Annotated in this window: 99 protein-coding genes and 2 pseudogenes (2 of these 101 cut by a window edge); 51 read left to right on the top strand and 50 right to left on the bottom strand. The window is 59.6% G+C overall.

The window, feature by feature from the left end:
* The 3 genes from ACQY1K_RS20940 to ACQY1K_RS20930 form a co-directional block, all read right to left on the bottom strand.
* A protein-coding gene (locus ACQY1K_RS20940) for a Bug family tripartite tricarboxylate transporter substrate binding protein (protein ID WP_062576592.1) crosses the window boundary here: on the bottom strand, positions 1-730 show its 5' portion. Its footprint begins 260 nt before the window's first position; the window shows 730 of its 990 coding nt (coding positions 1-730); it begins with the start codon at positions 728-730; its stop codon lies beyond the left edge, outside the window.
* Between the two features lie 623 nt (positions 731-1,353).
* The gene (locus tag ACQY1K_RS20935) at positions 1,354-2,331 is read right to left on the bottom strand and encodes an amidohydrolase family protein (protein ID WP_113110112.1); all 978 of its coding nucleotides are present in this window, start codon (positions 2,329-2,331) and stop codon (positions 1,354-1,356) included.
* On the bottom strand, positions 2,332-3,651 hold the full coding sequence (locus ACQY1K_RS20930; RefSeq protein WP_092664332.1) for an MFS transporter: 1,320 nt from the start codon (positions 3,649-3,651) through the stop codon (positions 2,332-2,334).
* Between the two features lie 135 nt (positions 3,652-3,786).
* Between ACQY1K_RS20930 and ACQY1K_RS20925 the strand changes: the two genes are divergently transcribed.
* Complete coding sequence (locus ACQY1K_RS20925; RefSeq protein WP_062458703.1) at positions 3,787-4,833, top strand: LysR family transcriptional regulator; 1,047 nt, start codon at positions 3,787-3,789, stop codon at positions 4,831-4,833.
* 41 nt (positions 4,834-4,874) lie between these two features.
* Here ACQY1K_RS20925 and otnI read toward each other — a convergent pair whose 3' ends face one another.
* Positions 4,875-5,642: a 2-oxo-tetronate isomerase gene (gene otnI, locus ACQY1K_RS20920; RefSeq protein ID WP_062576584.1), complete on the bottom strand. Its 768-nt coding sequence runs from the start codon at positions 5,640-5,642 to the stop codon at positions 4,875-4,877.
* Between the two features lie 4 nt (positions 5,643-5,646).
* Positions 5,647-6,561, bottom strand: a complete 915-nt coding sequence (gene ltnD, locus ACQY1K_RS20915; RefSeq protein WP_430259190.1) for an L-threonate dehydrogenase — start codon at positions 6,559-6,561, stop codon at positions 5,647-5,649.
* A 159-nt stretch (positions 6,562-6,720) separates the two neighbouring features.
* On the opposite strand from ltnD, the gene ACQY1K_RS20910 reads away from it, so the two are divergent.
* From ACQY1K_RS20910 to otnC, 3 genes are read left to right on the top strand one after another with little or no spacing between them, the layout of a single operon-like run.
* Positions 6,721-7,728 (top strand): LacI family DNA-binding transcriptional regulator, encoded by a 1,008-nt coding sequence (locus ACQY1K_RS20910; protein WP_430259188.1) that lies wholly within the window; start codon positions 6,721-6,723, stop codon positions 7,726-7,728.
* 33 nt (positions 7,729-7,761) lie between these two features.
* Positions 7,762-9,024: a 3-oxo-tetronate kinase gene (gene otnK / locus ACQY1K_RS20905; protein ID WP_430259186.1), complete on the top strand. Its 1,263-nt coding sequence runs from the start codon at positions 7,762-7,764 to the stop codon at positions 9,022-9,024.
* Positions 9,021-9,668, top strand: coding sequence for a 3-oxo-tetronate 4-phosphate decarboxylase (gene otnC / locus ACQY1K_RS20900; protein ID WP_062458713.1), 648 nt, complete (start codon positions 9,021-9,023; stop codon positions 9,666-9,668). Before otnK ends, otnC begins: the two co-directional genes overlap by 4 nt.
* A gap of 32 nt (positions 9,669-9,700) precedes the next feature.
* Here otnC and ACQY1K_RS20895 read toward each other — a convergent pair whose 3' ends face one another.
* The 3 genes from ACQY1K_RS20895 to ACQY1K_RS20885 form a co-directional block, all read right to left on the bottom strand.
* A complete protein-coding gene (locus tag ACQY1K_RS20895; RefSeq protein ID WP_430244696.1) occupies positions 9,701-9,910 on the bottom strand; it encodes a hypothetical protein in 210 nt (69 codons plus the stop codon).
* 145 nt (positions 9,911-10,055) lie between these two features.
* On the bottom strand, positions 10,056-10,937 hold the full coding sequence (locus ACQY1K_RS20890) for an MBL fold metallo-hydrolase (RefSeq protein WP_430259184.1): 882 nt from the start codon (positions 10,935-10,937) through the stop codon (positions 10,056-10,058).
* A 46-nt stretch (positions 10,938-10,983) separates the two neighbouring features.
* Positions 10,984-11,184: a hypothetical protein gene (locus ACQY1K_RS20885; RefSeq protein WP_062576573.1), complete on the bottom strand. Its 201-nt coding sequence runs from the start codon at positions 11,182-11,184 to the stop codon at positions 10,984-10,986.
* Positions 11,185-11,460: 276 nt separating this feature from the next.
* On the opposite strand from ACQY1K_RS20885, the gene ACQY1K_RS20880 reads away from it, so the two are divergent.
* Both ACQY1K_RS20880 and ACQY1K_RS20875 read left to right on the top strand, forming a co-directional pair.
* On the top strand, positions 11,461-11,796 hold the full coding sequence (locus tag ACQY1K_RS20880; RefSeq protein WP_062458725.1) for a hypothetical protein: 336 nt from the start codon (positions 11,461-11,463) through the stop codon (positions 11,794-11,796).
* Positions 11,797-11,995: 199 nt separating this feature from the next.
* Positions 11,996-12,400, top strand: coding sequence for a host attachment family protein (locus tag ACQY1K_RS20875; protein ID WP_062576571.1), 405 nt, complete (start codon positions 11,996-11,998; stop codon positions 12,398-12,400).
* Positions 12,401-12,534: 134 nt separating this feature from the next.
* Here ACQY1K_RS20875 and ACQY1K_RS20870 read toward each other — a convergent pair whose 3' ends face one another.
* The 6 genes from ACQY1K_RS20870 to ACQY1K_RS20845 form a co-directional block, all read right to left on the bottom strand.
* Positions 12,535-12,942 carry a response regulator gene (locus tag ACQY1K_RS20870; RefSeq protein ID WP_430259182.1) on the bottom strand — a complete coding sequence of 136 codons (408 nt, stop codon included), beginning with the start codon at positions 12,940-12,942 and terminating at the stop codon, positions 12,535-12,537.
* Between the two features lie 11 nt (positions 12,943-12,953).
* Positions 12,954-14,060, bottom strand: coding sequence for a PAS domain-containing protein (locus tag ACQY1K_RS20865; protein ID WP_062458733.1), 1,107 nt, complete (start codon positions 14,058-14,060; stop codon positions 12,954-12,956).
* Between the two features lie 182 nt (positions 14,061-14,242).
* On the bottom strand, positions 14,243-14,779 hold the full coding sequence (locus tag ACQY1K_RS20860; protein WP_430259180.1) for a hypothetical protein: 537 nt from the start codon (positions 14,777-14,779) through the stop codon (positions 14,243-14,245).
* A 78-nt stretch (positions 14,780-14,857) separates the two neighbouring features.
* Positions 14,858-15,619, bottom strand: a complete 762-nt coding sequence (locus ACQY1K_RS20855; RefSeq protein WP_430259178.1) for an amino acid ABC transporter ATP-binding protein — start codon at positions 15,617-15,619, stop codon at positions 14,858-14,860.
* Positions 15,616-16,296: an amino acid ABC transporter permease gene (locus tag ACQY1K_RS20850; RefSeq protein ID WP_062458746.1), complete on the bottom strand. Its 681-nt coding sequence runs from the start codon at positions 16,294-16,296 to the stop codon at positions 15,616-15,618. The genes ACQY1K_RS20855 and ACQY1K_RS20850 overlap by 4 nt, the downstream gene beginning before the upstream one ends.
* Positions 16,297-16,390: 94 nt before the next feature.
* Positions 16,391-17,164, bottom strand: coding sequence for an amino acid ABC transporter substrate-binding protein (locus ACQY1K_RS20845; protein WP_113110284.1), 774 nt, complete (start codon positions 17,162-17,164; stop codon positions 16,391-16,393).
* Positions 17,165-17,436: 272 nt separating this feature from the next.
* Here ACQY1K_RS20845 and ACQY1K_RS20840 point away from each other — a divergent pair, with 272 nt between their 5' ends.
* Together ACQY1K_RS20840 and ACQY1K_RS20835 are read left to right on the top strand one after the other, a co-directional pair.
* Positions 17,437-17,643 (top strand): hypothetical protein, encoded by a 207-nt coding sequence (locus ACQY1K_RS20840; RefSeq protein ID WP_062576564.1) that lies wholly within the window; start codon positions 17,437-17,439, stop codon positions 17,641-17,643.
* A gap of 417 nt (positions 17,644-18,060) precedes the next feature.
* Positions 18,061-18,732: a DUF6030 family protein gene (locus ACQY1K_RS20835; RefSeq protein ID WP_430259176.1), complete on the top strand. Its 672-nt coding sequence runs from the start codon at positions 18,061-18,063 to the stop codon at positions 18,730-18,732.
* Between the two features lie 14 nt (positions 18,733-18,746).
* On the opposite strand, the gene ACQY1K_RS20830 is transcribed toward ACQY1K_RS20835, so the two are convergent.
* Complete coding sequence (locus ACQY1K_RS20830) at positions 18,747-18,887, bottom strand: hypothetical protein (RefSeq protein WP_430259174.1); 141 nt, start codon at positions 18,885-18,887, stop codon at positions 18,747-18,749.
* A gap of 1,096 nt (positions 18,888-19,983) precedes the next feature.
* Between ACQY1K_RS20830 and ACQY1K_RS20825 the strand changes: the two genes are divergently transcribed.
* Positions 19,984-20,664 (top strand): sugar transferase, encoded by a 681-nt coding sequence (locus ACQY1K_RS20825; protein WP_281401120.1) that lies wholly within the window; start codon positions 19,984-19,986, stop codon positions 20,662-20,664.
* 85 nt (positions 20,665-20,749) lie between these two features.
* Here the strand turns inward: ACQY1K_RS20825 and ACQY1K_RS20820 are convergent, their stop codons facing one another.
* The 4 genes and pseudogenes from ACQY1K_RS20820 to ACQY1K_RS20805 all read right to left on the bottom strand — a co-directional run bounded on the left by ACQY1K_RS20820 (position 20,750) and on the right by ACQY1K_RS20805 (position 28,650).
* The gene (locus ACQY1K_RS20820) at positions 20,750-22,987 is read right to left on the bottom strand and encodes a glycosyltransferase (RefSeq protein ID WP_430259172.1); all 2,238 of its coding nucleotides are present in this window, start codon (positions 22,985-22,987) and stop codon (positions 20,750-20,752) included.
* Positions 22,984-26,217, bottom strand: coding sequence for a glycosyltransferase (locus tag ACQY1K_RS20815; protein ID WP_430259170.1), 3,234 nt, complete (start codon positions 26,215-26,217; stop codon positions 22,984-22,986). The genes ACQY1K_RS20820 and ACQY1K_RS20815 overlap by 4 nt, the downstream gene beginning before the upstream one ends.
* 43 nt (positions 26,218-26,260) lie before the next feature.
* A pseudogene (locus tag ACQY1K_RS20810) lies at positions 26,261-27,436 on the bottom strand (glycosyltransferase family 1 protein); the annotation flags it as partial.
* A gap of 71 nt (positions 27,437-27,507) precedes the next feature.
* The gene (locus ACQY1K_RS20805; protein ID WP_430259168.1) at positions 27,508-28,650 is read right to left on the bottom strand and encodes a glycosyltransferase family 4 protein; all 1,143 of its coding nucleotides are present in this window, start codon (positions 28,648-28,650) and stop codon (positions 27,508-27,510) included.
* A 215-nt stretch (positions 28,651-28,865) separates the two neighbouring features.
* Between ACQY1K_RS20805 and ACQY1K_RS20800 the strand changes: the two genes are divergently transcribed.
* Entirely contained in the window at positions 28,866-30,539 is a 1,674-nt protein-coding gene (locus ACQY1K_RS20800) for an FAD/NAD(P)-binding protein (RefSeq protein WP_430259166.1), read from the top strand.
* Positions 30,540-30,543: 4 nt separating this feature from the next.
* Here ACQY1K_RS20800 and ACQY1K_RS20795 read toward each other — a convergent pair whose 3' ends face one another.
* Positions 30,544-31,275 (bottom strand): MOSC domain-containing protein, encoded by a 732-nt coding sequence (locus ACQY1K_RS20795; RefSeq protein ID WP_430259164.1) that lies wholly within the window; start codon positions 31,273-31,275, stop codon positions 30,544-30,546.
* Between the two features lie 99 nt (positions 31,276-31,374).
* On the opposite strand from ACQY1K_RS20795, the gene ACQY1K_RS20790 reads away from it, so the two are divergent.
* The 7 genes from ACQY1K_RS20790 (at position 31,375) to ACQY1K_RS20760 (ending at position 40,424) form a co-directional block, all read left to right on the top strand.
* On the top strand, positions 31,375-31,776 hold the full coding sequence (locus ACQY1K_RS20790; protein WP_430259162.1) for an NUDIX hydrolase: 402 nt from the start codon (positions 31,375-31,377) through the stop codon (positions 31,774-31,776).
* Positions 31,777-31,950: 174 nt separating this feature from the next.
* A complete protein-coding gene (gene malQ / locus ACQY1K_RS20785; RefSeq protein ID WP_430259160.1) occupies positions 31,951-33,774 on the top strand; it encodes a 4-alpha-glucanotransferase in 1,824 nt (607 codons plus the stop codon).
* A gap of 162 nt (positions 33,775-33,936) precedes the next feature.
* Positions 33,937-34,851, top strand: coding sequence for a hypothetical protein (locus ACQY1K_RS20780; RefSeq protein WP_430259158.1), 915 nt, complete (start codon positions 33,937-33,939; stop codon positions 34,849-34,851).
* A 240-nt stretch (positions 34,852-35,091) separates the two neighbouring features.
* Entirely contained in the window at positions 35,092-36,102 is a 1,011-nt protein-coding gene (locus ACQY1K_RS20775; RefSeq protein WP_062460387.1) for an HWE histidine kinase domain-containing protein, read from the top strand.
* Between the two features lie 142 nt (positions 36,103-36,244).
* A complete protein-coding gene (gene recX / locus ACQY1K_RS20770; protein ID WP_430246027.1) occupies positions 36,245-36,754 on the top strand; it encodes a recombination regulator RecX in 510 nt (169 codons plus the stop codon).
* A gap of 437 nt (positions 36,755-37,191) precedes the next feature.
* Positions 37,192-38,139 (top strand): class I mannose-6-phosphate isomerase, encoded by a 948-nt coding sequence (locus ACQY1K_RS20765; RefSeq protein ID WP_430259156.1) that lies wholly within the window; start codon positions 37,192-37,194, stop codon positions 38,137-38,139.
* Positions 38,136-40,424 (top strand): glycosyltransferase family 4 protein, encoded by a 2,289-nt coding sequence (locus ACQY1K_RS20760; protein ID WP_430259154.1) that lies wholly within the window; start codon positions 38,136-38,138, stop codon positions 40,422-40,424. Before ACQY1K_RS20765 ends, ACQY1K_RS20760 begins: the two co-directional genes overlap by 4 nt.
* Before the next feature lie 36 nt (positions 40,425-40,460).
* Here ACQY1K_RS20760 and ACQY1K_RS20755 read toward each other — a convergent pair.
* A pseudogene (locus tag ACQY1K_RS20755) lies at positions 40,461-40,646 on the bottom strand (hypothetical protein); the annotation flags it as partial.
* On the opposite strand from ACQY1K_RS20755, the gene ACQY1K_RS20750 reads away from it, so the two are divergent.
* The gene (locus tag ACQY1K_RS20750) at positions 40,560-41,762 is read left to right on the top strand and encodes a glycoside hydrolase family 130 protein (RefSeq protein WP_430260615.1); all 1,203 of its coding nucleotides are present in this window, start codon (positions 40,560-40,562) and stop codon (positions 41,760-41,762) included. The pseudogene ACQY1K_RS20755 and the gene ACQY1K_RS20750 sit on opposite strands and share 87 nt — an antisense overlap.
* Positions 41,763-41,811: 49 nt before the next feature.
* Here ACQY1K_RS20750 and ACQY1K_RS20745 read toward each other — a convergent pair whose 3' ends face one another.
* Positions 41,812-42,738: a manganese catalase family protein gene (locus tag ACQY1K_RS20745; protein ID WP_113110092.1), complete on the bottom strand. Its 927-nt coding sequence runs from the start codon at positions 42,736-42,738 to the stop codon at positions 41,812-41,814.
* 216 nt (positions 42,739-42,954) lie between these two features.
* Between ACQY1K_RS20745 and ACQY1K_RS20740 the strand changes: the two genes are divergently transcribed.
* Positions 42,955-43,866 carry a hypothetical protein gene (locus tag ACQY1K_RS20740; protein ID WP_062576535.1) on the top strand — a complete coding sequence of 304 codons (912 nt, stop codon included), beginning with the start codon at positions 42,955-42,957 and terminating at the stop codon, positions 43,864-43,866.
* 144 nt (positions 43,867-44,010) lie between these two features.
* Here the strand turns inward: ACQY1K_RS20740 and ACQY1K_RS20735 are convergent, their stop codons facing one another.
* The 3 genes from ACQY1K_RS20735 to ACQY1K_RS20725 form a co-directional block, all read right to left on the bottom strand.
* Positions 44,011-44,802 carry a metallophosphoesterase family protein gene (locus tag ACQY1K_RS20735; protein WP_430259152.1) on the bottom strand — a complete coding sequence of 264 codons (792 nt, stop codon included), beginning with the start codon at positions 44,800-44,802 and terminating at the stop codon, positions 44,011-44,013.
* Positions 44,803-44,903: 101 nt separating this feature from the next.
* On the bottom strand, positions 44,904-46,208 hold the full coding sequence (locus ACQY1K_RS20730; RefSeq protein WP_062458806.1) for a UDP-glucose dehydrogenase family protein: 1,305 nt from the start codon (positions 46,206-46,208) through the stop codon (positions 44,904-44,906).
* 232 nt (positions 46,209-46,440) lie between these two features.
* Positions 46,441-47,460 (bottom strand): Ldh family oxidoreductase, encoded by a 1,020-nt coding sequence (locus ACQY1K_RS20725; protein ID WP_430259150.1) that lies wholly within the window; start codon positions 47,458-47,460, stop codon positions 46,441-46,443.
* Between the two features lie 215 nt (positions 47,461-47,675).
* Here ACQY1K_RS20725 and ACQY1K_RS20720 point away from each other — a divergent pair, with 215 nt between their 5' ends.
* The 5 genes from ACQY1K_RS20720 to eutC all read left to right on the top strand — a co-directional run bounded on the left by ACQY1K_RS20720 (position 47,676) and on the right by eutC (position 53,365).
* The gene (locus tag ACQY1K_RS20720; protein ID WP_062458812.1) at positions 47,676-49,970 is read left to right on the top strand and encodes an FdhF/YdeP family oxidoreductase; all 2,295 of its coding nucleotides are present in this window, start codon (positions 47,676-47,678) and stop codon (positions 49,968-49,970) included.
* On the top strand, positions 49,967-50,257 hold the full coding sequence (locus ACQY1K_RS20715) for a hypothetical protein (protein WP_342344800.1): 291 nt from the start codon (positions 49,967-49,969) through the stop codon (positions 50,255-50,257). The genes ACQY1K_RS20720 and ACQY1K_RS20715 overlap by 4 nt, the downstream gene beginning before the upstream one ends.
* Before the next feature lie 605 nt (positions 50,258-50,862).
* Positions 50,863-51,117 carry a hypothetical protein gene (locus ACQY1K_RS20710; RefSeq protein WP_244631534.1) on the top strand — a complete coding sequence of 85 codons (255 nt, stop codon included), beginning with the start codon at positions 50,863-50,865 and terminating at the stop codon, positions 51,115-51,117.
* Positions 51,118-51,191: 74 nt separating this feature from the next.
* Positions 51,192-52,589, top strand: coding sequence for an ethanolamine ammonia-lyase subunit EutB (locus ACQY1K_RS20705; RefSeq protein WP_430259148.1), 1,398 nt, complete (start codon positions 51,192-51,194; stop codon positions 52,587-52,589).
* A complete protein-coding gene (eutC, locus tag ACQY1K_RS20700; protein ID WP_430259146.1) occupies positions 52,586-53,365 on the top strand; it encodes an ethanolamine ammonia-lyase subunit EutC in 780 nt (259 codons plus the stop codon). The genes ACQY1K_RS20705 and eutC overlap by 4 nt, the downstream gene beginning before the upstream one ends.
* 63 nt (positions 53,366-53,428) lie before the next feature.
* Here eutC and ACQY1K_RS20695 read toward each other — a convergent pair whose 3' ends face one another.
* The gene (locus ACQY1K_RS20695) at positions 53,429-54,757 is read right to left on the bottom strand and encodes a dicarboxylate/amino acid:cation symporter (protein ID WP_062458822.1); all 1,329 of its coding nucleotides are present in this window, start codon (positions 54,755-54,757) and stop codon (positions 53,429-53,431) included.
* Between the two features lie 214 nt (positions 54,758-54,971).
* Here ACQY1K_RS20695 and ACQY1K_RS20690 point away from each other — a divergent pair, with 214 nt between their 5' ends.
* Both ACQY1K_RS20690 and ACQY1K_RS20685 read left to right on the top strand, forming a co-directional pair.
* Positions 54,972-56,861, top strand: a complete 1,890-nt coding sequence (locus ACQY1K_RS20690; protein WP_430259144.1) for a sensor histidine kinase — start codon at positions 54,972-54,974, stop codon at positions 56,859-56,861.
* On the top strand, positions 56,848-58,215 hold the full coding sequence (locus ACQY1K_RS20685; RefSeq protein ID WP_430259142.1) for a sigma-54-dependent transcriptional regulator: 1,368 nt from the start codon (positions 56,848-56,850) through the stop codon (positions 58,213-58,215). Before ACQY1K_RS20690 ends, ACQY1K_RS20685 begins: the two co-directional genes overlap by 14 nt.
* A 36-nt stretch (positions 58,216-58,251) precedes the next feature.
* Here the strand turns inward: ACQY1K_RS20685 and ACQY1K_RS20680 are convergent, their stop codons facing one another.
* Both ACQY1K_RS20680 and alr read right to left on the bottom strand, forming a co-directional pair.
* Positions 58,252-59,508 (bottom strand): D-amino acid dehydrogenase, encoded by a 1,257-nt coding sequence (locus ACQY1K_RS20680; protein ID WP_430259140.1) that lies wholly within the window; start codon positions 59,506-59,508, stop codon positions 58,252-58,254.
* 9 nt (positions 59,509-59,517) lie between these two features.
* Positions 59,518-60,672: an alanine racemase gene (alr, locus tag ACQY1K_RS20675; protein WP_430259138.1), complete on the bottom strand. Its 1,155-nt coding sequence runs from the start codon at positions 60,670-60,672 to the stop codon at positions 59,518-59,520.
* Between the two features lie 124 nt (positions 60,673-60,796).
* Between alr and ACQY1K_RS20670 the strand changes: the two genes are divergently transcribed.
* The 8 genes from ACQY1K_RS20670 to ACQY1K_RS20635 all read left to right on the top strand — a co-directional run bounded on the left by ACQY1K_RS20670 (position 60,797) and on the right by ACQY1K_RS20635 (position 73,835).
* Entirely contained in the window at positions 60,797-61,261 is a 465-nt protein-coding gene (locus ACQY1K_RS20670) for an Lrp/AsnC family transcriptional regulator (RefSeq protein WP_062576513.1), read from the top strand.
* Between the two features lie 176 nt (positions 61,262-61,437).
* Positions 61,438-62,742 carry an NADH:flavin oxidoreductase gene (locus tag ACQY1K_RS20665; protein WP_430259136.1) on the top strand — a complete coding sequence of 435 codons (1,305 nt, stop codon included), beginning with the start codon at positions 61,438-61,440 and terminating at the stop codon, positions 62,740-62,742.
* 130 nt (positions 62,743-62,872) lie between these two features.
* A complete protein-coding gene (locus ACQY1K_RS20660) occupies positions 62,873-64,396 on the top strand; it encodes a cytochrome c (RefSeq protein ID WP_430259134.1) in 1,524 nt (507 codons plus the stop codon).
* Positions 64,393-64,824: a hypothetical protein gene (locus ACQY1K_RS20655; protein WP_062576508.1), complete on the top strand. Its 432-nt coding sequence runs from the start codon at positions 64,393-64,395 to the stop codon at positions 64,822-64,824. Before ACQY1K_RS20660 ends, ACQY1K_RS20655 begins: the two co-directional genes overlap by 4 nt.
* Positions 64,821-66,302 (top strand): cytochrome c, encoded by a 1,482-nt coding sequence (locus tag ACQY1K_RS20650; protein WP_430259132.1) that lies wholly within the window; start codon positions 64,821-64,823, stop codon positions 66,300-66,302. The genes ACQY1K_RS20655 and ACQY1K_RS20650 overlap by 4 nt, the downstream gene beginning before the upstream one ends.
* An 18-nt stretch (positions 66,303-66,320) precedes the next feature.
* Complete coding sequence (locus ACQY1K_RS20645; RefSeq protein ID WP_430259130.1) at positions 66,321-69,128, top strand: c-type cytochrome; 2,808 nt, start codon at positions 66,321-66,323, stop codon at positions 69,126-69,128.
* Between the two features lies 1 nt (position 69,129).
* Entirely contained in the window at positions 69,130-70,962 is a 1,833-nt protein-coding gene (locus ACQY1K_RS20640) for a GMC family oxidoreductase (RefSeq protein WP_430259128.1), read from the top strand.
* Entirely contained in the window at positions 70,962-73,835 is a 2,874-nt protein-coding gene (locus tag ACQY1K_RS20635) for a hypothetical protein (RefSeq protein ID WP_430259126.1), read from the top strand. The genes ACQY1K_RS20640 and ACQY1K_RS20635 overlap by 1 nt, the downstream gene beginning before the upstream one ends.
* A 15-nt stretch (positions 73,836-73,850) precedes the next feature.
* Here ACQY1K_RS20635 and ACQY1K_RS20630 read toward each other — a convergent pair whose 3' ends face one another.
* Complete coding sequence (locus tag ACQY1K_RS20630) at positions 73,851-74,318, bottom strand: Lrp/AsnC family transcriptional regulator (protein WP_062458856.1); 468 nt, start codon at positions 74,316-74,318, stop codon at positions 73,851-73,853.
* A gap of 200 nt (positions 74,319-74,518) precedes the next feature.
* On the opposite strand from ACQY1K_RS20630, the gene putA reads away from it, so the two are divergent.
* Together putA and ACQY1K_RS20620 are read left to right on the top strand one after the other, a co-directional pair.
* Complete coding sequence (gene putA / locus ACQY1K_RS20625; RefSeq protein WP_430260613.1) at positions 74,519-78,175, top strand: trifunctional transcriptional regulator/proline dehydrogenase/L-glutamate gamma-semialdehyde dehydrogenase; 3,657 nt, start codon at positions 74,519-74,521, stop codon at positions 78,173-78,175.
* A gap of 7 nt (positions 78,176-78,182) precedes the next feature.
* A complete protein-coding gene (locus ACQY1K_RS20620) occupies positions 78,183-79,256 on the top strand; it encodes a lactonase family protein (RefSeq protein WP_430259124.1) in 1,074 nt (357 codons plus the stop codon).
* 3 nt (positions 79,257-79,259) lie between these two features.
* Here the strand turns inward: ACQY1K_RS20620 and copD are convergent, their stop codons facing one another.
* The 8 genes from copD to ACQY1K_RS20580 all read right to left on the bottom strand — a co-directional run bounded on the left by copD (position 79,260) and on the right by ACQY1K_RS20580 (position 86,648).
* Positions 79,260-80,144 carry a copper homeostasis membrane protein CopD gene (copD, locus tag ACQY1K_RS20615; RefSeq protein ID WP_430259122.1) on the bottom strand — a complete coding sequence of 295 codons (885 nt, stop codon included), beginning with the start codon at positions 80,142-80,144 and terminating at the stop codon, positions 79,260-79,262.
* Complete coding sequence (copC, locus tag ACQY1K_RS20610) at positions 80,141-80,503, bottom strand: copper homeostasis periplasmic binding protein CopC (protein ID WP_430259120.1); 363 nt, start codon at positions 80,501-80,503, stop codon at positions 80,141-80,143. The genes copD and copC overlap by 4 nt, the downstream gene beginning before the upstream one ends.
* Before the next feature lie 10 nt (positions 80,504-80,513).
* Positions 80,514-81,878, bottom strand: a complete 1,365-nt coding sequence (locus ACQY1K_RS20605; protein WP_430259118.1) for a PepSY-associated TM helix domain-containing protein — start codon at positions 81,876-81,878, stop codon at positions 80,514-80,516.
* Between the two features lie 91 nt (positions 81,879-81,969).
* Complete coding sequence (locus tag ACQY1K_RS20600) at positions 81,970-82,377, bottom strand: DUF2946 family protein (RefSeq protein ID WP_430259116.1); 408 nt, start codon at positions 82,375-82,377, stop codon at positions 81,970-81,972.
* Positions 82,378-82,471: 94 nt separating this feature from the next.
* The gene (locus ACQY1K_RS20595; protein WP_430259114.1) at positions 82,472-84,373 is read right to left on the bottom strand and encodes a potassium transporter Kup; all 1,902 of its coding nucleotides are present in this window, start codon (positions 84,371-84,373) and stop codon (positions 82,472-82,474) included.
* A gap of 235 nt (positions 84,374-84,608) precedes the next feature.
* Positions 84,609-85,325, bottom strand: coding sequence for a Bax inhibitor-1/YccA family protein (locus tag ACQY1K_RS20590; RefSeq protein WP_430259112.1), 717 nt, complete (start codon positions 85,323-85,325; stop codon positions 84,609-84,611).
* 17 nt (positions 85,326-85,342) lie between these two features.
* Positions 85,343-86,113 carry an anti-sigma factor family protein gene (locus ACQY1K_RS20585; protein ID WP_062576492.1) on the bottom strand — a complete coding sequence of 257 codons (771 nt, stop codon included), beginning with the start codon at positions 86,111-86,113 and terminating at the stop codon, positions 85,343-85,345.
* Positions 86,106-86,648, bottom strand: coding sequence for a sigma-70 family RNA polymerase sigma factor (locus ACQY1K_RS20580; RefSeq protein WP_062458883.1), 543 nt, complete (start codon positions 86,646-86,648; stop codon positions 86,106-86,108). The genes ACQY1K_RS20585 and ACQY1K_RS20580 overlap by 8 nt, the downstream gene beginning before the upstream one ends.
* A gap of 449 nt (positions 86,649-87,097) precedes the next feature.
* Here ACQY1K_RS20580 and ACQY1K_RS20575 point away from each other — a divergent pair, with 449 nt between their 5' ends.
* The 8 genes from ACQY1K_RS20575 to ACQY1K_RS20540 all read left to right on the top strand — a co-directional run bounded on the left by ACQY1K_RS20575 (position 87,098) and on the right by ACQY1K_RS20540 (position 95,531).
* The gene (locus tag ACQY1K_RS20575; RefSeq protein ID WP_062458885.1) at positions 87,098-87,895 is read left to right on the top strand and encodes a DeoR/GlpR family DNA-binding transcription regulator; all 798 of its coding nucleotides are present in this window, start codon (positions 87,098-87,100) and stop codon (positions 87,893-87,895) included.
* Between the two features lie 100 nt (positions 87,896-87,995).
* Positions 87,996-89,522 carry a glycerol-3-phosphate dehydrogenase gene (gene glpD, locus ACQY1K_RS20570; RefSeq protein WP_430259109.1) on the top strand — a complete coding sequence of 509 codons (1,527 nt, stop codon included), beginning with the start codon at positions 87,996-87,998 and terminating at the stop codon, positions 89,520-89,522.
* 40 nt (positions 89,523-89,562) lie between these two features.
* Positions 89,563-90,636, top strand: coding sequence for an ABC transporter ATP-binding protein (locus ACQY1K_RS20565; RefSeq protein ID WP_430259107.1), 1,074 nt, complete (start codon positions 89,563-89,565; stop codon positions 90,634-90,636).
* A gap of 11 nt (positions 90,637-90,647) precedes the next feature.
* Positions 90,648-91,718, top strand: coding sequence for an ABC transporter ATP-binding protein (locus ACQY1K_RS20560; protein ID WP_430249368.1), 1,071 nt, complete (start codon positions 90,648-90,650; stop codon positions 91,716-91,718).
* A 5-nt stretch (positions 91,719-91,723) separates the two neighbouring features.
* Complete coding sequence (locus ACQY1K_RS20555) at positions 91,724-92,590, top strand: carbohydrate ABC transporter permease (protein ID WP_062576486.1); 867 nt, start codon at positions 91,724-91,726, stop codon at positions 92,588-92,590.
* Positions 92,591-92,604: 14 nt separating this feature from the next.
* On the top strand, positions 92,605-93,432 hold the full coding sequence (locus tag ACQY1K_RS20550; RefSeq protein WP_062576484.1) for a carbohydrate ABC transporter permease: 828 nt from the start codon (positions 92,605-92,607) through the stop codon (positions 93,430-93,432).
* Positions 93,433-93,445: 13 nt separating this feature from the next.
* On the top strand, positions 93,446-93,727 hold the full coding sequence (locus tag ACQY1K_RS20545; protein WP_062458904.1) for a DUF2160 domain-containing protein: 282 nt from the start codon (positions 93,446-93,448) through the stop codon (positions 93,725-93,727).
* A 73-nt stretch (positions 93,728-93,800) separates the two neighbouring features.
* Complete coding sequence (locus ACQY1K_RS20540) at positions 93,801-95,531, top strand: extracellular solute-binding protein (protein ID WP_113165103.1); 1,731 nt, start codon at positions 93,801-93,803, stop codon at positions 95,529-95,531.
* A gap of 134 nt (positions 95,532-95,665) precedes the next feature.
* Here ACQY1K_RS20540 and ACQY1K_RS20535 read toward each other — a convergent pair whose 3' ends face one another.
* On the bottom strand, positions 95,666-96,055 hold the full coding sequence (locus ACQY1K_RS20535; RefSeq protein WP_430259105.1) for a DoxX family protein: 390 nt from the start codon (positions 96,053-96,055) through the stop codon (positions 95,666-95,668).
* 358 nt (positions 96,056-96,413) lie between these two features.
* On the bottom strand, positions 96,414-96,587 hold the full coding sequence (locus ACQY1K_RS20530) for a hypothetical protein (RefSeq protein WP_165699857.1): 174 nt from the start codon (positions 96,585-96,587) through the stop codon (positions 96,414-96,416).
* A gap of 203 nt (positions 96,588-96,790) precedes the next feature.
* Between ACQY1K_RS20530 and gnd the strand changes: the two genes are divergently transcribed.
* Entirely contained in the window at positions 96,791-97,777 is a 987-nt protein-coding gene (gene gnd, locus ACQY1K_RS20525; RefSeq protein ID WP_430259103.1) for a phosphogluconate dehydrogenase (NAD(+)-dependent, decarboxylating), read from the top strand.
* Between the two features lie 80 nt (positions 97,778-97,857).
* On the opposite strand, the gene ACQY1K_RS20520 is transcribed toward gnd, so the two are convergent.
* The 11 genes from ACQY1K_RS20520 to ACQY1K_RS20470 all read right to left on the bottom strand — a co-directional run bounded on the left by ACQY1K_RS20520 (position 97,858) and on the right by ACQY1K_RS20470 (position 109,614).
* Entirely contained in the window at positions 97,858-99,369 is a 1,512-nt protein-coding gene (locus ACQY1K_RS20520) for a S10 family peptidase (RefSeq protein ID WP_430259101.1), read from the bottom strand.
* Positions 99,370-99,419: 50 nt separating this feature from the next.
* Positions 99,420-100,535: an anhydro-N-acetylmuramic acid kinase gene (locus ACQY1K_RS20515; RefSeq protein ID WP_184655235.1), complete on the bottom strand. Its 1,116-nt coding sequence runs from the start codon at positions 100,533-100,535 to the stop codon at positions 99,420-99,422.
* 62 nt (positions 100,536-100,597) lie between these two features.
* Positions 100,598-101,875, bottom strand: coding sequence for an L-fuconate dehydratase (locus ACQY1K_RS20510; RefSeq protein ID WP_430259099.1), 1,278 nt, complete (start codon positions 101,873-101,875; stop codon positions 100,598-100,600).
* 74 nt (positions 101,876-101,949) lie between these two features.
* A complete protein-coding gene (locus ACQY1K_RS20505; RefSeq protein ID WP_184655233.1) occupies positions 101,950-102,681 on the bottom strand; it encodes an SDR family oxidoreductase in 732 nt (243 codons plus the stop codon).
* Between the two features lie 25 nt (positions 102,682-102,706).
* Positions 102,707-103,036, bottom strand: coding sequence for an L-rhamnose mutarotase (locus ACQY1K_RS20500; RefSeq protein ID WP_092664237.1), 330 nt, complete (start codon positions 103,034-103,036; stop codon positions 102,707-102,709).
* Positions 103,037-103,047: 11 nt separating this feature from the next.
* Entirely contained in the window at positions 103,048-104,058 is a 1,011-nt protein-coding gene (locus tag ACQY1K_RS20495) for a zinc-binding alcohol dehydrogenase family protein (protein WP_430259097.1), read from the bottom strand.
* A 1-nt stretch (position 104,059) separates the two neighbouring features.
* Entirely contained in the window at positions 104,060-104,881 is an 822-nt protein-coding gene (locus tag ACQY1K_RS20490) for an amidohydrolase family protein (protein ID WP_430259095.1), read from the bottom strand.
* Positions 104,882-104,884: 3 nt separating this feature from the next.
* Positions 104,885-105,898, bottom strand: coding sequence for an aldo/keto reductase (locus tag ACQY1K_RS20485; RefSeq protein ID WP_430259093.1), 1,014 nt, complete (start codon positions 105,896-105,898; stop codon positions 104,885-104,887).
* Positions 105,899-105,972: 74 nt separating this feature from the next.
* A complete protein-coding gene (locus ACQY1K_RS20480; RefSeq protein ID WP_062576463.1) occupies positions 105,973-106,914 on the bottom strand; it encodes an ABC transporter substrate-binding protein in 942 nt (313 codons plus the stop codon).
* Between the two features lie 86 nt (positions 106,915-107,000).
* Positions 107,001-108,029, bottom strand: coding sequence for an ABC transporter permease (locus ACQY1K_RS20475; RefSeq protein ID WP_062458936.1), 1,029 nt, complete (start codon positions 108,027-108,029; stop codon positions 107,001-107,003).
* Positions 108,022-109,614, bottom strand: coding sequence for a sugar ABC transporter ATP-binding protein (locus tag ACQY1K_RS20470; protein WP_430259091.1), 1,593 nt, complete (start codon positions 109,612-109,614; stop codon positions 108,022-108,024). The genes ACQY1K_RS20475 and ACQY1K_RS20470 overlap by 8 nt, the downstream gene beginning before the upstream one ends.
* 220 nt (positions 109,615-109,834) lie before the next feature.
* Here ACQY1K_RS20470 and ACQY1K_RS20465 point away from each other — a divergent pair, with 220 nt between their 5' ends.
* The 6 genes from ACQY1K_RS20465 to rutC all read left to right on the top strand — a co-directional run.
* The gene (locus ACQY1K_RS20465) at positions 109,835-110,521 is read left to right on the top strand and encodes a FadR/GntR family transcriptional regulator (protein WP_062458943.1); all 687 of its coding nucleotides are present in this window, start codon (positions 109,835-109,837) and stop codon (positions 110,519-110,521) included.
* Positions 110,522-110,576: 55 nt separating this feature from the next.
* Positions 110,577-112,109 (top strand): UxaA family hydrolase, encoded by a 1,533-nt coding sequence (locus tag ACQY1K_RS20460; protein WP_430259089.1) that lies wholly within the window; start codon positions 110,577-110,579, stop codon positions 112,107-112,109.
* A 76-nt stretch (positions 112,110-112,185) separates the two neighbouring features.
* Positions 112,186-113,004, top strand: a complete 819-nt coding sequence (locus ACQY1K_RS20455) for a bifunctional allantoicase/(S)-ureidoglycine aminohydrolase (RefSeq protein WP_430259087.1) — start codon at positions 112,186-112,188, stop codon at positions 113,002-113,004.
* Between the two features lie 211 nt (positions 113,005-113,215).
* A complete protein-coding gene (gene rutA / locus ACQY1K_RS20450; protein WP_062458952.1) occupies positions 113,216-114,307 on the top strand; it encodes a pyrimidine utilization protein A in 1,092 nt (363 codons plus the stop codon).
* Positions 114,304-115,038 (top strand): pyrimidine utilization protein B, encoded by a 735-nt coding sequence (gene rutB / locus ACQY1K_RS20445; RefSeq protein ID WP_430259085.1) that lies wholly within the window; start codon positions 114,304-114,306, stop codon positions 115,036-115,038. Before rutA ends, rutB begins: the two co-directional genes overlap by 4 nt.
* 26 nt (positions 115,039-115,064) lie before the next feature.
* On the top strand, positions 115,065-115,343 hold the 5' portion of the coding sequence (rutC, locus tag ACQY1K_RS20440; RefSeq protein WP_062458958.1) for a pyrimidine utilization protein C. 108 nt of this gene lie beyond the right edge of the window; the window shows 279 of its 387 coding nt (coding positions 1-279); it begins with the start codon at positions 115,065-115,067; its stop codon lies off the right edge, out of view.

The following is a 115,343-nucleotide window of genomic DNA, read 5'->3' as shown; positions in this document are numbered from 1 at the left end:
AGGTCGGGATGTCGCCCCAGCCCTTGCCGTCATGGACCGGGTCGCTCTTGGCCATCGGCTTGTCGGAGAAGACGCAAAGCGGCTTGATCGCACCCGCCTGCCACTGACCGACATTCTCGTTCGGATTGTTGACGTTGGCAGCGACATGGCCGCCGGCCAGCTGAACGCCGACTTCGCCACCGCCATTAAAGGGCAGATACTTGAAATTGGTGCCCGTCGTCTGCTCGATCAGAGCGACCAGGGTTTCATCCGTGTCCTTCGACTGGCTGCCGGCGAAGGAAAGCTTGTTCGGCGCAGCTTTCGCGGCTTCGATGAGATCCGTCGGCGTCGCGTATTCGGAATCGCCCTTCACCCAGATCAAAAATTCGTCGAATGCGAGCGCTGCGACGGGACGCAGGTCCTCCATCGAATAGGCAAGCTTTGCGACATGCGGCAGGAGATAAGCGTTGTTGGTTCCGAAGTAGAGCTTGTTCGGATCGCCTTCATTCTTGCGGGCGTAGAGGAACGCTTCCGCACCGCTGCCGCCGCCCTTGTTGAGGACCACCATCGATTTTTCCATCAGCTTGTGCTTGGCGATGATCGACTGGATGGTGCGGGCAAAGTTGTCGGTGCCGCCGCCCGGGCCGGATGCGACGACGAACTCGACGGGGCGTGTCGGTTCGAAGGCAAGCGCCTGTCCCGCCAGCACGACCGCGGCCGCAAATGTCAGTCCTACGGATAGCTTCTTCATCTTATTCCTCCTTTAGATGAAATGGCTGCAGGTTTGCCTACAGCCGATCGGTCCTCGTGTTCACGAAGCGGCAGCGAACTGCGTCCTCGGCGCACCTCGTGAGATCGACCCGGCAATGAGCGGCCAGGCAGACGCCGGCTGCGATCTCGTGATGTCGGGCAGTTCTTTGAATTCGAATGAGAAAGAAGCGAGCGCGCTGAAGCCACTCTGATCGTGGCGGTTGGGCCTCGCCGAGACGCCTGTTGCGGGCGCAAGTCCGACTGATTTTGGGCTTCGTCCTGACGCCATAATCTCCTCCATCCGAGAAAAATCATAGGCCATCTATTAGCACACATCAAGTCTTCAGAATTTTGTATACAAAATTTTGCGGACAGGGGAGCGCAGGCGGCGATACGATCGATCAGCGCGATCTAATCGATTTGCTCTTGCTTTACGCGATAGCCCGACTGTTCAAACTCGCGTTTGCGAACGCGAGTTTGAACGGATCGCGAGATTTTTTTTAGAGAACTTAGGCTGATCGGCACCGGGAACCGTCATGCGGATAGCACAACAGCAACCTTAGATTCAGGTCCCGATCGGCGATTCGCGATCGCAGCCAGGTCTATTCAGCCTTCGACTGCGTGCTACCCAAAGAGAGCCGTCCGGGCGACCTCAGGCGCGGTGCCGGTCATGCCGGCTTCGTTCGCCATCGGCAGCCGGTAGTATTTGCGTGCAGTCCCCGCAAAGAGTTTTGCCTGATCTCTCAGGGAATAGCGTGCCGCCACGTCCTTGAAGCCCGAATAGATCGTGTCAAATGAACCGCATAGACTATCGACCGGGAAATTGCTGGCAAACATCGTCCGCTCGGCTGAGAACATAGCAATGGTTTCGGTAATGATGGCGCTGTTGTCCTCGATTGACCAAGGCCGCCCTTTCTGGCCGATCCCAGAAATCTTGACGCAGACATTGGGCATATCCGCAAACTTGCCCATCGCCGCGTGCCATCCCTTCATCCCTTCGCTGGATCGATCCGATGGCAGACCCGTGTGGTTGAGGATGATGGTCGTGGAAGGAAAATCCCGTGCCAGCAGCATGGCCTCGTCGAGATGCCACCAGTTCGTCTGGAGATCGAAGCTCAGTCCATGCGTCTCGAGAAGGGCGTAGCCTTTGCGCCAGGTCTCGTCGGTCATGAGAGTTCGGTGATCGGCAGCAACAGCGGCGCTTTCGGCGCCGCCCGGCTTGTGACGCACGCTGCGCACCAGCTCGAACGCTGCCTGATCGGCAAGGACATCAGCCACATCGGGCCTATCGAGCCATGCCTGGGCGACGATGGCATTGGGAAGCCCGAATTCATCCGCGACCTTGGTTGCGTATCGGCTTTCCCCAATGGGATCGGCCGGATCCCACTCGGTCTCGACATAGACCGTCTGCACGACGTTGTGACCTTCCGCGTCCTTCAGGTAGTCGGGCGGAAGATAGCGCCGCTTGATCGAGCTGTAGTCGCCATACCGAAAGGGGATTTTTGCCTCCGGCTTTAGCCAGGGATGGTCGTTGGCTACGGGGTCCCAGAAATGCTGATGCGCATCGACGATAGGGCCGTCCCAAAGAGGAAAGTCGTCCAATTAGCTGCCCTTCCGTTCACGAGTACCTTCGTTGAAGTCGATGGTGAGAGTGGCGATGACATAGACGACGGCGCAGCCCGCAAAGAAGCCGAGCACGGTGCCATAGGAGCCACCGGTCCATTGAAGGATGAAGCCTGTCAGGATCGGGACGATGATGCCGCTGACACTGCCAGCAAAGTTCATTGTGCCGCCGATGACGCCGACCCGGCTCTTCGGCGCGAGGATGGAGGGGAGGCTCCAGTAAAGGCTTCCGAAGTAGAGCAGGAATAGTGTGGCGGAGAGAAGCGCGACCGCGGCAACCGGGCTGCTCACATGCGGCAGAGCAATGAATGTCGCGGCGACGCCGAGGCCAGTGATGCCCAGAAGAAGCTTGTAGACGACGGATCGTTTAAACCCTGCGGCCACCATCTTGTCGGCGACAAAGCCGCTCGCGAGCGAACCCAGCATGCCGGCGAGGAAGATGACGAAAGTCGCTCCGCCCATTTCCTTGAGGTTGAAGTTGCGCGCCTGCGCAAGATAGCTCGGGCCCCAGGTCAGCAAACCGAAATTGATCATCGCCCATCCTGCGCGACCTGCCACGAGGCTGACGATCGACCGGCGAAGGATTTCGGTCGGTTCGCTTTCCGTAGCCTCGGACTTCGGTTGCCCCACTTCGTTGATGATATCCATTTCCGCAGCGTTGATGCCCGGATGCGTGGACGGATTGTCACGGAGGTAACGCCATGCGAGCCAGCCCAAAAGAATGGTCACGAGCCCGGCGACGATGAAGGCAAGCCGCCAGCTTCCGAGCGTAAGGATGAGCCAGCTGATCAGGACGCCGCCGATGGCAGCCCCGAGCGGGGCACCGCTATCCATGAAAACGGCACCGCGTGCCCGTTCCCGTTTCGAAAGCCAGATCGAATTGAGTTTTGCTCCGGCCGGGAAGAGAGGCGCTTCCGCTGCGCCGAGACCGATGCGCGTCAACAGAAGCGAGATGCCGCCGGTCGTGAAGCCCGCAATGGTCTGGAAGATACCCCAACCGAGTGTGGACACCGTGATGACCGAGCGTGCGCCAAAGCGGTCGATCAGCATGCCTCCGGGGATCTGCATCAATGCATAGCTCCAGAAGAAGGAGCTCAGGATAAGACCCTGCATGGCGGGGCCGAGCGAGAATTCGGCGGCAATGCTGGGCATGGCGATCGACAGAGCCGTACGGTCGACCATGTTGATGACAACGAGCAGGAAAACGACGACGAAGATGTACCATCGTACATTCGTTGCCGCTTTACCCTTTAGCTCCACGCGGCCAGCGGCAACGGGTTGCTGTTCAATTTCGGACATAGATACAAATCCTCCCTGACTTGTCGGCGCAGGCCTCATCAGGCTTGCATCCACCCGGTTGTCACCGACCTACTTGATCGGCGTTCCTCTCCACCGTGCATCCCGGGAATATAGTTGACTGGCTATGCCGAAATAATGAAATATACAGATCATGTGATCGGCTTTTCCGATCACGGCATCCGCCGGCTGAAATGGATTGCGCCAATGACATCAGAGCGTTTCGACCGCGGGCTGTCGCTCCTGCGCCATCTGAAAAGCACGCAACTCCTGCTTCTCGTCGAGCTTGGAAAGGTCGCGAGCCTGCGAAAAGCCGCGTCGGCTCTCAACATGACGCAGCCGACGGCGACGAAACTGATTCAGGATCTGGAAGCGGCCGTCGGCCATCCGCTGTTCGAGCGCAGTTCCAGGGGCATGCGCGCAACGCCCTATGGCGAGGTGATGATCAGACATGCGCGGCTCATGCAGATGGAAATCGTCCGGACGAGGGAGGATCTCGATTCGCTGTCGTCGGGCGCATCCGGCACGTTGCGGATCGGGGCTGTCATCAGCGCCGTTCCGTTTCTGCTGGCAAAGGCTGTCGCTGCGCTCAAGCGCGAGCATCCCGGCCTGCAGGTCTCGATCGATGCTGGGACAAGCGATGCGCTCGTTGGCTCCCTGTTGAACGGTCACCTCGATGTGCTGCTGGCACGACCGATCGTGCTCGGCGATCGCAACGACTTCGATTACGTCGATCTCATCGACGAACCGCTGAAAGTCGTCGGCCGGCGGGACCATCCGCTCGCGAGCAGGTCGTCCGTCACGGTGCGCGAGCTCGGCGAATGGCCCTGGACGCTTCTGCCGGCCGGAAGCCCGATGCGAAAGGTTCTGGCGCCCGTCTTTGCCGAAATGCGACTGTCCGGTCCCCAAAACATCGTCGAAACTTCGTCAATGATGACGATGGTGGCGCTGATGCACGAGAGCGACATGCTGGCCGTGATGCCCGGCGACGTATCGGACTTCTACATCCGCCATAACCTGCTGGTCGAGATCCCGGTCACGCTGCCTGCGGTGATGGGATCATACGGGATCGTCACGCGTCGAGATCGCCCGATGACGCCCGGCGTCGAGGCGTTCTTGACGCAACTCCAGACGGCGCTGCAAGAACAGCGACGGATCAGGGCGGAACTGACGAGCGACGGATGATGCAAGCCGGATGCATACTTCGGTAAAGGGGTGAGCCGGGTTCAGATCGAACTCATCCAGCCCAGTCCGTCCTCGGTTACTCCCGCAGGCCGGTATTCGCAGCCGACATAACCCTGATAGCCGAGGGCGTCGATCTCTTCGAAGATCATGCGGTCGTTGAGTTCGCCTGTCATGGGTTCATGCCGGGTAGGAACCGCCGCAATCTGGATATGCCCGATGCGCGGCGCCATCTGCCTCAAGGCTGTGATGACATCTCCATGCATGATCTGGCGGTGATAGATGTCGAACTGCAGACTGACATTGGGGCGATCGAGATCGGCGACGAGATCGAATGCGCGATTGAAGTCGTTGAGAAAATATCCCGGCATATCGCGTTTGTTGATAGGCTCGATGACGAGACCGATACCGGCTTCGGCCGTTGCATCGGCCGCCTTTTTCAGATTGTCCACATAGCAGGATGCAGCGGTGGGATCATCCGCTGGCGCGATCCCGGCCATCATGTGAAGAAGCGGCGTTCCGAGCGCCTTGCCATAGGCAATTGCCTTGACCAGCGACGACTCGAACTCCTCGCGCCGGTCGGAAAGGCTCGCAAGACCCCGATCGCCGCCTGTCCAATTCCCGGGTGGCATGTTGAACAGGGCCTGGTTTAGCCCGGCATCACGAAGCTTCTCGGCGACGACCTCGGCTGGATAGTCGTAAGGGAAGAGATACTCGACGGCGCTAAAGCCAGCCGTGGCCGCAGCCGCGAACCGCTCCAGGAACGGTCGCTCGTTGAACATCATCGACAGGTTTGCGGCAAACTTCGGCATGAGCCTATTCTTTCTCTGGCATGCCGGGCAGGTGAAGCCCGCTGATCTGGGCGAGCAGCCGCGCAACCGAACTGTCGTCATCGCGACCCATCCCGGCGGCCTCGGTCATGATGAAGAGTTGCAATGCGGCCGCGGTGATCGGAAGCGGAAACTTCTGCTGGCGGCCTATGTCGGAGACAATGCCGAGATCCTTGGTGAAGATCGAGACCGCACTGTGAGGGCTGTAATCGCCATCGAGCACATGCGGTATGCGGTTTTCGAACATCCAGCTATTGCCAGCCGATTTGGTGATGACGTCAAAGACCCTGGCAATGTCGAGATCGAGGCTTTTCGCGAATGCGATCGCTTCGCAGGCGGCCGCTATATGGACACCTGCCAGCAACTGATTGACGATCTTGAAGGAGGAGCCGACACCCGGCTGGTCGCCAAGCTCGTAGACGGTGGCCGCCATCGCATCGAGCGCCGGCCGCGCCGCCTTGAATGCTTCAGGCGAGCCCGATGCCATGAAGGTCAGTTCTCCCGAATGCGCCTTTTTCGAGCCCCCGCTGATCGGGCCGTCGAGATAAAGCAGCCCGGCTGCCTCGGTCCGTGCGGCGAAGGATTTCGCATCGCTGGGCGAGACGGTGGCGCAGCAGACGATGACGCCGCCGGAATGCATCGCGCTGACGATCCCGGCCTTGCCGAAAAGGACTGTTTCCGTCTGTGCCGCATTGACGACCACGACGACCGCGATGTCAGCGCCTTCAACAGCATCGCCCGGCGAGGAGGCAGCAACGCCACCCTCATTTTCGAGGGTCGAAAGCGCGTCCCGGTTGACGTCGAAGCCGCGAACCTTGTGACCGGCGCTCAGCACAGAGCGTGCCATGCCTAGTCCTATTGAGCCGAGGCCAATGATGGCGATAGTGGTTGGGCTGGACATGAGCGGCACCTCCATGAAGCGCTGTGTAGTTAGAATCTCAGCGCTAACATGTTTTCAACCACATCCTCTTGCCCTGTTCAAGCGACATATGTTAGCGCTGAGATAAATTGAGGAGAGAACGACTTGGACGGGGAGGGGAGGTCGATTGAAGACGATAGCGTGACCTCGGCCGCTGAGACGCCGACGCTTGCGCATGTCGCTCGGCTGGCAAAAGTTAGCGAGAACACCGTCTCGCGCGTGATCCGCAACAAGGGGCCGATCGCACCGGAGACAAGACTCCGCGTCAATGCGGCAATCGACGCACTCGGCTATGTCCCTAACAGGGCTGCCGGTTCGCTTGCGTCCTCGTCTTCGCCGATCATCGGCGTCATCTTGCCGTCGTTGTCGAACATCGTTTTTCCCGAAGTGCTCAGGGGTATCAATGCCGGGCTGATCGGCACGTCCTATCGCCCGATGATCGGTGTGACCGATTACAGTCTCGAGACCGAGCAGGATATTATTTCGTCGCTTCTGGCCTGGCATCCGGCGGCGATCATCACCACAGGTTTCGAGCATACCACGGCCGCAAGACGCATGCTTGAAGGCAGCCGGGTGCGGATCGCCGAACTGATGGATATCGATGACCGGCCCATCGACCTTGCGGTCGGCCTGTCGCATCGCGACGCCGGCCGCGCGATGGCACGCCATCTCGTTCAGCGCGGCTATTCGAGGATCGGCTATGTCGGCCATGACTGGGCTGCGGATCGGCGCGCGCGTTTGCGGTATGAGGGGCTTTGCGAAGGTTTGTCTGAGACGGACTTGTCACTGGTCTCGGAGTATCGGACAGAGGCGCCAAGTTCGACGCTCGAAGGACGTCGAGCTCTGGCGAGTCTTCTTGCCGACGGTTCCGCCATCGATGCGGCGGCGTTTTCCAACGACGACATGGCGGTGGGCGGTTTCATGCACTGCATGGCGGCCGGAATGCCGGTGCCGGACGGTCTCGCGCTGATGGGCTTCAACGGGCTCGAGATCGGACAGGTTCTGCCAAAGCCGCTGACGACGGTGCTTTCCAATCGCTTTGCCATCGGCAAGACGGCAATCGAAGCCTTGCTGGAGACGCCTCAGCGTCCGCAGGAGGCAAGGATCATCGACACGGGATTTTCAATTATAGAGGGGGCAACCGCCTGAAGGCGGAGCCCATCCTCAAGACGGGAGAATGATATGCTGCTTGGCGCAATCGCCGATGATCTGACCGGCGCAACGGACCTTGCCCTGATGCTGTCGAGGGAGGGCATGCGCACGATCCAGACGGTGGGCGTTCCGCCCGCCGATTTCGATCTGAGCGATGTCGACGCGGTCGTCGTCGCCCTGAAATCCCGTACCAATCCCGCTGACGTGGCGGTCGCGATGTCGCTCGAGGCACTGCGTTGGCTGAAGACGGCCGGTGCCCGCCAGATCATCTTCAAATACTGCTCAACCTTCGATTCGACGCCGAAGGGCAATATCGGGCCGGTTACCGATGCGCTCGCACGCGAGCTTGGGACGGATCTGACGATCGTCTGCCCTGCTTTCCCTGCCAACCGCCGGACGATCTACAAGGGTCATCTCTTCGTGGCAGATCAACTGCTGTCGGATAGTCCCATGCGCCATCACCCCCTGACGCCGATGACGGATTCGTCGCTGGTGCGTCTGATGGCGGCACAATCCAAACTTCAGGTCGGCCTTGTCTCACACGAGAACGTCGCAAAGGGTGCCGAGAGCGTTCGTGCGGCCTTCGAAGAGGCGCGTCGGCGTGGTGACGGCGTCGTGGTCGTCGACGCGATTACCGACCAGGATCTGCGCGTGATCGGTGAGGCAGTCGCAAAGTTCCCGCTGATCACCGGCGGTTCCGGCATCGCAATCGGTCTGCCCGAGAACTTTCGGCGCGCGGGGCTTTTGCGACGAGACATCACGGCAGGACAGTTTGAACCGCCGGACGGGAGAGCCGCCATTCTTGCCGGTTCCTGTTCAGAGGCGACACGGGGCCAGATCAAGGCCGCTATCGAGGCCGGCATGTCAACGCTCAAGCTCGATCCGGTCGATATCGCACAAGGGCGTATGGACGTTGACGAAGCGATCAGATGGGCTCTGGCGCAGGAAGGCGTTCCACTGATCTACTCGAGCGCCGATCCCAAGGATGTTCTGGCAGCCCAAGACAGCCTTGGACAGGAAAAGGCTGGCGAGATCGTCGAGCAGTTCCTCGCAAAAACCGCCATCGGACTGCGCGAAAACGGGGTCCGGAGGCTGATCGTTGCCGGCGGAGAAACGTCAGGCGCCGTCGTTGGAGCACTGGCGCCGTCCGCCTTGTTTATCGGCCGCGAGATCGACCCGGGTGTGCCCTGGACACTGACGATGGGTGATGGAAAACCTATGGCGCTTGCACTCAAATCCGGCAATTTCGGCACCGCCGACTTCTTCCTCAAGGCGTGGGAGCTTTTGAAATGACGGCAGTTCTTTCCGAGGAAACAAAGCTTCGCGACGAGATCGTCACGGTTGGCAAGTCGCTTTTCGACCGGTGCTTCACGTTCGGATCGACCGGCAACATCAGTGCGCGGCTATCGAATGGCGATATGCTGATGACGCCGACAAACGCATCGCTTGGCGCGCTCGATCCGGCGCGCCTTTCGAAATTCTCGGCTGAGGGCGTGCATGTCTCCGGCGACAAACCGACCAAGGAAGCGTTTCTGCACCAGTGCATGTATTGCGAACGCAGCACGGCTTCAGCGGTCGTTCACCTTCACTCGACGAATGCCGTCGCGATCAGCCTCATCGAAGGACTGAACCCGGAGGATCTTCTTCCGCCACTGACGGCTTATTACGTCATGCGGGTGGGAAAACTGCCGATGGCTCCGTATTTCCCGCCAGGCGATGCCGCTTTGGCGGAGGCGGTGCGGGAGCGTGCTCGCGACAGTCACGCCGTCCTGCTCGCCAATCACGGGCCGGTCGTTGCCGGGAAATCGCTGCGCGAGGCGCAATACGCGACCGAGGAGCTCGAAGAAACGGCGAAACTGTTCCTGATGCTGCGTGGCGAGAAAATCAGGCCACTGACGCAGGAGCAGCGTGACGATCTTATGGAGCGCCACGGCTGATCCTGCTGGGGTAGGTGACCGCGTGCTGTGCTTCAGCCGCGGAAACTGCCTTCGTTCATGTCCTTGGAATCATAGTTGAGATCAAAATCCTTTTCGGATTTCTTTCCCGGCGCATCGCGGTGAACGGTCGCGTCTTCAGAGCCCGTTACGACTGTCGGCTTTGCGCTGTGAACCCCTGTCGCCTTGCGATCGGCCTGGGACGGGGCGTACTGACCCTTTGCATCGTCTTCCGGTTTACTCATTGCAGTGCTCCTTTTCTGTCCTATCCAACAGGTAGCAAGAGCAGGAGTTCCGTGACGATCAGCCTGATACTCGCAAAAGGGGAACGAAGATTGTGCTCTCGCTCCGTCCGGTTCGAGCAAACACGCGCGCCGGAGGATGGACGGTTCAGATATAAGCGACACCGGCCTTCCAGGCTTCCGCTGCCGCATAAAGGTTGGACCGATGGCAGCGTTCATAAAATGCTGCCGTTTCGCCCGGCATATCCTCTGGCAAGCTCAGGAAGTCCCGCAGGCGCAAGCCGTCTTTCTGGTCGAGATCAGCGTTGGCCAACGCGGAGCCGTCAAGAGCGGCGACGCGGTCGTGTAGTCGTGAAAAGTAAGCAAGGTTCGCTTCGACGATCGACGGTGCGGAGGTCTGGCCGTGAGCTAGAACGACGTGGCGGGCATCAAGATCACGGATTGTTTTCAACGAGCAGCAAAGCGCCTTGAGATCGTGAGGATCCTTGCTCCAGACCTCGGGGATCGGCCACTCGACGGCATCGACCGCAAGACAGGTTTGGATGGAAGGGATCCAGACCGCGACATGATCGGGCGTATGTCCGGGCGTGTGAAGCAATTCGAGGACCAGATCGCCGCCATCCAGGATCATGCTCTCGCCAGCGAAGCATAGATTGGGGGCAACAATCTCGACATCCCGAAATCGTGCGTCGCGCTGTTTTTCGACCAGCTTATCTCGTGCAGCGGGATCGTTTAGCCGCTCCAGCGCCTTGGCGTGCGCGATGATCGGTATGCGATCGCCAAGCCCGGAATTGCCCCAAAAGTGGTCCCAGTCCATATGGGAGTTGATAACCAGCAGAGGCCGATCGCCCATCTGGTCGTCGAGCAGTGCTAGCGCCTCCCGAAACAGGGATGGGGTGCCAAGCGTATCGACGAGGACATTGAACCGATCAGTCCGCACGAAGACGGCATCGACCTCGTCGCCAGCCCTCACGATGACAATCCGATCATCGAGGCCAGGGTAAGTCGTGAGCCGAACCGAAATATCCATCGCCAATCCCTTGCGATGCATCACTTGAAAAGGCGATGGCCCGCCGTCAGCGGAACGAGGGCAACCCATGACTAGGTTTCGGCATATCCAGCTTCGGCAAAGAATTCGCGAGAGCCGCAGCCTCGCCGGAATAAGGGAAGTCATCGCCCAGCTGGCGATCGCCTTCGTACACCTTGAAGGATGGCCCATCGACCTCGACGATCTTGTAACCGTTCACGTATTCGACCTTTGGCGTTTTCCAACCCATATCGATCTCTCTTTCTTGAAAGCTGACACGACGGTCAGCGCGATGTCATGACGGTCGATCCGTTGGCAAAGGTCTAACAGGTACACGCTCAAACGCCTAATCATGACCGAGCGGCAGCCGAGTGCTTGATCGGCGCAGGAAATCGATAAGGCCACCACGCCATGCGTATCCTGCCGTGCCACAATCGGCGCGGCTTAGCCTCAGGATCGAAGGGAACAAATCGAGGTCAAATGCATTCGAGGTCGCAGTCAATGCCGACTTCTCTTGGGGGCCCTTATGAAACGACTTTCCGTGACCGCCTTTGCCGCTCTTTGCCTCACCGCCGGAGCAACCTACGCGCAGACGAACAACGATGAGGCAGCCCAGGCATGCCAATCGACCGGCTTGCTGGCGCTGCAGGAAAAATCGTCCGCCATCACCGATCTGGTGCTCGACATGGAAACCCTGGCCGTGAGCTCCGCGGATACCAAAGTCGAGAATGTCGCGGTGAAGACCGTCGTCATGGGCGATGCCTATATCGCACGCGGCGGCGAAACCGGTAAGCCTGATCGTTTCGTCTGTCTTCTGGGCGAAAAAGGAAAAGTGCTTCTGACGTTTTTTACCGCGCAGTAGCCGACGGAGCCGTGTCGCAGCCGGTGCCGGATTTGCGACAGTTCGGCCAGGTACGGCGGGTGTCAAGGATCAGACAACTCAGCGCTATCCACGTCATTTGCTCGGAACCGATCCGCCGCTGCGGGATTACTGTAGGCCTCGAAACATGCACTGTCTGGTTCCCTGAAGGAAGCAGGCGGTGCTGACTATGGAGACCCTTATGCAGCTACCACAGAACACGATCGTTGCCGTTGCCGATGGCGAAAAGCTCAGCCTTTTCAAGAATGAAGGTGACGCAGCAAACGTCAAGCTGAGAGCGATGCCGGCCACGGACATCGACAGCTCGAAAATCGCTTCCGGTGCGCGCCATTCCAGCAGCTCCGCAAACCCGGATGACAGCCAGCAGGACGAAGACGGTTTCAGCAACGGCATTGCCGACATGTTGAACAAGCATGTGCTGGATGGAAAGATCAAAAATCTTGTTGTCGTGGCGGCTCCCCGCACACTCGGCGAAATGCGCAAGAGCTACCACAAGTCGCTGTCTGACGTTCTGATTGGCGAACTCGACAAGGACCTTACGGGCCATTCGATCCAGGATATCGAAAAGGCGCTGGCTGCAGCCTGATCGCTAGACCAGCACCAGAAGTGGAGGCCCTGCAGCAGCGGGGCCCTACTTTCGAGAAGTGAAGGCCATCAGTATCCGATCTCTGCGGATTGATGGACACTGCTAGACAGGGCGGCGCCCATGCTTCTAGACAGTCAGGCGACCTCGGAGGCCAGGATTAGGCCAGGAGGGGGGCTCGGTACTTCCCCACCTTCGACCCGTAGCGCCAGATAATCCAAGGCGTTCTGCAGTCCGTTCATCGTGTACGGCTTCTCGATTGCGCCGAGCGCGCCTGCAAAATCATCCGGGATCCGCTTCAAATTTCCTGAAACAAATATGTAAGGGACATTTTTTAAAGCAAGGAATTTTCCGACGTCTATTCCTGTCGGGCCATCAAGAAGTTGGATGTCGACGAAAGCGAAGTCAGGCGCAGTCTTTTCAGCAAGTTCGTATGCGGTCGAGCTTGAAGCCGCCTGGCCGACAACATCGTGACCCGCAGCCTCGACCTCAGTTTCAAGTTCGAGCGCCAGCAGCGCCTCGTCTTCCACGATCATCACGCGCAAAATTCTGTTCCTTACTCATTGACCATCAGGGTAACGCTCACTTCTGTGCGCTTGCCATCCGTTTTCCGTTCGATTTCAGCGCCCAGCTGCCTGGCACAGGTCTCCAGCATCAGTCTGCCGAAGTCGTGTTCGCGCTGGTCAAAGACAACGGGGGTGACCGTGTCGACGACCCTTACCAAGAAGTGTCCGTTCAGGCGTCTCACTTCCAGGTGAATTTCGCCGCCGCCATCGCTCAAGCCGCGTCGAACGACATCACCGATCAGCTCGTTCAAGATAAGAGCGAGAGGTGATGCCTTGTCAGCCGGGACGATGACTTCGTGCAGGTCGGTTGTCATCACAATGTCAGATCGCCTAAGCGCACCGACCACATCGACGATCAGGTCGCCTGCGAACTCTGCAACATCGAAATGGCCGACATCATCGTCATTCAGAAGCTTACGGTGAACAGTGCTCAGCGCTTCGACGCGGCTGAGGACGGAAAACAGGGTCCGCTTTGCCACCTCGTCCTCCGCCATCCGCGCCTGGAGCTTGACGATCGAGGCGATGGTCAGAAGATTGTTTTTGACGCGGTGGTCGACTTCGTGAACGAGCGCGGTCTTCGTTGTCAGCGCGTCCGTCAGGTCCGCTGTGCGCCTTGCGACTTCCTCTTCCGCGATATGCCGAGCCGCCGCTAGCTCTGCCTCTTTGCTTTTGATGTTGGTAAAGTCCAACTGAGACGCGAAGAAGTAGATGACTTGCCCATCTTCGTTCCGAACCGGGCTGACGAAGAGAGCATTCCAGAAGGTCGTGCCGTCGCGCCGGTAGTTGAGAATGTCGATCGCAAGATCCCGCTCTTGCGACACCGCTTCCCGAATTTTGGCAACAGCCGCAGGGTCAGTTTGCGGACCCTGTAAGAGGCGGCAGTTGCGCCCGACAAGTTCCTGCGCCGAGTACCCGGTTAACTTCGAGAACGCCCGATTTGAAAAGATGATCGGGTTATCGACCTGGCGTGGATCGGTGATGATCATCGGCATGCGTGTTGCTTTGAAAGCTGCTGCGAACGGATCTCCCGATGCGTGGGCGGCGATTAGCCGGTCGCCTGCGTCTCTTGCGCCGCGAACATCTTTTTCCACAGCCATAAAGTCCGTCGCCCCTCATAAGCGTTGCGAAAAATAATGCTTTAACCGCGGACAGGTTCCGACATCCTGTTAAAATTGACGGTCGTCAGCAATCCGCTCCATTCTCTAGGGAAAACCTGAAAATTCCGTGTTTCCAGATGTTGCGGAGATTAGGCACTGTGCAGTCGCGGGATCACAAATGGTTAGTGGCGCTCACGTCTGGTCTCAAGACCGGCATAACGTATGGCAATAAAGGCCATCAGGCATGCGACCGAGAACATGTTGAGCCTGAGCAGGATGGCAAGGTCAGGATCGCTCCAGACCCGCAATGGTGGACCGAGAAGATACTGCGAGAATAGAAACACAGCGAAGACAAAGGCCGCCATGCTGCGCTGCCACCACTTCTCCTGGGCAAAAAAGGACAGTGCGGAAAGCATGAAGCAGGCACCAAAGAAAAGCGCCGTCCCCGAACCATGGCCGAACAGTTTTGTCTCGAACAACGTGTCGAGCGTGCCGACGATTGGCAACGCCAACCTCGCCATCAAAGGTGATTGGCGAGCAATGAAAGGGATCGCGAGAAACAGGGGGGCAGCAAGCAAGGTAGCGCATGACGCAGCCACGCCGTTGCCGACGAGATACCAGACATAGACGGGATAGAATGGCTTGTTGAATACGATCACCCAGGCGATCGTGACCGTCGCCTGGGTGAGGGGATCGAGTGGCGGTCGTGTCTGTGTCATCGCTCGGCAACCCCAGTCTTTGAATATGCAAACAACGGCCGCACGCGGTTTCAGCAGTGGCGTGCAGCACCGGAATGGCTACGCCGAGAAGGTCTGCGCGGCGTTGATCGACGACACGAACTGACGTGTGCGTTCGTGGACAGGGTTGCGAAAGACCTGTTCGGCGGTGCCGATCTCGACGACCTGCCCCGCCTCGAGAAAGACAACGAGATTGGCAACCTGCGAGGCAAGTCGCAGATCGTGCGTCGCCATCACCATGGTCGTGCCCTCTTTGGCAAGTGTGCCGAGCACGTCGACGACCTCGGCGGAAAGCTCCGGGTCAAGCGCCGAAGTCGGTTCGTCGCACAAAAGAACTTTCGGCGAGGGCGCGAGCGCCCGTGCAATTGCCACACGCTGCTGCTGGCCGCCTGAGAGATTGGCGGGCCAGGCATCGGCCTTGTGTTCCATGCCGACTTTCGTCAGCAATTCCATGGCGCGCGCCCTGGCTTTTTCGCGGGACCATTTCTGGACGACAAGCAGCCCTTCCATGACGTTTTCGATGGCCGTGCGATGTGGGAAAAGCTGGAAGTTCTGAAACACCATTCCCGTCTGGCTGCGCACTTTCTGAATGGATTGCCACGGCGCCTTGCGGCCGGGTGCAAAGTCGACGCTCTCAGCGCCTATGCGCACGCTTCCGGCAGTCGGTTGCTCTAGGAGGTTGATGCAGCGGAGCAAGGTACTCTTGCCGCCGCCCGACGGTCCGACCAGAGCCGAAACGCTGCCCTCCGGAAAGCTGAGAGAGATATCCTTCAGAATGACGGCGTCGCCGAAACGCTTTTCGATATGCGACAGTTCGATCATCGGTTGGCCTCCAGCATGCCGCCGTATCGGGCAAAGCGAAATTCGAGTCGGGACTGCAGGTGAGACAGGATGGAGCTCAGAGCGAGATAGATGATGGCGGCCTCGATATAGAGAATGAGCGGCTCATACGTCGTGGCAACGATACGCTGCGCGGACTGGAAAAGTTCGGGCACGGTAATTGCCGCGGCAAGCGAGGTATCCTTGACCAGCGATATGAACGTGTTTGACAGAGGCGGCACGGATACCCGGCTTGCCTGCGGCAGGATCGTGCGCCGCATCGCCTGGCGCCAGTTCATGCCGGTGGAATAGGCGGCTTCCCACTGACCCTTGGGGACGGAGGAGATGGCTGCACGGATGATCTCCGACGTGTAGGCACCGACATTGAGCGTGAAGCCGATCAGGGCCGCCGTAAAGGCATCAAGCAGAATTCCCACACTCGGCAGGCCGTAGAAGATCACGAAGAGCTGCACAAGGAGTGGTGTACCGCGAATGATCCATACATAGAAGCGAGCGATTGCTGAAACCGGCCACGGCCCGAACAACCGTGCGACCGCGGTGACAAGCCCCAGCGATAGGCCCAGCACAAAGGAAAGGAGTGTCAGCGGGATCGTAAATTTCACGCCGGCCCACAGAAGTGTCGGCAACGAATCGATCATCAATTGAAGCCAGTGCGGCACGGCGAACCTCAAAACATATGACGCCCGGCGATGGTCGCCGAGCGCTCTGATCTCGATACATATGGCGCAGTTTCAAGAACGGAACAGTCCGTTCTTACTTCGAGACGTCCTGACCGAAATACTTGTCAGAAATCGTCTTGTAGGTTCCGTCCGCCTTGATGTCGGCGAGCGCCTTGTTGATGGCTGAAACCAGCTCGTCGTCGCCCTTGCGAACGATGATGCCGGAGAAATCGGCATCCGCCTTTTCGGCAACGATCTTCACGGGAGCCTGAGGCTGCTTCTTCTTGAAATCGAGGAAGGAGAGACTGTCGTTGATCGTGGCATCGGCGCGGCGGGTCAGAACCAGCTGGATCGACTGGTCAAAGCCGTCGGTGCCGACGAGCTCTGCTCCAGACGCCTCGGCCAGCTTGCCGAAGTTACTGGTCAGCGACTGTGCCGACTTCTTGCCCTTGAGGCTCTCGAACCCTTTGATCTCCTCATCATTGCTGCGAACGATCAGCACGGCCTTGGACGCGATATAGGGGTCGGAGAAGGCATATTTCTGCTTGCGGGCTTCGGTGATGCCGACCTGATTGATGACGGCATCATAGCGTTTGGCATCGATGCCAGCGATGAGGCCATCCCACTTGCCTTCGATGAATTCTGCCTTCACGCCAAGCTTGTTAGCGACAGCCTCACCGATCTCGACGTCGAAGCCGGTCAGCTTGTTGGCGCTGTCGTGGAAAGTGAAGGGCGCATAGGTGCCTTCCGTCCCGATCTTGATCACGCCGGCGGCCTTGATCTGGTCGAGGTTTTCGCCAGCGACAGATGGGGTGATGGCAACGGCCTGCAGCATGGCGGCAGCAGCGATGGATTTCAGCCAGTTCATGGTCATTCCTTTCGGGCATCAGGCCTGATGGCCTTTCGATGCGGTGTTATCTAGGAAAACCTGTGCTGTTGGAGGAGAGGATCGAGCAAATAAAACAGGCAAACGAGATTATTTTGCTCATTTTTGTTCGCGCATGACCCGACGCAACCATGACACAGCCTTTGCGCAGGATCTCCGGCAAGACGCCATCGTGCCGCAATCTGTTGTCCCGGAAGACCCGGGCGGAACCCTTGCGTTCTCTAGCTGTTGTTTCGCCGAACAGGAGCAACATCATGACCGACGAAAAACGCGACGAAACCGGCAATGAGGAGCCACAGGCGGAAGAGAGCACGCAGGGTGAGCATAGCCAGGAGCGGGAGCAAACTGCGGGCGATTCAAAGCCTCATAACAGCTCGCCGCAGACGTGGTCGGCCGATCACGGCGGAGGAGTTTCGCCGCCAACCAGCAAGCCGGTGAGTTCAGACGATAAGGCGGACTAGGCGTCTGAACATCTGGAGCCTTCGAACCGTATCAAAGCCCTTGCCAACGAATTTTGGCCGGAGGCTGTGATGGCCCACGTCTAGGCTCGAATCATTCTTCGTTTAGTAGCAGCTGAATAATAAAACTCCTCTAGCGTGCGCTGCGGTAGCGAGATATTATGCTTTCCGTTAGCGCATGCGCTCGGGTCAGTGCCAACGTAATATTAGAATAATAAAACGATCGATATTGCCATTTCTGTAAATAAGAAAGTCGGGTTCGCGCAATTCTAATGCACGCCAGATTGTTCTCAGTTTTTATTTCCTAAGTACCTTTCCTGTTTTTCGCAGTGCTCACGAGGTTTTCTTGGCTTGAGCAGATATTACAACGATAGGCGGTTTGCGGAAGGGGCAAGGCATCGGGGGCCGGGAGGTCTCGTCGTGTTCACGCTCCTGTTCGCCGCCTTCTCAAGCGCAATCGGCGCAAGCCTTCTCCTGTCCAATGATCACATGCGTCTCAAGCTTTTGTTGCTGCGGCTGGGTTTCCAGCAAAGCAGCGTTGCGAACCTGAGCGTGCCCTTTGTCAATGCACAGTCCGCCGCACAGGCAAGCATGGGGGTGTCGGTGGTCTTTGCAAAGAAAGCCCGCCTCTTGAAGGGCCGCGCCCCGATACGTGCTGACGAGCAGTGCGCTACTCTTGCAGCCCTTGCCAAGGTAGAGCCTGTGTTTACCCGCGAAGACGGTGGCGCCAAATGGGAATGCAGCTATCTCGTGACGGGAGCGGATTTGGGACGTCAGTCATCGATATTCGTCCAGATCCGGGGTAGGGAGGCTGCAGGGAACGCGACATTCCGGCTGAAAATAAGTTTCGGAACTTTGTCCGAACGGGAAGCGCTCGCCTATCAGGCGTCCGCAATTGCTGCACGCTTGCTCGATCTCGATGCGTATCTGTCCATTTCGCTCGGAGACGCCTTGGCGCGCGGGCAGGATTTTCGCAGAGAGATTGCGGCGGCAACCATTTCATATAAGCGGGAAATGCTGGATGAAAGTCGATACAATCTCGTTGGAACGTATCCGCTTCCGAAAGCCGCTGCTCAGCAAGTCACAAACTGAGTTGCGTTTCGGATCTACTTGATACTTGCCGTGACAGTCGTGTCGTAAGGCGTGCCGATGTGCTCGGCAATCTGGCTGATGCCCTGGATGATGACAGCCCAGAGAGCAATGGAGACACCGAAAGCAAATGACAGATTTCTGAAACGACGCGACATTTTTCCCTCACAAGATGAGGAATATGTACCGCACAATAGTTCGAATACAGTTAGTGTGATCGGTCAAATTGAAGCGAACTGTAGCGCCCGCCAATCGACCATGAAAACGCTCGCCGAGAAACTTCGCGCTCAGAAAATCGGCGGGTAACAGACCCTGACGATTTCGATCTGGCGCGGTTCTTGGTAGGTGATCTCAAGCAGTTCGCATTCCTCTGTGACGTAGCTCGAGCGGACAAGATGTGTGTTCGGTTGCGTCTCGTTATACCTCGACCGCTGAATGATGTCCGCCGCGTATGCCGACGCCCCGAGCGAAGCTGCGAGGAGTAATGTCGCAATAGTTAACTTCGAAATTACGTGTAAAGCGGCCATCTCAACCTCTCTAATCACCCGTGCTTTGCGTCTATATCTAGTATATTTTTCAGATTAAAACGCAAGACGCAAATAACATCACGCCGAATGGATCGTAGCTGTTGGCGAGTGATGTGACCCTAGTCCAGGAGGGCTGCGGCAAGAGCCTGATTGTAGGTCGGAGCGATCACCTTTTCTAATGATCATTTCAGAGCGCTTGCCGTCAGTTTCGGCGCTTACGCAATCTTTCTGTCCGTTCGGAAATTGCAGGCAGATCTTGCCGTTGTCGATCTTGTACCCGATCGTCTTACCCGTTTGGTAAGTATACCCGTTCCCTTTTTTTGCAGCGTTCCCCGAACCTTCGTTCATGCGCCTGGGGATTTCTGTTTGGAAGCAACGCACATCTCGGTATGTGCGTACTGTGCGGGAAGCGACGAAATTATTGCGGCAATGATAGCAAAACTGTGCAGCGCATAATTTGATCGATCTCTCAAGTCGTCGACCGCAAAATATCACGGTTCTCTCGAACGAACCGGAGGGTTTCGCCGCACGTTGCTGCGAATCCACGTATCAAATATAATTTCATATGTAATAATAAAGCAATATTGCTTGTTTTATATTTAACCATTTATTAAGTTCCGGGCTGACTCGTGTTTAGAATCGAGATATAGAGTATTGATAAGGCGATCATATATTAACTCTCGTATATTGGATGGTTCCCTTGAGTGCTGTGGAGCTGGTGGTACAACTGGATGCTAGTGAGTACCTCGCCGGTAGTTCGGCGAATGATAATTATAAGCTTACATATAGTGATCAGCCTGCGGCTTGGGAATTTGCGGCCAAGCGCGCAGTCGACGTGCTGATATCCCTGATTGCCCTGGTTACGCTTCTTCCCCTGTTCGTCCTGATATGCGCGATCATCCGTGCGGAGAGCAGAGGGTCACCGCTGTTTTCCCAGATTCGATGGGGGAAGGATGGTCGCAAGATTAAAATCTATAAGTTCAGATCGATGTTTACCGATCGGGGAGATGTGTCTGGCGTCGCACAGACAACTCGGAACGATCCCCGAATTACACGGGTCGGCCAATTCATTCGCAAATCCAATATCGACGAACTGCCGCAACTCATCAACGTGCTCAAAGGGGACATGTCTCTTGTCGGTCCGAGATGCCACGCCGTCGGCATGCTTGCGGCCGGCGTTACCTATGAGGAACTCGTTCCGGATTATCACCAGCGACACAGCATGCGGCCTGGTCTTACCGGGCTGGCGCAAATGCGCGGCCTGCGAGGGCCAACGGATCGTGCTTCGAAAGCCCGGGCTCGCATCGCCTGCGATCTCTATTATGTTGCCAATTTCTCGATCTGGCTTGACGTCTACATCATCCTCCAGACCATCAGGATGGAACTGACGAATGGCAAGGGCTTCTAAGCCAACCGTTCTTCGAACCGATCCAATAGCAAACGGCGGCACACTGGTGCCGCCGTCGCTTGTTTGATATTTCGGCGGTTGGGTCTCAACCAACGCTGCCTTGGATAGCCGACGACAGTCCGGGATCTACCGCTCGCCCACCGAGAGACACGCTGCTTGCTAGCAATCCGTTCTGACAAGCCCGTCCGTCGTCCCATCCCGGATGATTGGCGATCGGGTAAAGGCAAATCCCCTCGAACGGGACACCGGACTGCATGGCACGTTTTGCCTGATCCGAGACATAACGGTACCAAGGCCCACGCCGCTCATCCTCGATGCCGGTTTCTGCAATCAAAATCGGCTTGCCATAACGCGCGTAGGTTTCGGCAAGGATCCTGCTCAGCGGCTTGTAGCTGGGATGACCGATGTCGATCGGCGGCCCGCCATGGATCCATTGGTTGTTGAAATAGTAGTTGACGCCAATGATATCGAGAAACCGCTCCTGACCGCCGATCTGCGGCCACATGCGGCCGGCGATGAGGTCCCATCCCTGGAACTGCGACTGCCTGTGACCTTCAGCAACGCCTGACTCGAAAGGTCTCGATTGGTCCGCCACGACATTGATAACCGGATCGCAGTGAACGAAGCGCGCGCGGGGGTCGACCAACAGGATTTCCTCCATGGCAGCGATTGCGGCCCGGGCAAGCTGAACCTTGAGCTCGAATCCTCGACCACGCGCGAACGGGTTGAGATAGGCGGCATCTCCGCCGCCCCACGAGAAGAATGAGATTTCGTTGACGGGGCAGTAGAACGGCACTTCGCTTGTGTTGTCGCGAACCAACCGTGCGCAGGCGCCGGCGAAGGCTGCAAACCGATCGACGAATTGTGGCGACCAGATATCGAGATCGTCAGGCCATCCGTAGTGTAAGAGGTCCCAGATGACCTGCGTGCCGGTTTTCTGCGCGGCTTCGATCATCGGCAATACGCTCGACCAGTCATAGGTCCTGGACTTTTCGATCAGATGCCAGCGAAAACCATCGCGGACCGTACGGATTCCAAGTCCTGCAAGCTGACGATAATCCTGCTCCGCAAAGCGATCGTGCTCGATTGCCGCAATCATATCCAGGCGTCGACCGGTTGTTTCGCCGTCAGCGGGACGTAGCCGATGCGTCGAGCATTCGAAACCGCCCATCAGAAACGATTTGAAGATGCCGGTCGGCCCCTGCGGCGATTTCTCCGCAAGGACGTCGCTGAAAAGCTGTGTCCACTGCGGCAACACGGCCTCGATCGAGTAGCTCGCCTCGACCTTGCGCCGCAACGCTTGTCCGAGAGAACGGCGGAAACCTTCGTCGCCCGCAAGTAAGCGGATCTTGTCAGCGACGGCGGCCGGATCGTTATAGGGCACGAAGAGGCCGGAGACCTGGTCGTCGATCTGCTGCTGGGCGCCGTTGTCAGGTGTTGCGATGACGGGCAGGGCGGCGGCACCTGCCTCGGCAATGACATGCGGCATGCCTTCGCCACGCGACAGCCAGACAAATATATCGAACGCCGACAGAAGCTCGGCCACATCCTTGCGATCGCCTAAAAACCTGACCCTGTCCGCCAAGCCCAGCCGGCGGGTGAGATCCTTCAAGTGATCGGCATAGTCCGGCATGAAAGCATCGGGGCCGCCGACAATGACGAACTGCGCATGCGCATTGTCTCTGACGACCAGTGCGGCGGCATGAATGAAGTCTTCGACATTCTTCTTCGGATCCAGCCGACCGACCCAACCGATGACGACCTGCTCGTCCCGGAACCCTAGCTTTGACCGCATGACCGAGCGGTTCGCCGAATTGAACTCGGAGAGATCGACCATTGAGGGTATCTCGAGCGCGTGCTGCTCGCGGCCGGGCATTTTTGACGCAGCCGCGTCGCGGATGGAGCGGCAGACGCCGACATACCGGCTCGTGAGGTGTTTCGGGCCAGCTTCCGCCTCCGAAACAAGACCGCCATGCTCGATCAGCGGGGGGCGGAGATGAAGCCGTTCGAGTGCCGGATAGATGTCCGCAACGTTCTGGCTGGAAACGACGATGTCGTATCCAGGAACCTTGCCGGCCAGATAGCCAACCGTGTCCTCGAAGGACAGATCGTAAGGCGTCGTATCGACATCGACCCCGAGCGCCCGCAGCTGCTCGTGGGTCTGCTCCGGCATTCCGGGCTTGCGGAAGCAGGCAACGACGTCGATCCGGTAGAGATCAGGATCGAGGTTTCCCGCGAGGAGCCGCACTTCGGTCTCCTCGCCGCCGACCACCAACCACGCGAAGACGAACAGAATCCGTACAGGCTGAGGTTCAGGTGTCATTCGCCCACCTTGAACACAACCTGCAGGAATTCCGGACGGTTTTCGATTAGATCCGTCAGGAAGGCCGGCGCGTCGTCCATCGGAATGACGTGGGTGATCATCTGCTCGCGGATGATGTCGCCATGCGTCCGGAGAAGATCGACCGTTGCGCGGGCGAGCCGGCCGCGGTTCCAGAGCGCACCAAGACCACGCGGAACGCGGTTGATCTGCGCGCAACGGATGTTGAGGCCGTTATGGTGGAACTCTTCACCCAGCCGCAGTTGATCAGCGCCGCCCTGGTAGAAGGCAAGGTCGATCACCGTGCCCTGAGGTCGCAGGGCTTTCAGCGCCGTGTTGAGGCTGCCTGAATACGCACGTGTCTGGAACACCAGATCTGCACCGCGTCCCATCGCGCCATCATGCCAGCGGGCCTTGGCATGCTGCCACGCATGCTCCTCGGTCATGGCCTGAAGGCCCATCGCTTCCGCTTTTTGACGGCGGAACTCCGATGGGTCGGTCACGATAACTTCGGACGCACCCAGGGATTTCGCAAACAGGGCAGTCATCAGCCCCACTGTTCCGGCGCCGATCACAATAACCGGGCGATCCTTCACGCCTGCACCGAGGAAAGGAACGTGAGCTCCATAGGCTTCGGCATCGGCGTGCAGAATGCCGTTTGCGGCGATCGGTCCCATCTGGGCGACGAGGACGCCGAGCACGGGATCGATGTCGGCTGGTAGCGGCACCAGAAGATCGTGGAACGGGTTGGCCGTGTGGCCCGATTTATGGCCGTAGGCGGATGCGACCACCTCGCCTTGCGCAAAACCGCCTGTGCGCGACTCTGAGACCCTGGCAACTTCCATGTAGCCGAGGAACGGGACCGGATAGTGCAGGTCCGGTTCGTTCTCGATAAACACCCCGCGCTCGCCGTCAAAGCGCGAGCGGAAATAGGGATTGGTGTTTTTGAGGAACGTCAGTTCGGTCCCCGCGGAAAGACCGGTGTAGAGCGTGTCGAGCCGAACCTGGCCATCGCCGGGAGGGCCTTCCTCGTATTCGAAGAAATAGGACCGCCCGGGGGCCTCGACGCCAAGTGAGCGGATGATCCGGTGCCCCGGTGCCAATCCCGGCTGAGGAGCTTCCGGCCGAGGCTGGAATTGCAGGGGCAAAGGCTCGGGCTGGCGCATCTCTGGCGGCGCGATCGAAACCGGCTTGCCTTCCTGCACAGAGGCAACGACAGCCAGCGCCAGCCGGTGCGTTGCAAGGGCTTCGGAATAGGGGCAGCGGATCCGGTTTTCCCCGCCGCGAACGGCATCGATGAAGTCGCGGTCTTCGCGCCACACGGGGTCGCCGTCTGCGCCACGGACCGGCCGGCCTCGGCCGACATCCACCATGATGTCGCGGTCGGTAAGCTCGATTGCGAGACGGTCTGCGAAGATGTGAAGCCCGACGCGATGGCTCCAGCCGAGAAGGCAGGTGGAGGCAACGTTTGCGACGACGCCGGTTTCGAATGTCAGAGTGGCCGTCGTCACGGTGGGCACGTCGAGGCCGGGAAATTCGGGCCTGTCCGTGTGACCGGCACGTCCGTAAACCTCGGTCACCTCACCAACAAGAAAACGCGCAAGGTCGAGAAGATGGGTCGCCTGCTCCACCATCTGTCCGCCGGACTTGTCCTGCTTCCACCACCACTGCGGCGGAGGCGTGCTATCCAGCCAGTAGCCGGACAGAAGCTGGGCGGGATTGTCCTTGAGGAGATTGCGGGCCTCATCGACGATGTCGAGGTAGCGCCAGTGGTAGCCGACGCCGGTCACGAGACCCTTCGCCGTCACGGCAGCCGAGATCTCTTCGGCCGTCTCGATGTCAAGCGAAACCGGCTTTTCGACGAAGAAAGGAATGCCGCGCTCGATCAAATCTCGCTCCGGTTCCCCGTGTGCAAACGGCGGCACGCAGACATAGACGGCATCGGGGCGGACGGCGTCCAGCATGTCGCGGTGGTGGGCGAAGGATTTCGCTCCGAAGCGCGCTGCGGCCTGATCGGCGCGGCCGATATCCGGATCCGCGAACCCGACGAGTTCCACATCGTCGAAGCCGGAGATGACATCGAGATGGCGGTGCGCGATACCTCCAACGCCGATAAAGGCGAGGCGTGTCTTCTGCATGGATAGGTCCTTTTGCATGAGATTGGCAGGCTGGGAAATGAACCGGTCGTAGACCGCTCTTGTTTCCCTCGCCATGCGATGTGCGGAAAAGTGATTGTCGAAGCGGACGCGCGCAGCCTCGGCGACATGCGCAAGTCTCTGCCGATCCGAAAGCGCCGCGATGACGACAGAGGCCATTGAAGCGGAACTGCCGGGTGTGGCGAAAAGCGGATGATCCTCCCCGAGCGCCTCGACGGTGCCGCCGATCCGGGTGGCAACGACCGGGCAGCCGAGCGACATCGCCTCGAGCACCGCAAGCGGCAGGCCTTCGAACAGCGATGGCAGAACGAAGAGGTCGCCAAGAGCGATGATGTTGGCGACATCCGGGCGATGTCCGGTAAATCGAATGCGGTCGGAGATGCCGAGCTCATCCGCCAAAGCCCCGAGCCTCACGCGTTCCTCGCCGGATCCGACCAGAAGAAGGCACAAGGAGGGGTGCGCCTCCAGAATCTGCGGCATGGCCTCGAGGAGGGTCTTGTGATCCTTCTGCGCGGTCAACCGGGCAATGGTCACGAGCACGATCTCGTCACGCACATCGAGGTCCCGACGAAGTGCGTCGCCTGTTGCCGTCTGCTGCGGCACGAAGATACCGTTGCGGATAACTGTCAGTCGGTCGGGCGCAATGTGCCCGCGAAAACTGTCCCGGGAGGCTTCCGAAACCACGACGTGATGGGCGACATCCCGCGTGCGTCGCTGATACTCGTCCTGCTGGTCGCGGTCGGTGAGGAGATAAGGAAGATGCTCCGTGCGAATGACCGGGATACCGGCTCGGTTCGCGGCCTTGACCAGCGCGTGCCCCTCCCATCCGATCCCCGCATGGACATGCAGGAGGTCGACATTGCTGCCGGACAGCCAGTGGGCAAAGTCATCGACGTCATCCGCAAGTTTGATGCCGAGGCCGAGACGGGCAGCGCGCGGGAGCAATCCTGCCCGGTCTTCCGACAATAGCGCAATGAACACATCAGCCTGCCCGCACAGCCCGCGCGCCAAGGCAAGCATGTGCTCGCCCATGCCCGATGGGTCCAGGCTATCCGTCGCAAGGACTATCCGCGGCATCCTAGTCACGCTCGGAATGCACCAGAATGTCGTTTTTGCCGAGCAGCGCAGGTGCCAATGGAGGATCTACAGCCGTCTGGTCGACAATCATCGCCATGCTCTTGAACGTGGCATCCCAGGACGAGCGCGCGAGCATCTTGTCAACCGCTTCGAGCCAGGACGTATCGGCGCGGGCAGTGGCAAGCGCGACATCGCATCCGCTGACAAAGCTGTCGGCATCGTCGGCAAAAAACACGCCCGGCGTATCACCGTAGGTACGAACGACGTCTGCAATCTTTGTGCTGACGACCGGTCGCCCTGCCGCCAGATATTCAGGCGTCTTGGTGGGGCTGATGAAACGGGTTGCCTCGTTGAGCGCAAACGGCATGAGCGCCGCATCCCAACCCGCCAGATAGGATGGCAGGTCGGCATAGGACTTGTGCCCGAGGTAGTGAATATTGGCCGCGCGAGGCAGATCGGACGGCGATATCTTGGCGATCGGACCGAGAAAAACGAAGGAGTAGTCCGGTCGCGCTGCAGCCGCTGCGCGGATCAGGTCGAGATCGAGGCGTTCGTCGATGACGCCGTAGAAGCCTAACCGTGGGTGAGGGATCTCTGCCTGATCGCTTGGATCGGCAACCGAGTTTCGCGCTGCCCGGAAATGGTGCGAATCGACACTGGATGGGAAGGCATGGATGTTGTCATGCAGATCGCGCTTTGCCTCGTACAGGCTCACCCCGCCGGTAAAGACCGCGTCCGCGCGCGCCATCAGCGCGTTTTCCATATCCTTCAGCTGAGGCGGCGCAAACTTGAAGTTGGCCAGCTCGTCCATGCAGTCGTAGACAACCGCCGCCGCGTCCACATGCTGCGCGAAAGAATACATCATCGGCGTGTAGAACCAGAGTATGGGCCGCCGCCCACCGTGAAGCAGGATGAGATCGTCGAGCAGTCGGCTAAGCGCCCGATCCCGCTCGGCTTCGCTCCACCAATGCGGAACTCTTGGCCGGATCGCCTTGACGGACGTATCGGCGAATGGGTGAATTTCCAGGTAGGCAAGATGATGATCGGTTGGAATGAATTCCTCGAAAAAAAAGACCTGACGATCCTGAGAGAAGCGCTGCATCAGGTGCTGCGGACGCTGCAGGACAAAGTCCCAGCGCAGATGCGAGAAGCAGATGAGCGGCGTATCGATAGGCAGGGAGGCATCAGGCGTTTGCGGGAAGGAATTCAGAACGTTCATCAAGCACCTCGAAACAGATGCCGCCAAACAAAGCCTGGACAGCAAAGTTCCGGACGCTCATCATAATTCTGTTACCTGTCGTTCATCAAATCTCGCAGGCGGCTGATGCTATGCTGCCACGTCCAGTTTTCCAGCACTGTCTCGCGTGGTTTCATCCCGTTGGCGAGCCGGAGCAGATCCCGGATACCGTCGTGAAAGTCCTGCTCCGAAGCCATTCGGCCCGTCTCCGGCATGATGTATTGTAATCCGCACCGAAGCGCGCTGTTGGCGAGGACGGGAATGCCGGCCAGCATATATTCGGTGAGAATGGCAGGTGCTCCGTCGTCGACGCCGCAGACGACGCCGATCCGTGACTGGTTCATCAACCGGTTGACGTCGTCGAAGGGTATTCCCGGCGGCTCAATGAAATCGACATTGATGCCCAGCGCGTCCGCATGGCGCCTCAACTCCGGTACGAGTTCTCCGTAACCAAAGACGCAAAGGGTCCGGAGCGACCGCGGTAGCTTACCCAGCGCTTCGAAGAGCATGTCGTGGCGCTTGTAGGGCTGGGCGGCCGCCACATAGATCACGTGATAGATCTTCGGAAGGTTCAGCGGCCGGAATGTCATCTCGGATGCGAATTCGGGTCCGATCGGCATCACGACTGTGCGCATGTCAGGATGCCGGGCGCGAACAACCTCCGACTGCCACTCCGCTCCCGTGATCACGAGATCGAAATGACGGCTGACCTCGAACGGCACGCGAAGTGCCGGAGCGTCGATGGAGTTGTAGATCTTAAAGCTGTCGCGGCAGGCAAGCATGATCTCCTCGCTCACCCCAAGTCCCCAGACACACAGTATGTCAGGAGCGCCGAACGCCTCGATATGCCCGAGCATATCGTTCGAGGCAAAGGGAGCCTCCGGACCGTTCATCCGGAATGAACGGCGCACCAGCGACGGATTGCCGGAACGCCACTCTGGCGGAGGATCACCGCCGCGCCAATGCGTCCAGATTTCCGCGCAATCGACCAGCCCGTCCTTGAGGGCTGCGAGTGGAAGCCGCTCGATATAGCCGCCGTCGACAACCACGTCGTTCGTATCCGGAATGGACAGGGGAGGAGATCCGCGTGAACCTGATGACCATAGCGTTTCAAAGCTTCGAGGGGACGGGAGGTCTTCGCCGCTCCAGCTTCCATCCTGAAAATCACTGATGACGACAATACGCCGTGGTCTCATGCACGTCTCTAATCTTTGACACTGAAGAACGGGATGGCGATGTTCGACGTCACCAACTTCCGGAAATGGGAACGGTTCCACTGTCAGGCAGACATACAGCCGGACCTTATCCTGACGTGGAGCGGCGATCATTGCGTCGTGACGGAACCTCGAGGCATCAGCCTTGTTGGCGCAGTCTCCAGACTTTCTGGTTCCTGCAAGGATAGATCGGGCATATGTCATTGAGAGTTGCAATCATCGGATCCGGTCCGACCGGCATCTACACGCTGAAGGGCCTCATCGGGAAGTCTGAACCGCTTGAGATCACCATCTTCGAAAGCGACGCGGAACCCGGCAAGGGAACCCCCTATCGCCCCGATCTCAACGATGCGGCGATGCTCTCCAACATTGCCAGCATCGAGCTGCCGCCAATCTGCGAAACGTTGACCGAGTGGCTTCGCCGTCAGACGGATATGGAGTTGCAGCATCTCGGCGTCGAACGCGATGCCATCAGCGAGCGGGAATTTTATCCGCGCGTGGTTCTAGGAGAGTTCCTGCACGCGCAGTTCCAGCAGCTTCTGAATGCCGCCACCGCCAACGGCCACGCCATCCACCTCAAGGCGCGGCATCGTGTCGTCGATATCGAGCTGCGCGCAGACGATATCCGGTTGAGCGTAAAAGCCTTGGACGACGAACCGGCGGAATTCGGTTTCGATCACGTGGTGATGGCAACGGGCCACGACTGGCCGGAGACCACCGAGGTGCGGCCCGGATACTTCATCTCGCCCTGGCCGGCACCGCTTCTCAAAACCATACCTCCATGCAATCTCGGCATTCTGGGCACGTCGCTGAGCGGCATCGATGCGCTGATCACCGTCTCGACTGCGCATGGTGCCTTCATGCTCGATGGGCAGGGTGATCTTCAATACGAGCCCCTGCCGGGAACCGAAGCCTTCCGCGCAACGATGATGTCGCGCAAAGGGGTGCTGCCAGAAGCCGACTTCTACTGCGAGATCCCGTACCGCCCGCTGACAATCTGTACCGAACCGGCGATCGAAAACGCGATCGCCACGCGGAAGCTCGATCTTCTGGATGCGATCTTCGACCTGTTCAAGCAGGAGCTGGTGGCCTGCGATCCGGATTATGCAGCAAGCATCGGCCTGTCGCTTCTGACCGTTGAGACGATCGCGCCTGCCTATTTCCGCGCTCGGGAAACCAACGACCCGTTTGCCTGGGCTGCTCGCAACCTCGCCGAAGCCGACCTGAACAAGAAGCTGAAGCAGACGGTGGAATGGCGCTATGCCATCCTGCGGATGCATGAGGTGATTGCGAAGGCGATACCGCATCTAGACGCTGATGACCTCAAGCGGTTCCACAAGCACTTCAAGACCGTCTTCATCGATGACTACGCGACGGTTCCGCATGAATCGATCCGCCGATTGCTCGCTCTCCATCGCACCGGCAAGCTTGAGATCGTGGCACTCGGAAATAACAGCGAGATCGACAACAAGAGCGTGGAGCGGGGCGCTGTAGTTCGCACGGAAGGACGGGAGCTTCGGTTTGAGGCTTTCATCGACGCCACAGGACAGCACGAGCTGTCGGCCCGCGACATTCCGTTCCCGACGCTCGTTGGCCAGGGTGTCGTTCGAAAAGCGGCAACAAAGGCTGCGTTTTCTCTTGATGGCGCCGAGCAGGAGATCGTCCGGACAGGAGGGATCGATCTCGACGACGATTTCCGGCTGGTGTTCGAAGACAATCTCTCGAACAACCTCTACTGCGGTTCGATCGCTTTTCTGCTGCACAAGCTTCCGTTCGTGCAGGGAATCACCAGCGCACGCGATATCGGCGAGGTGATTTCGAAAGCGATCCTGAAATCGAACGAGCCGCCCCTGATCATCGCGCAAGCTTAAGGCGTCAGCCCGTCACGATCTTGACCGGGTCACCCAATGTCAGCTTCCCGGGTATCTCGACATCGCCGTAGATGCCGAAGTTTCGCTTGTTTTGTCGCAACAGCGAGCGAAGCACGTCGGGGTTTTCGGGAAGCCCGGGTTGCGCGATCAGCGTCATTCCGCACCGCTTGGCTTCTTCGCAGATGTGGATGGTCGCTTCTCCCATCTGCATCCGGCTTCCAAGCCATGACTTCTCCTCAAAGCCCTCGGCCGCAGGCGTTCGCAGCACGACGTTGGGGCGAAACCGGCGGCTGTCGATATCGTCGGTTCCGACGATCGTGGACAAGTGTCGAAGGGAGTTGGTCGTCACGAGATGGACCGGGCTCACTTCATAACGGTTGACGGCCGTCTGTGCATCGCCGGTCGCGACATAGGGACGCGTTGCGACCTCGAAGCCGAAATAGAGGGTCAGCTTCGCATCGGTATCTCCCTCTCCGACACGCAGCCACTCCCCATCCGGAAATCCGATTTCAGGCCGGTCTCGACCTGACCTCGAGTGGAGGAAAAGTGCCGGTTTCCAGCGAGATTCTTTCTCGGGCGCCGCCGGATGGCCGGACTGCGCATCAGCAACGCACCATGAACGATCGCCCTCGATTCCGTCCGTTCCCAGCTCGACGGAGGTCAAACGCTCGCCGCCAAGCGAGCTTACCGGGTAGCGCCAGATCTCTTCGATAGTTCCAAATTGCGGCGGTGCCATTCATTCCCTCGTCAATGCGTCTCAAGGGCAGGGAACTGAATTTGCCACAGGTGGTTCCCTCAATGCCTGCGAACGCTTCGACAGGACAGAGGAGAAACAATGGCGAAGATCGTATGCGCAGGTTTTGTCGAAAATGGAAAGATCCTGCTTGTCCGGCGCGCATCGCACCGAAAGTGGTCGGCAAATTTGTGGGATCTGGTCGGCGGTCATGTCGAAAAAGGCGAGGGCCTGGACGAGGCTCTGGTGCGGGAATGCGAGGAAGAGGTGGGGCTCACGCCACTTGCCTTCAACAAGGTCGCTACATTGTACGAGAGCCGTGACGAAAGGCAGAAATCGCCCTTCCACACCTATGCGGTACCGCTCTGGAAAGGTGGACAGGCTTCCCTGCTCGGCACCGAGCATTCCGAATTGGGCTGGTTTGGCCGGGAAGACCTCGAGGCAATGGAACTGGCCATGCCGGAGTACCGCTCTGTCATCCTGCAAATGCTGCAGGACTCGTAGCGCAATTTCGTCCGCTGCAGCGTGATGTACCTCGCAGAGCAGAAACTCTTTCCTAGTCCGGGCATTGCGCCGGGGAACTTCCTCAACCCGCAGACGGTTTGGGCTCAGAAATCGACGTTGGAGGAAAGCTGCATGCTTTGCCTGCCGACCGTATAATATTGACGAGGTGGGCTAATGAAGCAGAATATTGACGACGCCATGCTCGATCGGGGCCAGAGCTCCGAGGCCTACGATATCGAAAACAAAAGACCCTCACCCCAGGGCAATGACGTGCCCGTTTCGACAGCCGGCCGGGCGAAAATCTTCGCGTCGCTGGAGCGGTACCCGCAAAACAACGACCAGGCCCAGACCGCCTCGGTCGAAGCCTCCGGTCAACCCCAGTGCTTTCTTCCTGATCTCCAAGGCGAGCGGGTCTGGGGCGTGGCGCTGCAGCTTTACGAACTGAGATCGCGCCGAAACTGGGGGATCGGCGATTTTGACGACCTGTCCACTTTCATTGATCTCGCCGCAGGCTGGGGTGCCGACTTCGTCGGTCTCAATCCGCTCCATGCGCCGTTCATGGCCGCTGCCGAACGGTGCAGTCCTTACGAACCCTCCAACCGGCGTTTTCTCAATCCCCTCTACATTGCTGTCGATCGGATCGACGGCTTCGCAAGCTCGCCTGAGCTGGAGGAAGATATTGCCCGGTTGCAACGAACGGAACTGGTCGACTACGGGAATGTCGCGCGGACCAAGCGCGAGGTGCTCTACAGAATCTGGACGACAGAAAAACGCCGAGAGGACCCCGCGTTTCAGGATTTCTGCAGGGAAGGCGACGCTGAACTGAGGCTGCACGCCCTGTTCGAGGCGATCTCGGAGACCCTTGTCGCATCTGGGGGCAGCGTCGGTTGGAAGGCGTGGCCGCAAGAATATCAGGATCCGCAGTCGGAGACGGTAAAGCTGTTTGCGGAAACGCACGGCGATCGCGTCGATTTCCACCTGTGGCTCCAGTATCTGGCACATGGGCAGCTCACCGAGGCTTCAGCTCGTGCAAAGGCTGCAGGCATGCGCGTCGGCCTCTATCTCGACGTCGCCGTCGGCGAGGCACTGGACGGATCGGCCACCTGGAGCAGCCGTCATGCCTATGTCGAAGGTGCCAGCATCGGCAGTCCGCCAGATCCCATGGCGGTTTATGGTCAGGACTGGCAGCTTGCAGCGTTTCACCCTTCGGCGATCGCTTCGGGAAATCCGTCCCCATTTGAGACCACGATGGAAGGTGTCATGCGCTACGCGGGCGCGGTTCGCATCGACCATGCAGCAGCTCTGCGGCGCCTTTTCCTTGTGCCATCGGGAGAAAGCCCCGAAGAGGGTGCCTATGTCGGCTACCCCCAACAAGCGTTGATCAAGACGCTTGCGGACCTCTCCAACACATATGGCTGCCTCGTCATCGGAGAAGATCTCGGCAATCTGCCGCAAGGGCTGCAGGGAGAATTGGAGGCTGCCAACATTCTCTCCTACAGAATTCTCTCCTACGAGCAGGGAAAGCAGGGCTTCCATCCGCCCGACCAGTATCCGGCGCTGGCCTTGGCATGTGTATCAACCCATGACCACCAGACGTTTTCCGGCTGGTGGCGTGCAGCTGACGTCATGATGCGGGAAAAGAACGATCTCGTGCCCGAAGACGCTGCCCGTCAGCAGAAGAGCGAGAGAAAGAGCGAAAGGCGCGACGTGCTTTCCGCATTTCGGGCGGCCGATCTTATGGGTTCGGAGGCGGTCGATCACTCCAGTCGTAGAAATCTGGCGGCGACTGCCCATGCCTTCGTTGCCAGAACCCCATCCCTCCTGATGGCTGTACGGCTCGCCGATCTCACGGACGAAAAGCAGCCAACCAACGTCCCTGGCACGAGCGACAGTTATCCGAACTGGAAACCGAAACTGTCCGTCATGCTGGAAGAGCTCGACGCACTTCCGGAACTGCATGACATCTTGGGTGAGGTCGCGGCCGCGCGGCGAAAATAAAAGCTAGGTCTTGGGAGCAATAGAGGCGCGCCGTCACTCGGTGACCGGTGCGCTTCCGATGCGATGATCCTGCGTCCGCTCGTCTGCCGGCTCTAATGTTGGGGCAAAAGGAACAACCGAAACCGCTGCATGTTCTCCCCGTGCAACGAATCGGAGTTTCATTTGTCCATTTCATCGAACGACACGAATTTTGCGGCGCGCGATGCCGCCGTAGCGATCAACACCTACACGACCGTCCTTCGTCGTCCAAAAGTGCCGCACGAAACGTTCGCCAATTATTGGCGCGATGTGCATGGCCCGCTCTGTTCCCGGATCCACGGGCTTGGATGGTATGTACAAAACCACTTCAACCGCGAACAGGACGCGCATCTCTGGCCTGAAATCGACGGGGTTTCGCCATTTGAAAACTATGTCCTGGACGGCGGCGTCGAGATCGGCTTCGAGACGGCGGCCGACCAGGAGGAATTCAATGACGCCTGCTCGATCCTGTTTGCGGACGAGCAGAACATGTTTGCAGCAACCGTTGCCTATGCCCTTCCCAAGGGCTCAACCACACTCATCGATCGCAGCGCCGACCCGGTTCCCAACGGAGACGACGGACTTGATCGCATCCACGTCCATCTCGGCTCCAGGACAGGCGATGCGTTTGCCTTTGCAACGTTCATGACGAACCTTGCCGAGAAGATTTCCTCAGACCCTGCCGCTATGAAAGTGCGTCTGCACCTGCCCGATGTCTACGACAACGCAAAACCCGCACCGCCTGCTCCCGGCGTCGATCATACGGTTCCAGACGAGCGCCGGCACATTGCGGTGTTGGAGCTCGCATTCGCCAGCCCGCTTGCTCGTCGGCAGTTCTACGGCGGCGATCTGTTCCAGAGCACGCTCTCCGACCAGAAAGCGCAGATCAGCCATGCGACTGCCTTCGCAGTGAGCGGCATCTATACCTATGTCCGCGACAAGCTGCTGACGACCGCGGGATTGAGAGGAAGCCGACAGGCGCAGCTGATCGAGACGCTGGGAGCCGCCAACCAGGTCTCCGACGATGTTCGCACCCTTCTTCATAAGGGCGAATTGTAAGACTGGCTGTCGGTGCTTTCCTCCGCTGTATGGCTCGGGCGGGAGACGCCGACGATGTGAACCGTCGTCTCGCCGCCAGCTTCGAGATCGGGTCGCCTATGGCGGCTCGACGGGAGGCCGATCTTGTGCCACACGATTTCCACGATCCTCTTTGAATAGGGATTGCAGATAGTGCTAAAATTCCCCAGTTGAGCTGGTTCGTGCCACCACGTTGGGACCGATATGGCGAAAGACCAGTTGATGAAGATCGAGATACCCACAGACAAGATTTCCTCAAGAGAGCGGTATCTCGAAGCCATCGTCCAGAGCGCGATCGATTACGCGATCATTTCGATGGATCTCGATGGTCTCGTGACCAGTTGGAACGAGGGTGCTCGGCGTGTTCTCGGCTGGGATGCAGACGAGATGGTGGGCAGGCCGGCCACAGCTTTTTTCACGCTCGAGGATCGCGAGCAGGGCATTCCGCAACGGGAGATGACTGCCGCCCTGAGCCAGGGGCGTGGTAGCGACGAGCGATGGCATCTGCGCGAGGACGGTTCAACCTTCTGGGCGTCCGGCGAGATGATGGCGTTGCGATCCGATGACGATACCGTCATAGGCTTCATCAAAATCCTTCGCGACAGAACGCAGGAAAGAGAACAGGCCGACCAGCAACGCCTGCTCATGCTCGAGCTCGGTCACCGGATGAAAAACACCATCTCGGTGGTGCAGTCGATTGCAACGCAGTCGATCCGCAATGCGGCCTCGCTCGAAGATGCCGGCGAGAAGCTCCAGTCGCGCATGTCGGCCTATGCCTCGGCACACGATATTTTGCTCCAGAAGAACTGGGTGAGCGCGACGCTTGGCCAGATCGTGAACGCCGCAACGATCAACATCGGTCTTGAGGGCTCCGACCGCGTCCGGATCGAGGGACCGGAGATCGAGCTTGATCCCCAGGCCGCCCTGTCGTTCTCGCTGGTGCTGCACGAGCTTTTCACGAATGCCTCCAAGTACGGCGCACTCTCCGAGAGCAATGGTCACATCGATATTGCATGGAGAATCGAAGCCCGGGAGGGAGAGGATTTTCTAATCTCGTCTTGGCGGGAAGTCGGCGGGCCACCCGTCGCTATCCCGACCAGAAAGGGATTTGGCTCTCGGCTCATCGCGTCCAGTCTGAACTCTTACGGAACCGCCACGACCGATTACGAGCCGGATGGTGTCGTCGTGACAACTGCGATGCCCTTGTCCAGGATCCAGTTCGAAAAAACCTGACCGCGGTTGATACAACAAGGTTCTCTGATTGTCAGTTATCGCGTGATACAACTGGAACAAGGACTTGATTTTGGAGCCTTTACCAGACGATAGCAGCAACGAGCTTGCTGAAAAACCCGTATCGGATATCCCGACGACGCGTATGCTGTCATGGGCGCGGAACTCCGCTATCTATCGTCTGTCCAAAAGGATGCACACGGAAAAGCAGCTCCGGCAAGCGATCACGCGCAAGGCGCGGGAAAAGTTCGAAGACATCGGCGATCGGCAAGTCGAGGCGCTTGCGGCGTTTGCCGTGAAGTTCGGATATGACAACAGCGCTCTCGATGATCAGGCTTACGCAGAAGTCGCGACCCGTTCTGCGCAACGAAGCGGCCGGTCGAAACGCGCGATTTCGCAGCGGCTCGTGATCAAGGGAATAGACCGGGAAACCGCCTCCGAGGCAGTCGCTGACGTGAACGATCTGCGTGCCGCGGTCGTGCTCGCGCGAAAGCGGGCATTTGGCCCGTTCAGGAGAGTGGAGCTCGATCAGAAACGCAAGGCCAAGGAGCTCGCATCGTTTGCACGCGCAGGCTTCAGCTCGGAAATCGGGAGGCAGGTTTTCGAGATGCATCGCGACGATGCCGAGGTAGTCCTGAGCGAAGACGTGGTGTGAAGGAGCGCCGAACAGCTCTCCGGTCATTGGGGCGATGCTGGCTAGATGTTGCAGCGTATTCCTAAGTCGTAGAAATGCGTGTCGATAGTACACTTTTGCATTTTTTGCGCTTTTAAAGCGTATCTCATCAGTACCAGCTAAGTAAATTACCAATATACTTATAATTTACAAAATCTCTGATGCGTGAAGAATTTGATTTTGTTGCGGTTGGTGGCTGATTTTATTTAAAAATTGAAATCCGTAGGACATAACCCTATATCAGGTATGCCTGCGCAAAGCCTGACAGGCTGCCGGCGCGAATGGCCCGGCGGGTTCCGATATCCCAGGGCGCGTTTGAAAACCTGACATCGTTGCGATAGCGACCGTTCCACCTGATTTGCTGGCGCAGCTACCGACCTCAGATCGAACTGATCTTAGCGGCATACCCACGAGGTATCATGACGGTAGAACATCTAGGCGTGCAGCCCGCAGCAAAGCCGTGGGGCCGTCGTGAACTGAAGCCGTGGAGCCAGTCGGACGGCACGACTGTCATTGGCGAGCTGCGCTACGCGCGCAACGGTCCAGACCGTGACGCTTCTGCACTGCTGCTCAAGTTGCTGTTCACGTCTCAGGCGCTGTCGATCCAGGTTCATCCGGATGACGCGGCCGCGCAGGGAGTCGGCATGAGGAACGGCAAGACGGAAGCCTGGTACGTCCTTTCTGCTGACGACGGCGCCGAAGTGGGGATCGGGTTGAAAACGCCCGTGTCCACGGAGGAGTTGCGCGACGCCATTTCCGACGGTTCGATCGGTAGCCTGCTCAACTGGCAAAAAGCCTATGCGGGCGATGCGTTCTTCGTCCCTGCCGGAACCATCCACGCGATCGGTGCGGGGCTCGTCATTGCCGAAATCCAGCAGGCGAGTGACACGACATACCGTCTTTTCGACTATGGAAGCGCGCGTGAACTCCATATCGAACAGGCAGTTTCAGTGGCGCAGCTGGGACCGGCACCGCGCCAGGAACCGATGCGTCATCTGACGAAAGAGAGAACGCTACTCGTCTCCTGCGACTTCTTCGTGCTCGAGCGGGTGACACTTGCTGCAAACACGCTGTGGCAACTCAAGGCCGAAAGCGAATGCTGGTTGCTTCTCCTTGCGGGCGAAGCGTCGATAGGATCGATGCAGCTGAAGCTTGGTGATGCCGTTTTCCTGGAAGCGGAAGACGCATCTATACAAGCCGGTGCTGCTCCGATCACAGCTTTGCTCGCCTATGCCGGCAAAGACGCCCGGGAAAACCTGCTGCGGGACGTCGGTCCGCTCCGGGACATGCCGGATCCCAAGAAGACGACCATTGTTCAACCCTTAGCGGACGTTCCAGCGTTCCCTTCAACGGAGACGCTGTCATGACCCAGACCAGGAAAATCGCTTTCGTCGGCAACTCACTGCCGCGCCGCTGCGGCATCGCGACCTTCACGACGGATCTTGAGCAAGCGGTATCGAAAACCTCGGCAAACGTCGAAACGGCGATTGTCGCCATGACGGATCATGGCCAGGTGTATGACTATCCGCACAGCGTCCATCTGCAGATCGCGGACGACGACCTTGCGGAATATGTCGCAGCCGCGAAATACCTGAACGCTGAGAAATTCGATATCGTCTGCCTCCAGCACGAGTTCGGCATCTTCGGAGGCAATGACGGAAGTCATATCCTGGCGCTGTTGTCACGGCTGACGATGCCTGTCGTAACGACGTTGCATACGGTCCTTGCCGAACCGACACCATCTCAGCGCCGGGTCTTCAACAATATCGTCGATATCTCGTCGAAGGTGGTGGTGATGGCCGCGCGGGGGCGCGAGCTGCTGCAGGAAGTCTATGATGTGCCGGCGGAGAAAATCGAGTTCGTCCCGCACGGAATCCCGGAAATCGCCTTCAGCGAGCCGGACGAGGCGAAGACCAAACTCGGTTTTGAGGGGCGATCCGTTATCCTGACGTTCGGCCTGTTGTCACCCAACAAGGGCATCGAGGTCATGATCGACGCGATGCCGGTGATCCTGCAGAGCAGGCCGGACGCAGTCTACGTCGTGCTTGGCGCGACCCACCCGAATCTTGTGCGGACCGAGGGCGAGACGTATCGACAGTCGCTCGTAGCGCGTGCGGAGGATCTCGGCATCGAAGACCATGTGGTCTTCCTCGACCGTTTCGTCGACCTGCCGACCCTTCTCGACTTCATTTCGATGTGCGACGTCTACGCGACGCCTTATCTCAACGAAGCCCAGATGACCTCAGGTACGCTTGCTTACAGTTTCGGGCTCGGCAAAGCCGTTGTATCGACCCCGTACTGGCACGCGAGCGAGCTCCTTGCGGACGGCTCCGGCGTACTCGTACCGTTCGGCGATTCCGAGGCGATTGGTCGGGAAATTGCAGCATTGCTGACCGACGATGACAGTCGCAACGCAATACGCCGTCGGGCCTATGCCGCCAGTCGCTCTATGACCTGGCAGCGCACGGGCCAGCGATACCTCTCGCTGTTTGAGGCGGTCATCCAGCCAAAAATCCGGCCCGGTGCTGTCCCGCCAGTTGGCCGCAAGCCGTCGGCCCTCGGCTCGCCCGGTGTGCCCGAGCTCCAGTTCGCATACCTCTTGTCGATGTGTGACGACACCGGACTATTCCAGCATGCCGTCCATTCTGTCCCGGACCGGTCGCATGGTTACTGCGTCGACGACAATGCCAGGGCGCTGCTGCTTTCAGTCACTCTCATGGCCTCCGGCGAAACCCAGTTGCCCGATATCCTGACCACGCGGTTTGCGTCCTTTGTCCAGCATGCGTGGAACCCGGATCAAAAGCACTTTCGCAATTTCATGGGTTTTGACCGGCGATGGCTGGAAGACAAGGGCTCGGAAGACAGCCATGGCCGCACGCTGTGGGCGCTTGGACAGTGCGCGCTCAACGACACCAGTTCGGCGAGACGCAACTGGGCTGCCGATCTGTTTGCCGAAGCCCTTCCGACAGCAGTTGATTTCACCTCACCTCGCGCCTGGGCATTCACGTTGCTGGGATTGGACGGATATTGCGCGGCCCGGCGCCACGACATCAATGCCCGACGGATTCGGTCCACTCTCGCAGATCGGCTGATGGCGCTTTTTTCGCATGTGGCCACACCGGATCGGCCGTGGTTTGAAGAGGGGTTGTCCTATGACAACGCCCGTCTTCCGCAAGCTCTGATCCTTGCGGGTCTGGCCGCTGAGAAGCCAACCCATATCTCCGCTGGCCTGCAGAGCCTGCGCTGGCTGATGACGATGCAGACTGCACGGACAGGGCATTTCCGCCCGGTCGGTTCGGATGGTTTCGGTGATGTCGGCTTGCCGCCGCAGCATTTCGACCAGCAGCCGGTCGAGGCGGCCGCAACCATCTCTGCCTGCCTGACGGCCTGGCATGCCGAGAAACGCCCCGAATGGCAAAGCAGTGCACGGATGGCGTTGGACTGGTTTACGGGTGCCAATGACCTTTCCCTCCCGCTCGTGGACATTGACACCGGAAGTTGTCGCGATGGGCTGCATCGCGCACGCCCCAACGAGAACAGGGGGGCCGAGTCCGTGCTCGCTTACCTCTTAGGCCTCGTCGAATACCGCAGGATCGTGCGGAGCGGCAGTCAATCGGCAATCTCCTCCCAATTGCACGCTCTGAGTGCCTGAACCCGAATTCCGTTCAAATGAAATGAGATCGCTTTGTCAAAAGCCGTTGTTGTCAACCGCCAATCGCTCTTCCTGCGACCCGATTCCTCGCGCGTGGTCGTGCGTCCGTTCAAGCCCGCCACCGAACCCCGGGATCTGAACCCGACGGATAAAACCCGGGCGAACCTTATTGTCGATCGGGTGCTGGCGCTGGAACCGCAGGCCGCCGATCTTCTTCTTGCGGACGTGCTCGAGAATTTTGAGGGCCGCCACCGTAACCTCCTGGCGACGTTCGAAGCACGCGCGAAGGATATGGAAGAAGCCTTTGCGCCGCACACGGTTTTCAGCCCGACGCAGCGACAGCTGATCGGGGCCTACTTCCTCAACGAATATTCGTTTGAAGCCTCGGCACTGTTCAACCCCAGTATCGTCGCTCACCCGGACCAATCGGGCGTGCCGGAGGGTAGCCGCCGGTTTGTCTTGAGCCTGCGCGCCGTCGGCGAGGGGCATGTCTCCTCGTTGACGTTCCGCACGGGACTGATCGCGCCCGATGGCGGCGTGGAGATAGAACCGACTGCACGGCTTGCATCCACCCCAACGATCCAAACGCCACTGTCAGGCTCACCGGATGAGAGCGTCGAACTCAGTTTCAGCGCCGACCAGCATATCAGCGAACGCGTCATTTTTCCGGTGACACCAGCTCAGTCGAACGGCATAGAAGATGCACGCTTCGTCGAATTCGAGACGGAGGAGAATGAGGAAAAGACGTTCTATGCGACCTATACCGCTTACAGCGGCAAGGCCATCCGGTCGGAATTGCTCCAGACCAGCGACTTCATCTCGTTCAAGATGACGCCGTTGACCGGCACCGCGGCGATGAACAAAGGGATGGCGCTGTTTCCGCGGAAGATTGATGGTCGCTACGCGATGATCGGTCGGCAGGACAACGAAAATCTCTACCTGATCTACTCCGACGACCTGCACGAATGGAACGGCGGCCAAGCGATCCTGCGTCCGAAATTTCCCTGGGAGTTCGTACAGATGGGAAATTGCGGATCCCCAATCGAGCTCGACGAAGGATGGTTGCTTCTCACACACGGTGTGGGCCCGGTCCGTCGGTATGCGATCGGGGCCGCACTTCTCGACAAGAAGGATCCCTCGAAGGTTCTCGCGAGGTCACGCGATCCGCTCGTTCGTCCGGAAAAGTCGGAACGTGAGGGGTACGTCCCGAACGTCGTCTACACATGCGGTGGAATGCGGCACGGCGACCTGATCATATTGCCATACGCAGTCTGCGATACGGTTTCCAACTTCTCGACGATCAGGATTTCGGAGCTGCTGCAGACCCTGGACGGGTGACACGTCCAATGAAAAACGGCGGGGACCAAAGTCCCCGCCGCCGACTGAATTAACGCGACTTCTTGTAAAGCTTTTCTGCGATCTCGAACATTTCTTCCGGCGCGTAATCCGGCGTGAATGCCGAGGGAACGCCGGTCAACTGATGGATCTTGCCACCGTCGGGCATGCCATCGATCACTTCGAGTTCGCCCGGAGGATCGTTCGGAAGAGCGACTTCGCCATTGCCCCAGATGCCCGCCATTTCCTTGTAGTCGTTCGGGCTGAACGTGTAGAGCCGGCGATGCGAACCCTCATCCAGGTATTTCTGGCATTCCGGGATCTTGGAAAGCGGAATGTTCGGCGTCGGCAGGAACTTTTCGATTTCAACGCCGGTGATTTTCTTCAGCGCCAATGCGTAGGCATGGGCGTGAACCGAACCGCGCACGAGAAGATAGCCGCAGACTTCGCGACCCGTCGGGTCCGTCAGCGTTTCGTAGACGCGCAGCTTGTGCAGTCGGGCACCGCATTCCAGATGGAAATTGTGCAAGAGATCGACGACGACATTGCCCGTGCTGGTGATGAAATCGTTATTCCACGATACGCCGTTGCTGTTGATCGGAGCCGCTCCACCGCCACCGGACAGGAAAGCCGCGGCCAACCGCATATCCTTCATATCCTCGAAGGGTGCGCCCGAAATATCGCCGCCGTCGCCTTCGTCGCCCCCTGGAATGTCCGGGCCGTTGTTGAGCATTCCAACGCCATTGCTGACAAGCTCGACATGGCCAAGTTCTTCTGCAGTGATACTGGCAACAAGGCTGTAGAACGGCTTCAGTTTTTCCTTGGACCGAAAGTTGAAGCTCTGAAACATGTAGTTTCCAAGCGTCGACATTTCTCCATATTTCCCGCCAAGCAATTCCTGGAGTGCTGCGGCAGCATTGGGGTCAGCACGTTTCGGTGCTGGCAGATTTGCCTGCAGCTGATCAACTCGCATGAACATTGAGGTATTCCTTTGGTTGTAGGTCTCGTCCCAACCACCGGGCAAGATGCTTGTTCCCCGGAAATATTACTCATGCTCAGAATTAACCGTCGGAGGTGATTATGTTGCTTTTGTTCCAATATTTCGTGTTCTCTGACGATTTTGACGGAACTTGAATGAGGCGAAACTGTTAACGGCGCACTCACGCGTCTGTGAGGCGCTTTAAGGATCACCATCATGGTAACACCAGTCACAACCCATCTACCGCACGAAACCACTCATGGCGTCTCAGTCAATGCGACGTCGGCACTGAACAAAGTATCCTGGGGAGCAATCTTTGCAGGCGTCGTCATCGCGCTTGCAGTGCAGTTCCTACTCAATCTTCTCGGCGTCGGTCTTGGTGCCGCGGTGCTTGATCCGGTCACGTCCGACAACCCGACTGCCAGCACCTTCTCTATCGCCGGCGGCATCTGGTTTGTCATCGCCGGGATCATTGCGGCCTTCGTCGGCGGCTACGTCTCGAGCCGCCTGTCCGGCCGCCCGAGCAACTCGACGGGCGGTTACCATGGTCTGACGACCTGGGCTGTTACAACGCTCGTGGTCCTCTACATGCTGACAACCTCGATCGGCGCACTCGTCGGCGGCGCATTCAGCGGCCTGTCGAGCGTCATCGGTGGCGTTGGCCAGACGGCAGCAACGGCTGCGTCGACCGCAGCGCCTGCAATTGCCAATTCCGCCAACCCGATGGCCGGTATCGAGCAGCAGATCCGCAGCACAACCGGTAACGATCCGCAGGCTCTCCAGAACGCTGCAGTTGCCGCTGTTCAGGCAGCCGTAACCGGCGACCAGGCAAAGGCAGAAGATGCCCGCAACCGTGCCGCTGAAGCGATTGCCCGCTCGCAGAACATTCCTGTCGAACAGGCACGCCAGCAGGTTCAGCAGTATGAGGCAACGTACCGCGAGAACGTCGAAGCTGCAAAGCAGCAGGCACTTGAAGCCGCAGAAGCCACGGCAACTGCCGTATCTGCTGGTGCAATCCTTGGCTTCATCGCCCTGGCACTCGGTGCAATCGCCGGCTGGGTCGGTGGCAGCTTCGGTACGAAGAAGAACGTGGTCGTAACGGAGACTGTCGGTCGCCGCACGGTCTGATCTGACAAGCAAAACAACGAGCCCGCGCCAACGGTAGATGCCGATGGCGCGGGTTTTTTCATGCGAACAATGTCTGCTCGAAGTCGTGGCGCAGATCGTCCTCGCCAGCGCATCCGCTGGTAACGAGTGCAGAAGGCTTGGTCCTCACTGCAGAATCGAGATCTCCTCACCATCGATACGCAGAACTGTCAGTTTTCCGGAATAGACTGCTCCGGTATCGATCCCGATGCGACCGATCCCATAATCAGGATCTTCCTGCGGCGTATGCCCGTGGACGACGATGAGATGTGGAAGTTCAGGCCCTTGCTTGAGGAACGCCCCGCGGATCCACATCATATCCTCATCGCGCTGCTCTTCGATCGGTATGGCCGGTGCCACGCCCGCATGAACGAACAGGACTTGGCCGGCCTTGAGGCTGACAGGCAGATCCATAAGAAATGATCGGTGCGTTTCAGGTACCGCCTCCTGCAAGACGTGCATGAGAGACGCGCCGCTACCTTTGCGGCGGAGGCTCAGATGCTGCAGATCCACGCCGTAGGATGCGAGCGTCTTGTCGCCGCCCATTTCCAGCCAGTGCATATACGCTTCGGGACGCTCCAGAAAGCGCAGGAACAGATCGTCGTGGTTGCCGCAAAGCGTCACGCGTTTCAAACCGAGAGCGCTGGGGCTCGAGAGATGTTCGAGCACCTGCGCCGATGCGGGTCCCCGATCGACGTAATCGCCGAGGAGAACAACGAGCCCGGGGCGTCCCAATCGCCTCATGTCATCCGCGATGACGGCTTCAGCCCTTTTCAGCAGGTCAAGACAGCCGTGAACATCGCCGATCGCGTAAAGCGGGTAGGGTAACGGTTCGCTTCCAAGGTCGAGCCTTCGCCTGCGCTGCTCGCCAAGTTGCGGTGAGGCGCGCAAGGTCAACCAGCGGATCATCTTTCGCATGCGCCGTAATCCCCGTTCGAAATCCGCCAGGGATTACGGTCGCTTTGAAGGTTCTTGCTTGTCCCGCTCAAGGCAACACCGCCATGTGCCGGATCCCGGGTTCAGATGCTCTTGCCCACACCCGTATAGGCAAAGCCGTGTGCTTCAACTTCCTGAGCGCGATAGACATTGCGCAAGTCGACGAGAACCGGCGTTTTCATGATGGACTTCAGGCGGTCGAGGTCGAGGGCTCGGAACGCATTCCACTCGGTCACGAGCACGGCGACATCGGCACCTTCAGCTGCTTCATAGGGTCCCGCTGCGAACTCGATGTCCATCATCTGCTTGGCATTTGCCATGCCTTCGGGGTCATAGCCGGACACGATCGCGCCGGCATCCTGCAAAGCCTGAACGACGGCGATTGCCGGGCTGTCGCGCATGTCGTCGGTATTCGGTTTGAAGGTAAGGCCGAACAGAGCGACTTTCTTGCCGCGCACATCGCCACCGGCAGCGGCGATCACCTTGCGGCCCATGGCACGCTTGCGGCTGTCGTTGACAGCAATCGTGGTCTCGATCAGACGCACGGGTGCGTCAAAGTCCTGTGCGGTCTTTGCCAGCGCCAGCGTGTCCTTTGGAAAGCAGGATCCGCCATAGCCCGGACCTGCGTGCAGGAATTTCGATCCGATGCGACCGTCGAGGCCGATCCCGCGCGAGACGTCCTGAACGTCGGCTCCGACCTTCTCGCAAAGGTCCGCCATCTCGTTGATGAAGGTAATCTTCATGGCGAGAAAACCATTGGCGGCATATTTGATCAGTTCGGATGTGCGGCGTGATGTAAACAGCAGCGGCGACTGGTTGATGAACAGCGGCCGGTAGACCTCGGTCATCACAGCCTTGGCACGGTCATCCGAGAGGCCGACAACGATGCGGTCCGGACGTTTGAAGTCATCGATCGCTGCCCCTTCGCGCAGGAATTCCGGGTTGGAGACAACGGCGACATCCGCATCCGGATTGGCTTCCCGGATGATCCGCTCGACTTCGTCGCCGGTGCCGACAGGCACGGTGGACTTCGTCACGACGACGGTAAAGCCCTTGATCGAAGCTGCGATCTCTTTTGCGGCAGCATAAACGTAACCGAGGTCGGCATGACCATCGCCACGACGCGAGGGGGTGCCGACGGCGATGAAGATGACGTCGGCTTCGCTGACGGCCGGCGCAAGCTCGGTCGTGAAGGAAAGACGGCCTGACCTGGCGTTGCTTTCGACCAAGGCATCAAGGCCGGGCTCGAAGATCGGGATGACGCCATTCTTCAGGGCATCGATCTTTTCCGCGGCCTTGTCGACGCAGATCACGTCATGGCCGAAATCTGCAAAACACGCTCCGGACACAAGCCCGACATAGCCCGATCCAACCATTACGATACGCATGAAATCTCCTGAGAATTGGGTCGCTTATATTTGCGCAAGTTAGAATGTAGTAGGTCAGGCTAAAGATTGTCGATGTAAATTGATTCCAAGCATTCCTTACATGCCTCCTTATGTTTTCTTGCAAGCAAAAGGCAAAGGGTTTGCTGCGTTATAGTTACCCCCGATGACAAGTTTTTTCTCTTCCGCACGGTGAAGTTCATATTCGCGAAATTGCATTTGCAAATACGAGACATCAGGGTGTAGCGAGAGCCATCAGCATGTCATGGTTTTGGGGCGAGAGCGGTATGCCATTTGCGAGGGCAGCCTTTCGAGTGTTATGTCTCCGCTCCCCAGGAAGACGATCTTGACCGGCATCGAGGACAAGGTCGCAGATCTGCGCAACACGGTCGGCAAAGGCGTGATTGCCGCCCCGCTCGGGATCGATAACCACAAAAAACTGGCCCGTGAATGGCGTCTGCGCACCCTTGTGGCCACTCCAGTCGAACTCACCTGAAAAATAGCCGCCGGTCAGGGCCGCACTGAGGATTTCGATCATCAATGCGATCGAATTGCCTTTATGCCCGCCGAATGGCAGCAGCGCACCGCCGTCAAGAATTGCCTTCGGGTCGGTTGTCGGTTCTCCGTTGCGGTCGACACCCATGCCGGGCTTCAGGTCATGCCCGGCGCGTGCCGCGATCTGCACGTCGCCGTGAGCGATCGCTGAAGATGCCTGATCGAAGACGAATGGAGCAGAGCCCGCGCGCGGCGAGGCGAAGGCAATCGGGTTGGTGCCAAACACCGCCTTGTGGCCACCGTGCGGTACCACACACGCCATGCTGTTGACGACGCTCAGGGCGACAAGCCCCTCATCCGCAAACGGTTCGACATCCGGCCAAAGCGCGCTGAAGTGATGCGAGCGACGGATAGCAAGGACCGCAACGCCGTTGGCTTTGACTTTTTCGATCAGGTGGGACCGCGCGGCGAAGAACGCCGGCTGGGTAAATCCGCCGTTGGCATCGACGCGGAGAAAGGCCGGGGCGACGTCCTCCACCTCCGGCACGGCTTTGCCATCGACCCAGCCGCTCTTCAGAGAGGATACATATCCCGGCATGCGGAAAATCCCGTGGCTCAAAGAGCCATCGCGCTCACAGCCGGCACAGTTTTCGGCAAGGATCTGGGCATTTGGCTCAGATACGCCGTTGCGAACGAAAATCGTCTTCAGCAAAGCGACCAGATCGTCAAAGCCGATATGGATGGCAGCACTTTCTGTCATGTTCTCTCCTGCGTAGCCGTTCCGCTCGGTATCTAGATGTCGCTTCAGTTCGGCGCGAGAATAGCCGCAGACGCCGCGCTTTCAATCCCGGTGATGAGAAGTTCCGCGACGGACCACCATAAATCGGAGCCCCTTAGAAGGACGATAGATATTTCCTATCAAGCCATGCTGTTCTGCCGCTTGATCAAATCGTCCCCGCGACAAATAGATGCAGCATGGATACAGGATTTATCGGTAAAAAATCGTCGGCCGCAGGCGGCTGGGGCGCATTGAAAAGCTGCGGCAAGCAGCTGCTGAACAGCGGCTCGCCGCTGTCCGGTGCAAGGGCAATGCTGAAGGCCAATCAGCCTGACGGTTTCGACTGTCCCGGCTGCGCCTGGGGCGATCCGGAGCATGGCTCCTCGTTCGAATTTTGCGAGAACGGCGTGAAGGCCGTCTCGTGGGAGGCGACCGAAAAGCGCGCCACACCGGCATTTTTCGCGGCACACACCGTTTCCGAGCTGCGCCGTCAGTCCGACTATGAGCTTGAGCTCAACGGTCGTCTCACCCATCCGATGCGTTACGACGCGGCAAGCGATCGCTATCTCCCCGTCACATGGCAGGACGCGTTCGCCGAGATCGGCGACATCCTCAAGGGATTCGACAGCCCAGACCGCGCTGAATTCTACACGTCCGGCCGCGCCAGCAACGAAGCGGCATTTCTCTACCAGCTGTTCGTGCGCGCCTACGGCACCAACAATTTCCCCGACTGTTCCAACATGTGCCATGAGGCGAGCGGCGTGGCTCTTCGCCAGTCGATCGGCGTCGGCAAGGGAACGGTTCTGCTCGAGGATTTCGAGAAGGCCGACGCGATCTTCGTGATTGGCCAGAACCCGGGTACCAACCATCCGCGCATGCTGGGCGACCTGCGGCGCGCCGCGGTCCGCGGTGCCCAGATCGTCGTCTTCAACCCGGTCAAGGAGCGCGGTCTGGAGCGGTTCTCGGACCCGCAGGACAAGCTGCAGATGCTGCGTGGCGGCGCGACCGATATCGCCAGCGACTATCTTCAGCCGCAACTGGGCGGCGACATGGCCGCCGTGCGTGGGATGTCGAAAGCGGTTCTGGCCGCGGAAGCAGCAGCTGTTGCAGCCGGCCGTCCGTCCGTGCTCGATCACGCGTTTATCGCCGAACACTGCGAAGGCTTCGACGCCTATCTGGCCGCGGTCGAGGCAACCAGCTGGGATGAGATCATCTCGCAGTCTGGCCTGACCCGCGAAGCGATCGAACGCGCTGCAGACGTCTACATGCAGGCAGAGCGCGTTATCTGCACCTGGGCCATGGGTATCACCCAGCATCTGCACTCGGTCGCGACCATTCGCGAAATCTCGAACTTCATGTTCCTGCGCGGCAATGTCGGCAAGCCGGGAGCCGGACTGTGCCCTGTGCGCGGTCATTCCAATGTTCAGGGCGATCGGACGGTCGGTATCAACGAAAAGCCTCCGGCTGCCTTCCTCGACGCGCTCGAGAAAGAATTCGGGTTCGCGGTGCCGCGCGCCAACGGTCATAACGTGATCGCCGCAATCGGCGCGATGCTGGATGGTTCCGCGCAGGCGTTCATTGGGCTCGGCGGCAATTTTGCCCGCGCCACGCCCGATAGCGCATTGGTCGAGCAGGCGCTTCGCAAGCTCAAACTCACCGTGCATGTCGCAACCAAGCCCAACCATTCGCATCTGATGCCGGGCGATGTCTCGTTCATCCTGCCCTGCCTTGGCCGCACCGAGATCGATCTTAACTCTGCCGGCAATTCGCAGCTCGTCAGCGTCGAGGATTCGATGAGCATGGTGCATGGCTCGGCCGGCATCAACAGGCCTGCCTCGCCGCATCTTCTCTCAGAAGTCGCGATCGTTGCCGGCATGGCCGCGTCCACCGTCGGCTCGGACATGATCAACTGGGCGGCTCTGGCCGACGATTACGACCTGATCCGCAAGCATATCGAGGCGACCATTCCGGGCTTTGAGGATTTCAACGCGCGTCTGCGCAAGCCGCGAGGCTTCCACCTGCGCAACACGGCTGCCCATCGTGAGTGGGTCACGCCGACGGGCAAGGCATCCTTCTCCGACATCGCCCTGCCGTCCGAGACCGTCAATCAGGCCGCCCTCAAGCGGCACGATCACTTTGCGCTGCAGACGTTCCGCTCGCATGACCAGTACAACACGACGGTCTACGGTCTCGACGATCGCTATCGTGGCGTTTACGGCGAAAGACAGGTCATCTTCATGCACCCCGAGGACGTGAAGGCGCTGTCCGCAAAGGCTGGGGAACGCGTCGACGTCGTCTGCGAGTACACTGATGGCATCGCCCGCGTTGCATCTGATTTCCGCCTTGTTCCCTACGACATTCCGCGGGGCAGCATCGCCGGCTATTATCCCGAACTGAATGTTCTCGTACCGATCGGAAGCGCGGGCGAAGAGAGCGATACGCCCACATCCAAATCGGTGATGGTCTCCGTTCGCCGTCGCGAGGCGGCGTGACGGGAAACCCGCCGGATCCAGACCGGTTTATGGCGCTCACTGCCAGGCTGCAACAGCAGGATCCCCGCCTCAGCGGCATTCAGGCGGGGATGATCATTGCCCTCGATCTCGATGTTGCCAAGGACAGCCGCAGCTTTTCGCGGCTGTTCGGCATCGAGCATTCGATCGTTCTGCGTGAACTGACGGAGATTCCGGGTGCCTGGCTTCAGGTCACCAGCAAGGATGAACGCACGCTCAGGACATTTTACCGCAGGCCTGACGACGGGGCGGCTGTTCCCGTCGAATAAAAAGCTTTGGTGGAGGCGGTTGCAACCTCCTTCCCACGCTGACCTTCGGTGCGGGCATGAGGACGTCATGTCTCACCATGGTCCCATTGCCTATAAGGTGCTGCAATCGAAGTCCGGGTGATCGAGCCCGGGCTTCTGTGCGTCGGTGACTGGTATCCACACGGCAAAGTCCGTCGCCTCCATCTCTCGCATCGCTCAATGGCGGGACATTCCTGCCGTGCGCGTGGGTTCGTTCGTCTTGTATCCGCCGACGTTCGCCAACCTCGTTAATGATGCTTTCCCTAAGTGCTGTGCTAGCTGGCGAGTTGTCTCAACCTTGCGACGCTTGTTGTCGCCGCAATGGCACTTTCTGCGTCTTGCTTCGTTTCAGTTGCGATCTTGACTGAGGTTGTGTCCCTGAAAGTCGTGACAGTCAGATCTGTGCATTGCAGCAACGAGTGAAAGGGCTGTCGGCGCTGTCGATGGTGCTTTGCTCGTGACCGCGAGGATTGTGCGTTGCAACTAACTTCTTGCGGTTGCAGAGGTTTTTCCGCACGGGCCTGGAACTTATCTCATTTGTAAGAAAGTGATGACCCGCCTCTTGAAGCTTGCATCGCATCGACCAAATGATGGCCGTCACTGAGAAGTTTGAGTTTGTCATGCCCGCATTTATGGAAAAGACCTTCGGCCCCACGGAACTTGAAGTCCTCGATATCGTACTCGAGAATTGGCGAGCGAAGTATCATCTCGAGAGGAGCGATCCGGACGTCAGTATCGCGGCTGCGGTCATGATCAACCTGTTCCGGGAAGGCAATCACACGATTCCGGAACTGGAAACAGCGCTTGCCGGCCACAAAGCGCTCGCTGATCTCATTTCATGACGCTTGCCGCTTGCATCGGTCGGAGCCTGGCGTGATGATGGACGTGATGTTCCTCTGAGCCGGTAAATCGCCTGATGCCCTACCAGACCACGATCGAGCAGACGGTCTTTCGTTTCCAAGATCTAAAGGATCTCTTGGCCAAGGCGACGCCCGAGCGGTCTGGTGACCAGCTTGCGGGGGTGGCGGCAGAGGGTCCGGTGGAGCGGCTTGCGGCGCAGATAACACTCGCAGACCTGCCACTTAAGGCATTCCTCGCGGAGGAGCTGATCGCGTCCGAAACCGACGAGGTCTCGCAACTGATCGCCGACCAGCACGACCTTTCGGCCTTCGCACCGATCTCGTCGCTGACGGTCGGCGAGTTCCGCGAATGGCTGTTGAAGCCCGAGACGGGGCAGCGTCAGCTGGAGGCAATCACTTTCGGTCTGACGCCTGAAATGGTGGCAGCGGTCTCCAAGATCATGCGTGTTCAGGACCTGATCTCGGTTGCGGCCAAACGCGAGGTCGTGACACGCTTTCGCTCGACGATCGGTCTTTCGGGCCGGCTTTCGACCCGCAACCAGCCCAATCATCCAACGGATGACTCGCGCGGCATCGCAGCGTCCGCCGTCGACGGTTTACTGATGGGGTCGGGCGATGCGGTGATCGGCGTCAATCCCGCAACCGATAGCATCGAGGATTACGTCCGGATCGTCTCCCTGCTGGATGAGTTGCGCTCCCGTCTGTCGATCCCTACCCAGACCTGCTGCCTCGGCCATGTCACGACGGCCATCCGGGCAATCGAGCAACAGGCTCCTGTCGATCTGGTATTCCAGTCGATCGCCGGCTCGCAAAAGGCAAACGAAGGTTTCGGTGTCAATCTGGCGATCCTAAAGGAAGCCCATGACGCGGCGCGGGCTCTCAAACGCGGCCCTGTCGATGCGAACCTGATGTATTTCGAAACCGGACAGGGTGCGGCGCTTTCCGCCGATGCGCATTTCGGTGTGGATCAGCAGACGATGGAAGTGCGCGCCTATGCGGTTGCTCGGGCGTTCGATCCGCTTCTTGTCAACACGGTCGTCGGCTTTATCGGCCCCGAATATCTCTTCAACGGCAAGCAGATCATCCGCGCCGGGTTGGAGGACCACTTCTGCGGCAAGCTCATGGGTCTGCCGATGGGGGTTGACGTCTGCTACACAAACCATGCGGATGCCGATCAGGAGGACATGGATACGCTCCTGACGCTTCTCTGTGCCGCCAACGTCAACTTCGTCATCACCGTGCCAGGCGCTGACGATATCATGCTCAATTACCAGTCTCTGTCGCACCACGACGCCGTTTACTGCCGCGAGACCTTAAAACGCCCGCCTGCACCGGAATTCGAAGCATGGTTGAACGAGATGGGGCTCACCGATCCGGCAGGCTATTTGAAGGACGATCCGGTGCGGCTGACCCGGCACCTGTCCGAGCTTGCTCTTCTTGGAGCCTCGGCATGACGGATCGCGATCAGCCTGTCCCGGTGGAAGACACCGAAAAGCGCAGCCTCGATCTCAGGTCGATGACCGCGGCCCGGGTATCGCTCGGACGCTTCGGCGCCGGTCAGCCGACAAAGGTGCAACTCGCGTTCCTGATGGATCACGCACGGGCTCGCGAGGCGGTGTGGAGCGGGATGGATCGCCATGGCCTTTCGCAGCGTCTGAAGTCGATGGGCCTTGGCGCAATCGAGGTCGCAAGCCTTGCGGAAGATCGCGGAACATACGTCCGTCGCCCGGATCTTGGCCGGCAACTTTCCGGACCGTCTGTCGATTTGCTTCGTTCGGTGAGACCCGAAAGCGGCGACATTTTCGATGTGGTCATCGTTGTCGCCGATGGATTGTCGTCCAATGCGGTGGAAATCAACGCAACGCCGCTGATCGAAGCGCTTCAAACACGCTTGAAGGAATTGAATCTTTCCCTGGCGCCGATCGTTCTGGCTGAAAATGCGCGGGTTGCGCTGGCCGACGCGGTCGGCGAGGCGCTGGGGGCCAAGCTGTCGATCATTCTCATCGGAGAGCGACCGGGGCTTTCGGCAGCCGACAGTCTCGGCGCCTATGTCACCTACGAACCGAGGTCAGGCACGCCCGATTCCCGACGCAACTGCATATCGAACATCCGCGACGGCGGGATGTCGATTGCCAGCGCGGCCGATGCGATCACGGCTCTGGTCAAGGCGATGCTGCAGACCGGTATCAGCGGCGTGGCTCTACGGGAGGCAGCAGCGCTCCTGGGTTAGGCCACATATCAAAAGGGCGGCACCTTAGAAAGGTACCGCCCTTTTGACGCTTGGGAGCGTATCTTATTCCGCCGGCTGCAGGACCGGGGCTACCGGATCGCCGGTCAGCTCACCGGCCATCGCCTTGTCCAGCATGTCCTTGTCCAGCTCGTTTTCCCAGCGTGCGACGACAATGGTCGCAACCGCGTTGCCGACGAGGTTGGTCAGGGCGCGGCACTCCGACATAAAGCGGTCGATGCCGAGGATGAGCGCCATGCCGGCGACCGGGACAGAGGGAACAACCGATAGCGTTGCAGCCAGCGTGATGAAGCCTGCACCGGTGATGCCGGCGGCACCCTTGGAACTCAGCATGGCCACAAGCAAAAGCAGGATCTGATCACCGAGCGACAGGTCGATTCCCGTCGCCTGGGCGATGAAGAGTGCTGCCAGCGTCATGTAAATGTTGGTGCCGTCGAGGTTGAACGAATAACCGGTCGGGATGACCAGGCCGACAACCGAGCGCTTGCAGCCCGCACGCTCCATCTTCTGCATCAGGCCGGGAAGGGCTGCTTCCGACGACGAGGTGCCGAGAACGAGCAGCAGTTCCTCTTTGATGTAGCGGATCAGCGAGAAGATCGAGAAGCCGTTATACTTCGCCACGGCGCCCAGCACCACGATCACGAACAGAAGTGCGGTGATGTAAAATGTCAGGATCAGGTAGGCGAGGTTGGCGACCGAGCCGATGCCGTATTTGCCGATGGTAAATGCCATCGCGCCGAAGGCGCCGATCGGAGCGGCCTTCATCAGGATCGCAACAAGGCGGAAGATCGGAGCGGTGAGCGAGATCAGGAAGTCGGTGACCGGCTTGCCCTTTTCGCCGACCATGCCGAGCGAGATACCGAACAGGACCGAGAAGAACAGGACCTGAAGAATGTCACCCTGGGCAAACGCGCCAACGATGGTTTCCGGGATGATGTTCATCAGGAAGCCGGTGATCGTCGTCTCATGCGCCTTGGTTGCGTAGGTCGCCACGGCCTTGCCGTCCAGCGTGGACGGATCGATGTTCATTCCGGCACCTGGGTGCAGCAGGTTGCCGACAATCAGGCCGACGATCAGTGCGAGCGTCGAGAAGGTCAGGAAGTAGAGCATCGCCTTGCCGGCGACCCGGCCAACCTTCTTCAGGTCCGACATGCCGGCGATGCCGGTTGCCACAGTGAGGAAGATCACGGGAGCGATGATCATCTTGACCAGCCGGATGAAGGCGTCGCCAAGCGGCTTCAGGCTGGCGCCGAATTCAGGCCAGAAGTGGCCGATCAGCATGCCCGCGATGATCGCGACGATAACCTGGAAATACAGGTGGCGATAGAATGGCAGTGCCGCCGGCTTGCCGGCTGCGGGTGTCGAGATATCCATAAAGTCCTCCAGTCGCCCCGCTCAAGGTTCCCACCCGGGGCATGTTCTTAGAATCGAACTTGAGGCGAGCAAGGGACGTGCCAGATCCGCACCTATCGACTAAGTTATTGAATTAACTTGACGGCGCTATCTTAACCCGGTGTCACGCAAAACGATTTGTGCGGAGTACCGCACTCGTCCTTGATGTTTGTGCGAAATTATGCTCATAGGGGCGATGTCCTACACAAACGATCCTCAGCCTGCTGAGCACCTGGTTCGGAAATTTCGGCTGGCCTGGATCGTGTTTGGCGTCGCTGCGATCAGCATCGTGGTCGCCGCAGGGTTTGCGGTCGAGCGCTACGGCCGTGCATCAGCGTTAACGCGACTGGAAGCGCAGGCTCGAACGGATGCGGACCTGAAGGTTGCTCTTCTGCAGGCCGTGCTCGAGCGACCGCGGGCGCTACCGTTGCTTCTGGCCGGTGACCGCGAGGTCCGCGACGCTTTGGTCAACTTGAGCGCCGATGCGGCTATTGCGAAGAGAGAGGCACTGGATGCCAAACTCGAAGACCTGGTCGTTAAGACCAATGCCAGCGTGATCTATGTCGTTGGCCCGGACGGGATTGCGATCTCGTCGAGCAATTGGCGGGAGCCAACAAGCTTCGTCGGCAACGACTATACGTTCCGTGCCTATTTCACGCGGGCGATGCAGGAGGGGGCGGCTGAACATTTCGCACTGGGCAGCGTCAGCAAACGGCCCGGTCTCTACATCTCGCAACGCGTCGGTCCGGCCGAAGCGCCGCTCGGCGTGGTCGTTGCAAAGATGGAGTTCGATCAGCTGGAAGCGGACTGGCGCAACTCGCAGCGCCCTTCGTTTGTTGTTGATTCCAGCAACGTCGTACTGATCACCAGCCTCCCATCCTGGCGGTTCATGACGACCCAGCCGCTGGATCCGGACGATCTCGGCGCCATTCGCCAAAGTCTGCAATTCGGCGATGCGCCGCTTCTTCCCCTGCCATTCATCCGTCAGCAGCCGGTCGGAGACAACGCGCGGACGCTGCAGGCTATTCTTCCGGGAGGCGCGGGAGCAGAAGACTTCCTGGAGATCACGACCCCGATCCCGTCGACCCCCTGGCGCTTCGAATATCTTCTGCCAATTTCCAAGGCGATGTCGGATGCGCTTCGCGAAACACGGCTGATGGCGATCCTGGTCGTAACGACACTATTGGCGCTGGCAGCGTTCCTGCTGCGACGTCGGCAGGTGACCGAAATGGCGATTGCCCAGCAGAGGCTTGCGCGGGAAGATCTCGAAAATCGGGTTGCGGCGCGCACGATCGACCTCAGTCTGGCGCGTGACAGGCTGGAGGCGGAGATCATGGATCACAAGCAGACCGAAAGCCGGCTGCAGTCCGTCCAGCAGGATCTGGTACATGCCAACAGGCTTGCCATCCTCGGCCAGGTTGCAGCCGGTGTCGCCCACGAGATCAACCAGCCTGTCGCGACGATCCGCGCCTATGCGGACAATTCCAAGGTACTGCTCGAACGGGGCAGGGCCGAGACTGCGGTCGAAAATCTGGATCACATCGCGTCTCTCACGGAACGGATCGGTGCGATTACGGATGATCTGAAGGCACTTGCGCGCAAAGGTCGACCGGCTCCGGAACCGATCCTGCTGCAGGAAGTCTTCGACGGTGCGACCATGCTGGTTCGCAGCCGCTTCACCGGACGAATGGATACGCTGAAGATCACGCCGCCGCCAAGAGGGCTGGTCGTGATGGGGAGCCGGTTGCGGCTGGAACAGGCGTTTATCAATCTGTTCCAGAATGCGCTGGAGGCTGTTGAGGGCCGACCGGATGCGCTGATCCAGGTGACGACGGATGTGTCTTCCGATCGGGTGCTGGTGCATGTCTGCGACAACGGTCCCGGCATCGCGCCGCAGATTCTCGAGGCCCTGTTCGAGCCCTTCAACTCGTCGAAGGAAAAAGGGCTGGGGCTCGGCCTCGTCATCTCCAAAGACATCGTCACCGATTACGGCGGGCGCATCGAGGTCGAGAGCCGCGATGGTCGGACCTGCTTTGCAATATCGCTCGTGAGAGCTGATGAGGAAAACGATCATGACAGAGCCTGACATGGGCGCGGTGCCGGTCATTCTGATAGACGACGACGCCGATCTCCTGCGCGCCACAGGCCAGACGCTGGAGCTTGCCGGTTTCGAGCCGATCGCGTTCACCTCGGCCACGGACGCCCTGTCTAAAATTTCCGCGGACTTCCCGGGCATCGTCGTCTCCGACATTCGAATGCCGGGGCTCGATGGTCTCGAACTTTACGACCGCCTCCGCAGTCTGGACGAAGAGCTGCCGGTCATTCTGATGACCGGTCACGGCGATATTCCAATGGCTGTGAAGGCCATCCAAAGCGGCGTCTACGACTTCCTTGCCAAGCCGTTTGCGACGGACAGGCTTGTGCAATGCGTCCGGCGCGCTGCTGAAAAGCGACATCTGACACTGGAAAACCGCCGGCTGCGCGCAGCAGCTCAGAGTTCCAGCCAGGAATCCCCGTTGATCGGCCAGACACCGGTCATGCAGCGGCTACGCAACATGCTTCGCCAGATCGCCGATACCGATATCGATGTCCTTGTCACCGGCGAGACCGGAAGCGGCAAGGAAATCGTTGCCGGTCTTCTGCATGGATGGAGCCGCCGTGCCGCCGGGAACTTCGTGGCGCTCAATTGCGGCGCCTTGCCGCAGCAGGTGATCGAAAGCGAGCTGTTCGGTCACGAACCGGGCGCCTTCACCGGCGCGCAGAAAAAGCGCATCGGACGCATCGAGCACTCGAGCGGCGGCACGCTTTTTCTCGATGAGATCGAAAGCATGCCTATGTCTGCTCAGGTGCAGATGCTGCGCGTGCTGGAGATGCGCGAGGTGATGCCGCTCGGGACAAACGAAGTGCGTCCCGTGGATCTGCGGATCATCGCCGCGTCCAAGGTGGATCTGGGCGATCAGGCTCAGCGCGAGACGTTTCGGGAGGACCTCTATTTCCGGTTGAACGTCGTCACGATCGCCATTCCGCCCCTGCGGGAGCGGCGGGACGATATTCCCCTGTTATTCAGCTATTTCGCGGACCGTGCCGCAACCCGCTTCAATCGGGAAGCGCCCTCGATCACGCCAACAATCGGCCAATACCTGCGCGACCATCACTGGCCCGGCAACGTCCGCGAGTTGTCCCATTTTGCCGAGCGTGTGGTTCTGGGGCTTGATCCGACAAGCTCTCCCGCTCGGCAATCAGCCGATCCGGAAACGGGTTCGCTGCCCCAGCGGCTGGAGCGATACGAAGCCGAGATCATTCGTGAAACGCTGACGGCGTGTGATGGCGATGTGCAGCAGACGATTGCAGCGCTCGGCATTCCCCGCAAGACCTTCTACGACAAGCTGCAGCGGCACGGCATCGTCAGAAGCGAATTCGCGGACAAGCGCCTTTCCTGAACTTGCTCGCGGCTCTGCGTTTGCGGGCGACGCCGATCAGCGACGCGCGTATCGCGCATAGGCAAGGTCGGTTGCATCGATGTCGGGCGTTTTGCCGCTGACGAGATCGCTGATCACCCGCGCCGAGCCGCAGCTCATCGTCCAGCCCAGCGTTCCGTGCCCGGTATTGAGGTAGAGACCACTGATCTTGGTTCCTCCGATCACCGGCGTTCCATCGGGTGTCATCGGACGAAGGCCCGACCAGAACGACGCCTTGGTGATATCGCCGCCGGGGAAAAGGTCGGTCACGGAATGTTCGAGCGTGCGCCTGCGCGGCGCACCGAGATCGTTCGTATAGCCGGAAATTTCGGCCATGCCGCCCACCCGGATGCGGTCGCCCAGCCGCGTGATGGCGATCTTGTAGGTCTCGTCCATGATCGTTGATTCCGGCGCGCGGCTGGCATCCTTGATCGGGATGGTCAGCGAATATCCCTTGACCGGATAGACCGGCAGATCGATGCCGTGGTCTTTCACGACCAGTGGCGAGTAGCTGCCGAGAGCAACCACGACCGCATCACCACGTAGCGTTTCGCGGTCCGTCACGACACCCCTCACCTTGCCGCCTTCGACATCGAGCCGTTTGATGGTCGTACCATAGGCAAACCGGACGCCGAGCGCTTCGGCCTTGGCGGCGAGAAGATTAGTGAACTTGAAGCAGTCGCCGGTCTCGTCCTTGGGTGTCAGAAGTCCGCCGACGATCTTTTCGCGCACATGGGCGAGCGCCGGTTCTACGCGGATACAGCCTTCGGGATCGAGCACTTCGTAGGGAATGCCATCGGCCGCGAGCGCCTTGACGTCCTTTGCAGAGGCGTCGAGCTGCTGCTGCGTGCGAAACAGCTGCAGCGTTCCCTGCATGCGCGCGTCGTAATCGATCCCGGTTTCATCCCGGATATCTGCAAGGCAGATCCGGCTGTAATCGGAAAGTCGCAGCATCCGGCTTTTGTTGATCGCGTAGCGCTCCGAGGTGCAGTTCGACAGCATCTTAAACATCCACGACAGCATGGCGCGATCAAGCTTCGGGCGCAGGATCAGCGGCGCGTGCTCCATGAAGATCCATTTGAGCGCCTTCCGGGGTATGCCCGGCGCTGCCCATGGAGAGCAGTAACCGAACGAGACTTCGCCGGCATTGGCGAAACTTGTTTCGAGCGCAGGGCCTGTCTGGCGATCAACAACGACAACCTCGTGGCCGGCCTTGGCCAGTTGATAGGCGGTGGTCGTGCCGATGACGCCGGCGCCGAGTACGATGACTTTCATGGCATTCCCCTAGACGTCTTGCAGCTGAACTTGGCGGTATAGTCTTTGGTAACGGTGCCCTAGGCCCGTGAGTATCTCATAGGATATCGTTCCGGCGGCCTCGGCAATCTCTTCCAGCGTCTGGTGTTCCCCGACCACCTCGACGAGACTGCCGAGTGTCAAAGTATCCTTTGGCAGCGCGCTGACATCGATGATGATGCTGTCCATGGAAACCCGCCCGACGATCGGCAGTCGTACGCCAGCGTGATACACCGCACCCGTGCCGCTGAGGGCACGGGGCAGGCCGTCCGCATATCCGGCTGCGATCGTTGCCAGATGCATCTCTCGGTCAGCAATATGCGATCCGCCATAGCCGATCCGGGTTCCGGTCGGCACGGTACGTGTCTGAACCACGGCGACATCGAGTCTGACGACCGGCTCCATCGGGTTTGGAGAGCCGGGGGTCGGGTTGCCGCCGTAAAGCGCAATGCCGGGCCGCGCCAGCGTGTGGTGGAAATCGCCACCCAGAAAGATGCCGCCGGAATTGGCGAGGCAAATCCGAATTCCCGGAAACAGACGAGAAAGTCTTTCAAATTCCGCCAGCTGCTCGCCGTTCATAAGGTTTGCGCCTTCGTCGGCGCATGCGAGATGGCTCATGACGAACTGGAATTCCAAGCCGGCATGCTCGTCCATTTCCCGGGACAGGATGCTGCATTCTTCCGGCGACAAACCGAGACGGGACATGCCGCTGTCGACCTGCAGAGCTGCGGGCAGCGACCGGCCAGACTGCCGCGCGAGCTCAGACCAGCGGCGCAACTGAGGCAAAGAGTTCAGGACCGGGATGATGCCATCAGCCGCACAACGCTCCTCATTGCCCGGCTGCAACCCGTTCAAGACATAGAGACGTGCATCGGCAGGGAGAGTATCCTTGAGCCGGATGGCCTCGACGAACTGGGCCACGAAAAAGTCCCGGCATCCGGCATCGCCGAGCGTTCTCGATACGACCGTTGCACCAAGTCCATAGGCATCAGCCTTCACGACCGCTGCGCAGTGTGCCGGTCGAAGCATGTCGGCGAGCGTCTCGTAGTTGCGCCGGAGGGCACCCAGATCGATTGTCAGGTATCCCGATGCACCCTCGGCAACGAACTGTACTTCGGCGTCACCAAACGAGGACGAAATATCCATGCTGCTGCCCTCCCTGTGAGAGCAGATTATTTGAATATTCGGTGAGTTTGGTGCTATTTGATGACAGGATGTGCAACGAATATCAGTATTTTGGTGAATCCTGTCGTGTTTTGAAAGAATATGCATGGAAGCGATAGATGCGATCGACCGCAACCTTCTCCGGCTCCTTCGTCTGAACGGGCGGATCAGCAATGCGGCACTGGCCGCGGAAGTCGGGTTGTCTGCCTCCGCGTGTCTCAGGCGCGTCAAGCTCCTGGAAGAAGCCGGCGTCATCCGCGGGTATACGGCGCTGATCGACAATGGCCAGATCGAGAGCGCCATCGCCGTGATCATCAACATCACGCTGGAGCGGCAGACCGAGGATTATCTCAACCGGTTCGAAGCTGCTGTGAGGAAACATCCGGAAATTCAGGAATGCTTCCTGATGACCGGCGGCTCGGATTATATCCTGCGGGTGGAAGTTGCAAACGCCGGCGCGTTCGAGCGCATCCACAAGGAAATCCTGTCGGCGCTTCCCGGGGTTTTGCGGATCCATTCCAGCTTTTCCATCCGAAACGTGCTTGCCTCACGTTCGAAAAACCGTCGTTAGAAGATCACTCCCGACAGTTCACCTTCGCGAATTAATGCCGGTTTCGAGGTTGCATATTCCCGTTGCAAGCTCGATAAAATTGCAATAACGTGATCATCAGTCACAAGAATTTTACGCATAGCATCCAAAAATTCTGACCTTTGAATTTGGCGTCCTCTTAACTCAGCGGGCGAACGATGATGCATGACGATCAGCAGTACACTCACGAAGACAATTCCAGACAGATCTTCCAGGAGCTGAAATTCCGCTCTTTGACGGTAAAAAACCGCCTTTTCCGATCGAATGTCTCGGGGCAGTTCGACGATTACAACGGTCACGGCGGCTCTGCGCGTCTGAATTGGGAGGAGAAATTCGCCCGCGGCGGGGTCGGCTGTATCATCTCGTCTTTCACGCCGGTTTCCGTGCGTGGGCGAATCCTCGTGCGCTACGCGATGATCGACAATGACGACAAAATTCCGTTCTGGAGGGCGGTCGGCGACCGGGTGCACGCTCACAACTGTCGGTTCTTGATGCAGCTCAGTCATTCGGGCCGCCAGCAGGACATGGGCGGTGCTGAAAACCTCTACAAAAGGGGACTGAGCTCAACGAACAAAAGCGATTACTTTCACGGCCTGCTCGCCGAAGCGATGAGCAGGGAGGATATTCGCACTGTCGTCGAGCAGTTTGCCCAGGGCGCGCGCCGGGCCAAAGAGGCCGGTCTCGACGGTGTCGAGCTGCATGGCGCCAACGGCTATCTCATCACGCAGTTTCTCAGCAGCGGCATCAATGACCGCATCGACGAATATGGCGGCGACTGGGAAGGGCGGGCGCGGTTCGTGCTGGAGATCGTTCGCGCCATTCGCCGCGAGGTCGGTCAGGACTTTCACCTGCAGATGAAGATCAACGGGGTCGATCACAACGACTGGCTCTATCCCTGGATCAAGAAGGGCAATACGCTCGACGAGACGGTCAAGATCTGTACCCTCCTGCTGGATGGCGGCAAGGGTGTCGATGCCTTCCATATTTCCAGCGGGTCGACCTTTCCGCACCCCCGCAACCCGCCGGGTGATCTGCCCCTGAACGACCTGCGACGCTGGTATGACGGCATGCTTTCGCAAGGCACAAGGGCGCGTTTCAACTATTCGATCTTTTCGAATCCGGTCCTGGGACCTGCATTTGTCGCCTGGTGGCGTTTCCGGCGGGGGAAAGTCATCGAAGGCATCAACCTCGATTATGCCCGCGCTGTCACGGAAGCGGTCCGGGGCATCGATCCCAGCGTCAAGGTTCTCTGTACGGGCGGTTTTCAGCATGCCGATGTGATCGGCGAGGCGATCCGCAGCGGCGCCTGCGATGCCGTCAGCATGGCAAGACCGTTGATTGCCAACAATGATTTGCCGAAGATCCTCAAGACTCAGAATGGCCCGGAAAAGGCCGCGAGTGCACCTATTGCAACAAGTGTCTTCTCAATGATCTCGAGAACCCTCTCGGCTGCTACGAGGTAAAACGGTATCCTGGGGCAACGTTTGAGGCCCGGCATCAGCACATGATCGACGAGGTCATGTCGGTGTTTACGCCGCCGGCCTTTCCGGGAAGCGTTGTGGCGACACCACCTCAGGCGGTGGAGGCGGAGCCATGAGTGATCTCAACGATCCGCTGACCCCGGTCGAGATCGTCCTCGGGCGCAAGCGGAAAATCGTCGTGGTGATCGCAGTGCTTGTGCTCGCAGCGATCGTCTACTGGCTCGTTTTCGTCAACCAGTATGTCGTCGCGTTCCGAAACCAGGAAGATCATTTCCTCTACGGCTCGATTGGCAGCGAGGCATCGACCGGGCCACCCTATTGGGTCTTCAAGGCGCTGCCGGTGATGTATGCTGACAAGCTTGGCCCGGCCGGATGGGGTCATTTCGGCATGCTTTACGAGGAGCCGGGCGACGACCTGCCGATCGGCGTCTCCAGGCGTATCGTGTCCGGAGTCGATCGCGTCTGGCTGAACTGCTCGGTTTGTCATGTCGGAACCTACACGCTTCCGAACCAGACGGAGCGGCATCTGGTCTACGGTGCACCTTCAAACAATTTGCGGCTTCAGGAATTCATTCTCTTCTTCATCGACCTCGGGTCGGATCCCGGGTTTACCGCCGACCGGCTGATCGCCGCGATCAACAGTCCAGAAGTCGGCGGTCATCTCAATGCGTTCGAGCGGGTGGTGTATCGCTATGTCATCTTTCCGCGCCTCCAGGCGGCATTCGCAGATCTCGGCAAACGGCTGACATTTGTTGCGCGGCAGGAGAAATGGGGGCCCGGGCGGGTCGATACATTCAACCCCTACAAAAGCCTGCAGTTCAACTTTCCGATGGACGCTGCATCGATCAGTGATGCAGCGCTGAACGGAAGCTCCGATTATCCGTCGATCTGGCAGCAACGGCCGCGGGAGGGAATGAACCTTCACTGGGACGGCAATAACAATTCGGTTGCCGAGCGCAACCTGAGCGCAGCACTCGGCGCAGGTGTGACACCGGTAACGGTGGATCGATCGTCGATCCGCCGCATCGAACTATGGATGTGGGATCTTCCCGCGCCACAGTTTCCGGCAAAGGTAGATGTCGACGCTGCCGAGCGCGGCAGGGAGGTGTTCTCGGATACCTGCGCCGGTTGCCATGGCATGAAGACAGGCGGAACCTATTCCTACAATACCGATCATTTCAAGCGGCTCGGCCAGACGGTCGCACTGGCCGATATCGCGACGGATCGCGGCCGCTGGGCCTCCTACACACCGGATTTTGCGGCCGCACAGAACCAGCTCTATGCGGGCTATCCGTGGCGTTTCAAGCGGTTCCACAAGACCAACGGCTATGCGAACCATCCCCTCGACGGGATCTGGGCCCGCTCGCCCTATCTGCACAATGGGTCCGTACCGACGCTGCGGGATCTGCTCGAACCCTCGTCGCAGCGGCCGGCCCGGTGGTATCGCGGCAGCGAGGTGCTCGACCTGGCACGGGTCGGATATCGATCCGACGATGCGGCACCGGGAGATCAGCTGTTTCTCTATGACACCTCAAAAACCGGCAATTCCAACCGCGGACACGAGGGCAAAGCTTATGGCACGGAGCTTTCCGGAGCCGATAAGGATGCCCTCGTCGAATACATGAAGACGCTATGATCAGGACCCGCTCGCTCAGCACCTGGAAGGCCCGTCACGCTATCGTCGTATGGATCGGCGTGATCCTGAACCTATGTTTCGTGCTGCCTCTGATCTTCTGCCCGGAATGGCTGCTTTCCCTGTTCGGCATCGTCGTCAACCAGGTGATCTGGGCGCAGTTCGCGGGCCTCCTGCTTGGTATTCTCTCCATCTTCTATATTCCCGCGTCGATCGATATCGACCGCTACCGGATCTTTGCCTGGCTGCAGGTCTTTCCATCGCGCACAGCCGGCGTCGTGTTCTTCCTGCTTGCCGTGACGGTGTTCGACCAGCCTATCGGCTATATCACCGGTGTCCTTCTCGATGGTTCGGTGGCGATCCCGACGCTGATCTGCCTCCTCAACATCAGCCGCCTTGAACAGGAACTCGCCGACGGGGGCCGCTCATGAGTGTGCGCAAAACCCGGCTGTTCTGGAAAGGGCTTCTGGCGCTGCTGGTCGTCGTCGTGGCGGGTGCGCTTTCCGTTTATCTTCTTCTTTTCCGCCCGGTTGCCGCCCCTCGTACGGAGGATCTCGCCCGGCTTTTCAATCACGGCTCGATCGGCAATGAAGAGGTTCAGGGCCTGCCCTACTGGATCTGGCGCGTGCTGCCGCAGATCTTTCCGGAGCATGTGCCGAACGGCAAGGATGGCTACGGTGCCTTCGGCATGTACTGGCGTGCCGGAGACAAGGTGCCGATCGGCTTTTCGGTGACGACACTGGGTGTCATCGATCGCGTCTCGCCCAACTGTGCCTTCTGCCATCAGGGCAGCTACCGGCTGAAACCCGATGAGCCTCGCGTGCTGGTCTCTGCCGGTGCCGGAACGCGCGTGGACCCGCAGGCCTATATCCGCTTCCTGATCAAGGTCGGTGCCGATGCCCGCTTCACCGCGGACCGGGTGATGCGGGAAATCACCACGATCTACGACATGCCGCTTTATGAGAGGTTGCTCTACCGTTTCGTTCTGATCCCGGCAACGCGCAAGGCATTTCAGGATCAGGCGCGGCGGTTCGCTTGGCAGGACACTCGACCCGACTGGGGCCCGGGCCGCATCGATCCTTTCAACCCCGTCAAATTCCAGAACCTCGAGCTCCCGGACGACGGCACGATCGGCAATTCCGACATGATGCCGCTGTGGAACCTGGACGAGCTTGCCCCGACGAACATTCGCAACTTCTCGCTCCATTGGGACGGGTTGCAGACGGATGTGCGCGAAACCGCGGTATCGGGCGCCATCGGCGATGGCATGAGTTCCAAAACCTTTCTGCGGACCCAGGAAAACCTCGACCGGATGATCGCCTTCACCTCGGTGCAGCGGCCGCCGCCTTCGCCGTTCAAGAGTAGTCGTGAGACAAACGATCCCCTTCGGGTTGACGCCTCCGCCGTCGATGCGGGGCAGGGGATCTACCAGGCGCAGTGTGCCGTTTGCCATGACACGAACGGTGCGCGCTACCGATCTCCGATCCCGATTGTCGAACTCGGAACGGATCGGCATCGCATCGACATGTGGAGCCCCGCGGCGAAGTCCCGATATGCCGATTACGAGACTGGCTACCGGTGGGGGTTCACGCATTTTCAGAAGGCGGAAGGCTACGTGGCCGTCGATATGGCGGGCCTGTGGTTGCGCGGGCCATATCTCCACAATGGCAGCGTTCCGACGCTTGCCGATCTCCTCAAATCTCCGGAACAGAGGCCGAAGCAGTTTTATCGCGGCTCCGATCTCGTGGACACGGTGAACGGGGGTTTCGTCAGCGCCGAGCAACCGGAAACGGGCGGGTTTCTCTATGACACGAGCCTGCCGGGCAACGGCAATGGCGGCCATCTCTGGGGCACGGACCTGCCGCAGGCCGAAAAGGACAATTTGCTCGCCTATCTGAAGACACTTTGAAACCGGGGAGGGGGACGCATGCACGGTTGGACCAAGAAAGCGAAGCGTTTCCTCTTCTGGCTGGTCACGACCGCTGCCGCTTTGGTGGTGATCGTTCTGTTCGTGGCCGGCTTCGTCGTCTGGTCGCTCATCCAGCCGCCATCCGATCAGTTCGGCAAGGTCGAGGACGAGGCCAAGTTTGCGCGGCGCGACGTTTCCAGTCTGCCAGCCGCAACCGAGCCCTATTTCGCCGAGATGGACAAGGGTCTCCTCAAGGGGATTGAGGGAGGGGAGTACCCGCAGGAAATCCGCCAGATTGCAGGCGCGACGGGGCTTGACCCCGAGGCGATCCGACAGGCGGCAATCCGCGGTCAGAATGCCTGGATTGTCTGGACCGGCGGCAATGATCGCTTCTGGGATTTTGCCGCGCGCAACACGATCGGAGCATTTGATCTTCTGAAGACGGTTTCCTCGCATCCGAGCCAGGCCTATGGCCGCGACAATCGCTTTCGGTATCTCGGGCTCGTCAATGAGCCGGGCTTCGATGAGGCGACGGGACCGGACCCGAAACACTTCGGATTGTGGCTCGACCAGCGCCGGACTGACACGCCTCCCGATCCGTTCGGCGGCAATCCGGACGCGGACAGGCGATACCCAGGCGTGGAAGTGGGTGCGCGGGGTAAACCGGTTGAGTTTGAAGCCCGGGAGGTGACCCTGCCGGTCGGCTCCTATTACGGGGAACCGACCGGCGTCATGGGGCTGCGCCTGTTTCCCAACCCGGATTTCGACTTGAAGGCCTCGAAAAAGTGGGACCCCGACCGCTACTATAACGACCCTTCCTACTACAACGACAAGGATCTGGTGCGTCCGTACCGCGTCGGCATGTCCTGCGCGTTCTGCCATGTCGGACCGAACCCGATCACGCCGCCGGCGGATGTGGAAAGGCCGCAGTTTTCGCAGATCACCTCGAACCCGGGAGCGCAGTACTTCTGGGTGGACCGGATCTTCTTCTGGAACACGCAACCGCGCGGCGAGGACGATAAGCCGACCTCCAACGAAGGCAATTTCCTTTTCCAGCTGTTCCACACCAATCCGCCGGGGTCGCTGGATACCTCGCTCGTTTCGAGCGATTACATCAACAACCCTCGCACGATGAATGCGGTCTATGAGACAGTAGCGCGCCTTGGAGTTGCATCCGGTACGGGCTGGGAAAATTTGACCGGCGACGAGCTGGCGAACAAGCAGTTTCAGGATTACTCGCAGACCGCGGCACTGCATGCCTTCTTCAACAAGCGGGACGGCAAGTCTGCTTCGATGCGGGTGCTGAAGGATGGGTCTGACTCCGTCGGCACGCTTGGGGCGCTCAACCGTGTTTACTTGAACATCGGGCTGTTCAGCGAAGAGTGGCTTCTGCACTTCCGCCCCTTCCTGGGTGGCCAGAAGATATCGCCAATCCGCGTTCCGGATGCGCAGAAGAACTCCGTCTATTGGCAGGCGACCGAGACGATGACGGCCGACATGGCGATCTTTTTTCTCGTCACCGGTCGCTCCGATCTCCTCAAGGACGCGCCGGGCGGAAAGGAGCTGCTGGCCGCGCTGGATCAGCAGCAGGTAGCCCGTGGTCGTGCTGTCTTCGCTGAAAACTGCGCGGCGTGCCATTCGAGCAAACAACCCAAGGCTCCGGCCGAATTCGGCGTTGGCGAGGGGATCTGCGAGGGCGGCGGCGCGGGGCCGCAGTACCGTGAATGCTGGGACCGCTACTGGGCATGGGCACAATCGGCGCAGTTCAAACAATTGATGCGTGCGCAGGCCGAGAAACCGGACTTTCTCGTCGACAACTATCTGTCAAATGAACGAAGGGTGCCGATCGATCTGGTGCGCACCAATGCGTGCAGTGCCATCGCCACCAATGGCCTGGCCGGCGATATCTGGGATAACTTCACCTCGTCGACGTACAAAACCCTGCCTGCACCGAAGGAAGTGACGGTGCACCATCCGGTTTCGGGTGCAGCAACGCCGATGCAATCACCTGGTAACGGACGCGGCTATTTGCGACCGCCTTCGCTGATCAGCCTCTGGTCGACGGCGCCCTATCTCCTCAACAATTCCGTCGGGCACGAGATCCCCTATTCCTATCCGCGTTATGGCAAGGATACGGAAAGCGGGCCTGTTGGGACGTCTGGTACGCAGGCAAACTCCGGCAACGGAAACTACCCACGATCTCCCAGCGCCTGCCCTGCTGCGGATCCCAAAGACCCCTACATGCCCTGTATCGAAAACCGGCTTTCGGCCTTCGACACGTCGATCCGGCAGATGCTTTCACCGGAAACGCGGCGGATGGACAAAGCGACCGAAGAGGCCGTGCCAGGCTATATCTATCGTACCAGCGCCCCTTCCTGCCTGATCATCCCAAAAGGCTTCGTGCCGGATCAGATCCGCCCCTTTAGCGGCTTGCTCAGCCGCATTGCGCCCTGGGCGTTCAAGGATGACGGATCGATTGCACTCGGGCCCTTCCCGTCGGGATTTCCGGTCAATGCGCTGGTCAATACCAAGCTTTTGCCGGATCATGACGAAGACGCCTGGCCCGTTTACAAGCGGCTGATCACCAATGGTCCCGGCCTGGTTTCGGCCTTCGCAGAGCTGGGCGGGCAATGCTCCGCGCAGGAACTGGCCGACCCGGCGGTGCGGAGCCATTCCGAGACGGTCGTCCGCGAGACCGGCCTGATCGATCGGCTCGTGACCCTCAGCAAGTGCCCCGATTACGTCGTCAATGCGGGACATGCCTTCGGCTCGGATCTGTCGCAGGCGGACAAGGACGCATTGATTTCATTCCTGAAGCAGCTGTGACATGGCAGGGAGCGAAGCGACCCACGACTACATCGTGATTGGCGCCGGTGCGGGTGGGGCGGTCGTGGCTGCGCGGCTTGTGGAGGCGGGGTGCACCGTTCTGGTGATCGAAGCTGGTGGTGATCCGCTCGCCGAACGGCCTTACAGCGATGCGGTTGCAGATGACGACCCCGATATGCCTCTGGCCGATGCTTATAAAGTGCCGGCGTTCCATGCTTTCGCGTCCGAACACGAGGGTTTGGCGCGTGATTACTATGTCAGGCATTATGAGGATACGGCCGTGCAGAAACGCGACTGGCGGTACTGCGATGAAAATGGCGGAATTCTCTATCCCCGTGCACAGGGGCTGGGTGGCTGCAGTGCCCATCATGCGATGATCATCGTCAAACCGAATGCCTGCGACTGGAACCATATCCGCGACCTCACAGGCGACGAGAGCTGGCGGGCTGCGCATATGCAGACCTATTTCGAACGGATCGAACGCTGCCGCTACCGCATCTTTTTCTGGCGCTGGCTTTCCTTCCTCACTGGTCTCAATCCGACCGGACACGGCTGGTGGGGCTGGATGCAAACGGAACTCGTTTTTCCGCTGAGACCAATCCGCGACCGCCTGCTGTTGAGCTCGCTTCTGCACTGTGTGCGCGCGGCAGCTGATGCCTTCGGTCATTCCGGGACGCAATGGGAGACGGCGGAAACCGATCCGAATGCGCACCGGGTCTGGAACCCCTTCGCAAGCGGCATCCGCATCGCGCCCCTTTCCACCCGCAGGCATGTGCGGCATGGGCCGCGCGAACGGTTGCTCGACGTCAAGGCAAGGTATCCCGACAGGCTCGATATCCGGCTGAGAACAGCGGTGGCGCGCATTGCGATTGAGGATAGGCGCGCCGTGGGCGTCCACGCGATCGATGCGAATGGCAACGAACTCTTCGTTGAGGCGCGGCGAGAGGTCATCCTCGCAGCCGGCGCTTTCGCATCGCCAAAGATCCTGATGCTGTCGGGAATTGGCGATGCCGCTCATCTCGCTCGACACGAGATCGCCGTCGTCGAAGATCTGCCGGGCGTTGGCCGCAATCTGCAGGACCGATATGAGATCGGCGTCGTCAGCCGCATGAACAAGCCCTGGGCGACGCTTAAAAACGCAGCCTATTCGATCCGTGACGCAGAATACCGCAAGTGGCGGCGCTTTCGTCTTGGCAACTACACAAGCAACGGCCTGTTGTTTTCCATGGCGCTCAAATCGCGCGACAGCCTGAACGAGCCTGATCTCCACTGCTTTTCGCTGCTGGGTGATTTCCGCGGCTACTACAAAGGCTATTCGCAGCGGATCAGAAAGAAAGACTATCTGAGCTGGGTCGTGCTGAAGGCCTATACGGAAAACCGAGCCGGTACGGTGAGGCTGCGATCTTCGGACTGGCGGACAGACCCGGACATTCAGTTCCATTCGTTTGCCGAAGGCAGCGGTGATTACCGTCGCGATCTCGATGCGATGGTAAAGGGCGTCCGTTTCGTGCGCAAAGTGGCCGAAGGGATGGACGACCTCGTTGCCGAAGAGGAAGAGCCCGGCCGCTGGCGCGACAGCGACGAAGCACTGCGCAACTACGTGGCCGAAAACGCATGGGGTCACCACGCCTGCGGGACCTGCGCCATCGGGCCGCGGGACAGCGGCGGCGTGACGGACAGCCGGTTCAAGGTGCATGGCGTCGATGGGTTGCGGATCGTGGATGCGTCGGTCTTTCCCCGCATTCCCGGCTATTTCCTCGCCTGCGCGGTCTACATGATCGCCGAGAAGGCGGCCGACGTTTTGCTTTCGCCACCACAGGGGGAGATGGCGTGATGACGCAGGTTCAACCACGCGGCCGGTCTCTCGTTCGGCAAGCCTATCCCTGGCTGAACGACAGGGTTGCGGATTTCGTTCGCGGCTGGCGACGTCTGGATGCGTGGGCCAACCGGCCGCTTCCGACAAGGCGACGCGCCTACTGGAAACTGCTCGCCCCGGACCGTTATCCCTGGTACGCGCCGGCGCTGTTTCTGGTGCTGACCGTCATGCTGGCACTTGGCCCCACCATGGAAACCGATTGGCCGAACCTCATTCTGCTGGTGATCGGACTTGTGCTTTTTCTGGGTCTCAACGCTCTTGCCGAGCGTCGCCAAGTCGCCAACAACTATCTGCTGACCGGGCAACTGACATGTCTGGTTGCGATGCTGGCATTGCTGTTGTGGAGTTCTCTGCCCGAGGTCTACGGGGAGATGGTCGCCGCACCCCGACTGCACGTGGGCGTGGCCGTCGTTCTTGCGATGACCGTCGCGCTTGCTGCTGCATTCGGTTTTGCCGCAGCGCTATTCAGGTCGACAGCCGATGGAGGATTGGCCGATGCCCTGCCAGAGGTGGAGCTGTTTCTTCCCAAGGATCGCTACAGTTTCGTGGGGGGCGGGGCGAAAGCTGCCTTCTTTTCCGCCTTGGCAATCGCTCCGGTTCGCTATCCGGTAGAACTCCTTCTGCCCGGGTCGCTGCTGACCCTGTTCGTACCCGACCATCTTCTTGCCCCAACTTTCCTTTTCGTCGGCGGGATCATGTGGATCTTGCTTTTCCTCGGCATTCTCTTCGAGCGGCTGATGGAAATCCTGAAGACGCTGGGCCGGATGTTTTTCATCGGTCCGCAGCGCGTGATTTCCATTCTCGTCATTGCCGTCGCCGGGGCACGGCTCGCGGAAATACATTTCATCACGTACCTCTTCAATGGCGGCAGCACGGGTTATGGCAACCCGGTCCTGATGCTTTACATCCTGCTTTCTTATGCGTGCGCTTGGTATTACGGTTTCTGGACCGACCAGTTTGTGGCCCGCAGGCTCATGCGCATGCTCACACTCAAGCCCGACTGGCGCACCGCCATATCGGTCGCCTATCCCTACCACGGTGATCCGACACTCAGCCGCGTCGAAAGCGAAGGTCGCACGATCAGCCTGCATGGCGCCGGCCGCTTGAAGCTGCGGGGTCACTACGAAGACGGGTATGCCGGCGGCGGCACGGCGCTCCAGTTCATGACGCCCGCGGAGCTGATCGGTCAGTTCCGGCGCCAGATCGAGCTTCGCTCCCGCGACATAATAAAGGCAGACGATCTGCTGGCGAGCCTGCGCAATTTCGAGCGGGCGGCGGTGATCTATCCGGTCATCGTCGGAACGTTGGCCTTTGGCCTGATTGTCGGGCCGATTGTCCTGACGTTCTATTACGCGGTGCAACCGCCGGAGCTCACAGTCCATGCCGAGGGTGGGGGCGGTCGCGATGCTCTCGCGTTCATGAAGAACCAGGATTATGAAAATGGCGACTGCTCACCTCTGAAAGCGGGCATGCCTCGCATCGCCATCGCGGCTTCCGGAGGTGGTACACGCGCTGCGATCTATACCGCCTCGTTGCTGAGGGGCTTGGCGGAGGCGGGACATGTCTGCGACGTGGTGATGGCGAGCGGCGTTTCCGGCGGGAGCGCTGCGCTTGCGTATTTTGGCTTACACGAGGCGGAACTGCGCTCCCGCGGTGGCGTCGGCTTCATGGCTTGGGAGCGCTATTCGCGGGAAATGGCGCATCCTTATATTGAAGATGTCATCAATCGCGCCAGCGACCTGCGGATCACATTCGGTCGCTTTCAGTGGAGACGTTTTACATGCGGCGAGCCGGCGGTGCCCGATGGTTCTGTGAGCGGCCTTGCACCAGCCCGCTCTAAACTCGGCCATATCCTGGCGGAATCCTTCGTCTGCCGAATGGGGGCGGGAAAGATGGGCGACGTCTCGTTTGGATTGATGCTGAATTCGTCGATCGTCGGATCCTATCCCGATCCTGGAAATCCGTGCCGCCGAGGCGACGGGTATTCGCTGCCGGAACAGGCCAGCCGGTGCCAGGGGTTGCTGGATGGCGCGGGCGCGGGCGGGCGGCTTGTGCTGACCAACATCGGATCGACACAGACGATGCAGGCAAACACGTCGCCCGGGATGGAAATCGTCACCATCGACGAACCTGACGTCTCCGTGTCACGGGCCGCAGCATTGAGCGCCAATTTCCCCCCTGTGTTTCCGGATGCCGCCGTGGATATCATGCCGAGCAGCGGCACTGCCAAACGTTATTGGGTGACGGACGGCGGGACGGTCGAGAATCGCGGTACCGTGACCATGTATCGTGCCTTGCGCGATGCGGCGAGACGAGAACCCAAATCTTGTGGAGGCGGCAATTCGCCAAGGTTCGCCCCGCTCCACGTCATCGTCGCGGATGTTTCCGCTCTCGCGGGGCCCTATAGCGAAAGTTTCGGTTTCGACTCTGTCCTTGGAGCCGGTGGACAGCTCGGGCTCGGCATGGAAGCGGAGCTGCGCGCCGACCTCAAAACGCTCTACGAAACGACCCACTGCAGCAAGATCTACTTTCATGACATCGTGATACCGCCCGTTTTTTCGAGCAATGGCGGCATCGGAACGCACTGGCTGCTGCCGGGCTCGATGACGTTTCGCGATCCCAACCATTCGGGCGAACAGGTTACGCTCCATGCCGAGGACGTCGAAAAACTCGTGCTGTCTCTGCACAGCAGCCGGGCCTTCAGCTACCAGGACAACGGGGGCGTCAAGAGGGTCTTGGGTTGGGCGCAGGATGGTCCCGGTAACCGGCATCGTGCCAATTGGGTCAGGCTGCTCGACATGTTGAACGGAAAGCTGCCGCCGCAACTCTGACCAGTGGTCTTGGACCTATCGTTCCTTCACCGCCTCCATGGCAACCGAGGTTGAGGTGCTTGCCACAAATGGCAGACTGGAGATTTTCTCGCCCAGCACTTCGCGATAGCGGCGGATGTTGGGTGTGCGGATCTTCAGAAGATAATCAAAGCGGCCTGCGATCATGTGGCACTCCTCGACCTCGGGAATTCGCCACACTGCTGCGTTAAAGGCGTTGAGTGCCGTTTCGCGCGTATCGGACAGTTTCACCTCTGCGAAAGCCACATGGTCGAGGCCGAGTTTCTTCGGGTTGAGAACGGCGCGGAAGCCGAGAATGAAGCCATCCTGCATCAGCCTTTTCAGGCGCGCATTCACCGGGGTCTTGGACAAGCCGACTTTGTCGGCAAGATCCGTCACCGAGACCCGGCCATCGCCGACAAGGACATCCATGATCTTCCGGTCGAAGTGGTCTATATCCCCAGGCGTATCGCTCTTCCTCTCCATTTTCTCTGTCTTCCTCCCGCAACGTGGTGAATTTCTCCAAATTCTACGCATTTTCAGAGAAGCTATAAAGTGCAGATTCGATTATTTTTCTCGCATCGCGGGATCGTCGCTGATCCGCTAGATTGGCTTGATATTCGGGAGGCGGAACAATGGCATCTGCGATGGAACACAACACATTCTCGCCTGGCTCTTTGGAGACCATGCCCTTCGAAGATTTCGCCCCGCCGATCCGGCCGCAGTCGGATTTGCGCAAGGCCATCACCGCCGCCTATCGCAGACCTGAAATCGACAGTGTGCTGCCGCTTCTCGAGCAGGCAACACTGCCCGCCGACCTCGCTGACAAAGTCCGTTCGACAGCGCGCGCTCTGATTGTCGCGCTGCGCCGCAAGGCCAAGGGGTCGGGCGTCGAAGCGCTTGTGCAGGAATACTCGCTTTCCAGCCAGGAAGGCATCGCCCTGATGTGCCTGGCTGAGGCGCTGCTGCGCATTCCGGATATGGCGACGCGCGATGCGCTGATCCGCGACAAGATTTCCGGCGGAAATTGGAAGTCGCATGTGGGCGAGGGCCGTTCGCTGTTCGTCAACGCTGCAACCTGGGGCCTTGTCGTGACCGGCAAGCTGACGTCGACCGTCAGCGACCGCAGCCTTTCGGCGGCACTGACGCGCCTGATCGCCCGCTGTGGCGAACCGGTCATCCGCCGCGGCGTCGATATGGCGATGCGGATGATGGGCGAGCAGTTCGTCACTGGTGAGACGATCGAGGAAGCGCTGCGCCGCTCGCGGACCATGGAGCAGAAGGGCTTTCGCTATTCCTACGACATGCTTGGCGAGGCAGCGACGACAGGAGAAGACGCGGAGCGCTATTACAAGGATTACGAGAAGGCGATCCATGCGATCGGCAAGGCCTCTGCCGGACGCGGGATCTACAACGGCCCTGGCATTTCCATCAAGCTCTCGGCACTTCATCCGCGCTATACCCGCGCCCAGGCCGGCCGCGTCATGGAAGAACTTCTGCCGCGCGTGAAGGCGCTGGCCGCCATCGCCAAGTCCTACAATATTGGTCTGAACATCGATGCGGAGGAGGCTGATCGCCTCGAACTGTCGCTCGATCTTCTGGAGGACCTCTGCTTCGACCCTGCTCTTTCCGGCTGGGACGGCATCGGCTTCGTGGTGCAGGCCTATGGCAAGCGATGCCCGTTCGTGCTCGATTTCATCATCGACCTCGCACGCCGTTCCAACCGCCGCATCATGCTGCGTCTGGTCAAGGGCGCCTATTGGGATGCGGAAATCAAGAAGGCGCAGATCGAAGGCCTCGAAGACTTCCCGGTCTTTACCCGCAAGGTGCACACGGATGTCTCCTACATCGCCTGCGCCCGGAAACTGCTCGACGCGCGCGACGCCGTCTTTCCGCAATTTGCCTCGCACAACGCTCAGACGCTTGCCACGATCTATCAGCTGGCCGGACCCGAATTCAAGGTTGGCGATTACGAGTTCCAGTGCCTGCACGGCATGGGCGAGCCGCTCTATGAAGAGGTCGTCGGTCAGTCAAAGCTCGACCGGCCAGCCCGCATCTATGCCCCGGTCGGGACGCACGAAACGCTTCTCGCCTATCTCGTCCGCCGTCTCCTGGAAAACGGCGCGAATTCATCCTTCGTGAACCGGATCGGCGATGACCAGGTGTCCGTCGACGAGCTGATTGCCGATCCGACCGCCGTTGTTCGCGGCATGTCCGTTTCCGGCGGAAAACACGATCAGATCGCTCTGCCTGCCGACCTGTTCGGCAAGGACCGACAGAACTCCCTGGGGTTCGATCTCGCCAACGAAACGACGCTTGCCTCCCTCGCGTCCGTGTTTCAGGAAGGCGCCCGGGCTCCCTTCACAGCCGCTCCAGAACTTGGCGATGGAACTTCATCAGGTGAAACGCGGCCGGTGCTCAATCCGGCTGACCATTCGGATGTGGTCGGCTCAGTCACCGAAGCAAGCGTGGAGGATGCGCAAAAGGCAGCGTCTCTCGCACAGGAAGCCTTTGCCGAGTGGCAGTCCGTTGCGCCGCAGGAACGGGCTGCCTGCCTCGAAAGGGCTGCCGATGCCATGCAGGAAAGCATGCCGTCCCTTCTTGGCCTGATCATGCGCGAGGCCGGGAAATCCCTGCCGAACGCGATTGCCGAAGTGCGCGAGGCGATCGATTTCCTGCGCTATTATGCGGAACAGGCCAAGCGCACGCTGGGGCCGGGGCACAAGGCGCTCGGGCCGGTGGTCTGCATCAGCCCGTGGAACTTCCCGCTGGCAATCTTTACCGGACAGATCGCGGCCGCTCTCGTTGCCGGCAATAGCGTGCTGGCAAAGCCCGCTGAGGAAACGCCGTTGATCGCAGCGGCAGGCGTCAAACTTCTCTATCAGGCCGGCGTACCACGCGGCGCGCTTCAGCTTTTGCCGGGTGATGGAAAGATCGGCGCAGCACTCGTGGCCGCCCCCGAAACACAAGGAGTGATGTTTACCGGTTCAACCGACGTCGCTCGCCTGATCCAGGCCGAGCTTGCCGGCCGGCTGTCGAACGCCGGAAAGCCGATCCCGCTGATTGCCGAAACGGGCGGCCAGAACGCAATGATCGTCGATTCCTCGGCTCTGGCCGAACAGGTGGTCGGCGATGTCATCGCGTCCGCCTTCGACAGCGCTGGTCAGCGTTGCTCGGCCCTGCGTGTCCTGTGCCTGCAGAAAGACGTAGCGGACCGCGTGCTGACCATGCTCCGCCGCGCCCTTGCCGAACTCACGGTCGGGCGCACCGACCAGCTGAAGATCGATATCGGGCCGGTCATCACAGCCGAAGCGAAGGGTCTTATCGACAGCCACATCGATGCGATGCGCGCCAAGGGCCGGCGCATTGAGCAGGTCGCTATCCCCGCTGCAACGGCCGCCGGAACCTTCGTCGCGCCGACGATCATCGAACTGAACAGCCTCTCGGACCTCGAGAGGGAAGTGTTCGGACCTGTCCTTCACGTCATCCGCTATCGTCGTGAGGATCTCGACAGGCTGATCGACGATATCAACGCCACCGGCTACGGTCTCACATTCGGCCTCCACACGCGTCTCGACGAAACGATTGCGCATGTGACGAGCCGTGTCCGGGCCGGCAATATATACGTCAACCGCAACGTCATCGGTGCCGTCGTCGGCGTGCAGCCGTTCGGCGGGCGAGGTCTCTCAGGCACGGGGCCTAAGGCCGGCGGTCCGCTCTATCTCGGTCGCCTCCTGCAGCAGCCGCCGGTTCCGCCGCGCCACAGTTCCGTTCATGTCGATCCGGCGATCTCGTTGCTGGCCGAATGGCTGCGCGCCAAGGGCAAAACCGAGGACGCCGAAGCGATCCGCGAACTGGGTGGCGAATCCGCTCTCGGCATGTCGCAGGAACTTCCCGGCCCCGTCGGCGAGCGCAACACCTATAGTCTGCATCCGCGCGGGCGCATCCTGCTCGTGCCGCAGACAGAGGCGGGTCTCGTTTCCCAGCTGGGTGCCGCGCTCGCAACAGGCAACAGCGTCACCATCGACACGGACTCCGGCCTTCAGGGTAAGTTCTCCGATCTACCGGCCGAAATCGCTGCCCGGATCATCTGGTCTTCCGATTGGGCAAACCACGGACCCTATGCCGGTGCCTTGCTGGAAGGCGACGGCAATAGCCTGATCTCCGTCTCGCGTCGTATTGCCAGCCTTCCCGGTCCGCTGGTGCTGACGCAGGCGGCTTCCTCAGCTGACATCGCCGGCATGGATGATCCCTATTGCCTGAACTGGCTGCTTGAAGAAATGTCGGTCTCCGTGAATACGGCGGCCGCTGGCGGCAATGCGAGCCTGATGGCGATAGGGTGAGGACAGCATGGACGATCTTCAGACGGCGCGCGTCATCATAGGCAGCTACACGGAATCGATGCCGCATGTGGAGGGAAAGGGAAAAGGCGTCAGCCTGCTTTCCCTCGATCTAAAAACAGCGCGATTCGAAGAGGTCGCGGCGTTTGAAGCGATTCGCAACCCCACCTATCTGGCGCAAGGGCAGGATGGACGCGTCCTCTACGCCGTCGAGGAAGTCGACGACGAGGCGCAGGCGGGCGTGGTTGTGCTGCAGATCGACGGGGACGGCGGTCTAAAATTGGCGAAGCGAGTTTCGGCAAGAGGTTCTGCGCCCTGTCATGTCACGCTCGACAGGTCAGGGGAGCGGCTGTTCGTTGCCAATTACGGCAGCGGAAGTGCGGTCGCTTACGGTCTTGATCATCAGGGTCTTCCTAATGACGACGAGGTCATGGTGATCCAGCGGACAGGATCCGGCCCCGTCACCGACAGGCAGGAAGGCCCGCATGTGCACCAGGTTTTGGTCATGCCTGGCGATCGGCATGTTCTCGTTTGCGATCTCGGGACCGACGAGATCGCCAGATATGCATTCGGCGATCAGGGAATAGGCTCAGAGCCGGATGTCGTGCTGCACGTGTCCGGCGGTTCGCTTCCACGCCATATCGTCTGCTCGCAGGATGGCCGCCGGCTCTACGTCGCGCATGAGGCCGCCTGCACCGTCGGCTCCTATGCCATCGAGGGAGACAATTTCACGCTCCTGTCAGAAACCAGCACAGTGCCGGCCGATTTTGCCGGCACGTCGTCCTGCGCGGCGATCAAAATTCATCCGAATGGCAGGTTTCTTTATGTCTCCAACCGCGGCCACGACACGATCGTCGCCTGTGAAATTTTGGCCGATGGCGGGTTGAGAACCCTCGGCTGGTATCCCACCATGGGCAGAACCCCGCGGGATTTCGCCATCGATCCCACCGGTCGCTATCTCATCGTCGCCAACCAGGACAGCCACTCGCTGGTGTTCTTTGAGATCAATGGGGAACACGGAACGCTGACGACCATCGGCGAGCCGTTCGAGATCGGCAGTCCCGTCTGCGTCCTGTTCGCCTGACGTCTAGACCGGCTGCAAACGACCGAAATAGGCGACGAGGGCGAGCACTCCGAGGCTAAGCCCGATTTCCGTGACCGTCGCGCAGACGAGGCTTCGATACATCAGCGGGCTGCGGTCGAGCAGCCGTACGAAGACGTAACGGTTGACGATCGCCAGCGCGACCATGGTTGCAACGATCAGGATCTTGGCCGAAAGCAGCAGCTGATAGGGCAAGGACCAGTCAAGCGGCAGGCCGCCGACGATGAGCCAGGTGCTGAACAGCCCTGTCACGATCACAAGCGCCACGGCAACATGACCTGCCCGGGAAAAGCCGATCAAAGCGGTCGTGGCATCGTGTCGCGTCGACTGGTCCCTGAGCGCGGGGAGAAGCAGAGCGACCGGTAACAGCGCCCCGAACCAGAACCCGCCCGAGAGAAGGTGCAGCAGATCGTTTGCCCGGTGCAGCAGGCGCAGTGATCCATCGTGGATGGCTGCGTGTCCGGAGATCGGAAGGCTGGCGAGAGCGACCAAAGCCGCCAGCGCCGTCGGCAGGATTTTCGAGCGCGAGGAGGGCGTAAGGGCCGCAAACAACAGGCCTGCAGCAATCGCCTGCACTATCCAGACGGTGCCGATACTGGTCTGGGTTATGACCGTCCACAGCATGCCGAGATCCGCCGCATCCTGCCAGCCGTCGCCGAGAAGGGCGGCGTTGAGCGGCAGAGATGCAACCGTCGCACCCGCTATCACAAGCACCGACAGGCAGCGGATCGGTGTGAGCTTCGCCCACACCGATTGCCGTAGACCGTCCGGCACAAAACCGGCGATATAGGTTGCGGCGCCCCAGAGGAACAGGGCGCCTGCGTAGAAGCCGAAACGGCAGACTACAATGAGGGTCTCAGCCGTTGTCACGGCTTCACGGTGAACGTGTAAGTGCCGTTGGTCTTGTGGCCATCGACCGAAAGCACATTCCATCTGACCGTATATGTGCCGGGCTTGAGCGGCCCGGTGACCGGCGCAGTCAGCGTCTTGTCAGCGTCTTTCAGCGCGCTTTTGCCGATCTCGATCTCCTTGCCGTCGGGGCCGAGAAGGTGAAGCTTGCTGAACGGCAGGTTCAGGGCTTCGGAAAATGTCAGGTCCAGTTCTTCCGGCGATGCAACGGATGCCTTGTCGGTTGGGGTCGTCGATTTGACGCTGGCATGGGCAGCAGCCTGGCCAGCGGCGGCAACAAAAGCCGCGAGTGCAAGCGAAGCGATGAGTGTGTTACGCATGTGTTTTCCTTTAAGCGAAGGCGCGTTTGAGCGGCGGAACGAAGCGGACGACGATCTGGTCGAAGGCGATCATCGCGACGATCGCAATCCCGCTCATCGGAAACGCGATGGCAAAAACCAGCGTGATCAGCCACAGACCGAAATAGACGGAACGGCTCGGCGGCATCGGCGGGACGCCAAGGCGGCCGGATGGACGGCGTTTCCACCACATGACGACAGCGGTGACGCAGGTAAAGACGATTGCAAGGCAGGTGGCGAGCATCAGCATCTGGTTAAACCGACCCCATTCCTGGCCCATATGAACATTGACACCCCACGCGACGGCCTTTCCAGGCGCCGGATAGAGCGGATAACCCATGTCGACCAGCGGTGTTCCGGAATACTGATCAATATGGATTGTCCTTTCCTTCGAAAGGTCGTCAGGAAAGATGGAGGCGGTATAGACGCCCGTTTCCGTGCGGGGGATCGCCGTATCGAAACCCGGGGCTATGCCGAGACCCTTCGCAATCGCGATTGCCTTTTCGAGCCCGATCGTTTCGCCGGTCATCGTACCCGACATCGGCAGCGGCGCCTTTTCGACGCTCCAGCCGCTATTGGGCGCGACATCGCCCGTCACCTTCTTCGACACCGGCACGTTGTCCCAAAGCTCGGCCGGATAGCCGAGGCCCTTGTCGGTGAGCCAGGCCTGGACATTGCTGCCCCAGGTGTTCGACCAGAACATGCCGGTGGCGGCGAGAAAGAAGATCAGCAACCCTGCGAAAGCGCCGGTGACCGCGTGCATGTCGCGCCAGAACACCCGCCGCGAAGGATTTCCGCGCACCGTCACCACACCGCCGGTCTGCCGCCGCGGCCACCAGAGATAGATCCCGGTCGCGACCAGAACCATGGCAAAGCCGCCGGCGATCTCTGTCAGGATGTTGGGAAATGTACCGAAATAGGCGAGGCTGTGGATGCTTCTGACCACCTGATTGAACTCTTCGGCGGACGCGACCGTATCCAGCACGTCGCCATCGTAGGGATTGACGAAGACGAGCGTGGAGCCGGCTTTGGACGACACCGTGACTATGGCGCTCCGTGTTGCCGAAGCAGGGTCCTTGTAAGAGCGCGCCACCGAACCCGGCACGGCGGATGCGGCAACTTCGACGATTCGGTCCGGCGAAAGAGGCGACCCGGCTGCTTCCACCTGGTAGCGATATGCAAAAAATGTATCGTTGATTTCGTCCTTGAACAGGTAGAGCCCACCTGTCATGGCGAAGTTGAGCATGAAGGGAATGGCGAGAAGACCCGCAAAGAAGTGCCAGCGCCATAGGGCGCGGTAAAGCGAAACGCCCGAGGCGTCGCTTTCCGCGGGTGAGGCGGAAGTTGTCATGGTCATTCGGTTTTATCCTGATAGCAGGCGGGGCTGTGCCGATCTGCAACATTGAACAAGCCGCGGGCAAAAGCCGCAGCGAAGGCTCAAATGATCATCAGGCGAAGGGTGGTGCTCGGGGACCGGTATTCGGCGGATATAACTGGCGGGTGATCTCGCCCACCGGGAACGGATACTTGGCCAGTTCTGGGGCGAGGAATACCCGTTCTGCGTGGATCGGCGCGGGTGGCACCATGGCCGCGGCGCTGATGCGGCAGGCTTCGCAGTCGGTCTTGGCGCCTTGGCTATGGTGGTGTTGTCCGTCCCGGTCAGGCCGATCGCTGTTTGACGTGACGCAGAGCGTCGGCAGCGTGCCGTCCGGCAGCACATACTCGGCATAGTCAGCCGGATCGAAACCGGTGGCTGCAAGGGCAGGCGGCTGATGCGAGAGGCCGAGAACAACAAGCGCGATGGCGCATAGAATGCGCACCGCCCATTGTTCCGATTTACCGACCAGCCTTCCCATCGCGTCCTCGTGCACGGGGTTCGATCTTTCGATAGCACACCCCGGCGCTAGTACAATGCGGCATACTGTACGCGTGATGGCGAACGGTATCAGGTCAGATCGCTACCTGCTCTCCCAGCTCGACGACACGGTTGGGTGGTAGCTTGAAATAGGCGGATGGGTCGATCGCGAAATCGGCCAGCGCCATGTAGATCTGCTCCTGCCAGGCCGGCAACCCGGTATTGGGTGTGCTGACCAGGTTGCGCCGTCCCAGATAGAACGAGGTCTGCATGATCTCGAACTTGAAGCCCGCCTTCCGACAGAGCGTCAGTGCTCTGGTGACATTTGGCTCGTCCATGTAGCCGAAGGTGATGTCGAGGCGGATAAAACGCTTGGAGATGCGTTTCATTTCCACCCGTTCGCGATCGGGAACGTAGGGTTTGTCCTGCGTCCAGATTGTCAGGATGACGTTTTGCTCGTGCAGGACATGATTGTGCTTGATGTTGTGCAGCAGGACTGCCGGCGTCCGGTTGGGAACGCTGGTGAGGAAGATCGCAGTGCCGGGAACCACGACCGGCGAATGATCGGATTCCTTTTCGATCATCGGAATGAAGACTTCCAGCGGGATGTCGTTCCTGGCGGTCTTGTCCTTGATGTATTTCGAACCCTTCGTCCACGTCCACATCAGGATCATGATGAAGAAGGCAAGCGCCACGGGCACCCAGCCACCGTCGTGGATTTTGAGAAGGTTTGCGGCAAGGAAGACCGCTTCGATCAAGAGCAGCGGCAGCAGAAGTGCGCCGGCGATGAGGGCCGAGTATCCGCGCACCGCCCGCAAGAACTGGAACGACATCAGCGTTGTCACGACCATCGCGCCCGTGACCGAGATACCGTAGGCGGTTGCCAGCGATTCCGAATCGCCGAATGAGAAGATCAGCACCAGGACGCCGATGAACAGAATCATGTTCACGGCCGGAACATAGATCTGGCCGGTATTGGTTTCCGAGGTGAACTTGATCATCAGCCGCGGCAGGAAGCCGAGATGCACGGCCTGCCGGGCAAGCGAAAACGCGCCCGTAATGACAGCCTGGCTGGCGATGACGGTTGCCATCGTCGCCAGAATGACCATCGGCAGCAACGCCCAGTCCGGATAAAGGAGATAGAACGGGTTCTCGATGGCGGCCGGGTTGCTCAGGACCAACGCGCCCTGCCCAAGGTAATTCAATGCCAGCGCGGGAAATACGAGGATGAACCAGGCGACACTGATTGGCTTGCGACCGAAATGGCCGAGATCGGCGTAAAGCGCTTCCGCGCCCGTCACGGTCAGAAATACCGCGCCGAGCACGATGAGACCCGCCCAGCCGGCGTGGGTGATAAACCAGAGCGCATTGATGGGGTTGAGGGCCTCGAGGATGGTCCAATCGTCGCCGATATGGATCATGCCACCCCATGCCATCGCCAGAAACCAGACGACCGTGATCGGGCCGAAGAATTTGGCAACTGCCTCCGTCCCCTTGGACTGGATTGCAAACAGGCCGACCATGATTGCGGCTGAGAGCGGCAAAACATAGTCGGAAAAGGCGGGCGTCACAAGCTTCATACCTTCAAGCGCCGACATGACCGACAGTGCGGGTGTGATCATCGCATCGCCGATGAACAACGCCGAACCGATCAGGCCTGCAAAGAACAGGACAGGCATGTAGCCGCCTGTCTTCTTCATCAACAGGGCAAGCAGCGACAGCGTGCCGCCTTCGCCGTCATTATCGGCGCGAAGCAGGAACAGGACGTATTTGAACGTGACGATGATCGTCAGTGTCCAAACCATCAGAGAGATCAGTCCGATGACATGTTCGGGCTGGACGCCATTCTCTGAAAATGGTTGCAGAGCCTCCCGGAACGCGTAGAGCGGACTGGTGCCAATATCACCGTAGACGACGCCGATCGAGCCCAAGAGCAGGACAAGAAATTTCCGGTGGCCTGCGGCTTTGTCGGCCGAACCGGCGGTCGAGGATGTCATGCGGACTCCAGTCTGAGGGTTTTCCAACCGAACAAGCTTGAACGGTTTACTGCCGGAATAGACGCGTAAACACGTGTTGAACGAATTCGATCCACGCATTCCTATTTCATCTGAAGTCGCAGGTCGATATCCTTCAGCAGGCCGTCATTCGCGTGGTCACAGAAAAGCAGGGCGGAGTGATCCGCCCTGCTGGTAGAGGTCCGAAAGGTGTCTCGGAACCGGTTGTTCTTGTCGTCTATTCTTCGCGCTGGCCGGTGAAATTGAGCAGCAGCTGGAAGATGTTGACGAAGTTCAGGTAGAGCGACAGCGCGCCCATCACGGCCATTTTCTGCTGGCTTTCCTGATCGTAGTTTTCTGCATACTGCTGCTTGATGTTCTGGGTATCCCAAGCGGTCAGGCCGACGAATACGACGATACCGATCACCGATACGGCAAACTGCAGGGCGCTGGAGCCGAGGAAGATGTTGACGATCGAAGCGATCATCACACCGATCAGACCCATGATCATGAACGAGCCGAACTTGGCGAGGTCACGCTTGGTGACGTAGCCGTAAAGGCTGGTCGCGCCGAACATGGTGGCGGCGATAAAGAAGGTGCGGGCGATGCTTGCGCCGGTAAATACAAGGAATACCGAAGCAAGGGACAGACCCATGACGGCGCAGAACGCCCAGAAGGTCATCTGCGCAGAGGCGGCCGACATGGACTGAATCTTGAACGAGAAGAAGAACACGAAGGCGAGCGGCGCCAGCATCACCACCCACTTCAGCGAGCTGGAGAAGATCGGCACGTAAAGCGCCGGCGTGGTGCCGACGATGAAGGCGACGATACCGGTGATGACGAGGCCAAGCCCCATGTAATTGTAGATGCGCAGCATGTGCTGGCGAAGGCCTTCATCGAAGACTGCGCCGGATTGTGCTGTCGTGGCGCCCCAGCGCCGGTCGTTTTCATACATTCGGAATCTCCTGTTGATCAGTAAAGGGAATTCTTGAGAAGCTCGGCCTCGTCTGCGAGGCCGATATCGGTTGTGCTCGACACCACGGCGTAAGCCACGTCGCCGATCTGCCACCAGGCCGCTTCGGCCTTCGGCATATTCATGTCCTTGATCGGCTCGACCGCGAAATGGCCAGGTCGCACCGCATAGAGCGATACTCTGACGCCATCGGCCGTGCGCATACTTGCCTCGACGCTTGGGCCGTAGTCAGAAGGGAAGATCTGCACATCGGTTACCTGCCAGCCCTTGGGCAGTTCTGGCATGACGATTGCCGTTGCGGCGCGGATGTCCTCCCGGTCGTAGGTCCTTGCTTCCGGCTGGGATGGCATTTTTTCGCGAACGAGTGACGTCTCGTGCGCCCGCACCGCGTTTTCGATCAGTGCCGGCGGCTGGACCGAAGCATTGACTTCGCTCGGACCGAACGGACCGATCGAGGAATTGGCAAACCATCCTGCCGAAACAAGCATGGCAATCGCCGCGACGCGCCTGAGAGCGGTGAAGGTGCGCCGGCTTTCAAGACTCGCGGAAAGTCGTCTCGCCGCCTCGCGGGTCTCCGTCCTGCCATGCACGGCGTCATCGGTGAGAGCGAGCTTCAGCGTCGTCCGCATTCCGAGATCGGCCATGACGCGTGCGGCGTCTTCCGGGTGGCTGGACAGGTAGTTCTCGACACGCAGGCGTCCCGCCGCGTCGAGCTGGTTGTCCACGTAGGCGTCGAGGTCATTCAGGACGACCGTTCCGGTCTCATTCATCTTTGCCTCCTACGATTTTCAGGTGGCCGCCACGCCCTTTGTCATCTTCCATGCTGCGCAGCCGAGCCCGCGCCCTCGATATCCGCGACATCAGCGTGCCGACTGGAATACCCAACGTGTCGGCGGCTTCCTGATAGGACAGGTCTTCCACCGCAACGAGGTGCAACGCTTCGCGCTGATCCTCCGGCAAGGTCATGAAAGCCTCGCGAACCTGCTGCAGGCGAACCGAATGTTCCTGCGCTGCCGGATAGGACGGCTCGGTTGCGGTCGAGCCATCATCGGCAAACAGGTCGTCGCGGCGACGACGGGCAAGGGCGCTGCGGCGACCGTCCAGATGCGTGTTGTGGACGATCGAGAGCAGCCAGTTCCGCAGATTTCCACCCGAGTGGAAGGTTGAACGCTTCTCATACGCCTTGACCAACGCGTCATGCACCAGGTCTTCGGCGTCGACAGAGTTGCGCGCAAGCGAGCGTGCGTAGCGTCTCAACGCGGCAAGCTGTGCGATCACGTCGAATGAGCGTTTGTTCGGGTCCATACCTGCTTATACGAACGCCGGCCGGATTTTATTCCATTAGTCAGAAATTATTTTCGTGATTTTTTGCCCTTCAAAGACGCAGGGCAAACCCTCGTTTCGACGGCCAAGGTAGGTATGCGTCCGGTGCATGTCTGCCCTGACAATTCCTGCCTAGAAAATGAGCGGGTTTAGCGTATCTTCCATCTTGTCGAAACGATTTACCTCCTCCCAAATCGTCAGACACGCAGAACCCTCCCTCCTCCTCCCAGAGGTTTCTGCAGCAGAGCACCGGCACTCCTCCTCCCAGCCGTTGCTCTCGTCTTTTGAAGAGCCTGCCGCACCTCCTCCCGCGGCGGGCTCTTTTCGTTTTCACCCTATGGCAACGTCCTCAGGCGACCTCCTTCGTAAAGGCTGTTGCCTGCGCGCGGCTTTTGTCTCAAAGTGAAAGAAAACGAAAGTACGGGGACGAGATGCATCTGACGGACAGGCAGGCAAGGATCGTCGAGGTGGCGAGGATGACCGGGCGGGTCCTGGTCGAGGATCTGGCCACTCAGTTCTCCGTCACGCCGCAGACGATCCGCAAGGACTTGAATGATCTCTGTGAGGCGGACGTCCTCAACCGCATCCATGGTGGAGCCACGTTTCCGCGCAGCATCGAGAACATGCGCTATGAAGCGCGCCGCCAGATCGCTGCCGTCGAGAAGCAGGCGATCGGCGAGGCTGCGGCAGCCCTCATTCCTGACGGAGCGTCCCTGTTCATCAACATCGGGACCACGACGGAGGCCGTCGGTGAAGCGCTGGCCGCCCACAAGGACCTTATGGTCATTACAAATAATATCAACGTTGCCAACAGGTTGAGAGTAGTCGACGATATCGAGGTCGTCATTGCCGGGGGTGTCGTTCGCCAGTCTGATGGCGGCATCGTCGGCGAGGCGGCCGTCGACTTTATCCGGCAGTTCAAGGTTGACTATGCGGTCATCGGTGCGTCGGCCATCGACCACGACGGCGCTCTGCTCGACTACGATTTTCGCGAAGTGAAAGTGGCGCAGGCGATCATTGCCAACGCCCGGCATGTGATCCTCGTGGCCGACTCGACAAAATTCGAACGAACGGCGCCGGTTCGTATCGCCCAGATCTCCCAGGTTCATACCTTCATCACCGACGCCTGCCAGTCCGAACTGATCCGTGATCTTTGCCATCAGACGAATGTTGCGCTGATCGAAACAGCCACCGCGGATGCTGCAACGCACGCGTCTTCTTTCGTTTGACATTCGAGATATTTTCACTCTAATGGGGTTAGCTTTCGATTTGCCGCTGCCGGCATGTCGAGCCGGGCTCTGTGAGGGGACAGGGCTTAGCGAGGGGATAATGAGTCAGGTAATTCACGACGTCTTTGTGATCGGTGGAGGGATCAACGGTTGCGGTATCGCGCGCGATGCTGTGGGTCGCGGCTATTCGGTCGCCTTGGCAGAAATGAACGATTTTGCCTCAGGCACGTCGTCAGGAGCCACCAAGCTTATCCATGGCGGCCTGCGCTATCTCGAACATTATGAATTTCGGCTGGTGCGCGAGTCTCTCATGGAGCGCGAAGTGCTCTGGGCAATGGCACCGCATATCATCTGGCCGATGCGCTTCGTTCTCCCCTATCACAAGGGTGGCGTCCGACCCGCCTGGCTGATCCGGCTGGGGTTGTTTCTCTATGATCACCTGGGTGGCCGCAAGCTCCTGCCGCCGACGGCAACGCTTGATATGCGCAAGGATCCGGCCGGCAAACCTTTGAAATCGCTGTTTACGAAGGCGTTCGAATACTCGGATGGCTGGGTGGACGACGCGCGGATGGTGGTGCTGAACGCCCGTGACGCTGCCGACAAGGGGGCCCTGATCCTTCCGCGCACGAAAGTCGTTTCGGCGCGGCGCGAAGAGGGCATTTGGACGATTGTTACCCGAAGCACAGTCACCGGCTCCAGTCAGACCCACAAGTCTCGTATGCTGGTCAATGCCGCCGGCCCGTGGGTGGACCAGGTGATCCGCTCCGCCTTCGGCGAAAACGAAGCGCACCATGTCCGGCTGGTTCAGGGCAGCCATATCGTCGTCAAGAAGAAGTTCGACGACCCGCGCGCCTATTTCTTCCAGAACCCGGATAACCGGATCATTTTTGCTATCCCCTACGAAGAGGATTTCACGCTGATCGGCACGACCGATCGCGACTTCAAGGAGGATCCGAAGGACGTTCGGATCTCCGAAGAGGAAACCAACTATCTCTGCAAGGCGGCGAGCGAGTATTTCAAGGAGCCGGTGCGCAAGGAAGATATCGTCTGGACCTATTCGGCCGTGCGGCCGCTGTTCGACGACGGCGCCTCGAAAGCGCAGGAGGCAACCCGCGACTATGTACTGAAGCTGGATACGGTCGGCCTCGGGGAGGGCGGAGCGCCGCTTCTCAATGTGTTCGGTGGCAAGCTCACCACTTATCGACGGCTTTCGGAACATGCGGTCGAAAAGATCGGCGAAGCCATCGGCGTCAAAGGCAAGCCCTGGACCGCTGACAGCCACCTCCCGGGTGGCGATTTCCCTGCCCGCGGCTACGAAAGCGAAGTCGCTGGGCTGAAGGCGCGATATCCCTTCCTGACCGATCGCCATGCGCGTAGGCTGGTCCGGCGTTACGGTACGAGGGCCGCGACTTTGCTCGGCAACGCTGCTCGAGCAGAGGATCTTGGGCATAATTTCGGCGGCGAACTCTATGAGGTGGAGGTTCGCTATCTTGCCGATCAGGAATGGGCGTTAAGCGCCGAGGACGTCCTTTGGAGGAGAACAAAGGACGGGCTACGGCTCGACGCTGACGAGAAGAGGGTTTTGGAGGAGTACATGGCCGCAATACCGGAAAGGATCGCCGGATAAGCGGCATGTGTTCCCGCTGTGAGGAGGCAGGGGAACAAGCATGTTGGAATTGCGAAAAGCTGCGAAAATGGTGGCGGGCGAATATCATATTCACCCGAGCGACCTTACGCTCGAGCGTGGCAGCCTGAATGTGCTGCTCGGTCCGACGCTTTCGGGCAAGACGTCGCTGATGCGGCTGATGGCTGGTTTGGACCGGCCGACGGAGGGTGCTGTCTATTTCGATGGAATAGACGTGACCGGCATGCCGGTGCAAAAACGCAATATCGCGATGGTGTACCAGCAGTTCATCAACTATCCGCTCCTGACCGTCTATGAAAACATTGCCTCGCCGATGCGCATTTCCGGCAAGGACAAGGCGACCGTCGACCGCGAGGTGCGCAAGGCCGCAGAACTCTTGCGGTTGACTCCCTATCTCGATCGCACGCCTCTGCATCTCTCCGGCGGCCAGCAGCAGCGCACCGCTCTTGCCCGCGCGTTGGTCAAGAACGCGAGCCTCGTGCTGATGGACGAGCCACTCGCCAACCTCGATTACAAGCTGCGTGAAGAACTGCGCGAAGAGCTTCCCAAGATCTTTGCCCAGTCCGGCGCAATCTTTGTCTATGCCACGACCGAACCTTCGGAAGCGCTGATGCTGGGCGGCAATACGGCAACCCTTTCCGAGGGCAGCATCACCCAGTTCGGGCCGACGATCGACATCTATAGAAGGCCGGCGGATCTGACGACCGCGAAGACCTTTGCCGATCCGCCGCTGAATTTCATCGAGGTGGTTAAGTCGGGTGGCGGGCTCCGCCACCGCGAAGGCGACGTTCTTCCCTTGCCTGCGCATCTCGGAACCATACCGGATGGTCCCCTGACGGTTGCGTTTCATCCACATCATCTGGGCTTCACGCAGCAGACCGAGAATTCGGCGCGGCTCGCAGCCCGCACCCAGATCTCGGAAATCACTGGTTCGGAAAGCTTCGTGCACCTTGAGTATGAGGATGCGAAATGGGTGATGCTGGCACCCGGCATTCACAACATTGATCCAGATACCGGCATCGAAGTCTTTCTCGATACCCGACATCTGATGGCGTTCGGCAGCGATGGTCGGGCAATCGCTGCGGCTGCGGCTTAGGGGGAAACATCATGGCACGCATCACCCTCGACCATATCCGCCACGCCTACGGCGCCAACCCTGTCGCCGACAGCGACTATGCGCTTCGCGAAGTTCATCACGAATGGAACGACGGTGGCGCCTACGCGCTGCTTGGCCCCTCCGGCTGCGGCAAGACCACGTTGCTCAACATCATCTCCGGTCTGCTGCAGCCGTCACACGGACGCATCCTGTTTGATGGAAACGACGTGACGGAAGTCTCGACACAGGGTCGCAACATCGCGCAGGTGTTCCAGTTCCCGGTTATCTACGACACGATGACGGTCTACGACAATCTGGCCTTCCCGCTGCGCAACCGCAAAGTACCAGAGGCCGAGGTCGACAAGCGCGTTCGCGACATGCTGGGGATCATCGATCTTGCCGATTGGGCCGACCGCAAGGCGCGGGGCCTGACCGCTGACCAGAAGCAGAAGATATCACTCGGCCGCGGCCTCGTGCGCAACGACGTCAACGCCATCCTGTTCGATGAACCGCTGACCGTGATCGATCCCCATATGAAATGGGTGCTGCGCTCGCAGTTGAAGCGGATCCACAAGCAGTTCGGCTTTACCATGGTCTATGTCACCCACGACCAGACCGAAGCCCTGACCTTCGCAGACAAGGTCGTCGTGATGTACGAGGGCGAGATCGTGCAGATCGGCACCCCTGCGGAATTGTTCGAGAAGCCCAGCCATACATTCGTCGGCTATTTCATCGGTTCGCCCGGCATGAACGTCCTGCCGGCGCAGCTGAATGAGCGGTCCGTCGTGGTCGGCAGTCAGCGGATGGACCTCAATGTGCCGCCGAAGACGAGGCTGGGCGACCGGATCGAACTCGGCATCCGTCCGGAGTTCATCCATCTCGGTCGAGAAGGCATGCCGGTGAAGATCAGCCGGATCGAGGATATCGGCCGACGGCGCATCGTCCGCGCCGAATTCGAGGGAAAGCCGCTTGCGATCGTCGCCGACGAGAATACGGAAATTCCGGCGGAAGCCCGCGTGAGCTTTGATCCTGCAGGTATCAATATCTACGCCAATTCCTGGCGCGTCGGCGGGGAGGCGTGAACGATATGGAAAAGACCTACAACAACAAGGCCTGGTTCTTCGTTCTTCCGGTGCTGCTGCTGGTCCTGTTTTCAGCGGCTATACCGTTGATGACCGTTGTGAACTACTCGGTGCAGGACACGTTCGGCAACAACGAATTCTTCTGGGCGGGCACCGGCTGGTTTACCGAAATCCTGAATTCCGATCGGTTCTGGGCGGCGTTGCAGCGCAACCTGCTCTTCTCGGTCATCATTCTAGCATTGGAAATTCCGCTTGGCATCTTCATCGCGCTGAACATGCCGAAAAAGGGGCTCGGCGTTCCGGTCTGCCTCGTTCTGATGGCGCTTCCGCTGCTGATCCCGTGGAACGTGGTCGGCACCATCTGGCAGGTGTTTGGTCGCGTCGATATCGGCCTTCTCGGCCGGACGCTGGCAATCCTCGGCATCGACTACAACTATGTCCGGGATCCGATCGATGCCTGGGTCACCGTCATCGTGATGGATGTCTGGCACTGGACGAGCCTTGTCGTGCTCCTCTGCTATGCCGGTCTCGTGTCGATCCCGGATGCCTACTATCAGGCTGCGAAAATCGATGGCGCGTCGCGCTGGTCGGTGTTCCGGTTTATCCAGCTTCCGAAGATGAAGCGGGTGCTGCTGATCGCCGTGCTCCTGCGCTTCATGGATAGTTTCATGATTTATACCGAACCCTTCGTCGTCACCGGCGGCGGGCCCGGCAACTCGACAACCTTCCTGTCGATCGATCTCGTCAAGATGGCGGTCGGGCAGTTCGACCTCGGGCCGGCCGCGGCGATGTCGATCATCTACTTCCTCATCATCCTGCTGATGTCGTGGATCTTCTACACGGTCATGACCAGCAGCGACAAAGACGCGTGAGGAGGACCGTTACGATGGCTCAAGTCAACACATTCAAGCCGGCGCGCAGCTACTCCTGGCTCGTCTCGACAATCTACATCATCTTCCTGCTGCTGCCGATCTACTGGCTGGTCAATATGAGCTTCAAGGAGAATGCCGAGATCACCGGTACCTTCTCCCTCTTCCCGCATAACCCGACGCTTCGGAATTACACGGTGATCTTCACCGATCCATCCTGGTACAACGGCTATATCAACTCGATTATCTATGTGGGTCTGAACACGCTGATCTCGGTGGCGGCGGCACTTCCTGCGGCCTACGCCTTCTCCCGCTACCGGTTTCTCGGCGACAAGCACCTGTTCTTCTGGCTGCTGACCAACCGGATGGCGCCACCGGCGGTCTTTGCGCTGCCATTCTTCCAGCTCTATTCCGCCTTCGGACTGATCGACACGCATATCGCCGTGGCACTCGCCCACTGCCTGTTCAACGTCCCGCTGGCCGTCTGGATTCTCGAAGGCTTCATGTCCGGCGTGCCAAAGGAAATCGACGAAACCGCTTATATCGACGGCTATTCCTTCCCGCGCTTCTTCGTGAAGATCTTCATGCCGTTGATCGCGTCCGGCATCGGCGTCGCGGCCTTCTTCTGCTTCATGTTCTCGTGGGTCGAACTGCTGCTTGCCCGCACGCTGACGACGACTGCCGCCAAGCCGATTTCGGCCATCATGACCCGCACCGTTTCGGCGTCCGGCATGGACTGGGGCGTTCTGGCAGCCGCCGGCGTGCTGACGATCGTGCCGGGCGCGCTCGTGATCTACTTTGTCCGCAACTACATCGCCAAGGGCTTTGCCCTGGGTCGGGTCTAGAGGGAGAACGCACATGAGTTTTTCATGGATGGCCTGGACGCTGCCGACGACGCTTTTCTTTGTGACCATCTTCGCCTTGATTGCAGCGATGGGCATCTGGGAGTATTTTTCTCCGGGGGGAGCGCCACGGGTTGGGATCCTGCGCTTCGAGACAACGCGGGGGGACCGGCTCTTCATTTCGCTGCTTGGTGCAGCATTCATCAATCTCGCATGGTTGGGGCTGATCGGCCCCAATCTGTGGTGGGCTCTTGCCCTCGCTGTGGTCTACGCCGTCGGCGTTTTCCGCTTCGTCTGAAGGCAAGTTTGATACGGCGCGCGGGAGGACTGGCGCCGAAACGAAATCGCAATCGCAACTCTGGGAGGACATTATGCGACGGCATCTTTTGACAACGACAGCAGGCATATTGCTGGCACTGGCAGGCACGGCTCACGCCGGCATGAACGAGGCGAAGCAGTTCCTTGACAAGGAAATCAAGGACCTATCATCGCTATCGCGTGCCGAGCAGGAAAAGGAGCTGCAATGGTTCATCGATGCGGCGAAGCCCTTCTCCGGTCTCGACATCAAGGTCGTCTCGGAAACGCTGACCACGCATGAATACGAGTCGAAAGTGCTGGCGCCAGCCTTCACGGCGATCACCGGCATCAAGATCACCCACGACCTGATCGGCGAAGGCGATGTCGTCGAGAAGCTGCAGACGCAGATGCAGTCGGGCGAGAACATCTATGACGCCTATGTCAACGATAGCGACCTGATCGGCACGCATTGGCGTTACCAGCAGGCCCGTTCCCTGACGGACTTCATGGCGAAGGAAGGTAAGGACGTTACCAATCCCGGCCTCGATCTCGACGACTTCATCGGCCTGAAGTTCACCACCGCGCCCGACAAGAAGCTCTACCAGCTTCCGGACCAGCAGTTCGCCAACCTTTACTGGTTCAGGTACGACTGGTTCAACGACGCCAAGAACAAGGCTGATTTCAAGGCCAAATACGGCTACGACCTCGGTGTTCCCGTCAACTGGTCCGCTTACGAAGACATCGCGGAATTCTTCACCGGCCGTGATATCGGCGGCAAGAAGGTCTTCGGCCACATGGACTACGGCAAGAAGGACCCGTCGCTCGGCTGGCGCTTCACCGACGCCTGGCTTTCGATGGCTGGCAACGGCGACAAGGGTCTACCGAACGGTCTGCCGGTCGATGAATGGGGTATCAAGGTCAACGAAAAGTCACAGCCGGTCGGCTCCTGCGTGGCGCGCGGCGGTGACACCAATGGCCCTGCCTCGGTCTATTCGATCCAGAAGTATCTCGACTGGATGAAGGCCTATGCACCGCCGGCTGCCCAGGGCATGAACTTCTCGGAATCCGGCCCGGTCCCTGCCGGCGGCGAAATCGCTCAGCAGATGTTCATGTACACTGCCTTCACCGCCGATATGGTGAAGCCAGGCCTGCCTGTCATGAACGAGGACGGCACGCCGAAATGGCGTTTCGCGCCAAGCCCGCACGGCGTCTACTGGAAAGACGGCATGAAGCTTGGCTATCAGGACGTCGGTTCCTGGACGCTGATGAAGTCCACGCCTGACGATCGCGCAAAGGCGGCCTGGCTCTACGCCCAGTTCGTCACGTCCAAGACCGTCGACCTGAAGAAGAGCCATGTGGGCCTGACGCTGATCCGCGAAAGCTCGATCCGGCATCAGAGCTTTACCGATCGCGCACCGAAACTCGGCGGCCTGATCGAGTTCTACCGCTCGCCGGCGCGTGTTCAGTGGTCGCCGACCGGCACCAACGTTCCTGATTATCCGAAGCTCGCACAGCTTTGGTGGCAGGCGATCGGGGATGCTGCATCGGGTGCCAAGACGCCACAGTTGGCAATGGACTCGCTTTGCGCCGAGCAGGAAAAGGTGCTCCAGCGTCTGGAACGCGCTGGCGTCCAGAAGGACATGGGTCCCAAGCTCGCAGAAGAGCATGACCTGGCCTACTGGAACAAGGATGCGGTGGCCAAGGGCAATCTGGCTCCGCAGCTGAAGATCGAGAACGAAAAGGAAAAGCCGATCACCGTCAACTACGACGACCTGGTGAAGAGCTGGGCTGACGCAAAGAAGTGATCTGACCGATCAAGGCTCCCGAAGGGGAAGCGGCGGCAAGAGACGACCGCGCCGAACATCATCGGCGCGGTCGTTTCGCGTTCGTCACTGCTGCGGACACACGGCAGAGCCTCCCAACCTGCCTTGATCCGGTCCTATGCCTTTTTCAGCTTGGCATCGACACTGAGCGGTCCGGCTCCGGACGTGACGAAATACAGGAACACGAACCAGAGCACGGCAGCAGCCATTCCGCCGTTTTCGGGCGGGAAAATGCTTTTGGGAAAGTGGCTGATGAAGTAAGCCGCGGCCATCAGTCCGGACAGGAGGAATGCCGCTATCCGTGTCTGGAAACCGACCAGGAAGAGGAAGCCGAAGACAAGCTCAAAGAGACCCGCGATCCAGGGCAACGAGCCCGTGGGCGGCATGAAGGTACCGGCGTGGAAATGAAAGATTTTCGCCATGCCGAAGGAGAAGATGACGAGGCCGACGGCAATACGCAGGATGCTGAGAAGAACAGGCTGGTAAGCCTGGATTTTGTTGACCATTGGGAAGCTCCGTTAAATGTCGATGCTCTTCTGACATCGACCAAACGAAGGTCAACTGCACGTCTTCGTGAAACAGTTATGGAATGCGCGAGACCGCCGAAGCGTCTTCTCAAATGGTGACCGCGTTGACGATCATCAAAACGGGGACACAGCCCAAGGCAATTGCCCCAATCCAGGCCATCAGTATCTTTATGAAATACCGCTGCTGCATAAAGATCTCGTTGTATTCGTGAAGCATTAAGCACCCCTACGCCGTTGAAGGGAATGAACCACCTCTTCAGAAGCGAGTCGAGTGCAGCCTTGCAACAGACTGAATCAGACGTATACGCGGACCACGTCCTCCAACGATAAAGTCAATTCACTGCAGGTTGAGAGGCAGTTGAATCCCCTTGGGAACATGCGGCTTGCGAAGATTGGCAATTTCGATCCGTCCATAGATCTCCTTGCGTTCCTTGTCGTGACGTTCCCTGAGCGCCTTCGACTGGGCCACGAGGGCAAGAGCACGGGCGACGACCTCTTCAGTTCTCTGCATGGCGTTCTCCTCAATGTTCTTCCTTTGTTCTCATTTTCGCTGAAGGTTGTCAACAGTATTTTCTTCCCGTGCCTAGGCTGGCGGTTTCGGCGCATCTGCCGTGCATGTCTGCAGGTGTCAATTTCTGAACGAACTGATATGCCTCATCTCAGTCGGGCCTGATGGTTCGGACCCACAACATGGTTTTTCGGAAGGGAAACGGAATGCAGATCGGAATGATAGGCCTCGGCCGTATGGGCGCCAATATGGTGCGACGGCTCCTGCGTGATGGACATGAATGTGTGGTATTCGATGTCAGCCAGGCCAATGTCGAGGCTCTCGAGCAGGAAGGCGCGATCGGTGCTACCTCGCTCGAAGATCTGGTCGGCAAGCTTGCAAAGCCGGCCACCGTTTGGCTGATGCTGCCGGCAGCGATCACCGACCAGACGATCGAGAAGCTCTCGGGTGTCATGTCGGCGGGCGACGTGCTGATCGACGGCGGAAACTCCAACTACCAGGACGATATCGATCGCGCAGGGCGTCTTTCGGGCATCGGCCTCGACTATATCGATGTCGGCACGAGCGGTGGCGTCTGGGGTCTGGAACGCGGCTATTGCCTGATGATCGGCGGACCGGATGAAGCGGTGAAGCGCCTCGATCCGATCTTCCTGTCGCTCTCCCCGGGAGCCGGCAAGGAAGCACAGCGGACCTCGGAACTTGGCTACATCCATTGCGGCCCAGCAGGATCAGGTCACTTCGTGAAGATGGTCCACAACGGCATCGAATACGGCATGATGGCGGCCTATGCCGAAGGCCTCAACCTGATGAAGTCTGCCAATATCGGCAAGGTGGCACGTAGCGCCGATGCGGAAACCAGCCCGCTCGCCAATCCGCACTACTATCACTACGATCTGGACGTGGCCGAAATCACCGAAGTCTGGCGTCACGGCAGCGTCGTTTCGTCGTGGCTGCTCGATCTTCTCGCCGGCTCTCTGCACAACGATCCGACGCTTGACGCCTTCAGTGGTCGAGTTTCGGATTCCGGCGAGGGACGGTGGATGATGAAGGCCGGTATCGATACCGGCGTGCCGCTTCCGGTCCTGTCGTCCGCTCTCTTCCAGCGCTTTTCGTCGCAGGGTCACGAGCAGTATTCGAACCAGGTTCTGTCGGCGCTTCGGGCAGCCTTCGGCGGCCACTCTGAAAAGAAATAGGCTAGGTTATATCCCATACGAAATCCGGCACCCCTGGGGTGCCGGACTCTTTTGAAAAGCTCGATAGACCGGGCTTATTCCTATTCTACCGTCTTTGTCTCGTAGTACGCTTTCGCATCGCTCAGGAATGCCGCCCTCGACGACGGGTTGGTATAGAACATGTGGCCGCCGCTATAGGTCTTCAGTTCTGCCCGGCCGGCTGCCAACTGTGTCGGCAGATGATCGATCACGTAGCGGCTCACACCATAGGGTGTCAGCGCATCGCTGTGACCATGCGCGACCAGCAGGCGGAAGGATGGGATTACCGACAGCAGGTCGCGGATATCCGTCGACGCGCTGGCGAGCGCGCGAGCATCGCCGCCCCGGCTGCCATTCCATTCCCACCGGCGGTTCACATCCTCGTTCAAAAGCGAGTAGGTCATGTCGCTCGAAAACTTCAGCTCGCCTTTCGCATAGGAGGCAAAGGCTGCACTGTAGGCGCGGGTGTATCCTTCCAGAATGGGATCGTCATTGCGCCCATACGCGTCCTCGGGATAGGCGTCCGGCACGGCGTAGGATGCATCATAGGGGCTGACGACCCGACCCGGTCCGCCCATCTGCTTCCCGTAGACATCGCCGACGAGGCCTCGCGTTCTGGAAACAACATCTTTCGGGATACCCGTGAGACCAGCAAGCTTTCCATAGAATGCGTCAGCCTCTTCTCCCGTCGGCGCAGCGCCCGCCACGGTCGGAAGATAGTCGCGCAACGCAAAGCGTTCGGCTTCGGCGAGCTTTTCAGGCGTGAAGCTTTTGGTCCGCTCCATCTCGGCTGCCGCAAGCGAGGGCAGTTGCAGTGCGGCGCTCAGCGGATCGTCGGAATTTGCGAGGAACCGGCCTTCGATAAACGGCGAGAGCATGATGATGCCGGAGGGGATGATGCCCTGGCTATTCTTCATCGCGATCGCGACTTTCGCCGCGCGGAACCCGCCATAGCTTTCGCCGACCAGATATTTTGGTGCATTCAGCCGGTCGTTCTTCTGGACGTAGAGCGAGATCACCTTGGCAAGGCTGTCGGCATCCTGACTTACGCCGTAGAAATTCTTGGCAATGTCGTCGCTGGCGGCGCGGCTCCACCCGGTGCCAACCGGATCGATCATGACAAGATCGGTAAATGCCAGCCAGCTTTGCGGATTGTCCCTGATCTGCGGCGTAGTGCCGTCGTTGCCGTTCTTGCCGAATTCGATGATCCGCGGGCCCAGCAGCCCGAGATGCAGATAGGCCGATGCGGCACCCGGGCCGCCGTTGAAGGCGAATGTGAGCGGACGACCCGGCGTGCGATCCTTGGCGATATAGGCCGTGTAGAAGATCTTGGCCGTTCGATTGCCGTCCTGGCCGAACAGGTCAAGCGTCCCGGCGGTCGCTGTATAGGGCAGATCGGCGCTGCCCTCGGTTTTGAGAACGTGCTCGGTCGTGCTGTCATCGGGGATAAGCCCGAATATGCCGGGGGGCTGTTGCGCCACGGCTGGGGCGCAAAGCGCAAGAAGCACCAGGATGGATGCAAGGATCCGGTAAAGACGCAAAGCTGTTTCCTCCGTGACGGCTATGTCAGTCATGTAGGGCAGCAAGACCCATCCGGGAAACTCAATTCCGCTTGAGCCTCAAGTCAGCCCGCCAATCGTCCGCCCTGCAGAGGCCTTGGCGCACCTGTCGTCGTCGGAAAGCTGATCGGCAGACCGCGCAGCACGCGCACGGCGAGGAACGCGAACAGTTCCGCCTCCACCGCATCGCCCCGCCAGCCGAACTCGTCGGCGGACACGGCCTCGACGCCGGCGCGCTGTTCGAGCATCGCCATGATCGTCGGGTTGCGACGCCCGCCTCCGGCCACGATCAGCCGTTTCGGACGTCTCGGCAATAGATCGAGCGCCTTGCCGACCGCTGACGCGGTAAAGGCTGAAAGTGTGGCCGCGCCGTCTTCCGGCGAAAGCCCGTCGGCCATAGCAGCGGTAAACGAATAGCGGTCGAGCGATTTCGGGTAGGGCGCGGTCATGTACGGATGCTCAAGCAGACGTGCCAGACGCTCCTCATCGACCTTGCCCGAAGCACCAAGCGCGCCGTCCCTGTCCATCTCGCCAAGCCCGAGCGATTTGATGAAATCGTTGAGCGGGGCGTTGGCCGGGCCGGTATCAAAGGCGATCACCAGGTCCTCGCCATCCCACCAGCTAACATTGCCGACACCACCGAGGTTGAGCACGGCGCTATCGCCCGATCGATCGACGCCGCGCAGCAGGGCCGCGTGATAGACGGCGGCTAGCGGTGCGCCCTGGCCGCCGGCGCGAACATCCGCAGTTCTGAAATCATAGGCGACCTTGCAGCCCAGGATCGACGCCATCAACTCGCCATCGCCAAGCTGCCGCGTGTCGCCGAGACGTTCCCGGTTCGGTGCACGGTGGAGCACGGTCTGGCCATGGAAGCCGACAATGCCGATCTCGGCCATCGTCAGGCCGGCGCTCTCAACAAGATCCTGCACTGCGCGTGATTGCGCCCGCGTCAATGCCTCCTCGGCCACGGCGAAGATTGCGGGCTCCGGTCCTTCGAATTCCCAGACGCGCGCTTGGGCGAGCGATTCCTCGAGAAGAAACCGGATCTCGGGCGGATAGGGCGCCAACGTATAGGCGCCTGCTGTCTCCACCGTTTCTCCGTCGGTCTTCAAGAGCGCGACGTCGATATTGCCGTCGAGGACGGTCCCGGTCATCAGGCCGACGGCCCAGATTGGCTCCATTGGAGATCCCCTCAAGTTCAAGCGATGCAATCACCCGGGAGTAACAGAGACCGCCGGCGCCCTCAACGTCCGAAGCGGAATTCCTCCAGCGTCCCGGCCTTCATCTCGATCGAGAAGCCCGGCATTTTTGGCGGCATATAGGCGGCGTTTTCGATGACGCAGGGTTCGAGGAAATGTTCGTGCAGGTGATCGACATATTCGATGACGCGGCCGTCCATCGTGCCGGACACCGCAACGTAGTCGATCATCGAGAGATGCTGGACATATTCGCAAAGGCCGACGCCGCCGGCATGCGGCCAGACCGGAAGGCCATATTTGGCGGCAATCAATAGGACGGAAAGCACCTCGTTCAGCCCGCCCATGCGGCAGCTGTCGATCTGCACGATATCGATCGCACCTTCTGCTATGAACTGCTTGAACATGATACGGTTCTGGCACATCTCGCCAGTGGCAACCTTCACCAACCCGATCGCCTGGCGGATCTTGCGGTGACCGGCAATATCGTCCGGGCTGGTCGGCTCCTCGATGAAGAAGGGCTTGGAGAACGCGAGCTTGTTGACCCAGTCGATCGCCTGGTCGACCTCCCAGACCTGGTTGGCATCGATCATCAGGTAACGGTCGGGGCCGATCACCTCGCGCGCGATGGTCAGGCGGCGGATGTCGTCTTCCAGATCGCGGCCGACCTTCATCTTGATATGATCGAAACCGGCATCGATCGCTTCCTGGCAAAGTCTGCGCAGCTTCTCGTCATCGTAGCCGAGCCAGCCGGCGGAGGTCGTGTAGCAGGGATAACCCCTGCTTTCCAGAATTGCGATCCGCTCCGGCTTCCCGGCCTCGGCTTTTCTGAGAATGGCGAGAGCCTCGTCGCGTGTGAGAACGTCGGTCAGATAGCGATAGTCGACGATATCGGCGATCTCTTCCGGCGACATGTCCGCCACCAGCCGCCAGACCGGCTTGCCTTCTTCCTTGGCGAGCAGGTCCCAGAAGGCGTTGACGACAGCGCCGGTCGCAAGATGCATGGCGCCCTTGTCGGGGCCGATCCATCGCAACTGGCTGTCGCCGGTCAGGTGCCGCCAGAATTTCCCCGGATTGGCCTTCATCACCTGCGTATCGGCACCGACCACGAGGTGGCGCATCGCCTCGATCGCCATGCAGCAGATGTCGTTGCCGCGGCCGATCGTGAAGGTGAGGCCGTGTCCTTTGAGCGCCGGATTGTCGGTTTCGAGGATCACGTAGGCGGCTGAATAATCCGGATCCGGGTTCATGGCATCGGAACCGTCGAGGCTCTGCGAGGTCGGAAAGCGCAGGTCGACAACCCGCATATCGATAATTTTGGCCATGGCTATTCCTTCCGCTGGTCGGCGGTTCAAGATGATCGGGTGGTGCGCCGTCTAGGACGGCAGAGGATTAAGGCTCAGATGGTCCAGCCGCCGTCGATGGCGAAGGCCTGTCCGCTCGTATAGGTGGCCGTGGCAAGATAGACGGCGAGATCGGCGATCTCTTCCGGCGAACCAAGGCGGCCCATGGGCTGGCGGGCGATGAAGGCGGCGCGGGCGGCATCATAATCGCCCTGGGCGCGCATGCGGTCCTGCAGCGACGGGCTTTCCACCGTGCCCGGGCAGATTGCATTGCAGCGGATCCCTTGCGTCACGTAGTCGGCCGCGACTGATTTGGTGAGTCCGATCACAGCTGCCTTGGTCACACCATAGGCGAAACGGTTCGGCACGCCCTTCACGCTGGAAGCCACGGAGGCCATGTTGATGATCGCGCCATCCCTGCGCTCCAGCATGCCCGGCAGCACGGCACGGATCGTGCGGATCATGGCCCGCACGTTGAGATCGAAGGCAAAATCGAGATCGCTATCCGGCATCTCCAGCACCGAACCGGCGTGCACGACGCCGGCGCAGTTGAAGAGCACATCGACCTGACCGATATCAGAGACGCAGGCCTTGACCGCGTCCTCGTTCAGGACGTCGAGCTTTGCCGTTGTCAGGTTGTCGAGCTTCGGCAACTCGGAAAGAGCCGTCTCGTTGATATCGGTGGCATGAACCTTGGCGCCTGCCGCGATGAAGGCAAGCGCACTGGCGCGGCCGATCCCCTGACCCGCCGCGGTGATCAGAACTGTCTTGCCATTCAGATTTGCCATCGACTTCAACTCTCCTCTCTGCATGTCAGTCATGATGGAAAACTTCTTCCATCATCGCCCACCATTCACCTTCAGCCCGCGTTTCCAGGGGCTTCTGGCAGGGAATGGTAAAGGCCCACCATTCCTGGTTCTTCTCATTGGCCGCCATCCGCGCCATGTCGGCTGCGAAATCGGTGCCGTGATATTCCCATGTGCCGAACAGGAGGTTTTCCGGTTCGCGCAGGAAGATCGTATAGTTCCTGATGTTGCAGCGGGAAATCAAGTCGAGGATTTCCGGCCATACCGCCGCATGCAGTTCCCGATACTTGGCAAGCATCTCCGGCTGCACGCCGATCATCATTCCCATGCGTTGCATGACTTTACTCCTCAGGCGACTTCGATGAGCGCCTTGACCACCGCTTGCGCGGGATCTGTCAGTTTGGAAAACCGGTCCGGCACGTCCGAAAGGTGCATGCGGTGCGTAATCAAGGCGTCCGGCACTTCACCGGCGCGCATTGCGTCCATCACGTGTTCGAAGTCCGTGATCGTCGCATTACGGCTGCCGAGAAGCGTGGTTTCGCGCTTGTGAAACTCCGGATCCGAAAAGCCGATCGTGCTGGAGACGATCGACACCAGGACATAGGTGCCGCCGTGTCCGACAAAGGAGAAGCCGCGTTCCATGGCCTTCGGGTTGCCGGTCGCGTCGAACACCGCGTCGAAGAAACCGCCGTTGGTGATGGCGGAAAGCTGGTCGGCGTCGTCATCGGAAAGCGCGACCGTAGAAGTAATGCCCAACTGGCTCTTGGCGAACTCAAGCCTGTCTGCACGACCGTCGATGACCGTAACCTCGGCACCTTCGAGCTGCGCAAAAATTGCGACCGATAGGCCGATCGGGCCCGCGCCGACGACCAGAACCTTCTGACCATTTTCGACCCGTGCGCGGGCGACCGCATGTGCGCCGATCGCCAGAAACTCGACCATAGCAGCTTGATCAAGCGTCAGTCCGTTTGCCTTCACAGCGAACTGCTCGGGAATGCTCAGATATTCTGTCATGCCGCCATCGCGATGGACGCCGAGCACACCGATATTGCGGCAGCAGTTGGTCTTGCCCTTCAGGCAGGCATTGCAGTGGCCACAGGAAATGTAGGGGATGATCGAGACGATATCGCCCACCTGAAGCGAGCTTCCCTCGGGCGCTTCCTCGACGGTTGCCGCCAGTTCGTGGCCCATGACGCGCGGATAGGAAAGATAGGGCTGGTTGCCGGTGAAGATATGCAGGTCGGTGCCGCAGACGCCGATACGGCGGACCTTCAGAAGCACCTCGCCTTCGCCGCGTACGGGCTTGTCCCGCTCGATCGCCGAAAGTTTGCCCGGTTCATCGCATATGATAGTCAGCATCCTAGATCTCTTTCAGTCGATAGAAGCGTTTGGCATTGCCGCCGAAGACGGCCGCATGGTTCTCTTCCGGGACGATGTCCAGGCACTGTTTGAGCCAGGCGCCGTATTCCCCGGCAAGTCTCAGGACAGGCCAATCGCTGCCCCAGATGACGCGATCAGGCCCGAACAGGTCGAAGATCGTTTCCGCATAGGGGCGCACGGATTGCGGCTTCTGGTCTCCCGCTTCGGTCAGAAGGCCCGATAGCTTGCAATGCACGTTCGGCAGGGCGGCCAGCGCCTTCATGCGGGCGTACCAGTCGATAAACCGTCCCTCGGCGATCGGCGGCTTGGCGCCGTGATCGATGACGATCTGAAGTTCCTGATGGCGCCGAGAAAAGTTGCAAAGCGGTGCCAGATGCCTTGGAAGCACAAGCGCATCGAAGACGAGGTCGTGTTCGATCATCGTCGCGATACCGGCGTCCAGCGCGGGATCATCGATCCACCGGTCGTCGGCCAAGTCCTGCAGCATCGGGCGGAAACCCTTCAGCTTACTGTGGCTTGCCAGCTGTCCAATATTCTCCTGCACATCCGATGCTTTCAAATCCGTCCAGCCGACCACGCCCAGGATGAAAGGGTGGTTGTCGGCTAGATCCAGCACGAACTGCGTATCGGCTTGCGTCTCCATCGTCTGCACCAGCACGGTGCCATCGACGCCGGCTTCGTCCAACAACGGCCGCAGGTCGTCCGGCAGGAAATCCCGGTGAATGGCCTCAAGCTCCGGCCCTGGCCATTGGCCGGTCCGGTCGGCGATCCGCCAGAAATGCTGGTGGGCATCGATCCGCATCGATCAGGCTCCGATGCCGGGTAGAGGGGTGCCTTCGGCCAGAAGCCCGCTTTCGCTCAGGCGCGACCAGAAGGATGCAGGGATTTCCTCGGCAAACCAGTCCACATTCGAGGTGATCTGTTCGGCATTGCGGGCGCCGGAGACGATCGTCGCGACAGCCGGATGCGCCAGCGGGAACTGAAGTGCGGCCGCCTGAAGCGTCACGCCTTCTTCCTCGCAGACGGCACGCAACTGTTCGACGCGCGCAAGGATCTCAGCCGGGGCTTCGGTATAGTTGAACTTCTTGTTGCCGGCGAGCAGCCCGGAATTGAACGGTCCCGCGGCAACGATCGCGACGCCTTGCTTCGCGCATTCATCCATGAAGCCGAGGCTGTCCTGTTCGAGCAGCGTGTAGCGACCGGCCAGCATCGTGCAGTCGATGTCGAAAACCTTCATCGCGTCGGCGACGACTTCCCATTCGTTGACGCCGAGGCCGACAGCCTTGGTCGACCCTTCATCCCGCAATTTGCCCAGCGCCTTGAAACCGCCGCCATCGGTCAGTTGCTGCCAGTAGTGATCGTGGCGGTCGCCATGCGTCATGCGACCAATATCGTGAATATAGAGGATGTCCGGCTTCAGGATCCCAAGGCGCTGCTGGCTTGCCTCGAAGGACCGCAGAATGCCGTCATAGCTGTAGTCGTAGACGGGACGGAAGGGCAGGGGTTCGGCGTAGCCGTCTTCTTCCGGACCAACCGTCTCATCCGGCGTCATGACGCGCCCGACCTTGGTGCTCAGAACATAGTCTTCGCGGGGAAGATCGGTCAGCATCGTGCCAAGGCGGCGTTCGGAGCGGGTGAAGCCGTAGAAGGGTGCGGTATCAAAATAGCGGATACCGGCATCCCACGCGGCACTGAAAGCGCCGGCGGATTCCGCATAGGGCGTGATGCGATAAAGGTTGCCCATCTGGGCGCAGCCGAGGCCGATCAGCGTCACATCCAAATCGACACGCGGGAATTTGCGGGTATCACTGGCGTTCATCGGGCAACCTTCATTTTATCACTGCAGAGAAAGACGATACGCGCCATTCGCGACGCGTATCGAGGCGGGGAGGCTTAATAGAGAACGTTCTTGGCTTCCGGCTTGTCGATATTGTCCTTGGTGACGACGACGACACCCGTATCGACAAACTTCTCGACCTTTTCCTTTTTCAGGAGCTTGGAGATCGTCTTGACGCCGAGATCGCCCATCTGGAACGAGCCCTGGACTGCAATCGCTTGAAGCGTGCCGTCCTTGACGAATTCCTGCAGGTCCTGGTTGCCGTCGAAGCCGATCGCGACAAGCTTGCCCGATTTGCCGGACTGCTTGATGGCGCGGCCCATGCCGATCGCCGTCGGCTCATTGGCGCCGAAGATGGCCTTGAGGTCGGAATTGGCGGCCAGAACGTCCGTGGTCTGGTTCAGCGCCGTCGCCATCTGCGACTGCGAATAGAACGGGCCGACGATCTGGAGCTTCGAGTTTGCCTTGATATAATCGGTGAAGCCACCGACGCGGCCGATTTCGGAACCGGCGCCTGCCACATAGGACATGACGGCGATCTTGCCTTCCTTGCCGACCTTCTCGATCAACGCCTTGGCAGCCAGTTCGCCGGCGGTCTTGTTATCGGTCGCAAGGAACGACTGGTAGTACTGTTCCGATCCCTTGCTGAGCATCGAGTCAACGATCACGACCGGGATACGGGCTTCCCAGGCCTTCTTGACGGCGGGGATCAGTGCGTCAGGATCGGACGGCGCAAGTACGATGCCGGCGACGCCGCGGTTGACGGCGTTTTCGACCATGTTGACCTGGTCGGCAATGGCCGATTCCGATGCCGGACCCTGGAAGGTCATCGTGTTGCCGGCGCCGACTTCCTTCATGGCGGCATCTGCGCCCTTCTGGACGTTCTGCCAGAAGGTCGAGTTGACGGTCTTGACGATGACGGCGATCTCGGCTGCCTGTGCAGAGGCCGCACCCAAGATCATCGCCGAGGCAAGCAACGCGGTTGCTAGTTTCTTCATGTTCAATCCTCCTCAAACGGACGGCGTTTTCGCCGCCCCGGGGAACTCCCACCCCCATTGTCGCGGAAAAGGGTCCGCACCCTTCTTCACCGGCGGTTGCGCAATTGATCGATCCAGACGGTGATCAGGATGACGAGGCCGATGATGATCTGTTGTGTGAAGGCGGAGACGCCGTTCATGTTAAGCCCGTTGCGCAGGATGCCGATGACGAAGGCGCCGATCGCCGTTCCGGAAATCGTGCCGACACCGCCGATCAGCGAGGTGCCGCCGATAACGGCGCTGGCGATGGCATCGAGTTCGTACATCACGCCTTCGTTCGGCTGCGCCGTCACGAGGCGGGACATCAGCACGCAACCGGTCAAACCAGCGAGCGTGCCTGACAATATGTAGGTGAAATTGGTGACGCGGGCGACATTGACGCCGGAAAGCCTTGCAGCATCTGCATTCGAACCGACCGCATAGATATGGCGGCCGAGCACGGAGCGGTTCAGCATGAAGGACACGGCGATCGCGATCACGATCATCAGGATGACCGGATAGGGAATGCCCGGGAAGACCACGGTCGGGAAGCCGTCGTCGCCGATGGTGACGACGCGAAACAACGAGCCGTTGCCAAGCACGCCGAAGGATTCGCCGAGGCCGGAAACGGCGCGGGCACCGGTAATCTGAAGCGCCACGCCGCGGGCGATCAGCATCATGCCGAGCGTCGCGATAAAGGGCGGCAGTTTCATCTGGGTCACCAGAATGCCGTTAATCAGGCCACAAAGGCTGCCGACCAGAATGCCGACGAACATGCCGAGCGGAACCGGCAGGCCGAGCTCTTTCACGCAGAGAGCCGCGACGACGCCCGCGAGCGCAAGCACCGAGCCGACGGACAAATCGATGCCGCCGGTAATGATGACGCAGGTGGCGCCGATACCGAGAAGAGCAATTGAGGTGACCTGCAAGGCGATTGTCATCGCATTGTTGACGGTGAAGAAGGCGTTGCTGCTGAAGGAGAACACCAGCACCAGAACGAACAGGCTGCCGAGCGCTGCAAACTTCTGGATGATGTCCTTTTGCCGGTCGCTCAGCGAAACACTGCGCGACTTCGAGGGTTCGGTAATATCAGCCATGCTTGCTCCTTGCGCCAGCGTCCGCACCTGATGTCCGGCTGTATCCGGAGGCGTAGCGCATAATTTCTTCCTGGTTGGTCTTTGCCGTTTCCAGCACGCCGGTGATCCGGCCATGATGAAAGACCGCAACCCGGTCCGTCATGCCCATGATTTCGGGCAGTTCCGAACTGATCAGCACCACGCCGATGCCGTTTGCGGCCAGTTCGTCCATGATCTTGTAGATCGCGAGCTTGGCGCCCACGTCGATGCCGCGGGTCGGCTCGTCGAAGAACAGGACCTTCGACTTGCGGAAAAGCCATTTGCCGATGATGATCTTCTGCTGGTTGCCGCCCGAAAGAAGCCGCACCTGCTGCCGGATCGACGGCGTGCGGATGTTGAGGAGGTCGACATACTCGTTGGCGACCTTGTCTTGCGCCTTGAAATCGATCAGTCCGAAGCGATCCGACAGCGCTTCCATGTTGGCAAGCGTCATGTTCGCATCAACAGGCATCTTGATCGCCAGTCCCTGCGCCTTGCGGTCTTCCGAGAGGTAGGCGATGCCCGCATCGATCGCGTCCCGCGGAGAGGAAATCGAAAGTGTCTGCCCATGCAGGGTGATCGTCCCGGCATCGATCGCATCGGCGCCGAAGATTGCGCGGGCCACTTCCGTGCGCCCGGCACCCATCAGGCCTGCAAAGCCCAGAATTTCGCCGCGACGAAGCGTAAACGAGATGTCTCTGAAGACGCCGGTGCGATTGAGACCTTGCACGCCGAGAATGACGTCGTCACTGGGTGTCGAGGTTCTGTCGGGAAACTTTTCTTCCAGCGAGCGGCCGACCATTTTGGCGACGATGTCATCGACCGTCGTCGCGGCAAAATCGTCTGTGGCGATGTAACGACCGTCACGCAGCACCGTGACGCGATCAACGATCTCAGCCATTTCGTCGAGCCGGTGGGAAATATAGACGACCCCGACGCCCGATGCCTTGAGATCGCGGATGACCTTGAACAGAAGCCGTGTTTCCTGTTCGGTCAGAGACGAGGTCGGCTCGTCCATGATCAGCACTTCCGCATCCAGCGACAATGCCTTGGCGATTTCCACCATCTGGCACTGCGCCACGGAAAGCCCACGGACGGAGACATCAGGGCTGATATCGACGCCGAGCCGGTCGAGGCAGCGTTTGGCATCTGCCCGGAGTTTCTTGCGATCGACCAGAAAGCCGCGGCGGGGCTCGCGGGCCAGATAGATGTTTTCGGCGACGGTCAGATGCGGAACGAGATTGAGTTCCTGGTGGATGATGGCGATGCCGGCCGACTCGGACTGCCGTGTCGACGAGAAATTCCGCTCTTCGCCCTTGTAGGTGATGGTGCCGGATGTGGGCTGATAAACGCCGCTGATGATCTTCATCAGCGTTGATTTGCCCGCGCCGTTTTCGCCGCACACGGCATGCACTTCGCCGCGACGAAGGTCGAAGCTGACGTCGGCCAGAGCTTTGACGCCCGGAAATTCCTTTGAGATGTTGTCGAGCCGCAGAAGTGCGTCAGCTGCTGGCACGCCAACGGCCGGGCGCAAACGCGCCTCGAGTACCGAATGATCGGTCTGCATCCTCCACATCCTCCTCTTGTCGCAAGCTTGCGACTGCCGGTCAGCTCCACCCATCCGGTCTGGCCAATATTGCTAGGCGGCCTTACCAAAATGGTCAAGCCAGTTTCGTGGCGAAGGACGAAATTTGTGTTTTCTCAGCGTTACGGGACATATAGCTGTTGTCATTGGCCTTGCCAGTTCAGCGGTCAGGCAATATGGTAAGGCCAGTTTTGGAGCGCTTATGAACGGAATTCGGATCCCGGAACGCCGGCTTTATCAACAGATCGCAGACCAGATCCGCGGCTTGGTGCAGAATGGGCAGTTTCGTTTCGGCCAGCGCCTGCCGGCGGAACGCGAGCTTGCGCAGCAGCTTGGTGTGTCGCGCCCGTCGCTACGCGAGGCGTTGATCGCGCTTGAACTGGACGGCACTGTCGAGATCCGCATGGGGTCTGGCGTCTATGTCGTTCCGGCCGCCGAGCGGCGCGCTGCATGGTCGGGGTCCATGGGAGAGAGCCCGGCCGAGCTGATGCAGGCGCGTGCGACAATCGAGGGTGCCGCCATCGTTCTTGCCTGCGCGCGCATCACGCCGGAGGCGCTTGCTACGCTTCGTCAAACGCTCGACGCGATGGCGATCGAGATAGAGGAAGGCCGCAAACCGGTCGACCAGGATCGCCAGTTCCACCTGACGATCGCCACCCAGTCGGGAAACAGTGTCATTGGCCGCATCATCGGCGATCTGTTCGACGATCGGCACAGCCCTCTTTCCGCCCAGCTTCGGGAGCATTTCGAAACACCGGAAACATGGAGTTGCGCCCTCGCGGAGCATGAGGAAATCCTGACCGCGCTGGAGGCGCGTGACGGGCTGCTAGCCCAAGCAATGATGCGCATGCATCTGGAGGAATCGAAACGCCGCTGGCTTGACCACTAGCAGCGGAAAACCAAATCCAACCCCGATTTTGATACCTCCAGGGAGGAGGTCCATTATGAATGACATGACATCCCCGGTCATCGTGCTCAATACCGCCGATGACGTTGCCGTTGCCCGCCGGTCGATCCAGCAGGGTTCGCCTGTTGGCATCGAGGCATTGATGGCGCGCGATCTGATCGGACGTGGCCACAAGGTTGCGCTGAGGGCGATTGCTGCCGGCCAGGAGGTCAAGAAATACGGTCAGGTGATCGGTCTTGCGACGCAGGACATCGCGCCCGGCAATCACGTGCACCTGCACAATCTGGCGATGCTTCCCTCCACCCACGAGCACCAGTTCTGCGTCGATGGCGGCGAGCGTGCCCTTTTGCCGCTCGATCAGCGCCGGACATTCATGGGTTTCGATCGCGGCCTCGGCGGCGCCGGTACGCGCAACTACATCGGCATCATCTCCTCGGTGAACTGTTCCGCCACCGTCTCCCGCTACATTGCCGATTATTTCAACCGCATGGGCGGGCTGGACGGGTTTGGCAATATCGATGGCGTCGTGGCGCTGACGCATAGCAGCGGCTGCGCGATCAACAACAAGTCGGAAGGCTACCGCCTGCTGATCCGCACCATCCAGGGCTACGCCCGGCATCCCAATTTCGGTGGGATCCTGATGATCGGCCTCGGCTGCGAGACCAACCAGATCGCACCGATCCTCGAACATTACCGTATGGAGGAGGGCGAGCGGCTGCGGACGATGACGATCCAGCAGCATGGCGGTACCAAGAAGACGATCGACGCCGCGATCGCCATCATCAAGGAAATGCTGCCCATGGTGAATTCCGCGGTGCGCACGCAGCAGCCCCTGTCGAAACTGAAGCTTGCTCTCGAATGCGGCGGCTCTGATGGCTATTCGGGTATCTCTGCAAACCCTGCACTCGGCCATGCCTCGGATCTGATCGTCCGCAATGGCGGCACGACCGTTCTTGCCGAAACGCCTGAGATCTACGGTGCCGAACATCTCCTGACGCGTCGCGCGTCGACACCTGAGGTCGCGCAGAAGCTTCTGTCCCGCATCGACTGGTGGCGCGACTATACGGCGCGCAACGGCGACGAGCTGAACAATAACCCATCCTACGGCAACAAGCTCGGCGGTCTTACGACTATCCTGGAAAAGTCGCTCGGTGCCGTCGCCAAGGGGGGCTCCATGCCGCTGAAGGCGGTCTACGAGTTTGCCGAGACGGTGACAGAGCAGGGCTTCGTCTTCATGGATACGCCCGGCTATGATCCGGTCGCCGTGACCGGCCAGGTCGCAGGCGGCTGCAACGTCATCTGCTTCACGACAGGACGCGGCTCGGTTTCCGGCTTCAAGCCGGCCCCATGCGTGAAGATCGCCACGAATTCCGAAATGTACGAGCACATGAAGGAAGACATGGACATCAACTGCGGAGGTATCGTCACCGGCGACGAGACGATCGAGCAGTCCGGCGAGCGTATTTTCGAGCATGTGATCGCTGTCGCGTCAGGCGAAAAGACCGTGAGCGAGATCTACGACTATGGCGACAACGAATTCGTGCCATGGCAGGTCGGTGCCGTCACCTGACGGAAAACGGATATTGCCCGTCGTGAAAACCGTGCTTACACCTGAGCCATAAGCCAAGCATGGGGAATCGCAGCGCATGACGACGAGCCGTTACTACTCGAATATGGGTGGCCTGCCGCCACAGACGAACCTTCTCAGCAGCAAGGCGGTGTTCACAACCGCCTATGCGGTCATTCCGCGTACTGTCATGAGCGACATCGTCACCAGCATGCTGCCGCATTGGGAGAATGCGCGCGCCTGGATCATTTCCCGGCCGCTCTCCGGTTTCGCAGAAACCTTTGCGCAATACATTATGGAGGTCTCTCCGCAGGGCGGCAGCGCTCGTCCCGAGCCCGACCCGCGCGCCTCGGCCGCCATCTTCGTCGTGGATGGCGAGACGACGATCGAGATGGATGGGCAGCAAAACCAATTGCGGACCGGGTCGTTTGCCTACCTGCCGGCAGGCTCGAAATGGCAGATCTGGAACCGTAGTGGCGCTCCGGTGCGGTTCCACTGGGTTCGCAAGGCGTTCCAGGTGGTCGATGGTCTGGACATGCCGCCGGCAATCTTTACCCATGAGGACGACTGCGTGCTCGACCCCATGCCCGATACGGACGGCAAATGGGCGACGACCCGCTTCATCGATCCCTCCGACATCCGCTATGACATGCACCTCAACATCGTCACCTTCGAGCCGGGCGCGGTGATCCCGTTCATGGAAACGCATATCATGGAACACGGGCTATATGTGCTGGAAGGCAAGGCCGTCTACCGCCTGAACCAGGACTGGGTCGAAGTGGAAGCCGGCGACTATATGTGGCTGCGCTCCTACTGCCCGCAGGCCTGCTATGCCGGTGGCCCCGGTCGCTTCCGCTACCTGCTCTACAAGGACGTCAACCGGCATCCCGCACTGTAACGGGAACTGCCGAAGCCGTTGCTGCACACGGCTTCGGCAGATCTCCCACCGAAAAATTTATCAAATGGTCAAAAATTTATCAGCCGATAAAATATCTTTGAGGCTCCGTCTGGCAAGTCATTGAAACTTATGAGAGGCTACAACTGGCACGTAGCTTGCGTCCGTTCTGTTTATCGCATTGTCTGGAAATCCAGCATGGAAGGATCGGAATATGGAAGTCGGAGTCTTCATCCCAATCGGCAACAACGGTTGGCTGCTTTCGGAAAACGCACCGCAGTACAAACCGTCGTTCGAGCTGAACAAGGAAATCACGCTCAAGGCCGAAAAATACGGGTTTGATTTCGCGCTGTCGATGATCAAGCTGCGCGGATTCGGCGGCAAGACGGAATTCTGGGACTACAACCTGGAATCCTTCACGCTGATGGCAGGCCTTGCCGCCGTCACTTCCAAGATCAAGCTGTTCGGCACCGCCGCAACTCTGATCATGCCACCGGCAATCGTTGCGCGCATGGCAACGACGATCGACAGCATTTCCGGCGGACGCTTCGGCATCAATCTGATCACCGGCTGGCAGCGCCCCGAATACAGCCAGATGGGGCTCTGGCCCGGCGACGACTATTTCGCCGATCGCTATGCCTATCTCGGCGAATACACGACCGTTCTGAAGGAACTCCTGACCACCGGTCAGTCGGATCTCAAGGGCAAGTATTTCCAGATGGACGACTGCCGCATGAAGCCGATCCCGGAAGGGGATGTGAAGGTGATCTGCGCGGGCTCATCCAATGCCGGCATGGCATTCTCGGCGGAATATGCCGATTACAGCTTTTGCTTCGGCGTCGGCGTCAACACACCGAAGGCCTTTGCGCCGACCAACGAACGGCTGCTGGCAGCCACCGAAAAGACCGGCCGCGACGTGCGCTCGTTCGTGCTGACCATGGTTCTTGCCGAGGAGAAATCCGAAGACGCTTGGGCCAAGTGGGAGCACTACAAGGCCGGTGCCGATCAGGACGCGATCAAGTGGCTCGGCCTCCAGAGCGCTGTTGATACCAAGTCCGGCTCCGATACCAATGTCCGCCACATGGCAAACCCGGTTTCGGCGGTCAACATCAACATGGGAACGATCATCGGCTCCTACGCCGAAGTCGCGGCGATGCTGGACGAAATGGCGGAAGTGCCGGGCACCGGTGGTGTCATGCTGACCTTCGACGATTTTCTCGAAGGCATCGAAAAATTCGGACAGTTCGTGCAGCCGCTGATGAAGAGCCGCCAGCACATCAAGATGGAACTGGAGGCTGCGGAATGACTGTTGTCGCAGGATATCAGGCACCGGCAAGCCGTCTGGAAAGCGTGACGCTTCCCGCACGACCGGAACCGATCTCGATGAAGCCATCGGAAACCGCTGTCGTCGTCGTCGACATGCAGAACGCTTATTCGACAGAAGGCGGCTATGTCGATCTCGCCGGCTTCGACATCGCCGGCGCCAAGGGCACGATCGCGAATATCAAGAAGACGCTGGATGCAGCGCGCGAGAACGGCGTGCAGGTCATCTATTTCCAGAACGGCTGGGACAAGGACTATGTGGAAGCCGGCGGCCCCGGTTCTCCCAACTGGCACAAGTCGAATGCACTGAAGACTATGCGGGCGCGGCCGGAACTGCAGGGCCAGCTTCTTGCCAAGGGCACCTGGGATTACGCGATCGTAGACGAGCTGCAGCCGAAGCCGGGCGACATCCTTGTGCCGAAGACCCGCTACTCGGGCTTCTTCAACACCAACATGGACAGCGTGCTGCGCGCACGCGGCATCCGCAATCTCGTCTTCGTCGGCATTGCCACCAATGTCTGCGTCGAAAGCTCGCTGAGGGACGCGTTCCACCTCGAATATTTCGGTGTGATGCTTGAAGATGCGACCCATCACCTGGGGCCGGACTTCATCCAGCAGGCGACCGTCTACAATGTCGAGAACTTCTTCGGCTGGGTCGCGACCGTCAATGATTTCTGCGGCGCCATCAGTCAGGCCGCTCCCACCGATAAGTGAACTTGAAAAACAAAGAGGAGAACGGAATGCCAAAGTCGATCATCGTGCCGGAAGGAACCCAGAAGCCGATCGCGCCCTATTCGCCGGGAACGCTGGCAGACGGCATTGTCTACGTCTCGGGGACCTTGCCCTTCGACAAGAACAACGACGTCGTCCATGTGGGTGATGCCGGAGCACAGACCCGTCACGTCCTGGAGGTCATCAAATCCGTCATCGAGACCGCCGGCGGCACGATGGAGGACGTCACGATGAACCATATCTTCATCACCGACTGGGCGAATTATCAGGCCGTGAACAAGGTCTAC

The sequence above is a fragment of the Neorhizobium sp. IRS_2294 genome, assembly GCF_050500145.1.
GTDB classification, from domain to species: Bacteria; Pseudomonadota; Alphaproteobacteria; order Rhizobiales; family Rhizobiaceae; genus Neorhizobium; species Neorhizobium soli.
Note: the sequence above shows the minus strand (reverse complement) of the source record. Positions and strands in the feature narration are given on the sequence as shown.

Excerpts from the sequence above, each read along its gene's own strand:
- ACQY1K_RS20660 (WP_430259134.1), top strand. The coding sequence starts at position 62,873 with ATGAGTGATCTCAACGATCCGCTGACCCCGGTCGAGATCGTCCTCGGG.
- ACQY1K_RS20475 (WP_062458936.1), bottom strand. The coding sequence starts at position 108,029 with ATGGCTGATATTACCGAACCCTCGAAGTCGCGCAGTGTTTCGCTGAGC.
- ACQY1K_RS20740 (WP_062576535.1), top strand. The coding sequence starts at position 42,955 with ATGGTAACACCAGTCACAACCCATCTACCGCACGAAACCACTCATGGC.
- ACQY1K_RS20880 (WP_062458725.1), top strand. The coding sequence starts at position 11,461 with ATGAAACGACTTTCCGTGACCGCCTTTGCCGCTCTTTGCCTCACCGCC.
- ACQY1K_RS20775 (WP_062460387.1), top strand. The coding sequence starts at position 35,092 with ATGAAGATCGAGATACCCACAGACAAGATTTCCTCAAGAGAGCGGTAT.
- ACQY1K_RS20605 (WP_430259118.1), bottom strand. The coding sequence starts at position 81,878 with ATGACCATGACAACTTCCGCCTCACCCGCGGAAAGCGACGCCTCGGGC.
- ACQY1K_RS20855 (WP_430259178.1), bottom strand. The coding sequence starts at position 15,619 with ATGATCGAACTGTCGCATATCGAAAAGCGTTTCGGCGACGCCGTCATT.
- ACQY1K_RS20495 (WP_430259097.1), bottom strand. The coding sequence starts at position 104,058 with ATGCTGACTATCATATGCGATGAACCGGGCAAACTTTCGGCGATCGAG.
- ACQY1K_RS20800 (WP_430259166.1), top strand. The coding sequence starts at position 28,866 with ATGTCATTGAGAGTTGCAATCATCGGATCCGGTCCGACCGGCATCTAC.
- ACQY1K_RS20685 (WP_430259142.1), top strand. The coding sequence starts at position 56,848 with ATGACAGAGCCTGACATGGGCGCGGTGCCGGTCATTCTGATAGACGAC.
- ACQY1K_RS20830 (WP_430259174.1), bottom strand. The coding sequence starts at position 18,887 with ATGTCGCGTCGTTTCAGAAATCTGTCATTTGCTTTCGGTGTCTCCATT.
- ACQY1K_RS20595 (WP_430259114.1), bottom strand. The coding sequence starts at position 84,373 with ATGACATCCTCGACCGCCGGTTCGGCCGACAAAGCCGCAGGCCACCGG.
- ACQY1K_RS20490 (WP_430259095.1), bottom strand. The coding sequence starts at position 104,881 with ATGCGGATCGATGCCCACCAGCATTTCTGGCGGATCGCCGACCGGACC.
- eutC (WP_430259146.1), top strand. The coding sequence starts at position 52,586 with ATGACGGATCGCGATCAGCCTGTCCCGGTGGAAGACACCGAAAAGCGC.
- ACQY1K_RS20735 (WP_430259152.1), bottom strand. The coding sequence starts at position 44,802 with ATGCGAAAGATGATCCGCTGGTTGACCTTGCGCGCCTCACCGCAACTT.
- ACQY1K_RS20590 (WP_430259112.1), bottom strand. The coding sequence starts at position 85,325 with ATGTATGAAAACGACCGGCGCTGGGGCGCCACGACAGCACAATCCGGC.
- glpD (WP_430259109.1), top strand. The coding sequence starts at position 87,996 with ATGAGTCAGGTAATTCACGACGTCTTTGTGATCGGTGGAGGGATCAAC.
- ACQY1K_RS20725 (WP_430259150.1), bottom strand. The coding sequence starts at position 47,460 with ATGACAGAAAGTGCTGCCATCCATATCGGCTTTGACGATCTGGTCGCT.
- ACQY1K_RS20895 (WP_430244696.1), bottom strand. The coding sequence starts at position 9,910 with ATGAGTAAACCGGAAGACGATGCAAAGGGTCAGTACGCCCCGTCCCAG.
- ACQY1K_RS20795 (WP_430259164.1), bottom strand. The coding sequence starts at position 31,275 with ATGGCACCGCCGCAATTTGGAACTATCGAAGAGATCTGGCGCTACCCG.
- ACQY1K_RS20470 (WP_430259091.1), bottom strand. The coding sequence starts at position 109,614 with ATGCAGACCGATCATTCGGTACTCGAGGCGCGTTTGCGCCCGGCCGTT.
- ACQY1K_RS20930 (WP_092664332.1), bottom strand. The coding sequence starts at position 3,651 with ATGTCCGAAATTGAACAGCAACCCGTTGCCGCTGGCCGCGTGGAGCTA.
- ACQY1K_RS20580 (WP_062458883.1), bottom strand. The coding sequence starts at position 86,648 with ATGGACCCGAACAAACGCTCATTCGACGTGATCGCACAGCTTGCCGCG.
- ACQY1K_RS20815 (WP_430259170.1), bottom strand. The coding sequence starts at position 26,217 with ATGCCGCGGATAGTCCTTGCGACGGATAGCCTGGACCCATCGGGCATG.
- ACQY1K_RS20565 (WP_430259107.1), top strand. The coding sequence starts at position 89,563 with ATGTTGGAATTGCGAAAAGCTGCGAAAATGGTGGCGGGCGAATATCAT.
- ACQY1K_RS20535 (WP_430259105.1), bottom strand. The coding sequence starts at position 96,055 with ATGGTCAACAAAATCCAGGCTTACCAGCCTGTTCTTCTCAGCATCCTG.
- ACQY1K_RS20745 (WP_113110092.1), bottom strand. The coding sequence starts at position 42,738 with ATGTTCATGCGAGTTGATCAGCTGCAGGCAAATCTGCCAGCACCGAAA.
- ACQY1K_RS20820 (WP_430259172.1), bottom strand. The coding sequence starts at position 22,987 with ATGACACCTGAACCTCAGCCTGTACGGATTCTGTTCGTCTTCGCGTGG.
- ACQY1K_RS20690 (WP_430259144.1), top strand. The coding sequence starts at position 54,972 with ATGTCCTACACAAACGATCCTCAGCCTGCTGAGCACCTGGTTCGGAAA.
- otnK (WP_430259186.1), top strand. The coding sequence starts at position 7,762 with ATGCTGCTTGGCGCAATCGCCGATGATCTGACCGGCGCAACGGACCTT.
- malQ (WP_430259160.1), top strand. The coding sequence starts at position 31,951 with ATGAAGCAGAATATTGACGACGCCATGCTCGATCGGGGCCAGAGCTCC.
- ACQY1K_RS20860 (WP_430259180.1), bottom strand. The coding sequence starts at position 14,779 with ATGACACAGACACGACCGCCACTCGATCCCCTCACCCAGGCGACGGTC.
- ACQY1K_RS20465 (WP_062458943.1), top strand. The coding sequence starts at position 109,835 with ATGAACGGAATTCGGATCCCGGAACGCCGGCTTTATCAACAGATCGCA.
- ACQY1K_RS20480 (WP_062576463.1), bottom strand. The coding sequence starts at position 106,914 with ATGAAGAAACTAGCAACCGCGTTGCTTGCCTCGGCGATGATCTTGGGT.
- recX (WP_430246027.1), top strand. The coding sequence starts at position 36,245 with ATGCTGTCATGGGCGCGGAACTCCGCTATCTATCGTCTGTCCAAAAGG.
- ACQY1K_RS20520 (WP_430259101.1), bottom strand. The coding sequence starts at position 99,369 with ATGACTGACATAGCCGTCACGGAGGAAACAGCTTTGCGTCTTTACCGG.
- otnI (WP_062576584.1), bottom strand. The coding sequence starts at position 5,642 with ATGCCGAAGTTTGCCGCAAACCTGTCGATGATGTTCAACGAGCGACCG.
- ACQY1K_RS20705 (WP_430259148.1), top strand. The coding sequence starts at position 51,192 with ATGCCCTACCAGACCACGATCGAGCAGACGGTCTTTCGTTTCCAAGAT.
- ACQY1K_RS20650 (WP_430259132.1), top strand. The coding sequence starts at position 64,821 with ATGAGTGTGCGCAAAACCCGGCTGTTCTGGAAAGGGCTTCTGGCGCTG.
- ACQY1K_RS20890 (WP_430259184.1), bottom strand. The coding sequence starts at position 10,937 with ATGGATATTTCGGTTCGGCTCACGACTTACCCTGGCCTCGATGATCGG.
- ACQY1K_RS20730 (WP_062458806.1), bottom strand. The coding sequence starts at position 46,208 with ATGCGTATCGTAATGGTTGGATCGGGCTATGTCGGGCTTGTGTCCGGA.
- ACQY1K_RS20485 (WP_430259093.1), bottom strand. The coding sequence starts at position 105,898 with ATGAACGCCAGTGATACCCGCAAATTCCCGCGTGTCGATTTGGATGTG.
- ACQY1K_RS20680 (WP_430259140.1), bottom strand. The coding sequence starts at position 59,508 with ATGAAAGTCATCGTACTCGGCGCCGGCGTCATCGGCACGACCACCGCC.
- ACQY1K_RS20790 (WP_430259162.1), top strand. The coding sequence starts at position 31,375 with ATGGCGAAGATCGTATGCGCAGGTTTTGTCGAAAATGGAAAGATCCTG.
- ACQY1K_RS20765 (WP_430259156.1), top strand. The coding sequence starts at position 37,192 with ATGACGGTAGAACATCTAGGCGTGCAGCCCGCAGCAAAGCCGTGGGGC.
- ACQY1K_RS20670 (WP_062576513.1), top strand. The coding sequence starts at position 60,797 with ATGGAAGCGATAGATGCGATCGACCGCAACCTTCTCCGGCTCCTTCGT.
- ACQY1K_RS20555 (WP_062576486.1), top strand. The coding sequence starts at position 91,724 with ATGGAAAAGACCTACAACAACAAGGCCTGGTTCTTCGTTCTTCCGGTG.
- ACQY1K_RS20560 (WP_430249368.1), top strand. The coding sequence starts at position 90,648 with ATGGCACGCATCACCCTCGACCATATCCGCCACGCCTACGGCGCCAAC.
- ACQY1K_RS20455 (WP_430259087.1), top strand. The coding sequence starts at position 112,186 with ATGACGACGAGCCGTTACTACTCGAATATGGGTGGCCTGCCGCCACAG.
- ACQY1K_RS20515 (WP_184655235.1), bottom strand. The coding sequence starts at position 100,535 with ATGGAGCCAATCTGGGCCGTCGGCCTGATGACCGGGACCGTCCTCGAC.
- copC (WP_430259120.1), bottom strand. The coding sequence starts at position 80,503 with ATGCGTAACACACTCATCGCTTCGCTTGCACTCGCGGCTTTTGTTGCC.
- ACQY1K_RS20865 (WP_062458733.1), bottom strand. The coding sequence starts at position 14,060 with ATGGCTGTGGAAAAAGATGTTCGCGGCGCAAGAGACGCAGGCGACCGG.
- ACQY1K_RS20550 (WP_062576484.1), top strand. The coding sequence starts at position 92,605 with ATGGCTCAAGTCAACACATTCAAGCCGGCGCGCAGCTACTCCTGGCTC.
- ACQY1K_RS20665 (WP_430259136.1), top strand. The coding sequence starts at position 61,438 with ATGATGCATGACGATCAGCAGTACACTCACGAAGACAATTCCAGACAG.
- ACQY1K_RS20845 (WP_113110284.1), bottom strand. The coding sequence starts at position 17,164 with ATGAACTGGCTGAAATCCATCGCTGCTGCCGCCATGCTGCAGGCCGTT.
- ACQY1K_RS20805 (WP_430259168.1), bottom strand. The coding sequence starts at position 28,650 with ATGAGACCACGGCGTATTGTCGTCATCAGTGATTTTCAGGATGGAAGC.
- ACQY1K_RS20575 (WP_062458885.1), top strand. The coding sequence starts at position 87,098 with ATGCATCTGACGGACAGGCAGGCAAGGATCGTCGAGGTGGCGAGGATG.
- ACQY1K_RS20695 (WP_062458822.1), bottom strand. The coding sequence starts at position 54,757 with ATGGATATCTCGACACCCGCAGCCGGCAAGCCGGCGGCACTGCCATTC.
- ACQY1K_RS20710 (WP_244631534.1), top strand. The coding sequence starts at position 50,863 with ATGATGGCCGTCACTGAGAAGTTTGAGTTTGTCATGCCCGCATTTATG.
- ACQY1K_RS20620 (WP_430259124.1), top strand. The coding sequence starts at position 78,183 with ATGGACGATCTTCAGACGGCGCGCGTCATCATAGGCAGCTACACGGAA.
- otnC (WP_062458713.1), top strand. The coding sequence starts at position 9,021 with ATGACGGCAGTTCTTTCCGAGGAAACAAAGCTTCGCGACGAGATCGTC.
- ACQY1K_RS20530 (WP_165699857.1), bottom strand. The coding sequence starts at position 96,587 with ATGCAGAGAACTGAAGAGGTCGTCGCCCGTGCTCTTGCCCTCGTGGCC.
- ACQY1K_RS20600 (WP_430259116.1), bottom strand. The coding sequence starts at position 82,377 with ATGGGAAGGCTGGTCGGTAAATCGGAACAATGGGCGGTGCGCATTCTA.
- ACQY1K_RS20635 (WP_430259126.1), top strand. The coding sequence starts at position 70,962 with ATGACGCAGGTTCAACCACGCGGCCGGTCTCTCGTTCGGCAAGCCTAT.
- ACQY1K_RS20585 (WP_062576492.1), bottom strand. The coding sequence starts at position 86,113 with ATGAATGAGACCGGAACGGTCGTCCTGAATGACCTCGACGCCTACGTG.
- ltnD (WP_430259190.1), bottom strand. The coding sequence starts at position 6,561 with ATGTCCAGCCCAACCACTATCGCCATCATTGGCCTCGGCTCAATAGGA.
- ACQY1K_RS20760 (WP_430259154.1), top strand. The coding sequence starts at position 38,136 with ATGACCCAGACCAGGAAAATCGCTTTCGTCGGCAACTCACTGCCGCGC.
- ACQY1K_RS20840 (WP_062576564.1), top strand. The coding sequence starts at position 17,437 with ATGACCGACGAAAAACGCGACGAAACCGGCAATGAGGAGCCACAGGCG.
- ACQY1K_RS20630 (WP_062458856.1), bottom strand. The coding sequence starts at position 74,318 with ATGGAGAGGAAGAGCGATACGCCTGGGGATATAGACCACTTCGACCGG.
- ACQY1K_RS20640 (WP_430259128.1), top strand. The coding sequence starts at position 69,130 with ATGGCAGGGAGCGAAGCGACCCACGACTACATCGTGATTGGCGCCGGT.
- ACQY1K_RS20655 (WP_062576508.1), top strand. The coding sequence starts at position 64,393 with ATGATCAGGACCCGCTCGCTCAGCACCTGGAAGGCCCGTCACGCTATC.
- ACQY1K_RS20500 (WP_092664237.1), bottom strand. The coding sequence starts at position 103,036 with ATGCAACGCATGGGAATGATGATCGGCGTGCAGCCGGAGATGCTTGCC.
- ACQY1K_RS20510 (WP_430259099.1), bottom strand. The coding sequence starts at position 101,875 with ATGGCCAAAATTATCGATATGCGGGTTGTCGACCTGCGCTTTCCGACC.
- ACQY1K_RS20540 (WP_113165103.1), top strand. The coding sequence starts at position 93,801 with ATGCGACGGCATCTTTTGACAACGACAGCAGGCATATTGCTGGCACTG.
- ACQY1K_RS20875 (WP_062576571.1), top strand. The coding sequence starts at position 11,996 with ATGCAGCTACCACAGAACACGATCGTTGCCGTTGCCGATGGCGAAAAG.
- ACQY1K_RS20720 (WP_062458812.1), top strand. The coding sequence starts at position 47,676 with ATGGATACAGGATTTATCGGTAAAAAATCGTCGGCCGCAGGCGGCTGG.
- rutB (WP_430259085.1), top strand. The coding sequence starts at position 114,304 with ATGACTGTTGTCGCAGGATATCAGGCACCGGCAAGCCGTCTGGAAAGC.
- ACQY1K_RS20645 (WP_430259130.1), top strand. The coding sequence starts at position 66,321 with ATGCACGGTTGGACCAAGAAAGCGAAGCGTTTCCTCTTCTGGCTGGTC.
- ACQY1K_RS20885 (WP_062576573.1), bottom strand. The coding sequence starts at position 11,184 with ATGGGTTGGAAAACGCCAAAGGTCGAATACGTGAACGGTTACAAGATC.
- ACQY1K_RS20460 (WP_430259089.1), top strand. The coding sequence starts at position 110,577 with ATGAATGACATGACATCCCCGGTCATCGTGCTCAATACCGCCGATGAC.
- ACQY1K_RS20545 (WP_062458904.1), top strand. The coding sequence starts at position 93,446 with ATGAGTTTTTCATGGATGGCCTGGACGCTGCCGACGACGCTTTTCTTT.
- ACQY1K_RS20505 (WP_184655233.1), bottom strand. The coding sequence starts at position 102,681 with ATGGCAAATCTGAATGGCAAGACAGTTCTGATCACCGCGGCGGGTCAG.
- rutA (WP_062458952.1), top strand. The coding sequence starts at position 113,216 with ATGGAAGTCGGAGTCTTCATCCCAATCGGCAACAACGGTTGGCTGCTT.
- alr (WP_430259138.1), bottom strand. The coding sequence starts at position 60,672 with ATGGATATTTCGTCCTCGTTTGGTGACGCCGAAGTACAGTTCGTTGCC.
- gnd (WP_430259103.1), top strand. The coding sequence starts at position 96,791 with ATGCAGATCGGAATGATAGGCCTCGGCCGTATGGGCGCCAATATGGTG.
- putA (WP_430260613.1), top strand. The coding sequence starts at position 74,519 with ATGCCCTTCGAAGATTTCGCCCCGCCGATCCGGCCGCAGTCGGATTTG.
- ACQY1K_RS20925 (WP_062458703.1), top strand. The coding sequence starts at position 3,787 with ATGAAATATACAGATCATGTGATCGGCTTTTCCGATCACGGCATCCGC.